The organism is Neisseria sp. P0009.S008 (assembly GCF_051958615.1).
GTDB lineage: Bacteria > Pseudomonadota > Gammaproteobacteria > Burkholderiales > Neisseriaceae > Neisseria > Neisseria subflava.
Genome location: NZ_JBQCVG010000003.1, coordinates 113,113 through 212,919, shown reverse-complemented (window position 1 = coordinate 212,919; position 99,807 = coordinate 113,113). Strand labels below are relative to the sequence as shown.

Below are 99,807 nucleotides of genomic sequence, written 5' to 3'. Positions count from 1 at the left end.
CCAGTAGCGCCGGTATCACCTTTGGCACCAGTTGCGCCGGTTGCACCAGTAGCGCCAGTAGCACCAGTTGCGCCGGTATCACCTTTAGCACCAGTTGCGCCGGTTGCACCAGTAGCGCCAGTAGCACCAGTTGCGCCGGTATCACCTTTAGCACCAGTAGCACCGGTATCACCTTTTTCGCCTTTTTCGCCAGCAGCGCCGGTATCACCTTTAGCACCGGTATCACCTTTAGCACCAGTTGCACCAGTTGCACCGGTATCACCTTTAGCACCAGTTGCGCCGGTTGCACCAGTTGCGCCGGTTGCACCAGTAGCGCCAGTAGCGCCGGTATCACCTTTGGCACCAGTTGCGCCGGTTGCACCAGTAGCGCCAGTAGCACCAGTTGCGCCGGTATCACCTTTAGCACCAGTTGCGCCGGTTGCACCAGTAGCGCCAGTAGCACCAGTTGCGCCGGTATCACCTTTAGCACCAGTAGCACCGGTATCACCTTTTTCGCCTTTTTCGCCAGCAGCGCCGGTATCACCTTTAGCACCGGTATCACCTTTAGCACCAGTTGCACCGGTATCACCTTTAGCACCAGTTGCGCCGGTTGCACCAGTAGCGCCGGTTGCACCAGTAGCACCGGTATCACCTTTAGCACCAGTTGCACCGGTTGCACCAGTTGCGCCGGTTGCACCAGTAGCACCAGTAGCACCAGTAGCACCAGTAGCACCAGTAGCACCAGTTGCGCCAGTTGCGCCGGTTGCACCAGTAGCGCCAGTAGCGCCGGTATCACCTTTTTCGCCTTTTTCGCCAGCAGCGCCGGTATCACCTTTTTCGCCTTTAGGGCCAGCAGGACCAGTATCGCCTTTTTCGCCTTTAGGACCAGTTGCACCACCACCGATTACGCTCAGGGTGTATTCGTTAGTGCCGTTTGAGGTCATTGTCAAACCGTGACCAGCGATCAGTTTCAGAGGATTGTTTGTTGAATTTGGATTGTATTTGAATGTACCTTCAGCAGGTGAGCTACCGCTGCCATTGTGGCCTGAGAATACAAACGGATTCAGGTTTTCGATGCGGTTTGCTACGGCAAACAATTGAGAGCCGTTGATTGCATCGGTAGAAGTTGCATTGATACGACCTGCGGCAACGTTTTGGATTTGACGTTCGTTACCTGCAGAACCTACAGACAATACTGCGCCGTTGCCCAAGCCGCTGGTTGCGCCTGCGAAGCCGCTGTAAGTGTAGCTGCCAACAGTAGCAGTGTTAGTAGGTACGAATGCGCTGGTTGTAGAACCATTACCCAGGGCTACGCTGTTTTCGATAGTAGATTTAGCTTCCGTACCCAAAGCCAGAGTGTTTTGGGCTGTTGCTTGAGCACCGTTACCCAGAGCAGTTGCAAACTTGCCGTTAGCTTGAGAGAGGCGACCCAATGCGATGGCTTGTTCTGAAGTGGCTTGGCTTTGTACGCCCAAAGCCACTGCGTATTTACCAGTTGCTTGAGCAGCAGGACCGAATGCAGAAGCGGAAGTACCGTTAGCTACGGAACCGCGACCGATTGCTACGTCAGAACCTTGTTTGGCTTGAGCGTCGCCACCCAATGCTACCGCGCCGTTTGCCAGGGCTTGAGAACGTTGACCGATGGCAGTTGCTACGATACCGGTTGCTTGAGAGTCGGTACCAATCGCCATTGCAGAACCGGCATTATTTACTACGCCGTCGCCATCAGAACCAGTAGAAGTACCATTAGCTTTAGCGTTATAACCTACTGCAATGTCAGCAGTTTGAGAAGCACTTGATTTAAAACCTACTGCAATAGAGTTATTACCAACTGCTTGAGCAGCTTCAGCCGCAGTCATAGAACCACCGACCGCAACAGAGCTTACACCAGCAGCATTAGCTGATGTACCACCAGCAAAAGAGGCTGTACCGGTTGCTTTTGAGGCCGCTCCAATAGCAACTGCATTTGTACCTGTTGCGGTAGCTTCGGTTGAAATAGCAACAGAATGTTGGCCGGTCGCGCTACTACCACCCAATACCACCACCTCTGCTTGAGCAGCACTAGAAGCCATTAAGACACCTGCCACTGCAACTACAGCAGCTACGGCTTTACGCTTGTCGGAAGCGGATTTTTTGCCGTGTGCATGGCTGATTTCAGAAACCGCAGTCCATGTCTGGGTCGAGTGGTTCCAAATAACTTTAAAGACTTTATTCATATCGATTTTCCTGTAAGGGGTTTGATTTCTTTTGGGACGTGTTGCTCGACCATAAACTGCTTGTCCATATATATGCCGCACTTCAGAGTCTCCCCTTTATGCGGTTTTACGTCGTAATCTCTCGTATGCAATTCCCGTGCCCAAAGTCTCCTCGGCCGAATAACAGCTAAAAGCCTGTTTTATGGGATTTTATGCTGATACATTTTGGGAAGCTTGTGAAGTTTGGGAAACGATGTGCCGTTTTTTTGTCAGCTTGTTTCTTAACAAGTCACTTTTTGTTAGCTTCTTTCAATGCATTCGGAATCCTGACTCAAATTTTATATGCTTTTGGTTTCGTAAATTGACTCTTCCGATAAAGTGTTATTTTTTCGACTTCAACGGTCATGCCGGTTAGATTTACTTGTTGCTTTTTAAACGCTTTTATAACAATATGATTTCACTTAATATTTTTAAACAGAAATGATTATTAAATATTATACGAATAGGATATTTTAGTGATAGATTTGGATGTCGGCTTTTATTTAGATAATTAATGAATTTTGTATTGAAAGTTGGTTTAAAACGTGTAAAAGCTTTGCATAGCCTGTTTTCAGACGGCCTTTAACGTTTTCTAACATATAAATGGTGAATAAATGATACGAATTTATGCGCTATTGAGCCGATAGATAAGATTAAAAAGGCAAGTGTAAAACTTGCCTTTACGTTTGGGATTTGTTTGTTCTCTATTGTAGAAAACTGTGTTGTTTTCAGGCGGCCTTACCAACGGAATGTTTGGGTCACGCCTGCGGAAGCGCCGTTGTTGCCGGCATAGCCGTAGCCGCCGGTATGGCTGAAGGCGCAGGCGGTGAGTGTGGCGAGGGTTAGGATGAGGAGGATGTGTTTCATATTTTTTCTCTGAGTGGGTTAGTTTTAGGCTTGGGCGACGTTGTGTTGCCGTATTAATCCGACTGGCTGGGGCTTGGTTGTTTTATCCTGATTTACAGTTAGACCGCTAAATTGTTTGATGATTGAAGAAGGCCGTCTGAAAACGGGTTTCACGATATTGAAACTTTGTTTTCAGACGGCCTTTATTTTATATCAGCTTATTAGTGGCGGAAATGGCGGATGCCGGTTACGACCATGGCGATGCCGTGTTCGTCCGCTGCGTCAAAGACTTCTTGGTCGCGCATGGAGCCTGCGGGATGGATAATGGCTTTGATGCCCTGCTCGGCAATGACATCTACACCGTCGCGGAATGGGAAGAAGGCATCGGAAGCGGCACATGCGCCGTTGAGGTCGAGATTGGCATCTTGCGCTTTGCGGGCGGCGATGCGGGTGCTGTCCACGCGGCTCATTTGGCCTGCGCCGATGCCGTAGGTTTGACCGCCTTTACCGAAGACGATGGCGTTGGATTTGACGTATTTTGCGACGTTCCAAACAAACATCAAATCATTCCATTCCTGCTCAGTCGGTTGGCGTTTGGAGACGACTTTCAAATCGGCGCGGCTGATGCGGTGGATGTCGGGCGTTTGTACCAACAGTCCGCCGCCGACACGTTTGAGTTCGAAGCGGTTCGCGCCTGCTTCTAGAGGCACTTCCAATACACGCACGTTTTTCTTGGCGGCGGCGATTTCGAGGGCTTCGGCGGTAAACTTCGGCGCCATGAGGACTTCCATAAATTGGTTGTCGGTAATTTGTTTGACGGTTTCGCCGTCTACTTCGCGGTTGAAGGCGATGATGCCGCCGAATGCGCTGGTGGTGTCGGTAGCGTAGGCAAGTTTGTAGGCATCCAAGGTATTGGAGGCGATGGCGACGCCGCACGGATTGGCGTGTTTCACGATCACGCAGGCCGGTGCGTCAAAGGATTTGACGGCTTCCCATGCTGCATCGGCATCGGCGATGTTGTTGTACGACAATTCTTTGCCTTGCAGTTGTTGGTATGCGGCGAGGCTGCCTGCGGCGGGGTACACATCGCGGTAGAAAGCGGCGCGTTGGTGCGGGTTTTCGCCGTAGCGCATATCTTGCACTTTAATCCAGCTCTGGTTGAACTGGCTTGGGAATTCGCCGATTTGGGGCTGGCCGCTCAAGACGTCGTCTGAAAGCGAGGTCAGGTAGTTGGAAATCATGCCGTCGTATTGGGCGGTATGACTGAATGCTTTGCGTGAGAGGTTGAAACGGGTTTTGTCGCTCAATGCGCCGTTGTTGGCTTCGAGTTCGGCGGCGATGGCGGGGAAATCGGCGGTATCGGTAACGATGGCGACGTGTTTCCAGTTTTTCGCGGCAGAGCGCACCATGGTCGGGCCGCCGATGTCGATGTTTTCAATCGCGTCTTCCAGTGTGCAGTTTGGTTTGGCGATGGTGGCGGCGAAGGGGTAGAGGTTGACGCACACGAGGTCGATGTTGCCGATGCCGTGTTCTTCCATCTTGGCGACGTGTTTGTCCAAATCGCGACGGCCGAGGATGCCGCCGTGGATTTTCGGATGCAGGGTTTTCACGCGGCCGTCGAGCATTTCGGGGAAGCCGGTATAGTCGGCAACTTCGATAACGGGAACGCCTGCATCAGCCAAGAGTTTTGCTGTACCGCCGGTAGAGAGGATTTCAACACCGAGCTTGGTCAGGGTTTGGGCAAATTCGACTGCACCTGTCTTGTCGGATAGGCTGATCAGGGCGCGTTTGATGGAAGACATTTGGATTTCCTTTGTTGAAGGTTTAATCAGTATGGGATGAATTTTCAGGGTGGTATTATCCCCCAGTTTCGCATTTTTGGCAGTAGGTTTTTGCAAATATTGTTAACAATTTTATTGTAAAAGGCCGTCTGAAACTTGGTTTCAGACGGCCTTTTGCTTTTGCCTATTTAAATCCCATTTTCTTTGCTACCCATACTGCGCCCGCCATGCCTGTACATAATGGCATGAGTAAGGCAACGGGGGCGTAGGTGAGCTCCAAAATAAAGGCTATGGCGGTCAGGGGCATTTTGAGGGAAACACCGAGGAAAACGGCGGCGCCGACAATGGCCGCGCTTTCAGAGGACATTTCAGGAAAAACACTGTTCCACGCGGCGGCAGCGGCAAAGGCGATGGTACTACCGAGCATCATGGACGGGGTAATCAGACCGCCGTATGCGCCGACGGCAAGCGCCATTAAGACGACCAACCATTTGACGGCGGTCAGCTCAAGGCTGTGTTGCCAGTCGGTCAATCCGCCAAAGGTCAGTTGATTGCCTGCTTTGCCATTGCCCAAAATTTCGGGAAACCAAATGGAAATTACGCCGATGAGTGCAAACATACAGACGGCCAAGGGAATGATTTTGACATTGTCGCGTTTAATGAGGGGGAACTTTTGGGCGGTACGCTGGAAAAAGACGGCGGTTGCGCCCAGTATCGGGCCGATGATGGCGGAAAACCAAAGTAATGAGGTGTTGATGGGAAGGTCGGTCGGATGATATTGCTGCACGTCGCCCAAACCGATGCGCGCGACGGCGGTGGCGATGACTGAAGTCAGCAATGCGGCGGCGACGGCTTGCTGCGTCCACAAGCCCAGCATGACTTCGAGGATGAAAAGTGTGGACGCGAGCGGCACGTTATACACGGCTGCCAAACCTGCACCCGAGGCGCAAGCAATGACCAGCCTTGCTTCGTCTTCGCTCAACCCGAAACGGTTGACACCGACTGAAGCAAAGGCGGCGGTCATTTCGCGCGGTGCAACTTCACGGCCGAGCGGCGAGCCAAGCCCGACGGTAATGATTTGCAACAGGGCATGGCTGACGGTTTCAAACAACGGAAAGCCGGCAAGCGGATTTTTAACCACGGCTTTGATACTCGGTTGCGGCCTGCCGTGGCGTTTGAGCAACCACCACCCCAAGCCGACCACCGCGCCACAAAAAACCATCACGCCGATACGCCGCGCAGGACTTGCCTGCGATACGCCCTCCCTGAAAGAAATGTATAGGCCGTCTGAACCATAACCATAGGCAAGATGTTGAATCGCGTGCATGATTTCAGTTAATACAATGCCGACCATGCCGCCGATAATGCCGGTAATGATGAGGGCGGCCCAAAGTTTATGCGTTTCTTTCACGGGATTTGACTTGAGGTAGTAATGGTTTGATAAAAACGTTTTTTAAGGGGACTATTGTCCGCCTAAGGGATAGTTTTGGGGGGCAACGTGGGTTTTGCCGTTATAAGGGAAAATATATTTCTGATTTTTATAATTTTTCTTTCCTGATACGCCGCTGAGTTTTGCAGCCAACGCCCATACGCCGGATACGGCAGGACGGCTTTTGTCAAAAGCAATTTTGGCTTCCAAGCTGGTATATCTGTCTTTGCAGTTTCGTTTTTCACGCCCTTTCAATTCATCGCAATCGCCAAAATATGCGCCGTTATCGTTACCGTTGATAATTAAGCTTTTACGGACACGGTTGCTATTATCGGTAAACAGGAAATTTTCTCCGGTTGTCGTTTCACCCTGACCTGTATAACCTGATTCGACAGTGTATCCCCAGTTTTGCTCACCCATCTGGACAAACCGCCAATCCTTATTCTCCGGCACATCCCCCCATGCGCCAATTTCATCTCTTCCATGCAGCTTGATTGCCCACTTGCTGCCTGCTTTTTCCAAAACAAACAATTCCGCCAGACCCGAAGAAGCATGCGCGTCCTGTTTTACTTTTTTCTCCATATCGTAGGCAAAACCAGTGTACAACACATAGCGCGTGGCTTTGCCGTTGCGCGTTACGGTATGGTCGGCAACGGGTTTCATGCAATACATAATATTGTCAGATGCTGTCTCACTGTCTTTCGGCGGCTTGGCGAGCTGGCATTTGTGCGCGGCAAGCGGTCGGTTGTAATACTTGGCAATGACGGCCTGTACGGAGGCTTTGTCGTTATCGGGTGCAGCCGACGCCAAAATAGGGCAGGCAAGCAAAAGCAGGGAGATGATGCGTTTCATAGAAATTTTCCCAAAATGTTTTATTGAAAAAAGATACTGCTTACTTCAGGCCGTCTGAAACCGTTTTCAGACGGCCTTTTTGTGTTTGTTACTGACACGCGCCAACATACCGGCGACAAAAGTGGACACAATAACGACGGTAATGCCCATCGCAGACATAGCACTTAAATGTTCGCCCAAAATTAACACCGCCATGATAACGCCAATGACAGGCTCAAGCGAAATCAGCAGACCGGAGACGTTGGCAGGGACTGTGTTCATGCCTTTGTTCCACAACAGATAGGCAAGCCAACTACAGCCAATCCCCATATACAAAATCGACAGCGTACCGCCCCATGACCAGTTGATTTGATAGCTGTCTGCCAACACCAGCGAAAACGGCAGACACAACACCGCCGCCGCCGCCATGGAAGCCGCGGTAAATGCGGGCACGCCGATACGGGCAATCATCTGCTGGCTCGGACGTATCACGCCAGCAAAACCCAATCCCGCAAGCAAAATCAACAGACAGCCGAACCAGTCAATCGTACCGCCCTCTTCTGCACCGCCCATTACCATCATGCCCACGCCGGCAAACGCCACCGCACAGCAAATCCAGTGGTAAAGTTTGGCTTTGTCGTTGAAGAAGAAATGACCGACAAAGACCACCAGCAAAGGCTCCAACCCCACCATGGTAACCGCGCTGGCAGCGGATGTATATTTCAAACCGATAAACTGGAGCATCAAAACGACAACGTAGTTGACAAAGGAGATCCACAGCAACGGTTTCCATTCGCTCCGCGGAATCCTACCCAAATGACGGCGGCACGACGGCAGCACCATCAATGCGGCAATCAACAACCGCGCCTCAACCATCAGCGTCGGGTCGAGCATCTCATAGGAGTACTTGGCAGCGATAAACGAGCTGCCCCAGATTAACAGTGCGAGTATTTGGTAAAGCATGGTTCAACTCATGGCAAAAAATTAATCGTTTCTTCTCTGGCTTTCAGACGGCCTGAAGCCTTTTCAAGCTGTTTTTATTTTGATTGTGTCAGCGAATCCAAAAAGTCGAAGAGTTTGGCATTCATTTCACTGAAATCCGCCGCTTCGATTTTATCCGGATGTTGGACATAAGTTTGGGCTTGACTTTGTTCGGCCACATTTTCGCGCCCGTCCGCCGCAATCAGCAGCCCGACGGCTTCGCGGTCAAACTCCAAATGGGCTTGGAAGGCATAATGTTTGGGCGCAAAACGGATAATCTGGCGCGGACAGCCTTTGCTGGTTGCCAACACAACCGCCTCATTCGTCAATCCGGGCATGTCGCCGTGCCAATGGCCGGTATTCAGGGTTTTGCCCAACAGGGAAACATGGGCATCCGCCAAACCTTCCGCCGTCAGCTCAATCGGGTAAATGCCGATTTCACGCTCAGGGCTGCGCGTGTGGCGCGCACCGTAGGCAACGGATAAAAGCTGCGCACCCAAACACACGCCGACAATATATTTATCCGCCGCCATTGCCTGACACATCAGGCGCAGCTCGGATTGGGGGTCGTAATACGGGAATGCCTGTCTGTCTTCATCAGGCGATTGCGGCCCGCCCATCACAATCAAAAAATCTATATTGTCCACATTATCAGGCAGAGCTTCCCTTTCGTACACTTTGGTTGCACTGATGTTATGGCCGCGCCATTGCGCCCATTTCAAATATGCTCCCGGCACTTCAAATGCCTCGTGCAGGATGAAATGGATATTTAATTTATTCGGATTTTGCATTGTTATTTCTCCTTCGACCGTCAGGACGGGTTGCCCTGCAGTATTACAGCATACCGTGCTGTTGTAATTTTTTACGCAAGGTATTGCGGTTCAAACCCAAAATAACGGCAGCTTTAGACTGATTGCCGCCGCATTGCTCCATCACGCAGGCAAGCATCGGCTTTTCAACTTGGTGCAACACCATATCGTACACGCCGCAAGGTTCCGTGCCATCCAAGTCTTTGAAGTATTGTCGTAAGTTTTGTTCAATACATTGCGCAATGTCAGTAGTCGTTTGATTCATCGTGATGTCTTTCTGTAGATTTGTTTTTAGATGATGAGGCCGTCTGAACATTCAGACGGCGTTTATTTAATTTGATTGAGAAATTTACCCTATTCAATTCTTATTTTTTTATCAAAATCTTATACTGCAATAGATTTCTGTAATTTACTATCCCAAAATGCCCTCCATATCCCGTTTTCTTGAGCCAGATAGATAACAAATGTTTTAATAAATTAAACATAGGGTTTCCTGAAACCATCTCCTTATGCAACCTACTCCTCAAAGCAAGTAATCTTGCCAACCTTTTCTCCATCAGGTTCGATTTCTGCTACATGAGTTCCATCTTTATTACTCCAAAAGAAACGCCCGTCTTCCTCATACCAAGGCTTGCCCAGTACATACCAAGCTTTATCCAAACTGTCACCTGGGTGGATGGTTTCGCATGTTGCTTTATCCTTACCTGCACTCAGCATACAAGCATCATGTTGACGACAATCAGGATTCATGCACCTGCCCTTGTCTTCATTCCAATAGCGATCCATTAATTTACAGGCTATCAGATTGTAGTCATAAGCATAAATACCAAATCCTGTCAGCACCAGTATGGCTATGCCGAAGCGTTTGAAGCGTAGGGGCAATTTCATATTTACTTCCAAAAAAGAAAAAGGCCGTCTGAAACTCTTCAGCCTTCCCGATAGTGGCATACCCAAAGGTCGGTTTTTTCTGAAAGCGTCTCAAGATAGGCAGCAAGGGTGTCGTATTGTGCCGCGACGCTGTCCAAGAGGTTGATGTCTCGGCGTGTTTGTTCGCCGTCGGGCATTTCGTCGATATACCAGCCGATGTGTTTGCGGGCGATGCGTACGCCGGCCACTTCGCCATAAAATTCATGCATGGCGCGGATGTGGTTCAAAATGGTGGCGTTGCATTCTGCCAAGCTCAAGGCCGGCGGCAAAACGCCGTGTTCTGCATAATGTTTTAAATCACGGAAAAGCCACGGCCTGCCTTGTGCGCCACGCCCTATCATGATGCCGTCGGCAGCGGTTTGCTTGAGGACGGCGACGGCTTTTTGTGGCGAAGTAATATCGCCGTTGACCCAAACGGGGATGTTTAGACGGCCTTTGGTTTCGGCAATCAGTTCGTAACGCGCTTCGCCTTTGTACATCTGCGTGCGCGTGCGGCCGTGGATGGCAAGGGCTGCTATGCCTGATTCTTCGGCAATTTTGGCGATGGTCGGCAAGTTTTGATGTTCGTCATGCCAGCCCAAACGGGTTTTGAGGGTAACGGGTACGTCCACCGCGTTGACAACGGCTTCCAAGATTTCGCCAACCAAAGGCTCGTTTTGCATCAACGCGCTGCCTGCCTGCACATTGCAGACTTTTTTGGCCGGGCAGCCCATGTTTATATCAATGACCTGCGCGCCTAAGCCGACGTTATACCGCGCGGCTTCCGCCATCTGCTGCGGATCGCTGCCGGCAATCTGCACGACCACAACTCCGCCTTCGCCTTCAAAATCGCTGCGGCGCAAGGTTTTTTTGGTATGGCGCAAACTTGGATCGCTGGTCAGCATTTCGCATACCGCCCACCCTGCGCCAAACTCGCGGCAAATCCGGCGGAACGGTTTGTCCGTAATGCCTGCCATGGGGGCAAGTGCGATGGGGTTGTCAATGAAATAGCCGCCGATGTGCATGATGTGTGCGCCAAGTTAAAAGGGCTGAAATTGTACAATTTTTAAGCAATTTTTCCAATCGTATTTACATGTTGCACAATGAAAAAGGCCGTCTGGAACTGAGTTTCAGACGGCCTTTTCAGCCACAATATTTAAATAAACAGCATAACAACCATCTGCACTGCGGCCTGAATCATGGCGATAATCGGCCAAATTAGTTTGGCCAGCAGACCGGTAAACAACAGGATCAGGATAATCCATGTGCCGTATGGCTCGATTTTACGGAACTGCATGGACTGTTTGGCGTTAAGGAAGGTATCGATAAAAATACCGCCGTCCCAAGGTAAAATCGGAATCAGGCTGAATGCGACCCAAATCGAGTTTACCATCACGCCGTAACCGGCCATCTGCACCAACGGCGCTTGATAAGACTCAGGCACATACGCGGAAAATACGACGACAAAGCCCCAAAAGAACGCCAAAATCAGATTGGCAATCGGACCTGAAATCGACACCCAACGCCACGCACGGCGCGGATCGCGGAAATTGCGCGAATCGATGGGCATAGGACGCGCCCAGCCGAACAGAAAACTGCCTATCATCAGACACACCAGCGGCACGACAATCGTACCGACAGGATCGATATGCGGCAGCGGATTGAGGGTCAAACGCCCAAACTGCTCGCCGGTATGGTCGCCCCAATACCGCGCCGTATAACCGCGTGCCACTTCGCGCACGGTAATGGCCAACAACACGGGCAATACTGCCAGCAGAAATACGCCTAAATCAAAATTTGCAAACATGGTTTTCCTTATCAAACATGCCGTCTGAAAACAGAAAATATCCTTTCAGACGGCCTGAGGCTTTAATCGTCTTCTTTTTTATTCGCACTGAAAAACTCTTTCAGCTCTTTCCAAGTAATGCCCTTACCTTGCGGATTCAATTTGAAGACTGGTTTGCCGTAATTGCTGTACACACTGTCGCCGATAATATTAATGGCCTTATGTGTGCCGTTGATTTGCATATACATGCGGGAAGCCAACATGCGGCCTTTGCGGTCGAGATAATAGTCGACAACAAGATTGTTACCGAATATCCTCTGGAAGCTAAGTGGCTGGTTATCACTTATGTTGACAGACATACTGAAAAATTCCCGCGCATTTTTATAATCTTCTTCTGTTGACCCTGGTTGAGGCGTTTTCTGTAATTTCGACAATTCTTCATCAAAAGCCTTAGCCATTGCCTTCATTACGACAGAATCATACTCCGGTTTCATGACATGACGTACACGATAGCGTGCATGGTTTGCCTTACCAAAGGCATCCATTTCTTTAAATACATATGCATCGGCAGGCATAGCCTTATTGGCACTCAAAAAAGCACGTACTCCCGCCTCTGCAATATGATCAAAAGGCATGTGTTTCGAATCACCGATTTCTTTCAAACTCACTTTTAAAGGTTCTTTAATCAAACGTTTGCCGATTTTCTCATCAGTGTACACATTAACAATGGCAGACACGCTGGCAGGCAGATCAACATAAATTTCCCATTTTTCCGCATCTAACTTCATAGGAAGTTTGATACTAAGTTTTTCATTGTGGTTGTTGATGACCAATTCAGGAATCATCTCAAATTGACGCGTTGACAAATCAACTGCCGACTCATAATTCAGATGAATCCCTTCCATGTAACTGGATATGGCAGGATATTTATCCAGATAATCAACGGCAACTTGTGCGATATTGCCATCCGGCAAGGCATCAAGCATTGCATTGCGGAACTCAGCCTCTTCTCGTTCAGAAAACTCCTGCTTCAAAGCAGCGTCGTCTTCTTGAGCAACCTTCATAGAGGATGCCGCCTCCCCCTCTTTGGCTTTGGCATCCTTTGCTTTCGCTTCGGCTTTCTTTTCCACCTTTTCATCTGCCAATACAGCTTCAGCCAATGGGCTGATATATATTCGAGAGCTGCCTGTGATGTTAAAGCTGCGGTCTTCTTTTAAAATACGGTCATTGGAAATCGACATTACCTCGTGTGCGGTTTTGTGATCCAAATTACTGCACGCGCTCAAACCAAATACCGCAGCAATGGCCAAACCAATTATCTTATTCATTTTGCCCAACCTTTTTGATTAAATGATTCCGTTAGTACAATTTAACACAAGGCAACGATTCCATAAAGGCTTCAAACAGCATGATTCATTGCTGCTCGCTATCATACCTAATTCAATCGCCCTATCTATTTCAAGCCCAAAGGCCGTCTGAAACTTCAAATCCAGTTTCAGACGGCCTTTGATTTCCTATTTAAAATGCCTTTGCTGTTTTACAGGCTGTAATACATTTCAAATTCCAGCGGATGAGGTGCCATACGGATACGGCGGACATCTTCTTCTTTGAAGGCGATGTAGCTGTCGATCCAGTCTTTGCTGAACACACCGCCGCGCAGGAGGAATTCGTGGTCGGCTTTGAGGGCGGCCAGTGCTTCTTCCAGAGAAGCACAAACGGTAGGCACCAATGCATCTTCTTCGGGTGGTAGGTCGTACAGGTTTTTATCGGCAGGGTCGCCCGGATGGATTTTGTTTTGAATACCGTCCAAACCGGCCATCAACAAAGCGGCAAATGCCAAGTATGGGTTGGCGGTCGGATCAGGGAAACGCGCTTCGATACGGCGTGCTTTGCTGCTGTTCACAGACGGAATACGGATGGAAGCGGAACGGTTTTTGGCAGAATATGCCAGTTTGGTCGGCGCTTCGAAGTGCGGCACGAGGCGTTTGTAGGAGTTGGTGGACGGATTGGTAATCGCGTTCAGGGCCTTGGCGTGTTTGATGATGCCACCGATGTAGTAGAGCGCGGTGTCGCTCAAGCCGGCATAGCCGTCGCCTGCAAACAGGTTTTGACCGTCTTTCCAGATGGATTGGTGGACGTGCATACCGCTGCCGTTGTCGCCCATAATCGGTTTGGGCATGAAGGTAGCGGTTTTGCCGAAGTTGTGGGCAACGTTTTGAATCACGTATTTCATGTCTTGGGTTTGGTCGGCGCGTTTAACCAAAGTGGCGAAGCGCGTGCCGATTTCCATTTGGCTGCCGGTACCGACTTCGGCGTGATGGACTTCCACTTCGATGCCGAGTTCTTCCAAAACATTGACCATGGCAGAACGCAGGTCTTGGCCGCAGTCAATTGGTGCAACAGGTGCGTAACCGCCTTTGACGGTCGGACGGTGGCCGGTGTTTTGACCGTCCATGTGCAGGCCGCTTGACCATGCGCCACTTTCGGAAGTGATTTCGTAACGGGTTTTGTGCATGTCGGTTTCAAATTCTACGCCGTCAAAAACGAAGAATTCAGGCTCTGGGCCGAAATAGGCAGTGTCGCCGATACCGGAAGATTTCAAGTAAGCTTCGGCGCGGCGGGCGATAGAACGTGGGTCGCGGTCATAGCCTTGGCCGTCGGCCGGGTCGATAACGTCGCAGGTAAAGACAACGGTGGTATCGTCGTAGAAAGGATCGACGAAGGCCGTAGACGCATCGGGACGCAACTGCATATCGGAAGCCTGAATGCCTTTCCAGCCACCGATGGACGAACCGTCAAACGCTTGACCGTTTTCGAACCATTCTTCGGGATCGTCGAGGACGATGCGGGCGGGGATGGTAAAGTGGTGCTGCTTGCCTTTGGTATCGGTAAAGCGCAAATCTACGAAGCGGGCTTCGCTTTCTTCAATCAGTTTTACAGCGTCTTTGATGGACATCTTCAGCTCCTGAGGGAATGGGTTTAAGTTGTTATTCTACCACGGTAAGGCCGTCTGAAATACATCAGGGCACCCGTTTTTACGCAATGAAATATAGTTTCAGACGGCAAGATTGTCAACAATATGCTTTGGGTTGTCTGTTCAAAAGCGGAATGCCCGCCCTTTTGTCCGAATGCCGACAAAACAGATGCCGTCTGAAAACAGTTCAGACGGCATCTGTTGTTTGGTTTGAAAACGATCAGCGAGGATAGCGGTTGCAGACAAATTCGTACTCAGCCTCTCCAACCGTACCTGGAACAACATAACTCCATTTGGCATAGGGTGGTGTACCAGAGATGATAGGGTTTCCCGATTCGAAATACCCCGTTACCGTCAAAGTCCTAGAACGTTTACCACTGCAATCCATTTCTTCCAACTTTTTAATTTTATTATAAAATTTTCCACTACTAAGCTTTTTCGGCTTGGCATACCTCATTTCAAACCATGCTCTATCGTCCGTACGGCTGTCTGCATCACCAAATATGGTAATATCACTGTCAATACTTACCAACACCCAATCCGCCGCCACCGCCGGCGTTGCCAACCCTAATGCAAATACTGCCAAGCACAACATCTTTTTCATGTCTGCCCCTTTCGTTCTTGTCAACAAAATAAAGTTAAATTGTAAAAAAGGAATGACTTTTTTTCAAGAAACAAATATTCCATCATGCTACCTGACAACCGTTTCAGACGGCATCGTTTCCATCTGTACGCTGCCGTTATAAAATAGCCGTCCCGTCTTTTGGAATACGACCATGACTACCCTCCCCCGTTACGCCGTTTTCGGCAACCCTGTTGCACACAGTAAATCGCCGCAAATCCATCAGCAGTTTGCGCTGCAGGAAGGTGCGGCCATCGAATATGGGCGCATTTGTGCCGAAATCGGCGGTTTTGCTGAGGCTATTGCGGCGTTTCGTGCAGAGGGTGGGCAAGGTGCGAATGTAACTGTTCCGTTCAAGCAGGAAGCTTTTGCGCTGGCGGACGAACATTCCGACCGCGCTTTGGCTGCCGGCGCGGTCAATACGCTGGTGTGGTTGGAAGACGGCAGAATACGCGGCGACAATACTGACGGTATCGGTTTGGCCAACGACATCATGCAAGTCAAAAATATTGCCATCGAAGGCAAAACCATTTTGCTTTTGGGCGCAGGCGGCGCGGTGCGCGGCGTGATTCCGGTTTTGAAAGAACACCGCCCTGCCCGTATCGTCATTGCCAACCGTACTCATGCCAAAGCCGAGGAATTAGCACAGCTTTTCGACATTGAAGCCGTCCCGATAGAGGATTTGAACGGCAGTTTTGATATCATCATCAACGGCACGTCCGGCGGTTTGAGCGGTCAGCTTCCTGCCGTCAGCCCTGAAATTTTCCGCAACTGCCGCCTTGCCTACGATATGGTTTACGGCGAAGCGGCGCAGGCGTTTTTGAACTTTGCCCAAAGCAACGGCGCGGCCGAAGTTTCAGACGGCCTGGGTATGCTGGTCGGTCAGGCTGCCGCCTCCTACCATATTTGGCGCGGATTTACGCCCGATATCCGCCCTGTTATCGAATACATGAAAGCCCTGTAACCATGTTCCGCATCATCAAATGGCTGATTGCCCTGCCCATCGGTATCTTCATTTTCTTCAACGCTTATGTGTACGGCAACATCATTACCTACCGCGCCGTCGCGCCCAGCAAAACCGCTTTCATGTCCATGCGCATGAGCCAGTTTGCAAAAGAAGGCCGCGATGTCGAGCTGGATTACCGCTGGGTGCCTTACGACCAAATCTCAGTCAACCTCAAAAAAGCCCTGATTGCTTCCGAAGACGCCAACTTTGCCGAACACAGCGGCTTTGACTGGAACGGCATCAAATACGCCATGAAACGCAATAAGCAAAGCGGCGAAGTTAAAGCCGGCGGTTCGACCATCAGCCAGCAGCTGGCGAAAAACCTGTTTCTCAACGAAAGCCGCAGCTACATCCGCAAAGGCGAAGAAGCGGCGATTACCGCGATGATGGAAGCTGTTACCGACAAAGACCGCATTTTTGAGCTGTATTTAAACTCAATCGAATGGCACTACGGCGTATTCGGCGCGGAAGCAGCGTCCCAGTATTTCTACAAGAAACCTGCCTCCGCCCTCACCCGCCAACAAGCCGCCAAGCTCACGGCGCGCGTTCCGGCTCCGCTGTTTTACGCAGACCACCCTAAGAGCAAACGGATGCACAACAAAACCAATATCATCTTACGCCGCATGGGTTCGGCAGAATTACCTGAAAGCGATATGGATTAATTTAAAAGGCCGTCTGAATATTTCAGACGGCCTTTGTTTTTAGGCTTTCTCTTCCGGCTCCGGTACGTCAAACACTTGGCGCAGGTAAGCGAGGAAGGTGTTGTTGGTGGTCATGGTTTTGCCCGGGGAGTCGGAGAGCTTGGCAACGGATTGGCCGTTACACTCGACAAGCTTCAAGACAATGTTCAAAGGCGTGTGTCCCAAGTCGTTGGTCAGGTTGGTACCGATACCGAAACTGGTTTTGAAACGGTCTTTGAAGTATTGGTGCAACGCCCATGAACGCTCAATATCGAGGCCGTCTGAAAAGGTCAGCATTTTGGTGCGGCTGTCGATTTTGAGTTTTTTGTAATGCTCGTAGGCTTTGTCGCCCCAAACATAAGGATCGCCGCTGTCGTGGCGCAGGCCGTCGAAGAGTTTGGCGAAGTACAGGTCGAAGTCGCGTAAGAAGGCATCCATGCCGACCACATCGGTCAGGGCGATACCGAGGTCGCCGCGGTATTCGTGTACCCAACTTTCCAGCGCGGCTTTTTGGAAATTGCGCAAACGTACGTCCAAGGCTTGGAAGGCTTGGAGGAACTCGTGTGCCATGGTGCCGATGGGTGTGATGCCGATTTTTTTGGCGAGATAAACGTTGCTGGTACCGCGCACAATGTCGGGAGCAGCTTCCAGCAAGGTGCGGATAACGTGTTCCTGCCATGCGAGGGTGTAGCGGCGGCGCGTGCCGAAATCGGAAATAAGGAACGGCGGATCATTCGGATTTTGTGTAGCTGCAATTTCTTTCAGCTGTTGCGCTTTGGCCTGTAAACGGAGCTCGCCTTCTTCGATGACGGCAGGCGTTTCCAAGCGGCGGAAATAGAGTTCGTTGACGATGGCAAGAATGAAAATCTCGAAGAACATCGCCTGTATCATCGGGCCTTCGATGCGGATATTCAGACGGCCTTGATCGTCAGGGCTGACTTGGACGAAGCGGCGTTGGAGTTGGAAAAGTTCGAGATAATCGACAAAGTCGCTTTTGATAAAGCGCAGGCTGCGCAGATAGTCGAGTTCGTCATGGGTAAAGCGCAGCTGGCACAGGGAGTCTAGTTCGCGTTCCAAGTCTTCTTGAATATCGGCCAGCGGATACACCATCTCTTTGTTGCGGCAGCGGAATTCGTAGAGGCTGTGGGTTTGCGGGAATTGGTGTAACACGACTTGCAGCATGGTGAATTTGTACAGGTCGGTATCAAGCAGGGATTGGATAATGGGCTGATAAGCAGACATAAGTTTTCTCTGAGTAAACGTGGGCTTGATGAGGGTATCGATTTTAATAGGAAAGGCCGTCTGAAAGAAACCTTATTCAGACGGCCTTTATCTTATTTAATCCAACTGCGCTACGGAAACCGGCAAAGAACGGATGGCAGACAACATCGTGCTGGCATCTTTTTGCTGTTTGCGGAACGCGGCCATATTGGTCGGAGTCAATTTCGGCGTCGGCAGGGCGACGGTAGTCGGGTTGACCGGCTGGCCGTTGACGCGTGCTTCGTAGTGCAGGTGCGGACCGGTCGAACGGCCGGTTGTACCGACAAAACCAATCACTTCGCCGGCGCGGACTCTGCCGTCGGCAGGGCTGAACGCGCTCATGTGGCCGTACAGGGTTTCCACACCGTTGGCATGTCGAATCATCACGGTATTGCCGTAGCCGCCTTTCCAACCTTTGAAAATCACTTCACCGTCGGCAGCAGCCTTAATCGGGGTGCCGGTCGGCGCGGCATAGTCGATACCGGTGTGCATACGGACGGTATGCAGAACTGGGTGGACACGGTAGCCGAACGGGGAAGAAATGCGCGTGTATGCAACAGGCTCGGTATTAAAGCCTGCTTTTTGTTGTAGGGACTTACCGTTTTGGTCGTAGTAGCTACCGCTTTCTTCGTCGCCTTTGCCTTGGCTGTAATAATAGGCTTGGTAGGTTTTGCCGTCTTTAACCACTTCAGCCGCCAAAATATCGCCGACCGCCATTTGTTGGCCGCGGAAATACATGCTGTTGTACAAAAGACGCACGGTATCACCTTCGCCCAAGTCGCTCATATTGAACGAATCGGCAAAGATTTCTTTGAGCTGGATATACACTTCGGAAGGGATTTCGGCACGGAGCATATCACCGATGGCGGAAGTGCGGATTTTCACGGAACGCAGGGTCGGCATGGTTTTCATGTCGATTTCGGCATTGGAGATGCGCCATTTGCCTTTGACTTTTTCCAAAGCGACCAAGTTGCGTTCCAATTCTTCATCGGTAAAGAATTGAACGTCGGTCACTTGGCCTGAAGAATCGATACGGATGTTGACGGATTGGTTGGTCCGCAGGTTTTTCATGTCGAGGTTGGCATTGTTTTTCGCCATGATTTGCTTGATATCTTCTTGGTTGACACCCATGCGCGTCAAAACGTCTGCCAAAGAGTCGCCGGCTTGGACGACTTCTTGCACCCAATAGCTGGATTGATAGGTATTGGTTTCCACATAAACGGCAGGCAGCTCTTCGGAAATACGCTCGACTTTGAAATCGGTCTGTGCAGGTTGAGGGTCGGTAATGGCGTATGCGGTCATGATGCCTGAAGCCGGCAGCAGAAACGCTAAGAGGGTTGCTTTGAATCGAGTGGAATATTTGTTTTTAATCACGCGTTATCCTTAATGGGGCGGTCTGTTTTTTTAAAGTTTGCAGAATGCCGGCACATCCGGCCTGCTGCGACCGCTTGCTGGTTTAAACAGTTTTGGGGATAAAGGACTTTGAGTCTTTTTTCCGATCTGAAAATCAGGTTTTCATTCGGAATGAATGAGGTCGTGTTTGAGATTGACGTTATTATCAGGGCTATTGTGTTGATTTACACCCTGTTTTTCTGAAATTTACGCCACGCATTCTAGCATGGCAGCCCGTTTTTTCCAAACCGGCCGTCTGAACGGCTCTTTTTCAGGGCGTAAAGGCAAGGTTCCGAAACGCATCATTTGTCGCGTAAAATAACGGTTTTCCTATCTATTTGCGCTTATGAAGCTGACCCTCGCCCTCCCCTCGCTCAACCGTTTTGCCGACGAATCCGTTCCTGCGCTTGCCTTACCTGCTTTTAACCGTCTTTTGCGTTACGGCATATTACGCAAAGAAACACTCAGGCCGTCTGAATTTTACGGCCGCCATTTGTGGAGCGGCAGCCTCATTACCCAAGTGCAGCGTTTACGCCACACAAGCCAAAAACGCACAGCCGCTTTTGCCTCTCCGGTTTGGCAACAGATGGGCATGCACCATGTCAACATTATCAGCGGCGAGTTTATCGGTATCCAAAAAGAGGAGGCACAACGGTTATGTGCGGATTTGTCGGCGTTTTATCAAGATAAAGATTGGCAATTCGAGCCGCTTTGCGAAAGCATGTGGCTGCTCAGTATGCCGAAGATTGAAGATTGGGGCGCAGAATGTGTTTTGGATGTGTGCGGACAGCCGGAAATGGACGGTCAGGCGCACGGCAAGGATGCGGTGTCTTGGTTGGCCATGCAGACGGAAATCCAAATGTTTCTCCACACGCATCCGATTAACCAAGCGCGTGAACAACAAGGATTGCCGGAAATCAACGGTTTGTGGCTGTGGAATGACGCGGACGGTACACAGTCTGCGGATATCGTCGCTTCAGACAGCGCATGGGCGCGTTTTTCGGATAAGCCCAAACTCGATGCGCCATATGATTTGAAGGCTTGGTTTGAGATGGTTCAAGAAACAGGCAACACGGTTTCAGACGGCCTTATCTTTTTGGACGACTTGGTTTCCACCTTACAGACAGGCGATGTTTGGGCATACAAAGATATTTTGGAAAGCTGGGAAAATCGTTGGTTTGCACCTTTATGGGACGCACTCGCTTCAGGCCGTCTGAAAACCGTGTGCATTGCTACAGACGGCGAAAACGGCGGCACGCTGGAAATCGGCCGCCGTTCCAAATGGGCATTTTGGCGCAAAGCTAAAACGTTTAACGGATCATGGTAAACGGTTTTAAGCCTCCAGCGCCTCCAATTTGGCTAAAATTTTGTCCCACACATCCTGCAACGGAATCGCTTTCAACAGACGTGTCGGATCGTTGGTGTCGATACTGTCGGGATGGGGCAATTCGGCATAATCGCCGGCATAAATGACCTCGGCCTCTTCGGAATACGGACGCCATTTATTCACCCATGATGCGCCAAACAAAGCGATTTGCGGTTTATCCAAAGCTGCGGCGATGTGCATCGGTGCGGAATCGACACCGACAAACAGCTTGGCGCCCTCAATGGCCGCCGCCAATTCACGCAGACTCAAGCATCCGGACAGCACATATACTTTTCTGCCTTCCGGAATATTCAGACGGCCTATAATTTCCTGAAGCATGTATTGCTCGACAGTGTTGTGAGAAGCAGTCAATACGACATTCTGTCCGCTGTTGAGCAGAAGCTGTACGATAGCGGCGTTTTTGCCGTCTTCCCAACATTTGAAATGCCAACGCGCCCCCGGGTGCAGCAACACATAATCTTCGCCGCTCCAACCCTGCTCACGCAATTTCTGCCGCATGCTTTCCCTTGCATCTTGCGCCACCCAAAGGCGCACTTTGGCATCGGCTACGTCTTTCGGCTGGATAAGCGGCACAAGGATATTCAATTGATTTTCAACGATATGATGACTGGTATCAAGCTCATGGTTGATAAAATCATGACAGAAACGCCACCAGAAACCGTCGCGCTTGATGCAGTCCAAACCCACGCTGCAACGGGCGCACAGTTTGGCGATTATTGCCGCGCGCCATTGGTCGGACAGGTTGAAAGCCCAGTCATAATCGCGCGCCTTTAGCTTAGACAAAAGATTTTTCTCACACGCCAACTGCTTGAATACGCCCAGCTTCTTCCAATTTCGATCAATGGTAAAAATCTGCGCAATCTGCGGATTATCGGCAATCAGCTGCCCCGTACCGGCATACACCAGCATATCGATTTCGCAATCGGGGAAACGGGTTTTCAGCGCATCGACCACCGGCGTGCTCAAAAGCACATCGCTATGATGGCGCAATTTGATGATCAGAATACGTTTGGGTTGGGCTAAAGACATACAAATACTTTCAGACGGCCTGTTGATTGGCTGCTATTGTAAAGCGGAAAACAGGTTTCATAAAATACAAAACAGGCCGTCTGAAACCTATCTTGCTGATTCATCGCTATAAAATCCGCACAAGCCATGCAATTTATATTACAATCCGCACCCCGTGGTTCGAAAACCTCCCACATTAAAAAACTAAGGAAACCTCATGTCCCGCAACAACGAAGAGCTGCAAGGCATCTCCCTTTTGGGCAACCAGAAAACCCAATACCCGAGCGAATACGCGCCTGAAATTTTGGAAGCGTTCGACAACAAACATCCCGACAACGACTATTTCGTCAAATTCGTCTGCCCCGAGTTCACCAGCCTCTGCCCGATGACCGGCCAGCCCGACTTTGCCACCATCTACATCCGCTATATTCCCCATATTAAAATGGTGGAAAGCAAATCACTGAAACTCTATCTCTTCAGCTTCCGCAACCACGGCGACTTCCATGAAGACTGCGTCAACATCATCATGAAAGACCTCATCGCCCTGATGGATCCGAAATACATCGAAGTATTCGGCGAATTCACACCGCGCGGCGGCATCGCCATTCATCCGTTTGCCAACTACGGCAAAGCAGGCACAGAGTTTGAAGCTTTGGCACGCAAACGCTTGTTTGAGCACGATGCACAATAATCCTGTTCAGACGGCCTAACGTCCTTTTCATTGCAAGACTTTCTCTATTGCACAGTCTCTCAGGGCTTCATGCCGTCTGAAAAAACTTCCGAAAGATTCTCATGTACGAATTTACCGCCGCACAGCAGAAGAAAGCGCTCTTCTGGCTGGTGCTTTTCCATATTTTTATTATTGCCGCCAGCAACTATCTGGTGCAGTTTCCCTTTCAAATTTTCGGTATCTTTACCACTTGGGGCGCATTTTCCTTCCCCTTTATCTTCCTCGCTACCGACCTGACCGTGCGCATTTTTGGCGCGCCGTTGGCGAGACGGATTATTTTTTGGGTGATGCTCCCGGCCCTGCTGCTCTCTTACGTCTTCTCCGTCCTCTTTCATGAGGGCAACTGGACAGGCTGGGCATCTTTAACTGAATTTAACACCTTCGTCGGCCGTATCGCATTGGCCAGCTTTTCCGCCTATGCGCTTGGGCAAATCCTCGATATTTTTGTGTTCAACAGATTACGCCGTCTGAAATCATGGTGGGTTGCCCCTACCGCTTCCACCGTAGTCGGTAACGCTTTGGACACGCTGGTGTTTTTCGCCGTTGCCTTTTATGCAAGCAACGATGAATTTATGGCGGCAAATTGGCAGGGCATCGCATTTGTCGATTATCTGTTCAAACTCGCCATCTGCACCCTCTTCTTCCTGCCTGCCTACGGCATCGTATTGAGCATCTTGACCAAAAAGCTGACTTCCTTAAACGTCCGTCAAGAAATGCCCGAATCAGTTTTAGCCAAATAAGCAGTAGATAAAAAACAAGGCCGTCTGAAACTTTAATCGTTCAGACGGCCTTTTATGTTTTAAACAATTAACCGGTCAATTGTTTGGTAATCAGTTTTTTCAGCGGTGGGAAGTTATTACTTGCACGCAATACCAAACCGCGCAGCAGTTTTGCCGGAGCAGTTTCATTGGTAAAGAGTTTCAGCAGCATATTAGTGCCGTGGTAAATCGGATGGGCATGGAACATATGCTTGGTGCTGTATTTTTCCAGCAGACTCTTCGCACCAATATCCTGACCGCGTTGCTCGGCTTCGAGAACCAATTTAGCCAAAAGATCGGCACTTGCCAGACCCAAGTTGAAACCGTGCGCAGTAACCGGATGCATACCGACTGCGGCATCGCCGATCAACGCGCTGCGTTTGCCATAGAAACGTTGGGCAATCATGCCGACCAAAGGATAATTGTGAATGGTGCTGACCAATTCCATATCGCCCAAACGGCCTTTGAGTTGCTCTTTCACGCTGGCTGCCAACTCTTCCGGCGACATATTTTTAATCGTTTCGGCTTTATCGCTGTCCACCGTAATCACGGTATTGGTCAAGTGTTCTTCCAAAGGCAGTAACGCAATGGTGCGGCCGTAGTGGAAGCATTCATATGCGGTATGCAGGTTGGACAAAGTATGCTTCATGCGGCACACAAACATGGTGCGACTGTAATCGTGCATATCTGAAGAAATGCCCAGTTGACGGCGCGTTTGCGAGAAGCGACTATCGGCGGCCAACAACAGACGGCCGGTCAATACTTCGCCGCTTTCCAAAATAACTTGCGCCTCATTGTCAGAAGTTTTAACTTCTTTAACATTGGTGCCGGTCAGGATTTTGACGTTGTCCAATTTGGACACGACTTCATAAGCGGCTTTGCGGATATTGTGGTTGGAGATCAAATAGCCCAAGTAGTCCGCAGGCTCGCCGCGCGCCTGAGTCGGTTGCGGGAAGTGGAGCTGGTAATCGGAATGACCGTTCAACACTTTAGCATCGCGCAAAGGATAAATTTCGTCTTTTGGAATCAAATCCCACATACCCAATCGCTGCATGATTTCACGCGACAGATGCGTCAGTGCGATTTCACGGCCGTCATACGGCGGATTTTGCAACACTTCTAAAGGACTTCTTTCAATCAGGGTTATGTTCAAACCGCTTCCGGCCAACTCTGCGGCAAAACTTAATCCGGCAGGGCCTGCGCCGACGACGAGAATATCACTGTGTAAGCTCATGGGAGGAATTCCTTGTATTCAACTGATACGGATTTTTTCAGACGGCCTTAAGTTTACTGTGTTTAGCTACAGGAGGGTAAATCAAAGGCATTTAATAGATTGTATAGAAAGAATCGATAGAATAAAACAAAGACTATCGATTGTAAGCACGTTTTTACTTTGACCTTAATATAAATCAAGCTTCACGACATACGGATTTTATCCAACAGACAAAATAGTCTGACAAACAAAAACCGCATTCCGAAAAGGAATGCGGCTTTCAATCGTAAAACGATTATTCTTCAGAACCGGTGTAAGGACGGATGCTGACGGTTTTACGGTTCAGCGCGCCTTTGGTTTTGAATTCAACGTAACCATCGACTTTAGCAAACAAAGTGTGGTCTTTGCCCATGCCTACGTTGTCACCTGCGTGGAATTTAGTACCACGTTGACGAACGATGATAGAGCCTGCCGGAATCAGCTCGTTGCCGTAGGCTTTAACGCCCAAGCGTTTGGCTTCTGAATCGCGACCGTTGCGGGTGCTACCGCCTGCTTTTTTACTTGCCATTTGTAATACTCCTGAACTTACTTGAAATTAGGCGATTGCCACGATTTCGATTTGGGTGAAATTTTGGCGATGGCCTTGGCGTTTTTGGTAGTGTTTGCGACGACGCATTTTGAAAATGCGTACTTTCTCGCCACGACCATGAGCAACGACTTTAGCTGTTACTTTTGCGCCTTCGATAAAAGGTGCGCCTACTTTTACAGATTCGCCGTCAGCAATCATCAAAACTTCAGTCAGTTCGATTTGGCTGTCGAGTTCGGCTGGTATCTGTTCTACTTTCAATTTTTCGCCAACGGAAACTTTATATTGTTTACCGCCGGTTTTTACGACCGCGTACATACTCAACTCCATGAGAATTAGGTTAACTTTCCGCACACCATGTGCGAAACGAGCTATTCTATTTCTATTTGCCTGTTTTGTCAAAATTTATTTTATTTACAAGTGAAAAGGCCGTCTGAAAGATATGTTGCATGCTTTTTAACTGATATAATCACGCGCTGGATTGCTGATATCTTTAATGCAACGTTATTACCCCGACCGAATGTACGGGTTTAAACAGATTCATTGGAGCCCCGCTCCTTTTTATCAACAGAGAATGTTTTATGCTCGAAAACCTGCCTTACTTCCAACGCCACCTGCCCGATGACCTTGCCAAAGTTAATGCGGTCATCAACCAAGCTGTTCAATCCGATGTTGCACTGATTTCGCAAATCGGCACATACATCATCAGCGCAGGCGGTAAGCGCCTGCGTCCGATTATTACCATTTTGGCAGGCAAAGCAGTCGGGCATGACGATGAAAAACTGTACTCGCTGGCAGCAATGGTGGAATTCATCCATACCTCTACCCTCCTGCACGACGATGTCGTCGATGAAAGCGATTTGCGCCGCGGCCGTAAAACAGCAAACAACCTCTTCGGCAACGCGGCGGCTGTTTTGGTCGGCGACTTCCTATATACACGCGCTTTCCAACTGATGGTTGGCTCAGGCAGTATGCGTATCTTAGAAGTGATGGCAGATGCGACCAACATCATCGCCGAAGGCGAAGTCATGCAGCTGATGAACATCGGCAATACGGATATTACCGAAGAGCAATACGTCCAAGTTATCCAATACAAAACAGCAAAACTGTTTGAAGCGGCCGCTCAAGTCGGCGCAATTTTGGGCAAAGCTTCCACCGAACACGAGCAAGCCCTAAAAGACTACGGCATGTACGTCGGTACGGCTTTCCAAATCATTGACGATGTATTGGACTATTCTGGCGAAACCGAAGAAATCGGCAAAAACGTCGGCGACGATTTGGCAGAAGGCAAACCCACCCTGCCATTGATTTACCTGATGCGAAACGGCTCCGAACAGGCCGCCAACGATGTGCGCCATGCTTTGGAAAATGCCGACCGCAGCTATTTTGAAAAAATCCACGACTATGTCGTCAACTCCGACGCTTTGCCGTATTCGATTTCCGAAGCGAAAAAAGCCGTTGACAAAGCCATCGCTTCATTGGACGTGTTACCTGACAGCGAAGTCAAAGAAGCCATGATCCAACTGGCAAAAGAATCTTTGGCCCGAGTATCTTAATCCGATGAATTTCAGCTTTGTCCCTTTGTTTCTGGTTACGCTGATTTTTTTGGGCGTCATCAGCAACAACAACTCGATTACGATTTCGGCAGCGGTATTGCTGCTCATGCAGCAGACGGCCTTGTCGCAATATCTTCCCTTGGTGGAAAAACACGGTTTGCATCTGGGCATCATCCTGCTGACCATCGGTGTATTGAGCCCGCTGGTTTCCGGTAAAATCCAAATTCCGCCGGTTTCTGAGTTTATCAATTTCAAAATGATTGCCGCCGTCCTTATCGGCATTTTGGTTGCCTGGCTTGCCGGACGTGGCGTTCCATTGATGAGCGAACAGCCTGTTTTGGTAACCGGATTATTAATCGGTACTGTCATCGGCGTTGCTTTTCTTGGCGGCATTCCGGTCGGCCCCTTAATTGCTGCCGGCTTATTGTCTTTTTTTGCCGGAAAGGTTTAAAATCCCTTCCTTTAACGCCTCGCCATAGTTCAACGGATAGAACGTATGCCTCCTAAGCGTAAAATACAGGTTCGATTCCTGTTGGCGAGGCCATAGTTTCAATAAAAGCCTTTCATACTTTGAAAGTCTTTTTTGTTATCAATAAATAAAGGCCGTCTGAAACTTTTCAGACGGCCTTTTCATTTTGCCAAACCGTTAACCCGGACGACCATCCGAACGCGGACGAATCAGCCAAGGAATATATTTCCATGCGTACAACAGCAGAGATACGGCAAACAAGGCGGCGGAGCAACGGATACTATGTATGTATGCCGTACCGCTCACAAAGGTAGCCAAAACACGGATAACCGTTGCGGCAATCATCAGCCAAAAGGCGACAGGAACCACTTTAGGCGGCGGATAAATAGAGTTGCCGGTATGGCCAAGCGCAGTTCGCGCCATCATGCCCAAAGTCAGTACGCCGATACCGCCAACGCCGATGAGGTGCACACCCAAATTCAGGAAACTTGAAATCCAATAAGAAAGACCAACCGCGATCAAGCCCAAGCCTGTAAACAGATAGCCGGCAAACAAAATCCAAAGCATAGGCTCTTTCAGTACGGCTTTATACCACCAGCGGTACACCTGCACGGTAAAAATCACACCGGCAGCAATAGAGAACAAAGCAGCCAATTCCGGCAATATGTTATGAGCCATCATCATAGCAGTCAGCATAGGCAGCCAAAGCGATCCGTGCGCGACCCATTGAGGGCTGGGAATTTGCGGTACGTTCAAACGTTTGGACGTAAAGAACGAGATAATCCGCATACCGATCAAACCGATAAAACCGGCCACCATAATCAAACCGGATTGCAAACCGGTCATCAGCGCGATGGCATCAAACGGCTGCATTTTCATATGGAACGCGAAATGGGTGCCACCTAAAACAAAAATAGCAAATACGGCAACATAGTTGCGCTTGTTTTGAGAACGGATTACCGGCAAAGCCATACACACCGCGCCATACCAGAAAAAGATCGTACCGAATATACCGCTTGCCGTAGCACCCCAGCCGGGAATAAACGCACACAAACGCGCAAGCAGCCAAAATGCGGTCAAACCTGCCAACGCTTTACCACGTGTAGGCGGTTGGCCAGTCCAAGTTGCCACCGCGGTCAGCAAGAATGCAATGACAACCAATCCGGCGTAGCCCCAAATCATTTCATGGGCATGCCAATACAAACCCGGCAATTCAGGCGTACCCTGATAGCCGAAGCCCCAAAGCAATATAGACAATGCGCCATACAAAGCCGCCAACGAGTAAAACGGGCGGAAGGCCATTGCCCACACAGGATGTTTGAACAAATCGTTCATGGTGGTTCCTTCAATTTTTATATCATCATAAGACAGCAACAGAGGCCGTCTGAAACTTTTCAGACGGCCATCGATTCCCTTCCCTATTACACATTTTCAGGCAAAGGCAAAAAAGGTTCAATCGCAGGAAAAAGCTCACGTTCCTCAAAACGCGCATGATCGCGCAAAGTTACCGCAAAATCCTTATTCCATGATTCATTCATATATTCAGGATGAGCCATCATCGCACGCAGCTTGGCATGATCGCCTTCAAAACGCTGCCTCAACGCCGGATCAACCTTATCCCAATACGGCGCAAACATGGTTTCCTCCTCCAAAAAATGTGGCTCAAGCTCCACAAAATGAGAATCCAGCTCCGCTTGATGGCTTTGCTCCGGCGTACGCAGGAGACGGACGCACAACGACAGCGAACCATGATGCTCACGGGAAAGTTCTATTAATGCAGGGTGGCGTTTCAAGGGTTTCATAAGTTCGTTATAATGGCAACAGTCTATCAAACTGGATTAATTCAAATGTTTCAGATATTATGAAACCCAACCCCACATAAAGTCAAACGGCCCCTCTCCAAGTACTACGCTTTTGACATATAATAAAAATATCTAAAGAGCCAGCCATGTATCTGACCCAACATACCGATTACGGATTGCGCGTATTGGTTTATACCGCCATCAATGATGACACCCTCGTCAATATCAGCACCATTGCCGAGACTTACAATATTTCCAAAAGCCATTTGATGAAAGTGGTTACCTCATTAGTCAAAGGCGGATTTCTGGTCAGCGTGCGCGGCAAAGGTGGCGGTTTGCGCTTGGCGGATGTTCCAGAAAAAATCAACATCGGCGCAGTCGTCCGCCATCTTGAGCCGATGCAGGTTGTCGAATGCATGGGCGATAACAACGAATGCCTCATTACCCCATCCTGCCGACTGACCGGCATCATTACCGGCGCCATCAAAGCCTTCTTCAACCATTTAGATCAATACTCCCTGCAAGATCTTTTGGACAAACCAACCTACGACATACTCTATACCCCGCGTATCCCGATCAACGAAATACGCAGAATGGTTGATTAAGTCTTCAGGCCGTCTGAAAACAGTCCGGCTATATCAAAATAATCATCAGCCTCTCAATATAGAGGGTGGTATTACTCGGAAAAATAAAAAATGCCGTCTGAAATTAAGATTTTCAAACAGCATTGTTAATTTTAAAATAATAGAAAGATATCGACCAGAGCAAGCAAAAAGTAACTGCTCGCCATTTACTTATTTCCTAATTAAAAAGTACGCCAAGTATCTTCCCAATCAACGTAACGGTCTTTTTCCAATACAAAATTGGGAACGTTATATACCAATCCCGGCTCAGGCGGCTGATAATCAAAATCAAATTTACCCTCAACAACTATAAAGATGTCAATGTGATAAGCCCATTTCGGCCTAAAAAAGCATTACCTAAATGTGCTTTAACCTTTTGTATCCATTTTATAGGTTGATCTTTATGCTGTTGTTCACATTATATTTCAACCCTTCACAAACCAATAAATACAAAAATGCCCGAAGCCAAAAGCCTCGGGCATTTTTAATATTTGGTGGGTCCGGTGGGTTTCGAACCCACGACCAAGGGATTATGAGTCCCCTGCTCTAACCCCTGAGCTACAGACCCGTCAAGAGTAGAAGCGGATTATAGCATAACTTGTTGCTTGTTCAAGATGCCGGGCAAATGTTTCAGACGGCCTGTTGGTTTTCTATTCGGGCATTATGCCGATACGCCCAATGCTTCCCAAACTTTCAAAGCGTCCGATGTTGCTTTGACATCGTGAACACGGATGATTTTCGCGCCTCTAGCCACTGTGGCCAAAGCGGCTGCGACGCTGCCGTGTACGCGTTTGGCGGCATCTTGTTCGCCTGTCAGTTCGCCAATCATACGTTTGCGCGATACGCCGATCAGAAGGGGAAATCCGGTTGCGTCCATCAACTCAGGCAAATGTTTTATCAGGGTGATGTTGTGTTGCAGGTTTTTGCCGAAACCGAAGCCGGGGTCTAGCGTGATGCATTCAGGGGCAATGCCTGCTTGAACGCATTCTGTCGCGCGTGCTTTTAAATAACGCGCGACTTCTTCGACGACATCTTGATATTGCGGATTCAGCTGCATGGTTTTGGGCAAACCCTGCATGTGCATGAGACACACGCCCGTCTTCGGCTGTTGCGCCAGCAATGCGACTGCACCTTCATCACTCAATGCGGCAACATCGTTGATAATATCGACGCCGCCTTGCGCCAAGGCTTTTTCCATGATCACCGTGCGGCGCGTGTCCAAGCTGACGGGAACATTCCACTTGGCGACTTCCGCCAAAACCGGCTGCACCCTGGCCCATTCTTCTTCGAGAGAAACATCATCCGAACCCGGACGGGTAGATTCGCCGCCGATATCGAGAATATCCGCACCGTCTTTCAGCAGCTGCTCGGCATATGCCAATGTTATTTGAATATTTTGCGAATAGGTGCCGCCATCGGAAAATGAATCGGGGGTCAGATTGACGATGCCCATGATTTTGGGTTTGTCTAAGGCGATTTCAAATCGGCCTGCCTGCCAAATGTGCGTGTTCATAATGCTTCCATTGATGAAATAATAGAATAGAGGCCGTCTGAAACTTTTCAGACGGCCTTTAGGTTTTGACTTTAAAACAGTCAATTACATTCCGCCGTAATTTGGTCCGCTCCCGCCTTCGGGGCAAATCCAAGTGATGTTTTGCGTCGGGTCTTTGATGTCGCACGTTTTACAGTGAACGCAGTTGGCGGCGTTGATTTGCATACGCGGACTGCCGTTTTCTTCGACGATTTCATATACGCCGGCCGGACAATAGCGGGTTTCGGGCGAGGCGTATTCTTTGTAGTTTACGTCTATCATGACCTGCGGATTTTTCAGTACCAAATGGTCGGGCTGGTTTTCTTCGTGCGCGAGATTGGCGAGGAAGACGCTGCTCAAACGGTCGAAGGTCAAAACGCCGTCGGGCTTCGGATAATCAATCGGCTTGCATTCGGCGGCTTTTTTGAGCTGCTCGTTGTCTTTGCCGTGATGTTTCAAAGTCCAAGGAGCTTTGCCTCTAAAAATCATCTGATCGATACCGGTATAGACCGAGCCGAGGTAAACACCCCATTTGAATGACGGACGGACATTGCGTGCGGCATAAAGCTCTTGATACAGCCAGCTTTGTTCAAAGCGTTGCTGATAATCTGTGGCCTCTTTGCCGCTGTCGAAGCTTTCCACTTCTTCGAGGTTTTCCAACAAAGGAAATACGGCTTCTGCGGCAAGCATGGCGGATTTCATAGCCGTATGGATGCCTTTGATGCGCGGCATATTCAGGAAACCTGCGGCATCGCCGACCAAAACGCCGCCTTTAAACGAGAGTTTCGGCAGGCTTTGCAAACCGCCTTCAATCAGCGAACGCGCACCATAAGCGATACGGCGGCCGCCTTCAAAGGTTTTGCGGATTTCAGGATGGGTTTTGAAACGTTGGAACTCTTCAAACGGCGACAGATAAGGGTTTTGATAATCCAAACCGACCACAAAGCCGACAGCGACTTTATTTTCGTCAAAGTGATAAATAAACGAGCCGCCGTAGGTTTTGCTGTCCAACGGCCAGCCTGCGCTGTGCATAACCAAACCGGGCTGATGTTTTTCAGACGGCACTTCCCAAATTTCTTTAATGCCCAAGCCATAAGTTTGCGGCTCGCTGTTTTGGTCGAGCTTAAATTGTTCAATAACTTGCTTGGAAAGCGAGCCGCGACAGCCTTCGGCAAATATGGTTTGCTGCGCCCAAAGCTCCATGCCGGGCTGGAATGCATCGGTCGGTTCGCCGTCTTTGCCCACACCCATATTACCGGTCGCAATGCCTTTGACCGAACCGTCTTCGTGATAAAGCACTTCGGCAGCGGCAAAGCCCGGATAAATTTCCACGCCCAAATTTTCCGCCTGCTCTGCCAACCAGCGGACAACTTCGCCCAAGCTGGCAATGTAGTTTGCATGGTTATCGAAATTAGGGGTAATCGGCAGGTTGAACGCTTTTTTCTTGGTCAGGAACACAACCCTGTCTTTCGTCACTGTGCGTGTCAGCGGCGCGCCTTTTTCTTTCCAATCAGGAATCAGCTCATTCAAAGAAATCGGATCGATGATAGCACCGGCAAGCGAGTGGGCACCGGCCTCCGAACCTTTCTCCACCACACAAACGCTGATTTCGCGTCCATTCTTTTCGGCAAGCTGCTTGAGTTTGATGGCGGCGGACAAACCCGATGGGCCTGCGCCGACAATCACGACATCGTATTGCATACTGTCACGTTCGATGGTTTCTGTCATGGCGGTTCCTGTATTGTCGTTATTGAATTTAATCTGCTAATTATACAGCCTGGACATATAGTTACCAAATACAACAAAAGGCCGTCTGAAACTTTACTCAAATTTCAGACGGCCTTTTACTGTGTTCAAAAGATTATTGCACTTTGGTTTCCGTTACAAAACCGATTTTGCTGATACCGGCTTCGCGCGCCGCTTGCAGGGCTTGGTTGACATAATCGTATTCAACCGCTTTATCCGCCGCAATCGCCACAATCACATCTTCGTTTTTCGCTTTAGCCTCTTTCAGCTTGGCGGTTACCGTTGCCAAATCCACTTTGGCATCCGAATCACCGCCAATGACGTAAGCACCACTGGCATCAATGCTCAAACGCAAAGGATCTTTAGGCTGTTGCTTATCCTCTTTTGCTGCTTTTTCCGAAGCAGTCGGCAACTCCAAAGGAATCGAGTGGGTCAGCACCGGCATGGTAATCATAAATACAATCAGCAACACCAGCATCACGTCCACCAAAGGTGTAACGTTGATATCCGACATCGGCGCATCATCGCCGGAATTCATTGATCCGAAAGCCATGGTTTAATCCTTTTGGTTCAGAAGGCGGACATGCAGGTCATGTGCAAATGCGTCCATATCTTGCGCGATGGTTTTTGTACCGCGGTTGAGGAAGTTGTACGCCAATACGGCCGGAATCGCCACAAACAGGCCGACAGCAGTCGATACCAAAGCTTCGCCAATCGGACCGGCTACCGCAGCAATGCTCATTTGGCCGCTTTCGCTGATGCCGATCAGGGCATGGTAAATACCCCAAACAGTACCCAACAGGCCGATAAACGGAGCGGTTGCACCGATAGAGGCCAAAGCGGTCATACCGTAGTCGAACTGGCGCATGGTTTGGGTCAAACTGTTACGGATGTGAACGACCAAGTATTCGTTCAAAGGCAATTCGTCAATCAGCGATTTGCTCGTCGTTTGACGGTAATTTTGGTACGCGCGCAGAGATTCATCTGCAACACGGCTCATCGGTGCTTCTACCGCTTTGGCTTTTTGTACAGCATCAGCCAGCGTAAACGCATTCAGCATCAGTTCTTTTACCTGTGCATTGCCTTTTTTCGCTTTGCGGTATTTGATGCAGCGAATCACAATGACGCTCCAAGTCACCACACTCATCAACAACATCAGGACAAATACACCAATCAGTACCACATCACCTGATTTGAAAACTAAACTTAAATCCATAATTTTTCCAAGTTAAAAATAAAATTAAAATTTCTATCGGGTCATTTAAAATTATTTCCCAACAGCATATATTTTCCAATCAATCAGCTTAGGCCTAGATACTTATTCGAGCGTGAATTTGACAGGTACTTTAAATTCAGTCCAAACACTTGCATGACAGCTGCCATCTTTAACGGCTTTACGCGCTGCATTATCCAGACGACTATAACCACTTGATTTATTCACACTAACTGAATCTACTTTACCGCCGGGACCAACCAAGACTTTCAAAACAACCAAGCCCTCTTCACCATTTTCAGTGGATAGTGAAGGATACGGAGGTCTTGGAATATGGCAGGTTCCTTTTGCCGGATTGCCTTTACTGCTGCCGGCACCTGTACCGCTGCCACCACCTCCGCCACCGGTACCGGAACCATGTTCGCCTTTCGCACCACCGCTGCCGGATCCGCTGCCTTCGCCACGGCCGCTACCTGTACCTTTCGTACCGCCACCATTGCCTTTTCCTTCTCCGCTCAAGGCTTTGCCTTCGCCGTTGCCTTTACCGTTTTCAGCAGTATTCGGCCCGGTTTTGCTGCCTGAGTGTTCAGATGCTTTGGGAGATGGTTTAGGTTCTGCCTTCGACTCTGGTTTTGGTTCAGGTTTTGGCTCGGGCTTCGGCTCTGGTTTAGGTTCCGGCTTAGGCTCGGGCTTAGGTTTCTCGATAGGTTTCGGTTTTTCCTTTTGCTGTACGATATCCGCTTTTTCTTTTTTCGTTACCACAGGTTTGATAACAGGTTTGGGCGGCTCGACAGGCTTAGGTTTGGGCTTCGGCTTGGGTTTTGGTTGTTCGGGGGTAGGCTCGGGGGCGGCAGGTGCGCCTTCGCCTTCAGGGCTGCCGTCGCCACCGCCGAAATCGCCCAAATCGACAAATTCAATATTCGCCATTTCGACAGGAGGCGGTTTGTGCGCGTGCCATAAAAGTGCAACCAAACCGACGTGAATCAACGCAACGGAAGTCACGACGGCTGGAGTTAAAATTCGTTTTTTATCCATAATTCCGTTATGTTAATAGCAACAATTCCCGTTTGCAAGTCGTTTTACAGTCAAAATAAGCATTAATGCTTATATAGAAAGTTTATAGACCTGCTGTTTTAAAGGCTGCATATCATAATATGATATTAGCTCTCATTACTAATATTATCAAACAAGCGGTCGTCTGAAAAGATAAACGGTATTGTAAAAACCATCGCCTCTTACAATCTTTATGCCATCCGCACATCAGACCAATATTGAAACTTCATCAGACCGATAAAAATTCAAATGGTTTCAAATCATCTGTATTTTTTATCCATAAAACATCAGGCCGTCTGAAAACATTCTTTCAGACGGCCTGATTCAAACAAAATCATTTTTTCCGTTTCGCCCTTGGGTGCGCCTCATCATAAACGCGCGCCAAATGGTCAAAGTCCAGTTTTGTATAAACTTGCGTAGCGGAAAGGTTGCTGTGTCCCAACAACTCCTGCACAGCACGGATATCACCCGATGCCTGCAAAAGATGGGTTGCATAGCTGTGGCGCATCATGTGCGGCGAGATATGGCTGGCACTGCCCACGCGCACTGCCCACGCCTGCAGGCGTTTTTGGATTTGACGTTGCCCCAGCCTGCCGCCGTTCTTATTGGTGAACAAGGCCTGTTCGCCCTCTTTGGCAATACGCACTGCCAAATAATCACGCAATGCCGCAATACTTTTAGCCACCAAAGGCACTTGCCGCTGCTTGCCGCCTTTACCCTTCACACTGACCCAGCCTTCGTCCAAGACGATACCTTCCAGATTCAAACCTTGTATCTCGCTCAGGCGCAAACCGCTGCCATACATCAACTCAAACATGGCCTTATCGCGCACATCCAGCTCGTCATCAACAGGCGCATGGTCAAGGATATGGTTTAAAGGTTCTTGCGGCAGCGCTTTGGGCAGGCGCTCGGGCAGGCGCGGCGCTTTCATATTAAATGTCGGGTCGCTTTCCATAACTTCTATCTGCACCAGCCAACTGCAATACTGCCGCCATACCGACAATTTCCGCGCCAAGCTGCTTTCGCTCAAGCCCTTTTGCGACAGCTTTTTCAATACCGCCACAAAATCGCGGCGCGTCGGCAGGCCGTTTTCAAGATTATCGGGCAACAGGCGCATCAATTCACTCAAATCGCGCCGATAAGCGGAAACGGTATGCTCCGACTTGCCTTGTTGCAGCAAGGTTTTCAGATAGCGTTCAAGATGAAGCGCAAAATTGCTTGATTCCGCCATTTCAGACGGCCTCCAATGCCGTTTTCAATGCCGAAGGCAAACGGCAGACACGTTGCTTGCCATAATCGAAACACACCATGCCTGTCTGCACTTTCGCCAGCACAAGGCCGTCTGAAATCCTGCGGATACGATATAGCAAAGAAAAGCCCACCCCGGCCATGCCCGCCGCCCCCATTTCTACCGACAGCTCATCGCCATGATGACCTTGCGCCAAATACTGTACCGCCGCATCCGCCATAATCAGGCCTGCCCCTCCGGCATCCATTTCGCTCCAACCCAGCGTCACCAGCCAACGCATCCGCACTTCATGGCACAAACGCAACACCGCATCGTTCGCCAGATGGCCGCCATAGTTCACATCGCCCACCTGCACTGTCAAGGCCGTCTGAAACAAAGGCTTATCACATTCGGCCACCGAAATCCTATCCATTTTGCACACCCGTTCTCAATACTACGCCATTATAAACCGAGACCCTGTTCGTTAATATATAAAAACAATGTAACAGCTTGTAGTCTTTCATTTCAAAAAACATTATAATTTATCGGATAAATTTACCTTTCACTACCTCAGGAGCTCCTTATGGCACTCGTATCCATGCGCCAATTATTGGACCATGCAGCCGAAAACAGCTACGGTCTGCCCGCATTCAACGTTAACAACCTCGAACAGATGCGCGCCATCATGGAGGCGGCCGACCAAGTCAACGCCCCCGTTATCGTTCAAGCATCCGCAGGCGCACGCAAATACGCAGGTGCCCCATTCCTGCGCCATCTGATTTTGGCCGCAGTCGAAGAATTCCCGCACATCCCTGTCGTGATGCACCAAGACCACGGCGCATCTCCTGATGTGTGCCAACGCTCCATCCAACTGGGCTTCTCCTCTGTAATGATGGACGGCTCGCTGATGGAAGACGGCAAAACCCCTTCTTCTTACGAATACAACGTCAACGCCACCCGTACCGTCGTTAACTTCTCCCACGCTTGCGGCGTGTCAGTTGAAGGCGAAATCGGCGTATTGGGCAATCTCGAAACCGGTGAAGCCGGTGAAGAAGACGGCGTAGGTGCAGTGGGCAAACTTTCCCACGACCAAATGCTGACCAGCGTTGAAGATGCCGTACGTTTCGTTAAAGATACCGGCGTTGACGCACTGGCTATTGCCGTCGGCACCAGCCACGGCGCATACAAATTCACCCGTCCGCCCACAGGCGATGTATTGCGTATCGACCGCATCAAAGAAATCCACCAAGCCCTGCCGAACACCCACATCGTGATGCACGGCTCCAGCTCCGTTCCGCAAGAATGGCTGAAAGTCATCAACGAACACGGCGGCAAAATCGGTGAAACCTACGGCGTACCGGTTGAAGAAATCGTCGAAGGCATCAAACACGGCGTGCGCAAAGTCAACATCGACACTGACTTGCGCCTCGCCTCTACCGGTGCCATCCGCCGCTTCATGGCAGAAAACCCATCCGAATTCGACCCGCGCAAATACTTGAGCAAAACCGTCGAAGCCATGAAACAAATCTGTCTTGACCGCTACCTCGCATTCGGTTGCGAAGGTCAAGCCGACAAAATCAAACCGATTTCTTTGGAAAAAATGGCAACCAAATACGCCAAAGGCGAATTGAACCAAATCGTTAAATAATCCGTATCTCGGATTCACACTAAGGCCGTCTGAAAACTTGAAAATAAGGTTTCAGACGGCCTTAGCTTTGGGGAAATTATAGTAAAATCTTCCACCGACCACACATCAAAACACATCGAAAGCAAACATGAAACTCGCCGTTATTTTGCCGGCCTATTGCGCCGAAGCTTATTTGCCCGAATGCTTGGATTCGGTATTGAATCAAACATTCCGCGACTTTTTCGTCATCGCCATCAACGATGCTTCAACAGACAAAACCGGCGAAATCCTCGAAGCTTACGCAGCCAAAGATTCACGTTTGCAGGTTTTCCACCTTCCGGAAAACAAGGGCGAGCCGTTTGCCTGCCAATTTGCCATGGATATGCTCAAAGACGTAGAGGTCGAATATGTGGCACGAATGGACGCGGACGATATTTGCGCCTTGGATCGTTTTGAAAAACAAATTCACTTCTTAGACAGCCATCCCGAAATCGATATTGTCGGCAGCCAAGCCACCATCTTTTTTGATGACCAAACCGGAAGAGAACCCATTTTAAGCGACCTCCCCCTGCTCGACAAAGACATTAAAGCCTTTCTCTCCTTTGCCGCCCAAAACATGTTCAACCCCACCACCATGTGGCGGCACGACAGCATTAAAGACCTCGGAATAAACTACACCGCGACAGAAACCGCGCCCGATTTCCATATGTGGGTGCAATGCGCCCTACATGGAAAAACCTTTGCCGACCTGCCCGAGCCTTTGTTGTCTTACAGGATACACACCGCTCAAGAAAGCAAAAAAAGAGACAAAATCAACAGATCCGTCCAATACACCATGGAATTATGGTTCAGCCACCTTTTCCCTGAATTAAACCCAGTAGAAGTCACTCTCTTAAGTCGAATCTTGCATGAAAAGCAACTGCGTTTAACCACCGAAGAACTGAAAACCATTTTTGCCGCTTATGACAGAATCAGCAAAGACCGCAGCATCTCTTTGTTTGGCGAAGACCGCAATACGTTGTTCGGTATGATAGACCAGTTCTTCAATTTCTTAAAAAGCCGGTTGAAATTCACTTAAATCATAAAAGGCCGTCTGAAACCTCGGTTTCAGACGGCCTTTATCTATTTCAATATCAATCTAAATCAGAACAAGCCGTGAATCACTCCTTCTGCGTCCACATCGATTTTCTCGGCAGCCGGAACTTTCGGCAGACCCGGCATTTTCATCATATTGCCGCACAATGCAACGATGAAGCCTGCACCGGAAGAAACGGTAATGCCGCGCACGGTAATGCGGAAGCCTTCAGGGCAGCCCAAGAGTTTGGCGTTGTCGCTCAAAGAATATTGGGTTTTCGCCATGCAGACCGGCATTTTGTCCAAGCCCAGTTTTTCCAGTGAAGCGATTTCGGCAGACGCTTCCGCGCTGAAATCGACATCTTCCGCGCCGTACACTTTTTGGGCGATGGTGCGGATTTTGTCTTTAATGCTCAACTCAACATCGTAGGCAAAGCCGAAGTTATTCGGTTGGTTTTCGATGGCGTTGACGACTTTGTGCGCCAAGTCTGCACCACCCGCGCCGCCTTTGCCCCATACTTCAGTCAAAGAAACTTCAACGCCGTGTTCCGCGCAGGCTTTTTCAATCATGGCTAACTCAGCATCGGAGTCGGACACGAAGCGGTTAATGGCAACCACCACAGGTAGGCCGAATACATTTTTCAGGTTAGAAATGTGTTTCAGCAGATTAGGCAGGCCTTTTGCCAAAGCATCAAGGTTTTCTTCGCCGAGGTTGGCACGCTCCACGCCGCCGTTGTATTTCAAAGCGCGGACAGTAGCCACGACAACAGCCGCATCAGGTTTCAAATCCGCCAGACGGCATTTGATATCGCAGAATTTTTCCGCGCCCAAATCTGCGCCGAAGCCTGCTTCGGTTACGGCGTAATCGGCAAGGTGTTTCGCCAAACGGGTGGCGGTAACGGAGTTACAGCCGTGGGCGATGTTGGCGAACGGACCACCATGCACAAAGGCCGGAGTGCCTTCGATGGTTTGCACCAAGTTAGGCTTAATCGCATCTTTAAGCAATGCCGCCATCGCGCCATTCGCTTTCAAATCTTTGGCGTAAACAGGGCTACCGTCTTTGGCGTAGGCGACAAGGATGTTGCCCAACCGCTCTTTCAAATCACTGATATCTTTGGCAAGACAGAATACCGCCATCACTTCGGAAGCAACGGTAATGTCGAAACCGTCAGGACGCATCACGCCGTCAACAGGTTTGCCCATACCGTCGATGATATTGCGCAACTGGCGGTCGTTCATATCGACCACGCGACGCCACAGGACGCGTTTCGGATCGATGTTCAACTCATTGCCTTGATAGATATGGTTGTCGAGCATGGCGGCGAGCAAGTTATTCGCCGCACCGATAGCGTGGAAGTCGCCGGTAAAGTGCAGGTTGATGTCTTCCATCGGCAAAACTTGGGCATAACCGCCGCCTGCCGCGCCGCCTTTGACGCCGAACACCGGACCCAAAGAAGGCTCGCGCAGGGCGATCACCGAGTCTTTGCCGATATGGCGCAATGCGTCCGCCAAACCGATGGTTACAGTGGTTTTGCCCTCACCCGCAGGAGTCGGATTAATGGCGGTAACCAAAATCAGACGGCCTTGTTTTTGCGGCAGTTTAAACGCTTCGGCAGGATTGATTTTGGCTTTGTAATGACCATAGGGCTCGATGTTGTCAACGTTCAAACCCAGCTTGGCGGCAATTTCACCAATCGGGCGCATGGTGGAAGACTGGGCAATTTCAGCATCGGTTTTGAAGCTCATGATTTTCCTTTATTGAGAGAGGGAAAGGCCGTCTGAAACAATACAATTAAAGACGGCTGGAAGAAAAAGAATATTAGTTCTATTATAACGTTTTCCAAAGACAAACCGCAGTGAAAATTTCGATATTTCATCAACAAGCGGATTCATATTGTCAACAATTTGAAACAAAGGAATAAAACATGAGCAGCAACGCATGGCTGTTTTGGGCATTGGCATCGGCAGGCTTCGCCTCATTGACTGCCATTTTCGCCAAAATGGGTTTACAGGGCATAGATTCGGATTTCGCCACCTTTATCCGCACCTTGGTCATCCTCGCCGCTTTGGTACTGTTTTTAACCTACACCGGCAAATGGCAGGGCGTGAACGGCTTTACCGGTCGTAACTGGACATTCCTCATCCTATCCGGCCTCGCCACCGGCGCTTCTTGGCTCGCCTACTTCAAAGCCCTGCAACTGGGCAACGCCTCGCAAGTCGCACCCGTCGACAAATTCAGCCTGGTCTTGGTTGCTCTGATGGCTGTCGTTTTCTTAGATGAACGGCCAAGCACGCAGGAGTGGGTAGGCTTAGGCTTGGTAACCGCTGGCGTATTGACTTTGGCTTTGAAACGATAAAAATTGGGACATCAAAAAAGGCCGTCTGAAAAATTTCAGACGGCCTTCGCTTCAAACAATCAGCTCAATATTAATTTGAACCGACTTTGATTTTTTGCCACAAGTTGACAGACAGTTTTTTCGCATCTGCGCTCATTTGAGGCATGACGAAACCGTCTTTCATGTCTTGCTCGTTCGGGAAAATAGAACGTGTGTTCACCAGCTCGGCAGGCATTTTTTCGCGTGCAGGTTTGCTGGCCGGTGCGAAGGTTACGGCGATACCGTTTTTCGCAGCCACTTCGGGATCCAGCGTGTAGTTGATGTACTTGTGGGCATTGACGACGTTTTTCGCATCGGCCGGAATCAGCCAAGATTCGATCCAGAAGCCCATGCCTTTCGGAGTCAACACTTCGACGCCGACATTATTCTTCACTTCTTCAGAACGCGCTTTGGCCAAGTTCAAGTCGCCGCCATTACCTGCCGCCAAGCAAATGTCGCCGCGCGCCAATTCGTCAATGATGGAAGGGCTGAAACGTTTCACGTCAGGACGGATGGTTTTCAAAACTTCCGCCGCCGCTTTCAAATCTTCAGGATTCGAGCCTTTAGGATCTTTACCCAAGTAGTTCAACAAGATTGGGAACATTTCGCTAGGGGTATCCCACAAAGCGATGCCGCAAGATTTTAGCTTGTTGGTGTATTCAGGTTTGAACAGCAAATCCCAGCCGTTTTCAGGCAGCTTGCCGCCCAAAAGCTCTTTACCCTTCGCCGTAATCGCCAAAGTGTTCACGCCGGAGAAGTAAGGCACGGCGTATTGATTGCCCGGGTCGGCGGTTTCCAACATCTTCAGCAATTCAGGGTCGATGTTTTTATAGTTCGGAATCAGATCCTTATTGATTTTTTGGTATGCGCCTGCCTCAATTTGGCGCGGCAGGAAGGCAATACCGGGCACAACCAAGTCATAGCCGGATTTGCCGGTCAGCATTTTGGCTTCCAGCGTTTCGTTGTTTTCATACAAATCGTAAGTCAGCTTCAAATTGTTGGCTTTTTTGAAGTCTTCGACTGTACTTTCGTCAACGTAGTTTGACCAGTTGTAAATATTCAAAGTATCGGTAGCGGCTGCCTCGGCATTGGCAGCAGGCGCGCTGCCTGCTTGAGGTTGCTCGGCTTTTTTCTCGCCACCGCCGCACGCGGCCAAAGACAATGCGGCCAATACGGCTAATACAGATTTTTTCATACGGGTAGATTCCTGATGAAAGAGTGGTTAATGTCAATAAATAAGAAACCCTGCACCCCATAAACACCCCGGCGCAGAGTTAGGCTATTGTAATGGAAACGTAAGCAAACGAAAAGCAATATCCATCTGATTTTTATTGAAATAAGGCAAAGCAACATCATCTTTTTCCCAAAAGCGTTGCACCGGCTGTCGTTTTTGGGCAAAATACGGCTGATTTGCGCGCGTTTATAGAGAAAAAGCTTGCACACAAGGAAATCTGTCTTTAAAATTGCGCGTTTACAGAATTTATTTTTCAGGAGATATTCAATATGGCAAACAGCGCACAAGCCCGCAAACGTGCCCGCCAGTCGGTTAAACAACGCGCCCACAACGCCAGCCTGCGTACTGCATTCCGTACCGCTGTGAAAAAAGTGTTGAAAGCAGTTGAAGCCGGCGACAAAGCTGCTGCTCAAGCAGTTTACCAAGAATCCGTTAAAGTCATCGACCGTATCGCTGACAAAGGCGTATTCCACAAAAACAAAGCAGCCCGTCATAAAAGCCGTCTGTCTGCTAAAGTAAAAGCTTTGGCTTAATACTGACGCAGATGTCGGAAATCCTGACAACCAAAGCAGGATAATCGAGCTGATACGATGCCCCTGAGGTCTTGCCTTTCAGGGGCATTGCCGTATTCACACTCCAAACCGACTAAATAAAACCATTTACCCTTTCATCAGGCCGTCTGAAAAACAACGGAAACTCTCATGAACAAGATGTTGAAACATTCCCTAAGTATCGGATTCATTGCCGCCGCCCCACTGGCCGCCGCCAATACCGCCCTACACTGCACCACCATCCAAGACAATGCCACCCGTTTGGCGTGTTACGACAACATCTACTCGGCGCAACTCCCCCCTCAATCCCCACTGCCACAAGCGCAAACCGAAACCGCCAAAACACCGGTTGACCTCGAACAAAGCATCCGTAAGAGCATTGAGAAAAAAGAAGCTGCCATCGTATTCGACAACCCTACCCATCCGAATATTTCAGACGACGTATTAAGCGAAACTGCCGACAGCTACACGCCTTTAAGCCTGATGTACGATTTGGATAAAAACGATACACGCGGCCTGTTGAGCGTACGCGAGCATAATCCTATGTACCTCATGCCCGTTTGGTACAACAGCAGCCCCAACTACTACCCGGAATCCCCCAGTCGCGGCGTAACCACGCAGGAAAAATTCAGCGAGCAGAAACGCCTCGAAACCAAAATGCAGGTTTCCTTCAAAAGCAAGATTGCCGAAGATTTATTCAAAACCCGTGCCGACGTATGGTTTGGCTACACCCAAAAATCCGACTGGCAAATCTTCAACCAAGGCCGCAAATCCGCTCCGTTCCGCAACACCGACTACGAGCCTGAAATCTTCATTACCCAACCTGTTAAAGCAGACCTGCCTTTCGGCGGCAAACTGCGCATGGTTGGCGCAGGTTTTGTTCACCAATCCAACGGTCAAAGCCACCCGGAATCGCGATCATGGAACCGCGTTTATGCCATGGCCGGCATGGAATGGGGCAAGCTGACCGTTATGCCTAGAGTTTGGATGCGCGCCTTCGATCAAAAAGGAGATGACGACGACAATCCGGACATCAACAAATACATGGGCTACGGCGATTTGAAAGTCCAATACCGCTTCAATGACAAACAAAATGTTTATTCCGTCCTGCGTTACAACCCGAAAAGCGGACGCGGTGCCATTGAAGCTGCTTACACCTTCCCACTCAAAGGCAAACTCAAAGGCGTTGTCCGCGGTTTCCACGGTTACGGCGAAAGCCTGATTGACTACAACCACAAACAAAACGGCATCGGCTTCGGCCTGATGTTCAACGACTGGGACGGTATCTAATTCCTCCATATTGTTTCAGACGGCCTGTGCAATCAAGGCGGCCGTCTGAAACAACAAAACAAGCCATTCGTTTAAAATACTCGTTTCCTAGCGTCCAAACGCGTATAATGCAAAGTTTGGGCAAAACTTGCCGGAATGAAACAAAGATGACAGAAGCCGCAGCCGAAAGCGGAAAAATCGCCAAGGCTTTAAAGAAATACCTGATTACAGGCGTACTGGTTTGGTTGCCGATTGCCGTAACCATCTGGGCGATGACCTACATCATATCCGCCGCCGACAGACTGATCAGCCTATTGCCGGAAAGCTGGCAGCCCCAGCATTTCTGGGGATTTAACATACCCGGTTTGGGCATTGTTGCCGCCACCGTCGTCTTGTTCGTTACCGGCGTATTTGCCGCCAACGTTTTAGGCAGACGGATTCTCGGCGCGTGGGACAGCCTTTTGGGACGCATTCCCGTCGTCAAATCCATCTACTCCAGCGTTAAAAAAGTTTCTGAATCCCTGCTCTCCGACAGCAGCCGCTCGTTCAAAACCCCCGTACTGGTTCCCTTTCCACAACCGGGCATTTGGACGATAGCCTTTGTTTCCGGTCATATCCCCGACAAACTCAAAGGCAGCCTGCCGCAAGATGACGACTATATTTCCGTTTACGTCCCAACCACACCCAACCCGACCGGCGGCTATTACATCATGGTTAAAAAAAGCGACGTTCGCGAGCTGGACATGAGTGTGGATCAGGCATTGAAATATGTAATTTCGCTGGGCATGGTAATGCCGGACGAAACATCTATAAAACAGCTTCATCACCATGACGAAAAATGAAAATATATAATCAACCAGTTAGAAGATAAATAATGAAAAAGTGGATAATTTCTTTCTTAATCTGTCTATCAAGCTCTACATTTGCATCTGACTCAAATTTAATTACGGGTGTAGATTTTTTTGAACTAGGAAATAGTAAATTATCTATTATTAATCATATTAAAAAACTAGGAGGAAGAGAAATTCAGCAAGATGATGATATGAGTTCCTTCTATCCACCTGCCGATCCAATTATCTTCCAAAATATAAAATCAAATTATGCAAACTTTGACTGGGTAAATGCCTATTTTGAAAAAGGGAAATTATATAGAGTCGAAATATTATCCTCTCCCTGGGAATTAAATGAGGAAATAAGAGGATTCAAATTTAAAGAAAATGAATACCAAAATTTTCAACAATTATTAAATAAGCTAAAACAACAATATAGTTTTAGCAAAGATGACAGTGAAATTGAAATTTTTGAAGACGTAGGAGGAGATCACGCCTGCGACAAGCCAATCATCTTAAAAAAGAAAATATGGAAAATTCAAAGTCCCAATAATATTGAAGCCACATATACTGAAACAAGGATGCTAGAACCATATAGTCGTAGAGAATTAAGTATTAATGACGCTGCAACAATGGATTGTAAATATCCAGCAGAAGGAGTTATTAATATTTACAATCGCGACATATTTACTAGTGTTATGCTACTAGACGAGAAAATTCGTTTAGAGCATGAAGCAAAATTCCAAGATAGTTTATATTAATCATATAGTTAAGAAAGAAATTTATTATGCGCACCAACTATTGCGGCCTTATCAGCGAACAATACTTAGACCAAACCGTAACCGTCAAAGGCTGGGTACACCGCCGGCGCGACCACGGCGGTGTGATTTTTATCGATCTGCGCGACCGCGAAGGCATCGTCCAAGTCGTGATTGACCCCGACACGCCCGAAGCGTTTGCTACTGCCGATTCCGCCCGCAACGAATACGTTTTGAGCATTACCGGCCGCGTGCGCAACCGTCCCGAAGGCACGACCAACGACAAAATGATTTCCGGCAAAATCGAAATCCTTGCCAAAGAAATCGAAGTGTTGAACGCCGCCGCTACGCCGCCGTTCCAAATCGACGACGAAAACATCAGCGAAAACGTGCGCCTGACCAACCGCGTTATCGACCTGCGCCGTCCGGTGATGCAGCGCAACCTGCGCCTGCGTTATCAAGTCGCTATGGGCGTTCGCCGTTATCTGGACGCGCAAGGTTTCATCGACATTGAAACCCCGATGCTGACCCGCTCCACGCCCGAAGGCGCGCGCGACTACCTCGTGCCGAGCCGCGTTCATCCGGGCGAGTTTTTCGCGCTGCCGCAATCTCCGCAATTATTCAAACAACTGTTGATGGTGGCAGGTTTCGACCGTTACTACCAAATCACCAAGTGCTTCCGCGACGAAGACTTGCGTGCCGACCGCCAGCCTGAATTTACCCAAATCGACTTGGAAACCTCGTTCTTGAACGAGGATGAAATCATGGACATCACCGAAGGCATGGCAAAACAAGTCTTCCAAGACGCGCTGGGCGTGGACTTGGGCGATTTCCCGCGTATGCCTTACGCCGAAGCCATGTTCTACTACGGCTCCGACAAACCCGATATGCGCATCAACCTGAAATTCACCGAGCTGACCGACCTGATGAAAACGGAAGAATTCAAAGTCTTCCGTGGCGCAGCCGACATGAAAGGCGGCCGCGTGGTTGCCCTGCGCGTACCGAACGGCGCGAAATTCAGCCGCAAAGAAATCGACGAATATACCAAATTTGTCGGCATCTACGGCGCGAAAGGTTTGGCATACATCAAAGTGAACGATGTCAGCAACCTTTCCAACGGCGAAGACAGCGGTCTGCAATCTCCAATCGTGAAATTCCTGTCTGAAAACGCCCTGAAAGAAATCATTGAACGTACCGGCGCACAAAACGGCGACATCATCTTCTTCGGCGCAGACAAAGCCAAAGTCGTGAACGAAGCCATCGGCGCGCTGCGTATCAAAGTCGGTTTGGAACACGGCGCGGAAAACGGCTACTTCGTGGACGAATGGAAACCTTTGTGGGTCGTCGATTTCCCGATGTTCGAATACGACGAAGAAGCCGACCGCTACGTTGCCGTACACCATCCGTTTACCGCGCCTAAAGAAGGTCACGAAGATCTGATGGTTTCCGACCCGGCAAACTGCCTGGCACGCGCCTACGATATGGTGTTGAACGGCTGGGAAATCGGCGGCGGTTCCATCCGTATCCACCGTGCCGACGTACAGGAAAAAGTGTTCGCCGCACTGAAAATCAGCCCCGAAGAGCAACAGGAAAAATTCGGCTTCCTCTTGGACAACCTGAAATTCGGCGCGCCTCCGCACGGCGGTTTGGCATTCGGCCTTGACCGTCTGGTGACGCTGATGACCGGTGCCGAGTCCATCCGCGACGTGATTGCCTTCCCGAAAACTCAACGCGCCCAATGTCTGCTGACCAACGCGCCGAATGCCGTGGACGACAAACAGCTGCGCGAATTGAGCCTGCGCCTGCGTCAGAAAGCAGTTGAAACAAAAGAAGCATAATTTACCGGCTTAACCTTTAAAATATCAAGGCCGTCTGAAAAATTTGAAATTTCTTTCAAATTTTTCAGACGGCCTTTCTACATTTTGGTCGTTTATATATATAATCAACCGCAAACTGTTTTATTTTAAACGTTTACTTTAATGACGTTAGAGTGTGAAAATTAACCGTTTGTAATAAAAACAAACAAATAGTCTTCGCAAGCAATATCATAGCTGTTATACAATAAAGGAACCTGACAATGTTTCTAATACTAACGGGGCTGATACTGACTTTTTTTGTTACATTGTTTATTATTACTTCAATTATTCATAAAAAACAGTTTGCCTACAACACACACCAAGACTATAACTATCCCTCCCTCCCCTCTACCGCGCATGCTACCCTCAAGGGTGGCAGCCTGACTTTACCCGCTGCTATCAGCGGGCAAGATACCGTTATTGCCAAACTCCGTATCAAATCCACTTGGGTAGGATTGCTGGCATTGCCTTTTGTTGAAACCATTTCATCTAAAGGCAAGTGGAAGCAATATTTCGAATACGGCGCAAAAGGCGTGCGCTATATCAATCTGAGCGATACTTTCTCCGACAGCGACAAAACCATCCGCCTGGAAGGCAAATACCTAACCTTGCCCGATCAAGAAATCGAACTCTCTGTTTATCCGCGTAAAAACCTCGACGGCAAAAAAATCCTTGTCCTCGCGCCTCATGCTGACGATGCCGAATTAAGCGCATACGGTTTGTATGAAAAACACGCCGCCAATTCAATGATCTGCACCTTAACTGCCAGCGAAGGCGGCAGCTTCCACTATGGCAATCTTTACGGCAAATGCGACTGCGACACCCAGGCACAATATCTGCAAAAAGGCAGGATGCGCGTTTGGAACAGCCTGACCGTTCCCCTTTTGGCCGGTGTGCCGTCTGAAAACATCTTGCAACTGGGCTACTTCGACAGCACATTGACCGCCATGCGCCAAAATCCGGAAAAAGAGATTAAATCGACCAAAATCGATACGACCGATGTCGATATTTTCCGCAGTGCCAATACCTCCCCATTGGCGAAACATCTCAAGCCCGGCTCGACTTGGAACAGCTTGGTGGACAATCTTGGCTATCTGATAGAAACATTCCAGCCGGATATTATCGTGACGCCGTCCCCCAATATCGATGCGCATCCCGACCATCAACATACTACACTGGCCGCCGTCGAAGCCCTGCGCAAAATCGATTACCGCCGCGGCAATCTGTTTTTGCACACCATACATTATCTGAGCGACGACTTCCCTATCGGCAAAGTAGGTTCTTCCCTCAGCCTGCCGCCACCCTCCGAGCAACCGTTTTACTTCCAAAGCATCTATTCTCATCCTTTAGATAAAGAGGAGCAAAACCGCAAACTTCTCGCCCTTGATGCCATGAACGACATCCGCCCCAATTCAGACGGCTATATGCGTTGGAGCACCATGATATTCAAAGGCCTAAACAAACTGCGGCACCACGTCCTTCATCTCGACAAAGACTTGGTCAACCGCTTTGTCCGCAGCAACGAATTCTTCTATACCGTCCCCATCAGCGACTTGTACCAAGAAGAGACGCTGAAACAAATCACCTATCAGGGCAAAGCCCAATAAACCGGAAAGGCCGTCTGAAAAGATGTTTCAGACGGCCTTTATCACACCAAATCAAAACAATAAAATCACCGCATTACAAACGAAAAACACCAAGCCCAAATCCAAACGCGACAACCCAAGTTATAATAAAACCCTTCCCATACACCCCACATCATCATGCCGATTTACTTCATCGCCGATTTGCACCTGAGCGAATCCCACCCTCAACTGACCGCACTCTTCCAAAAATTTATCCAAGAAAAAGCCGTTCACGCCCAAGCCGTATACATTCTTGGCGACCTTTTCGATTTTTGGATCGGCGATGACGAAAACAGCCCTTTGGTTCAAACCATCAAACAAACCATCCGCAGCCTGACCGAGCGCGGCATTGCCTGCTATTTTATCCATGGCAACCGCGACTTCCTCATCGGTAAAACCTTCGCCCGCGATACCGGCATGACCTTACTGCCCGAGTACGCCGTAATCGACCTGTTCGGCACGCCCACCCTGCTCTGTCACGGCGACACCCTCTGCACCGACGACCATTCCTATCAAAAATTCCGCCGTACCGTCCATCAAAAATGGCTGCAAAGCCTGTTCCTGCTTTTGCCGCTCACACTCCGGCTGAACATTGCCGCCAAAATCCGCAAGCAAAGCAAACAGGACAAACAGTACAAAACCGCCGACATCATGGACGTTAATCCAACCTTTACCCACGAAACCGTCCAACGCTTCCACACACCCCTGCTCATTCACGGCCATACCCACCGCGAAAACATCCACCGCAACGACGATTACACCCGCATCGTACTCGGCGACTGGCGCGACAATTACGCCTCCATTCTCGAAGTCAATGCCGAAGGCTACCGTTTTATCGCCTTATAAAACATCAGGCCGTCTGAAAACCGGTTTCCCGATTGTTCAGACGGCCTGACTGACAAACACCCTCAAACGGTTTACGCAAACCAACCGCGTATCCGCTCCAAACCACCAAAGCGCACACACGCATCCGCATTCGCTTCGGTTTTCGGTTTCGCCCGATAAGCAATGCCGAATCCAGCTTCCAATATCATCGGAATATCGTTCGCACCATCACCCATCGCCACCACCTGCCACGAAGCCAAACCCAGACGCTCACGGTATTCACGCAACAAATCCGTCTTAGCCTGCGCATCGATAATCCGCCCTTTCAGACGGCCTGTCAGCTTGCCGTTTTCCACTTCCAACACATTCGCAAAATGGAAATCCAAGCCCAAACGCCGTTGCAGGCGTTCCGTAAAGAACATAAACCCGCCTGACAGCAGCATAAACTTCACATCATTCCGTTTACACTCTGCCAACAAAAGTTCCGCGCCCGGCGACAGCTGCAACACATTCTCGTACACCTCTTCCAACACGCGCTCGTCCAAACCGGCCAGCAAAGCCACACGCTTACGCAAAGACTGCTCAAAGTCCAACTCGCCGCGCATCGACTGCTCCGTAATCTTGGCCACCTCATCCTTCAGCCCGACACCGGCCGCAATCTCATCCACGCACTCAATCGTAATCAGCGTCGAATCCATATCGCTGACAATCAGCCCCAAATCAGAAAAAGCCACATCCGGCAACACCGCGCCATCTATCTGCTGCGCAATCAACGCCGCACGCATCCCGTCCGTCAATTCAAAATCATCCGAAACCGGCACACGCAACACCGACTTCCCTGATGGTGCAGACACCAAACCGCCAAACGCCGACCAGTCGCAAGCGCCCAAATCCCCATGTTGCAACACCAAAACTTTCTTCATCTCATTCTCCTCATATCCCAAAACCCTTACAAACCACATTCAGCCTAAAACCCCGAAACCGTATTTTTGCGAATGCCTTAAAAAACCAAAACAGCATTATAGCCGAACAACCCCGGCAATTTTCAGACGGCCTGGAAACAAATTCAGCTCGAGCTGCCAATACCAATATTTACATCAACAAACCAAGCAATTACTCAAAAATTTGATTTAGGACAAGCTGTTTGAAAAACTTTGCAAGCAACAGATAACTTTCTGTTGATTTTTCTTACAGTTTCGATATAGTTATTTATGGCTAGTTTGATACTACCCTTTGTATCTAGCTTTCATTGCATTACCACCTCCATTCGTTGCCAACGGCTCCCTTTCCGGCGGCAACCTTTTTTTGACCCGATGGTTTGGCAAAATCGAAATTGAATCAAATAAAATGATTCGGGGACTTATATTTATTTTTAAAATAAAACGGCTTATAAAAAACAACGGCTCAATTTAAACGGATATTGCCGCCAATATTTAAAAACAAACAGACCTTTCTTTATCAAGGACCCCTCCCAATGCACCATTCTGAAAAACTATTCAAACTGAGCACACTTTCCCTCTGCCTTGCCGCACTGCCCCAAGCCGTACAAGCTGCCGAAGAAGTACAACAGGCTGAAGTGGAACAAGTTACCGTTGTCGGCAAAAACAAAAGCTTGCGCACTGAAAGTCAAAACAGCTACACCGTATCCGCGATGCGTTCGACTACGGGATTAGTGCTTTCTCCTCGGGAAATTCCCCAATCCGTCAGCGTCATTACTAAAAAACAAATTGAAGACCAAGGCATCACCGACTTAGAAGGTGCGTTGCAAAACGCTACGGGCATCAATGTTTTCAAAAGCGGCGGACGCACGCATTTCATGTCGCGCGGCTATTTTATCGAACAGTTTGAAGAAGACGGTATTGCCACGCAACTCGGCTCGCCCGGCGGATTCGGCTTGGGCGGCCCGGCCGGCGACCCGACCAGTGCAACCGATATGGCAATGTACGACCACATTGAAGTGGTGCGCGGTGCGGCAGGTTTGACACAGGCAAACAATGAACCCGGCGGTACGGTAAACGCCGTCCGTAAAAAGCCGACTGCAAAACGCCAGCTTTCCGCCGATTTTATGGCAAACTCATGGGGCAAAGTAAACAGCGTCTTTGATGCATCCGGCACCTTAAGCCAAGAACACGGCCTGCGTGGACGCTTTGTCGGCTCGGTAGGCAGCAACAAAACCTTCAAAGACCAATCCGGCGGCCGCGACGTCCTTCTGTATGGCGTGATGGACAAAGACATCGGCGACAACAGCAAACTTACTTGGGGTGCAAGCTATCTCAACCAAACCGAAACACCCGATCCGGACGGCCTGCCTATGCGTGCAGACGGCAAAGAGTGGAAACGCAGCCGCTATCTGGGTGCGGATTGGAACGAAGCCCGCCTGAAAAAATACAATCTCTTTGCCGAGTTTGAACATTATTTCAACGACAACTGGAAACTGAGCAGCAAGTTGGACTGGCGTAAGAACACCAGTTCAAAAGAATATTACACGCTGGGCGGCACAGGTAACGGCATCGGTACAGACGGCCTGGGAACCACATACAGCTTCGACCGTTACGATGCAGGCAACCGCCAGTTCACTTTCCAAAACAACCTGACCGGCCGCATCTTCGCGTTCGGCCAAAATCACGACCTCTTCTTCATGCACAGCTATTCCAAAGAGAACGTGAACTCAAGCAACCGCTGGCTCAACGACAGTAGCACCTATGACGCAGATGCCTTTAACGGCAGCGAGAAAGCCAAACCCGATTGGGATTCCGCCACAGCCAAAGCCCGTGGTGGCAACGGCCGTTATACTACCCATGCCTTTGGTTTGGGCGCGCGCATCAATCCTACCGACAAACTACACATCATCGCAGGCGGACGCTATACCAGCTGGAAACGCGACTTCTATTGGGATCGCGACCTCAAAGACGGGGTAGCAGGTTCATCAGACTCGCTCAAACGCAACCGCTTCGTTCCTTATGCCGGCATCACTTACGACATCACGCCTAAACAAAGCGTTTACGCCGCCTACACGTCCATCTTCAAACAAACGATGAACCGCGACTCCAACGACAAGCTGCTGCCGCCGATTATGGGACGCAACTACGAACTCGGCTGGAAAGGCGAATGGAACGAAGGCCGTCTGAATACCTCAGTCGCCCTTTACCGCACCGACAAAGACAACAACAACCAACGCGTCAATGCCAAACCGCACGCCTACTGGGAACCGCTTAACCAAAGCAGCCGCGGCTTGGACGCCGAAATCTCCGGCAGCCTGACTGACCGTTGGCAAGTTTACGCAGGCTACACCTTCAACCGCAGCACCAACCGCAGCAGCGTTACCGGCAATGTTGAATCGCGCCGAAAAGGCTACAACTTCAGCAGCCATACGCCGAAACATATGTTCCGCCTCTACACCAGCTATATCCTGCCGATTGATGACGGCAAATGGACGGTCGGGTTGGGGGTAAAGAGCAGCAGCAAAACCGCCAATTCCTACGGTTCCATCAAGCAAGGCGGCTACACCATTTGGAACACCAACGTCCAATACCGCCCGAGCAAAAACCTGCAACTGGGGCTGGCAGTCAACAACCTGACCGACAAACGCTACTACGAAAACCAATACAGCCGTGCCGCCAACAGCGGCAACTTCTACGGCGAACCGCGCAATGCCGTGTTCAGCCTGAAATGGAAGATGTAGTCCGTCTGTGGTAGCAAAATTAAAAAAAAACAATAACTAAATCATATTCGGCAATCTACCCGACCTGCTCCTGACAGACAGGGAACAATTGCCATCGTTGTAAAAGTAAGGGGTCGTCTGAAAACTGCTGTTTGAGTTTTCGGACGATCCCTTTTTCCATAAAAACCTCTTAACCCCCACCTAAAGGAGCTGTAATGAACCATCCGATTCGTTATGCCTACCTGCTTGCCGCCGTCCCGCTGCAACTTTCCGCCCAAACCACCGAACAGACGGAACATGTTGACCTGCCCACCGTTAACGTAACCGGACAAAGCCGTACTGCTTCGCGCGACAGTTATACCGTGCCGGTCATGTCCACCGCCACCGGCCTGCCGATCTCCCCCAAAGACACGCCGCAATCCGTCAGCGTCATTACGCGCAAACAAATGGACGATTCGGGCGCGACCACGCTGGAAGACGCATTGAAAACCACCACGGGGCTGAATATTTACAAACAGGGTTTCCAAACTCGCTTTCAATCCAGAGGCTTCGACATCGCGCAGATCAGCGAAGACGGTGTCAATTCGACTGTCTGTACCATGTGCGGCAATAATCCGCACGATGCCAAACAACTGACCGATACCGCACTTTACGACCGCATCGAAGTCGTGCGCGGAGCAACAGGTCTGCGTAAAGCGCAAAGCGAGCCGGGCGGCAGCATCAATGCCATCCGAAAACGCCCGACCGCTGCGCCGCTGCTTGAATTTGATGCAACTGCCGACCGCTTCGGCACGCTGCGCTCTTCCGCCGATGTATCGGGATTCCTCAGCCGCGACAATGGCTTGCGCGGGCGCGCGGTTGCCGTACTTGAAAAAAACAAAAGCTGGCGTAAAAACAGCGATGGCAATAAAGGGATTATTTACGGCGTTATCGACAAGCAAGTCGGGGAAAACGATATGCTGACGTTGAGTGCGATGTACCACCGTGAAAAAGATGTACCTTCCCTGTTCGGGCTGCCTGCCAATCCCGACGGTAGCGACCTACGATTGCCGCGCGACAGCTATTTGGGTGCGAACTGGAATCGTGCAGATTACAAAAAAGCCAATATATTCGCCGAATGGAAGCACTATTTCGGCGATCGTTGGAATCTGACCACTTCCGTTGATTACCGCCGCAACAAATCCGTTACCGAATATGGTTACGTCCCGCAGCGGCAAAATATTTCGCCCGCAGGCACATTGAGTGACGGTTATACCGGCAGAAGCGACCGCAACAATAATCAATGGACTGTGCAAAGCGATTTAGAAGGAAAATTTGATTGGTTCGGCCGCGAACATGAGTTTTACGCGGGCTATGAATACACCAAAGAAAAATTCGATAATATGTGGAGAGGCACACCCTTGAAAGATGGCAACTACCCTGTTTTTTCTTGGACGGGTGATGAAATTGCCAAACCTGATTGGAACACGGCCCGCAATCTCGAAATTCGTAAAACCGTTCCCGACACCCACACGGCGACCATAGCCACCCGCCTGAACATTGCTGATAAATGGCACATCCTGCTCGGTACAAGTTACAGCCGCTGGCGACAATCACAATATCTGTCATGGATGAAAACCCCCGACAGCCACTATAAAAAAGGCCGTTTCATCCCCTACGCAGGCATTACCTACGACATCACCCCGCAACAAAACCTATATGCAAGTTACACCAGCATTTTCAAATACTCGGGCGATTATTACGACATCAATGACAAGCTCTTGCCGCCTGTAATGGGCAACAGCTACGAAATCGGCTGGAAAGGCGCGTGGAACAACAATAAATTGAACACCACCCTCGCCCTGTTTCAAACCGAAAAACACAACCAACCCACAGACACATGGTTGGGTAAAGACCTCGCAACGGGCAATATCCGTCCTTGGGTACGCGGCGACCGCGCCATCTACACGCCTGTACGCATGGAAAGCCGCGGTATTGATGCCGAAATTGCCGGCAACATCACCGACGACTGGCAGATTTTTGCGGGCTACACTTTCAACAAAAGGCGTTATACCTCCACCGCTGCCGCCAAAACCGCAGAGCGCAACGGTCGCGGGGTCGATTTCAGCCAGCACACGCCCCAACATATCTTCCGCCTCAATACCATGTACCGCCTGCCCGGTGCGGCGCACAAATGGACGGTGGGCGGAGGTGTGAACGTCCAAAGCAAATCCAGCCCGATTATAGTGAACGGAGAGAAACAATATTTGGGCGGTTACGCCGTTTGGCATGCAACCGTACAATACGAACCCTCCAAACACACCAAGCTCAGCCTGAAAGTCGACAACCTGACCGACAAACGCTATTACGAAAGCTATGCCCACCGCGCTACCTACCAAGGACATTTCTACGGACAGCCGCGCAATGTAACCTTGAACTTCAAGTGGAAGATGTAGCCGTTGTATGAAGCGAGGTCGTCTGAAAACACAATCCGGCTTTCAGACGACCTCTTACCCCTGCCGTCATACCCGTTCATACCGACATGACGGCATCGGTATTTTCATTTGAACATCTGCAAACAGTCGTCTAAAACCCATCAGGAAACAAAAGCGTCGGATAGCGTGTCTGATACCGTTATCCCGCCGATGCAGATTTTCAGACGACCTCCCGTTATTTGTACCAACACACCATCCATGAACATCCTCAAAAAATTCTTTTACCTTGCCCGCCCTTTTTGGTCGGGAGCACACGGCCGCCTCCAATGGCTGATGCTCGCCGTTTTGATAGGGTTTACCCTATTCTCTATTACCATCAGCGTTTGGATTGCCGCGTGGGACAAACGCTTCTACGACGCGCTGGCCGCGTTTGACGGCGCATCCATGCCTTCGCTCATTGTCGAATACCTCGGCTATATGGCGATGGTTATCGGCTGCATCGTCTGCGGCGACTGGCTGCAAAAACGCCTCATCTTCCGCTGGCGCACCCATCTGACCGAGCAATTTCAAAAAAACTGGCTCGAAGGCCACAAACACTACCGCCTGCGCCTGACAGGCGAACCGGACAACCCCGACCAACGTATCGCTGAAGACATCTACCTGCTTGCCGACAAAAGTATCAGCCTCTTTCGCTCCTTCATCAATAATATTGCCAAATTCAGCGCGTTTGTCGCCGTATTGTGGACGCTCTCCGGCGTACAGACTTTCAACATCGGCGGATACAGCATTACCGTTTACGGCTACCTTGTTTGGGTTGCACTGATTTATTCCATCTTCAGCACCGTCATCGCCCATCTTGTCGGCCGCAACCTGAAAAACCTCAACATCGACCGCCAACACCGAGAAGCCGACTACCGCGCAGCCCTTTTACGCGTACGCGACCATGCCGAACAAATCGCCTTCTACAACGGCGGCGAAGCCGAAACAGGCCGTCTGAAACAACGCTACCTCCGCATCCGCGACAACTGGCGACGGCTGACCAACTGCGAATTCCGCCAAGAAACTTTTTGGGCGACCTATGTCCGCATCAGCATCTTCATCCCCATCCTCGCCACCCTGCCCATGTACCTCGCCAAAACCATGACTTTCGGCGACATGATGCAGACCCGCACATCGTTTGCCCGCGTTCAAGACAGTTTCGGCTGGTTTACTGACGCATACCGCCGCCTGATTGAATGGGCGGCAGTCGTCGAACGGCTTTCCGGTTTTCAGACGGCCTTGGAACAAGCAGAACAAAAAAGCCCCTCCCTTCAGTCACACCAAGCAGATTTGCCGCATCATAGCGGCAAGGTCGTCCTGCAAAACCTCACCGTCCACACCCAAACCGGTAGCCCCCTGCTTACTGATATTCACCTCCAAGCCCATTCTCCGGAATGGGTATTGCTTGAAGGCAGAAGCGGCATCGGCAAATCCACGCTGCTTCGCGTGCTTGCCGGTTTATGGCCGTATTACCACGGCAGTTTTTCCCTCGAAGGTAGCCGCCTGTTTTTCCCGCAACGCCCTTACCTGCCTGCGGACACATTGCGTCAAACTGTCAGCTATCCCTATACGGCCTGCCAAGACGACCATTTGATTCAAACCATTTTGGAACAAGTAGGCTTAAGCAGCCCCACGGGTCGGTTGCGCACATTGATGAACGATTTGGACACTTCACACGAATGGCACGGCATCCTTTCCGGCGGAGAGCAGCAACGCCTCAGCCTCGCTCGCGCACTGCTGCACAAACCGCAAATCCTGTTCCTAGATGAAGCCACCAACCAGCTTGATGATGAATCCGCCCTGATGTTGATGCAGACCCTCAAGCAACATTTGCCCGATACTTTGGTCATCGGCATCAGCCACCAATCCAAGATTCAAGCCCTGTTTGATAGCTCTCTGAATTTGAATGAAAAATTATTTAAATGTTAAAATGTGCAAAACGCTTGCTTTCGATCCTAATAAGGGATATAGTACTAAGTAACTAGTTCTTATTGATGAGAGCTACTCCTTGGATACTTGCCTCCGGTTCTCCAACCCGGGGGCATTTTTTTTTGCGTTTTTATTTTGTGTTTGTATGAATAGGATAAAGACGGAATATAAAAGGTTTTCAGAACACGAGGCCTATAATCTTTATAAAAGATTGGCTATAAATAAAAAACACCAATCTCAAATCGATAGTTAAATAAAACCGCAAACCACGCTTTCCCAAACTTTCAGGCCGTCTGAAATCCTCTCTTCAATGCGGTAAAAGGAACAACCGTTACCTTGGCACAGGAACAACGCCTGGCCAACGGAGAGCTGATACCGAAAGGCTCTGTGGTAACGTGGTCGGACAATGCGGTGAAGGTTGTGCGGCCTGATGGGAAAAAGCGGAGATTTAATAGTCGGGATTGGGAACAGAAGGCATTGCCGAAACCTTCTCTATCATCATTAGCCAACTTAACCAGCAAAGAACAAAAAGTAATCAGATATTTAGCTAGAGATAATGGTAAAATTATTGTTAACGGCGAACAAATTCCTGTCAATCGGCTTCCGCAGGACATTAATGTCAAACCAACTCCGCCATCTCCCTTAAATGGTAGTGGAAGAACCATTGGTAAGAGCAAGTCTCAAAACCAAATTATGCAGGACGATGTGGCTTACTTGCGCTCAATGGGTGCAAAAGATATTAGGATCAACCAACAGCAGGTAAACAACCAAATGTGCCGGGTAGGGATCTGCCGCCCGGATGTCCAAGACACCTTGCGTGATTCTAATAAACGAATTTATATCGAATACGATCGCGCCAGTTCGAACCGTGGAGCCGGACATGCATCAAGAGCATTGAGTAATGATCCGGATGCTATTGTAATTTTAAGAACCGTGGATTAAATTATGAATGTAAACAAAGATTTTTTTCTTGCAAAAGACGGCCATCCAAGCCTGAAACAGTTTTATTTTATTGGCGCGCCATTTGAAAAAGCACTGGATCTCTATTTGAAAAGATTAATGGATTTAAGCGACTTTTATCAGAATTTAAAACCGAAACTATCGTATTTGGATGAGGAATATACCCTCAGTCAGAAATTGGATTTCTTGAATCCGCTTGAGATTACCGGATCATCCAAATATTTATTGTTGGAAACGCAGTCTGATTGGTCATTGCTAATAGACAATAATCGGAACGGCACAGACTTTTCAAGTGTGCCGTATGAAGCCTTGCTGTGGAAAATCAGATTATTGACTATGTACTTACGCCCATATTTTGGCAAAGATGAATTCGGTGCGGTCTCATTTACCCTATATGAGGGCAGCAAACAGGTTTCCCGTCATGACTGCGAAACCAGAAATGTTATGCTGCATAAAGAAACCAGTCGTGTCGAGTTTATGGAATATGGCACGCCGCTGCCGTTTGAACAGACAGAAAAATATACCGAAAGACTCAAAAAAAACAGGCTGACTGTGGAGATGATCGAAGAATATTGCAAACATTTAGGCATTTCATTATTTGATTTGGACTTCTACCAGTCCAAAGCCGCCCTTATTGAGATATTGAGAAACAAATAACTTCCATCTCTTCAAAAAGACAGTCTGAAAAATATTCAGGCTGTCTTTTATCGTTAATCCCATATTTTAGACGGCCTGTTTAACCCTCTATTGCAAAGCTTGGCACAAACACCGCTGACCGACGGCAATTAATTACTATATAATCAAATGCATTGTTACCCTACAAAGGAGCCACACCATGACCACAAAAATTAAAATTGGTATCGTCGGTGCAACCGGTTACACAGGCGTTGAATTGTTGCGCCTGCTCAGCAGCCACCCCAACGTAGAAGTCACTGCCGTCACCAGCCGAAGCGAAGCCGGTATTGCGGTTACCGACTACTTTCCCAGCCTGCGCGGTATTTACGACCTTGCATTCCAAACACCCGAAGATGCCGGGCTTGACCGTTGCGACCTCGTGTTCTTCGCCACGCCCAACGGCGTGGCCATGAAAGAAGCACCGGCCCTTGTGGAAAAAGGCGTACGCGTGATTGACCTGTCTGCCGACTTCCGCATCCGCGACATCCCCACATGGGAAAAATGGTACAAAATGACCCATGCCGCGCCGCAACTCGTTTCCCAAGCAGTGTACGGCTTGTGCGAACTTTACAGAGACGACATCGCCAAAGCCATGCTGGTGGCCAACCCGGGCTGCTACCCTACTTGCGTTTCCCTACCCTTATTGCCGCTGCTTCAGGATGGCCGTCTGAAAGCCAACGCTCCTCTGATTGCCGACTGTAAATCCGGTGTTTCCGGTGCAGGCCGCAAAGCCAGCACCCACGCCCTATTGTGCGAAGCAGGCGACAACTTCAAAGCCTATGGTGTCGGAGGCCACCGCCATTTGCCTGAAATCCGACAAACCCTGTCCGGACTGCAAGACCATGTTTCAGACGGCCTAATTTTCGTGCCACACCTTGTTCCGATGATACGCGGCATGTACGCCACCCTGTATCTGCACCTGCAAGAACATACTGATCCTGAAGCCTTGCTGCGCGAATACTACCGCGACAGTCCTTTTGTCGATATTTTGCCTTCAGGTTCGACCCCTGAAACCCGCAGCGTGCGCGGCGCCAACCTCTGCCGTATCAGCGTTCAAAAAGCGCCCGATCAAGACGATGTGTGGATTGTTCTTTCCGTCATCGACAACTTGGTTAAAGGCGCAGCCGGTCAAGCCGTACAGAATATGAACATCATGTTCGGCCTACCCGAAACCACCGGCCTGACTAATGCACCATTGATGCCTTAAGCCATCATTATTGAAAACACAAGGCCGTCTGAAACAATGGTTTTTCAGACGGCCTTTATCAATTCATTCACAAACATCACTCATACACCACGCCGGCAAGCATTTCTTCTTCATTCAAGTTGCCGTACTGTTGCTCCCAATCGTGGGTAGCCTCCACCATATCGCATTCTTTGGCAAAAGCCAGCAGCCTGCCGTCCATCTGATCCAGACTCAAGCTGCCCAAGCGTTCGCATTCCGAAGCCGTCAGATTACCTTCTGCCTCATGCGCCTCCGAAGATCCGAAAGGCAGAGCAAAAAAACCCAGTACCAACGCCAGCAGCACCCAAAAAGTATTTTTACGCGAACGAGTCATTTCACACCTCTCATCATAATCATATAGCAGGTTTAAATCAGGAAAACTAAACCAAATAAAATTAAACTAAGAAAAATCGAACAGAAAATTAGAAATATCGACTTATCTAAGACAAAACGAATAATACTAAGAAAAAATAGAATATGCAATACTTTTTCTTAGATGAAGTAATTTTTTTCTTACAATTTTATAAAAACTAAGGTAAAATACACTCAAATCGTCCAAACCATATAAAAAACATACCTCCATAAAGGCATAAACATGGATACCTTTAAAGACCGCCTGGCTTTCTTATGGAAAGATGAAGCCCGCCAAGCCAAAATTGCCGCCGACATCGATATGACCATCGCCGGATTCAGCCGTATCTGGAACGAAGGCGGCCTGCCGAAATCGGAAACGCTAAAAAAAATCAAACAACTTAAAGGCTGCAGCATAGACTGGCTTTTGACAGGCGAAGGTTCTCCCTTCCCCGATTCCGAAGCCCCAAAAGCCACAGCAACCGACACACTGGGCAACCCTGTCGATATAGACGAATTTGTCTTCGTACCGCGTTACGACATCCAAGCCGCGGCCGGACACGGTCAGCTCGTCGGCGATGAGCAACCCATGTTCGCCATGGCGTTCCGACGCTATTGGATTGAAAATTATGTAACGCGCGACATCAAAAACCTTTCCGTTATCTCAGTCAAAGGCGACTCGATGGAAGGCGTGCTGAATGATGGCGACACCATCCTCATCAACCACGGCCAAACCACGCCGCGCGACGGCCTCTATGTTTTGCGCCTCAACGAAAACCTTTTGGTCAAACGCCTGCAACTGATACCCGGCGGCATCGTCAACGTCATTTCTGCCAACGAAGCCTACCCTACTTTTGAAATCGACTTGAAAAACCCAACCGACGACGTTGCCATCATCGGCCGTGTCGAATGGTTTGGCAGAAGTATCTAAATCTGACATACTGATGCTTGAAATTTCTGCCATGCCCTCCATGTAAGCTGGCAGACCCTGTCTGCACAAACTTGCCTTGACTAACGGTTTGCGCGACAATAGTAAAAATATTCATATAAAAGGAATCACATCATGTCAGACGAAAGCCCTATTATCTTTACTGACAGCTGCTGCACCAAAGTTGCCGACCTGATTGCCGAAGAGAACAATCCCGATTTGAAATTGCGCGTATTCGTCAACGGCGGCGGTTGCTCCGGCTTCCAATATGGTTTTACCTTTGATGAAATCAAAAACGACGACGATTTTGAAATCCAGAAAAACGGCCTGACGTTCTTGGTTGACCCAATGAGCTACCAATATCTGGTTGGTGCGGAAATCGACTACACTGAAAGCCTGCAAGGTTCTCAATTCGTCATCCGCAATCCGAATGCAGAGACAACTTGCGGTTGCGGTTCGTCCTTCTCCGTATAAACAATCCGTTTTTGCCACAAAAAACAGGCCATCTGTATCTTCAGACGGCCTTTTGTGTGAATTTATTTTAAACAATTTTATATTTACCTTATAATAATATCGGGCGTGAATATTTACTCTACGATAGACATAACATTGGACATGCATATTTCCATATAAATAAAAAATTATTGTCCAGCCGATTAACGACACAAAGGCAAACCGTACTTGGTCTGCCTGAGACTGCAGCCTCTATTCTGGCTCGTATCATAAGCCAAGACAGCTCAAACACAATAACAAAACCTTAGGCCAAACCCATTTGGTTGACGCAGTCGAAATACTCATGGGATATCAATGAGCAAACAAGAAAAATTTTTCGACGTATACGTTTCCTATCCGCCAAACACGGATAGGGAGCGCATCCATGCCTGCCTGTATGAAAACCTGCCCGAAAACGAAGTTGAGAGCCTGATTCAAGCCTTGGCCGAGCGTCCGCAAGCCATTGTGGCCGAGAAATGCACCCAAGACGAGCGAGAAAATGCGCAGCATTACTTCGGCTATTTGGGTTTGGACGTGATCATCCGTCAGGCTATGGAATTGGAAGCGGTTGAAGAAAAAGCTGTATTGGCAGTCAACACTCCCGACCCTATCCAATGCCCCGTCTGCATGACGATTATTGACGAACTAGATTCACAGGAATGTAAAACCTGCCACTTTGATTTGACAGAAAAAAATGAGCTTGCCATCCAGCGCAAGCGCATTGAATGGCAGGAAAGAATCTCTTTCGAGCATAAAAAACAAACCGAAATTGCCCACAAGCTCAAATATGAACGTGAGCAGGAAGAGAAAAAACTGCGCAAAAAAATCCGTGCCGAATTGGAATCCCAATTACGCAAAGAGTTAGGCCAAAATCCTGAGCTGGCCGCACTTGCAGCGAGGAAGAAAACACGGTTTCTGCTTACAATGGCTATCGTATTCGCCGTTTTGAGCCTGCTTGCACTCGGCTATATCGCTGCAAAATTCTTCTAAACTGATTTCAAAACTTAAGGCCGTCTGAAAAACAGATTTTCAGACGGCCTTTTATTTCCTTATTGATTGAACCATTTCAATCAAGCCTCTTGCACATCAACATCCACCGACCATCTGATTTTGCCGTCGCGGTTTTGCTGCAATACCTGTACCCACAAACTCACGGCGCGGTGCAAATCCTGTCGGGACGGAGATTCGAGGAAGATTTGCGCGCGTTCGCGTTCGGCGAGGCGCACCATCAGCATGGGGGCGGCGCCGAACTGGGAGACGCTTTCGGGCAAAAGCGGGGCGAGAGTTTCTTTGGCGGCGTTGAGAAATTCCATCGCATCGGCAACACGCGGCGCGTCGGCGCGAATGGCGGTTTGAAAACCGAAGGGCGGCATGGCGAACATTTGCCGCTCGTTCAATTCGTTTTCGGCAAACATGGCGTAGTCCTGCGCTTTGACGGCGGCGAAGACGGGATGTTCGGGCAGTTGGGTCTGTATCAACACCTTGCCGGGTTTGTCGGCGCGCCCCGCCCTGCCGGACACTTGCATCAGCTCGGCGAACAGCCTTTCCGGTGCGCGAAAATCTGCGCTGTACAGGCTGCCGTCGGCGTTTAATACGATAACGAGGTTGAGCCGCGCAAAATCATGGCCTTTGGCGAGCATCTGCGTGCCGACCAGAATGTCGATTTTGTTGTCGGCAATGCGGCGGTACAAATCCGCCCAGTCGTTTTTGTGCGCCGTGCTGTCCCTGTCGACGCGGACGACGGCTGCCTTGGGCAGGAAGGCGCGCAGGGTTTCTTCGACGCGCTGCGTGCCGTGGCCGACGGCGGTCAGGTCTTGGTTGCCGCAGTCGGGGCATTTGAACGGGATGGGTTCGCGGTGGTCGCAGTGGTGGCAGCGCAGTTGGCGGGCGCGTTGGTGCAGCACCATTTTGGCGGAACAGTTCGGGCAGCCGAAGGTATGGCCGCAGTCGCCGCAAAATAATGCGGGTGCGAAACCGCGCCGGTTGAGGTACACCAGCGACATGCCGCCCGCTTCAAAGTTCTGTTTCAAAAGCTGCAAGGCTTGCGGCGAGAAGCCGTTGTCGAGTTTCAGACGACCTACGTTGAGGATGTCCACTTGCGGCAGTTGCGCGGCGGCATGGGCGCGCTCGGTCAGTTGCAGCAGGCGGTACGCGCCGCTTTGCGCCTTGTGCCAGCTCTCCAAGCTGGGCGTGGCACTGCCCAGCACGACGGGGCAACCGCTCTGCTTCGCCCGCCACACCGCCAAATCGCGGGCGTGGTAGCGCAATTCGTTGTCCTGTTTGAACGAGCCGTCGTGTTCCTCATCGACCACAATCAGCCCGACATCATCCATCGGCGTGAACACCGCCAGCCGCGTGCCGATGACTAATTGCGCCTGCCCCAACATCGCGCGCAGATAATCCTGCGTGCGCCTGCCTGCCGCCATCTGGCTGTGCAACACGGCGGTCGGCACGTCGGCAAAACGGTTTTCCACCCGCTTCAAAAGCTGCGGCGTGAGGTTGATTTCGGGCAACAGAAACAACACCTGCCGCCCCTGCGCCAACACTTTCGCCATCACATCAAAATACACCTCGGTCTTGCCGCTGCCGGTGATGCCGTACAGCAGAAACGGCTGAAATTTACCAAAGGCCGTCTGAATTTCATCGGAAGCCTTCTGCTGGTCGGCGTTTAATACAAATTCAGAGTGCGAAGCCTGCCCGTGGTACGACCTCAATACAGGTTTCGCCGCTTCCGTCGTTTCAATCCAGCCTTGTTCCGCCCAATCTTCGATTAACTTCGCCGCCTGCGCGTTCACCTGCTTCAACGCCGCCATCGTCATCCCGCCCGACAGCAGCGCGTCCCACAAAGCCGCTTTTTTGTTGAACCGTGCCGGCGGTGGCATTTGCGCCCTGCCCGCTTCGTTCAGCGCGTAAAACAACGGCGGCTGCGGCATTTCCACCGCGCGCGTTTCCTTCAAACCTTGCGGCAATGCGGCAAATACTGCCTGCCCCGTCGAATAGTGGTAATAACGCGACGTAAACGCCAACAAATCACGCCAGCTTTGAGGCAACGGCGGTTCGTCCGAAAAGGCCGTCTGAACGCTCAAAATCCGCGCCGTATCCATATCGGGCGAAATATCCGTTTCCCACACAATCCCGACAACGGTTTTATTGCGAAAAGGCACAAGCACCCGAGTTCCCGGAGGAAGCGGCTCGGAATAGGAATACGTCAAAAGGCCGTCTGAAAGCGGCACGTTTACGGCAATACGGTGATAGAACATACAAACAATCAAATTATTTTTTCGTATTTTAACAGCCGAAAGCTATTTTCAGACGATAATTTGAGCCTGAGTACAATGCAGACATGACAGAGGTTTGATACAATGCCTTACTTTCAACGCACGCAAGTCTCTCGCATGAAAACCAAGTTAATCAAAATCTTAACACCGTTTGCCGTCCTTCCTTTGTTGGCATGCGGTCAACCTGCCGTATCCAACGCCAACGCGGCGCCTGCTCCGGCCGCAAAAGCGGAAGCGCCTGCCGACAAATCTGTTGCCGCTTCTTTGAAAGCGCGTTTGGAAAAAGTCTATGCCGCCCAAGATTTGAAAGTTTTGAGCGTCAATGAAACACCGATTAAAGGCATTTACGAAGTTGTCGTCAGCGGCAAACAAATCATCTATACCGATGCCAAAGGCGACTATATGCTCGTTGGCGACCTCATCAACGTCAACACGCGCCAAAGCATGACTGAAGAACGCGCCGCCGATTTGAACAAAATCGACTTCGCTTCCCTGCCTTTGGACAAAGCCATCAAAGAAGTGCGCGGCAACGGCAAACTGAAAGTTGCTGTTTTCTCCGATCCAGACTGCCCGTACTGCAAACGCTTGGAGCATGAATTTGAAAAAATGACCGACATCACGATTTATACCTTCATGATGCCGATTCCAAGCCTGCACCCTGATGCCGCGCGCAAAGCCGAGCTGTTGTGGTGCCAACCCAATCCGACCCAGGCATGGATCGACTGGATGCGCAAAGGCAAGCTCCCAAGCGGCAAAGCAAACTGTGAAAACCCTGTTGCAGAAACCACTTCGTTGGGCGAACAATTCGGCTTCAACGGCACGCCGACCGTGGTCTTCCCTAACGGCCGCAGCCAAAGCGGTTACAGCCCTATGCCTCACCTCAAAGAAATCATCGAGAAAAACCAGTAATACAGGGTTTAATCTCCATCAAGGACGCTTTACGCGTCCTTTTTTCATGTCGCCCGCCATCAACTGCCTTCAGACGGCCTCAAAACAGACAAATATAAAAAAGGACGTGTCCAACACGTCCTTTTTTCCCTTTACCTTACAGGTAGAATTTTTCAATTACTTTCAGGTTTTCATCCAATTTGTACACCAGCGGCTGACCGGTTGGGATTTCCAAGCCCATAATGTCTTCGTCGGAAATGCCTTCGATGTGTTTGGCCAACGCGCGCAGGGAGTTGCCGTGTGCCGCAACCAATACACGCTTGCCGCTCAAGATGGCCGGAGCGATTTGGTCTTCCCAGAAAGGCAGGACGCGCTCGAGAGTCACTTTGAGGTTTTCGCCATCAGGTACGACATCGCTAGGCAGGTTGGCATAGCGGCGGTCGTTGTGGGCGGAGTGAGGGTCTTTAGGATCGAGCAGCGGAGGCAGGGTGTCGTAGCTGCGGCGCCAAATGTGGACTTGCTCGTCGCCGTATTTTTCTGCGGTTTGTTTTTTATCCATACCTTGCAGCTGGCCGTAGTGGCGCTCGTTCAAGCGCCATGATTTGATTTGTGGAACAAACAGTTGGTCGGATTCTTCCAAAACGATGTTACAGGTTTTGATGGCACGGGTCAGAACGGAGGTAAAAGCGATGTCGAACTCATAGCCCTTCTCTTTCAGCTTTTTACCTGCTGCCGCGGCTTCTGCCAAACCTTGCTCGCTCAGCTTGACGTCGCGCCAGCCGGTGAAAAGGTTTTTCGCGTTCCATTCGCTTTGTCCGTGACGGATGAATACTAATTCCATGATAGTTTGCTCCAATGAAGTTTGGGAAAGGGTATTTATATCACACTTTGCCGCCACGCTGATAACGCCGGCGGTTTCTTTTGATATGTTGCAAGTTTGCTTTTAGTCTTCAGACGGCCTTGTCGGAAGGTAAACGTCAAAACGCGTGCTTTTGCCTGTGTATTGATAAGCAGGTTTGCGCCCGTCGAGAAATTCGCCCAAGCGCGGGCGTTTGACGACAATGCGCTTTTTGGCGGTATTTAACGCTGCATCCAACAAATCGGCTTCATCTTGAGCTGCGCCGACCAAGTCGTGAAAGTAAGCCATTTCTTTTTTCACGGCGGCGGTTTTGCGACGCTCCGGATACATCGGGTCGAGATACACGATATCGGGTCTGCCGTTTTGCGTTGCCAATTCCTGCATTAAATCAACGGCATTGCCGAAGTGCAAAGTAATGCGTTGGGCAATCTCCCGTGTCTCTTCACTTTGCCCTGCCCTGTTGAGGCCGTCTGAAAGTAGACAGGCAACGGCGGAATTTTGTTCAAAAGTGTGTACATTCAAACCCAACGAGGCAAGCACAAAACTGTCACGGCCCAGTCCGCCGGTAGCGTCCCAGACAGTCGGTTGCGTAGTGTGGTTAACGGCTTTGGCAATCAACTCGCCTCCGCCTTTAGTGCGCCGATAATGGGCGGCACCGCCATCAAAATCAACGCGGACACAGCCTTTTTCACCGGCGCGGCACAAACTGATGCCGCTTTCGTCAGCGATAAGGAAACTGCCTTCTTCAGGCTGCCGGTCGATAACGGTCAGTCCGAAAGGCGCGGCAAGGCTGCGAAGTTCGACAGATGCGGTTTCGTCAAAATAAATCTTGTACATAAGGCTTATGTTTCAGACGGCCTTGAAAACTCAGGCCGTCTGAACGTTTTAATTGATGTCCAAGCGTTCCATGCGGTAGCGCATAGAGCGGAAGCTGATGCCCAAAAGTTTGGCGGCTTGGGTACGGTTGTAACGGGTTTGCTGCAAAGCCTGCTCGATGATGCTGCGTTCCACTTGGTCGAGGTAATCCTGTATCTGCATGGTCCGCGGATCAAACGGCGGAATCGGGCTGTGATTGAGTGTAGTTTCGCGTGCGTCAGGTTCGGCAATATCGTCAAAAGAGAAGCCGCTGCGTTCAGCCTTAACCTGTGGGGCATTTTGAATCTGCAAGTCGTCCACTTGTATCACTTGGCCGACCGTCAACGCAACGGCGCGTTCGAGGATATTCTCCAACTCGCGGAAGTTGCCGGGATAGCTGTAATGCAACAGGGCTTCTTGGGCTTTCGGGCTGAGTTTGTAGGTTTGATTGCCGTGACGGTGTTTGTACAGCAAATACAAAATCAGCGCGCCTAAGTCTTCGCGCATTTCGCGCAAAGGCGGCATGTGCAGGGTGACTACGTTGAGGCGGTAATACAAGTCCTGACGGAATGCGCCGCTTTCAACCAAGGCTTCGAGGTTTTTATGGGTTGCACAAATAATGCGCACATCCACAGAGGTTTCCCGCGCATCGCCGATACGGCGCACGGCTTTTTCTTGAATGGCGCGCAGGAGTTTGACCTGCATGGCAAGCGGCAGATCGGCAACTTCGTCAAGGAACAAAGTGCCGCCGTCAGCGTGTTGGAAAAAACCTAAACGGTCTTGATCCGCGCCGGTAAAGCTGCCTTTTTTGTAACCGAAAAATTCGCTTTCCATCAGGTTTTCAGGAATGGCACCGCAGTTGACGGCAATAAACGGTTTGTCGGCACGGTCGGACAGTTCGTGAATCGTGCGCGCCGCCTGCTCTTTACCCGTACCGGACTCGCCGGAGATATAGACGGGAACAAGGCTGTGGGCCAATCTGCGAATCAGGTGGCGCACTTCGACCATTTGCGGCGAGGTACCCAACAGGCGCGGCATATCGTCCTCGCCTTCCAATATAGGTGCGTCTTGTTGCAAAGCAGGATTGATGCTGCCGGCCGAAAAACGCTCTTTTAAGGAATTGAGTCCTTCCGGAACAATCAAAGGCCGGTTAAATTCGCTCTGTACGCTCTTAGGAGGCGTAACGACAGGCTTGGCCGGTTGAGGTTCGGGTTTATACAGGGCGGCAGAAACTGGCACAGGCTGCGATTTGACTTTTTCAGACGGCGTGGGTTCGGCAGTATTGTCTGAAACCGACACTGCCGATTTAACCAATGAACGCAACTGCGACAGCGTAATCGGTTTTTGCAGATAATCAAACGCCCCTGCTTTCAAGGCTTCAACGGCTTGGTCGGCATTGCCGAAAGCCGTAATCACGGCGACTGGCGTGTCGAGCATCAGTTCATCAATGTGTTGGACAACCTCTAGGCCGGAGCCGTCGGGCATACGCATATCGGTCAACACCAGCGAATAATCGTTGCTGTCCAGCTTGTCTTTGGCTTCTTCAACACCAGCCGCAGTATCGACGCGCAGACCCATTTTCATCAGGGTCATTTCCATCAGGTCGCGGATGTCTGCCTCGTCATCAACAACCAAAACCGGCTCTTGCAATTTATTCATCCCGCGCTTGCTCCTTCGGTAAAATCAATTCAAACCCGTTCATTTCAGGGTGATAATGCAGCTGCCCCATATTGGCGTGTGCCAACTCGCGTGCGACGTAAAGCCCCAAGCCGGTGCCTTGTTTTTCGGTAGTGTAAAACGGCTCGAACAAATGATTTCGTACATCAGGCGGCACGCCTTTGCCGTTGTCCGCCACTACGATGGAAATATGCATCCTGCCGCTAGGGCGGATAAGGACGGTAATGGCGTTTTCGTCCTGACGGCTGTGTCGCCACGCATTGTTGCACAAGTTCCACATCACTTGCTGCAAGTGCATAGGATCGACCAATACGGTCAGATTGTTGCCGTCCATATTCATGCGCAGACAGCCGATGGCATCGGGATTGTTCAAGGTAAATTCCTGCTTGAACTCCAACCAGAATTTCATCAGATTAATCGGCTGGCGGCTGATGTTGTCTCGTTTGTTAAACAGGGATACGTCTTCCAACATCTTGTCGATGCGTTGGATATTGCTGTCGATGATGTTGTAGAGCTTGGCCTTGAGCGCGTCTGCCTCATTGCCCTCTTGCAACAAATCGCTGGCATGACGGATGGCGGACATCGGGTTGCGGATTTCGTGGGCAAGGTTGGCAGTCAACTGTCCGAGCGAAGTCAGCTTGGTGGACATGGCCTCCGCAGCCACTTCACGCAATGAGCGGACGTACAACATCAGCAGCTCGGTTTGCTCCTGAATCAGCGGAACGGCACGGACGTGCATGGCGTGTTGGAAAATATGGATATCGGTTTCAAAAGGTTTGTCGGGTTGACGCTGCCAGCGTGCGACCAGTTCGCCAAACACGATTTCCTGCTGATCGATAATCAGACTGGGGAAATAGATTTTTGCCTGCTTGTTAAACAGCCACACGCGTTGGGTCGCATCAATCACCACAACCGCTTCCTGAACGCGGTTCAAAACCAAATGGTTCAAGCCGCTGATACGGCGGTATGCCAGTTGATGGCGGCTGGCGGACTCTGTAGCCTGCTCCAAATAACGGGCGGCAAACGATGTCAACATTGCCACCAGATAGCCTGCGCCGATCAGCATCAAAGAATTCGCCATTGATTTCGCGTCCCAATTAAACGAATCGAAACGCATACTGCCGTCTAAAAACAGGTTCAAAATAAACAACATTGCCGTATAACCTGCATACAGCATGGGATAATGGCCATAACTGAGCAGACACGACGTAGCAACAAACGGCAAAACCAAAATCCCGAAACCGGAAGCCGTACCGCCGGAGATATACACCAAAACCATCATCATGGTGATGTCGACCACGGCGCTGGCATTGGGCAAATCCAAAGACTGCCACTGCCAGCCCGGACGGAACACGGAGAGCATAATCAGGAAGAAATACAGCGTTACCCAGATATAAAACGCAACGTCCGGCAACGAAACGCCAATCAGGTTGCCGCCTGTGTAGCTGCTGAACGCGTGCAAAACCAAAAGCGGTAAGACGATGGCTATTCGGGCAATGTTGATTACACCGGGAATCCGCTCCCTCAGATTACCCAGTTCTTGAAGATTGGCTCTGTTCATAAGTGAACCTTTTTTATTATCATGCAATGTCGTATAAATTTAATTTATTTAGATATATTTGTTCTTGTTTCAGGACAAACTTTTCAGATGGCCTGAGATTTCCAATACCTTGCCTTTTTTACCGCGTTTGCCGTCAATATCGGCAATACGCAGTTTTTCCTGATATTCTGCACCGCGTCGGCCGACCGATACAACGGTAAACTCAGGAGAGGTCGTCACCATAATGTGTTCCAAAGATGCACCATCGGCCAGCGACATCAACTGCAAACCGCGGCCTTTGGCCATGACTTTAAGTTCGCCAATGGAAAACGCCAAGAGGCGGTGGTCGCTGCTGGCCAGTACGATTTTGCAGTCGGGGTTGATGAGCGAGGAAGCATAGACGGCAATCGGCGGCAGGACGGTTTCGCCGCTATCCACGGTCATCACTACTTTGCCCGCTTTCACGCGTCCGACCATATCGCCCAGCTTGGCGATGAAGCCGTAACCGCCGCTGCCTGAGAGCAGGTAGTGCTGTTCGGGCTGCCCGGTGAGCATGGCGACGGGCTTCGCGCCGTTTTGCAGCTCAATTAAGGATGAAACCGGCACGCCGTCGCCTCGTCCGCCGGGGATTTCGGCGGCATCAAGCGTGTAGGTTCTGCCCAATGAATCAAGAATAACGACGGGTAAAACGGTGCGGCCTTCAAGGGTTTGTTTGAGGCGGTCGCCTTCTTTGAACGCAGTTTGGCTCAAATCGAGGTTGTGTCCGGCGCGGCTGCGTATCCAGCCTTTTTCCGACAGAATCAGTGTGATGGGTTCGTCGGCGGTAGTTTGCGTCAACACGGCGCGTCCGGCTTCTTCCACCAGCGTGCGGCGTGCGTCGCCGAACTGCTTCATGTCCGCCTGCATCTCTTTGATAATCAGCTTGCGTTTTTCGTTTTCGTCGCCCAAAAGGATATTCAGACGACCTTGTTCCTCGCGCAATTCGTTCAATTCTTTTTCGAGTTTGAAACCTTCCAAACGCGCCAACTGCCGCAGGCGGATTTCCAAAATGTCTTCGGCTTGGATTTCGGTCAGCCCGAACGCCGCCATCAAATCGGTTTTCGGGTCGTCTGATTCGCGGATGACTTTAATCACTTCGTCAATGTGCAGAAAGACTTTCAGACGACCTTCGAGGATGTGCAGCCGTTTTTCCACTTGGTTCAAACGGAATTTCAGACGACGTGTTACGGTCACGACGCGGAAATCCAGCCATTCCTGCAAAATCGTTTTCAGGTTTTTCTGCGCGGGACGGTTGTCCAAACCCATCATCACCAAGTTCATCGACACATTGCCTTCCAGCGAAGTCTGCGCCATCAGCGTGTTGATGAAGGTATCCGTATCGATGCGGCTGGATTTGGGCTCGAACACAAGGCGCACGGGATGCTCGCCGTCGGACTCGTCGCGCACGCGGTCGATTAAATCCAGCATCAGCTTTTTGGTGTTGAGCTGGTCTTGGTTCAGCTGCTTTTTGCCCGCTTTCGGTTTCGGGTTGGTTTGTTCTTCGATTTCGGCAAGGATTTTGGCGGAATTGGCGTTCGGTGGCAGTTCGGTCACAATCACGCGCCATTGCCCGCGCGCCAGCTTCTCGATTTCGTAACGCGCACGCACGCGCACGCTGCCCTTGCCAGTTTCGTAAATCCGGCGCAATTCGTCCGCCGGCGTAATGATTTGACCGCCGCCCGCAAAATCGGGCGCGGGGATGTATTGCATCAGGTCGGCGGTTTCCAACGTCGGCTTTTTCAACAACGCAATCGCCGCCTGCGTCACTTCGTTCAAATTGTGCGACGGAATTTCGGTTGCCATGCCCACCGCAATGCCTGACGCACCGTTGAGCAACACCATAGGCAGGCGGGCTGGCAGGTGCAGCGGTTCGTCAAACGCGCCGTCGTAGTTCGGCACGAAATCCACCGTTCCCTGATTGATTTCGGACAACAGCAATTCCGCAATCGGCGTCAGCCGCGCTTCGGTGTAACGCATCGCCGCCGCCCCGTCGCCGTCGCGCGAGCCGAAGTTGCCGATGCCGTCGATTAAGGGGTAGCGCAAGGTAAAATCCTGCGCCATCCGCACCATCGCTTCATAGGCGGAACTGTCGCCGTGCGGGTGGTATTTACCCAAAATCTCACCAACCACGCGCGCCGATTTCACCGGCTTCGCCCCCGCCGTCAAACCCATATCGCGCATGGCAAACAAAATGCGCCGCTGCACGGGCTTTTGGCCGTCTGAAACTTCAGGCAGCGCGCGACCTTTGACCACGCTCATAGCGTATTCGAGATAGGCGCGTTCGGCGTACTGACCTAACAGCAGGTAGTCTTCGCCGATAGGAGATGGGCTTGGAGCGGAAATGTGTTCTGTCATCAGGATGGTAAAACGAAATAAATTAAAGAAGGATATTGTAAAGCAAAATCGGTAGTCATAGCCAATTTGAGTGATGAACGGTAGTGCAGCGACAATAAGGCTTACCGAATCAGGTCAGCAAATGGAATCCGTTTCGACAAAAAAGGCCGTCTGAAACCATTTCATGTTTCAGACGGCCTTTTCATTTTGGTTTTAAATCAAAACTTCATTATTCTGCAGTAGCCGGTTTGGCCGCAGTTTTAATGGTTAAGGTCAACGCAGCGGCAATGGCGAGGAAAACACCGGCAAACGTCATCGCGTTGGCAGGGTTTGAACCCAAGAAGGTTTTGTACACCCAGCCGAAAGATACGGTTTCAATCAGCATTGGAATCACAATCATCATGTTCACAATACCCATGTACACGCCGTAACGTTCTTTCGGAATAGAACCGACCATAATCATAAACGGCACGCCCATCATACTTGCCCAACCGACACCGAAACCAATCATCGGGGCAAACATCAGGTATTTGTTGCCGATGTGCGGAATGGTGAGCAAGGCCAGCGCGGCAAGGGTTACGGCAAAGGCGTGAACATATTTGGCGGCATATTTGCGCGCCATCCACATCAGGCCGAAGGCGGAGATAAAGGTTACAACGTTGTAGAAACCGTTTACCAAACCGGTCCATGCAACAGCCTCCTGATAAGCAACCTTATCAGCAGAGGTGGAATCCCAAACAGATTTAACAAGACTGTGTGAAATATATTGCCAATAAATAAAAAGTGCATACCATTAGAAAAGATAAACTGAAGCAAGCTGCCACAAAGGTTTGGGCATTTCTTTGATGGCACTAAAGATCTCTTTGACGGCATGAACAGGACCTCTTGGTTGAGCTTTAATTGCTGCCATTTCTTGAGGTGAAGGTTCACGTTCAGGAGTAGTTAATACAGTTACTAGGACAGAACCAATAGAGCAAACCGCACCAATATAGAAGGAACCGAATACCCAATACGGGATACCCGCTTCGGAAGTTTGTTGCAACCAGCCGATTTGCTGGGAGATGTAGAGGGAAACGTTGGCCAGGGTAATACCCAAACCGGTAAACACAGACTGCATCAAGAAACCGGTAGATTGCTGATGTTCGGGCACAGTATCGGCAATAAAGGCACGGAAAGGTTCCATTGCAGTGTTGTTACTGATGTCCAAGAGCCACAGCAGCAATACGGCCACCCACAATGCGGTAACGTGCGGATAAATAAAGAGACAGAGGCTGCAGCCGATGGCGCCAATCAAGAAATACGGACGGCGGCGGCCCAATCCCGGCACCCAAGTGCGGTCACTCATCGCACCAATCATCGGCTGCACCAGCAAACCGGTAATCGGACCTGCCATATTCAAAATCGGCAATTGGCTCGGGTCGGCATGAAGAAAGCTGAAAATCGGATTAATCGCAGTTTGCTGCAACCCGAAGCTATATTGAATGCCGAAGAAACCGAAGTTCATCAGCATAATTTGGCGAAGTGTCATCGCCACTTGTGGGGAGATTTTCATAGGAAGGCTACTCCTGGGTAATAAACTATGGAAACAACAAACTCCAATTTCAGCGGTATGACGCTTTTATTATATTTGGGCTGCCCTTTTTACTGAGGCAACTCCGTTTTCAGACGGCCTTTATTTTGACCGTTTGCATGATTCTTATTTTGATGTGTGTTTGTATTGTTTAAAGTTTATTTTCAGGCCGTCTGAAACTATTTATTAATCACAGACTGACGCCAGATGGTTTCCCCAACGACCTTGACTGGCTGAACCGAGCCGGTCGGGTGTTCAATGTGTCGAAACAGCAAATCCGCCGCCATCGCGCCCATGCGCAAATAGGGCAACTCTGTACTGGTCAACGGCGGAAACAGCGTCTCCGCAATCGCGCTGTGGTTATCATAGCCGGCAACCGAAACTTGCTCGGGAACCCGCACGCCGCGTGTCCTCAAAATCCCGTACACGCGCACCGCCATTTCATCGTTGCCGCAGCAAATTACCATCGGCGGAAGCGGCAAAGACAGCAGCTTCAAAATAGCCGAAATCAAAGACCAGCTGTCGTTGCTGAAGTCAGGATAACCAGTTTGCACCAAATCAGGATCGAAGACGATATCCGAATCAGCCAAAGCACGGCGGTATCCGGCCAATCTCAAACGTGTCGCTTCCACACCCGGCTGCAAAGTCACATAAGCAATCCGTTTGTGTCCGCTTTGGATAATCCGGCGCACCAAGCCATACTGCCCTGCTTCATCATCCGGCAAAACCGCCGGCGTACCCACTGAATCAAAACAGTTGACCAACACCATCGGACAACGGTTGGGCACTTCCGGCAGCAATACTTCCTGATGGAAACCTGCCACATATAAAATCCCCTCGGCACGATGCTCCATAAAGGTACGAATCAGCGGCTCCATCTGACCGGGCTGCCCCAGCTTGTTGTCGATGTCGGCAATCATCAAAATCTTGCCTTGTGCGCGAATCTGCTGCTGAATGCCCTTAATCAAGAACATATCCGGTATGCCGTGTCCGCCCGTACTCTCGCCTATCCGCGAAATGGCGCCGGTAATCAGACCGACCAATCCGGAACGGTGTGACCGCATAATCCGTGCCGCAGAAGACGGGATATAGCCCAAAGCAGCAATCGCTGTTTCTACTTTGGAACGGGTTTTCTCACTGACCGGCGCATCGCTGTTAATCACCCGACTGACCGTCTTGGGAGATACCCCGGCATAAGCAGCGACATCATAAATTGTAGCCATCTTACGGACCGCCCCGACAAGATTTCAATAATGTTACATAGAATAACACAGCAGACATCGGTGTCATACCCCCTTTTTTTTACAGAAACTTGATGATAATCAACCGTTTATATTGCATTTTGCATACATTTCTTAAACAAAACCGCCCCTACCACCTCCCAAAAGTTGTCCAAATTTGTTAAACTACAAACAACTACAAAAAGCAGAAAATAGATACCCTGCTTGTTTACCGTTACATACTAAGGAAACGAGATGTCCGCATACTCAGACGCATGGCAGGCTTTGGAAGCCCATCATGCCGATACTCAACACGTCACTCTGCGCGAACGCTTCGCCGCAGATGCCGAACGTTTCAATAATATGCACGAAATTCTGCACGGTTTGTTATTTGATTACAGCAAAAACCGTCTAGATGAAAATACCCTTGATTTATTGTGCCAACTGGCCGAAGCGGCCGATTTATCACAATATATGCGGGCCATGAGCAGCGGTGAAAAAATCAACACCAGCGAACACCGCGCCGTCCTCCACACTGCCTTGCGCCTGCCTGCCAATGCCAAACCTGTTTACGTTGACGGCGAAAACATCGTGCCCAATATTCATCACGAACTCAACCGCGCACTCGAGTTCGCACGCCAACTTTTAGATGGCACCCACGCAGGCATTACCGGTAAACCGATTACCGACTTGGTTCACATCGGTATCGGCGGCTCCGATTTGGGTCCGCGCATGGCCACACAGGCGCTGCAGCCTTATTGGCAAAACATCCGCGTCCACTTTGTCAGCAATTCCGATGATGCCGACCTAACCCAAACCCTTCTCGGCCTCAATCCCGAGACCACCGTATTCAGCATTGCCAGCAAATCGTTCCGCACACCGGAAACCCTGCTCAATGCCTATGCGGCGCGTACTTGGTACCGAGATGCAGGTTTGCCTGATTCCGGCATCTACCGCCACTTCTGCGCCATTTCCGCCGATGTGGCCGCCGCCCAAAACTTCGGCATCTCCCCCGACAAAGTCTTCGCCATGTCCGACTGGGTCGGCGGCCGCTATTCCGTCTGGTCTCCTATCGGCCTGCCGCTGATGGTTGCCGTCGGCGAAAAAGCATTCCGCAAAATGCTGGCCGGCGCACATGCGATGGATACCCACTTCTTCGAAACGCCATTCCGCCGCAACATTCCCGTCCTGATGGCGCTCATCAATGTTTGGTACAACAACTTCCAACATTCAGACGGCCAAACCGTTGTCCCATACAGCCACAACATGCGCCTCTTCACACCATGGCTCAACCAGTTAGATATGGAAAGCCTCGGCAAACAGCGTACTTCAGACGGCCAACCTGTTTCCTGCACCACCGGCGGCATCGTCTTCGGCGATGAAGGCGTCAACTGCCAACATGCCTACTTCCAGCTTCTGCACCAAGGCACGCGTCTGATTCCCGTCGACTTCATCGTCCCCATGACCACAGTCTACGGCAACCACCGCCAACACCGCTTTACCGTTGCCAATGCCTTCGCCCAAGCCGAAGCGCTGATGAAAGGCAAAACCTTAGACGAAGTGCAAATCGAATTGGCCGCCCTGCCCCAAGACGAACGCGACCGCCTTGCACCGCAAAAAGAATTCCCCGGCAACCGTCCGAGCAACAGCCTGCTCATCGACAGCCTGACGCCTTTCAACCTCGGCATGCTGATAGCGGCTTACGAACACCGCACCTTCGTACAGGGTGTGATTTGGCGTATCAACCCCTTCGACCAATGGGGCGTGGAATACGGTAAAGAGCTGGCCAAAACCATCGAACCCGAACTCGAACGCGGCACGCCGGCACATGACAGCTCCACCAACGGTCTGATCGCCTTCTACCGCAACTGCAACGCAAGATCGAAGGCCGTCTGAAAATAAAATGCCCGTAAGACAAGCATATCTGCCTGTCTTACGGGCATTTCAAAACCTAATCGGCGGTAAGAATGAACCGTTAAAGCACCGCACTTTTAGACAAAAGTAGCTAGATTTTGATATAAAAAAAGGCTAAATCGATAATGACTTAGCCTTTTTCATCAGACTTGATTAGTTGTTTGTTGTTAATGCGCCTAAATCTTTATCAACTAAGAACAAACCTTTACCATCCTCACCAAGAAGATTTAATTTATCCAAAATTCCACTGAATAATTTTTCTTCTTCATGTTGTTCAGCCACATACCATTGTAAGAAGTTAAAGGCAGAGTAGTCTTTCTCTTCAAAAGTTCTACCAACTAATTCATTGATTTTAGAGGTAATTAACTTTTCATGTTCATAAGTTAATTCAAGTACTTGTTTCAATGATGAAAATTGATGAGGTGGTTCATCAATTTGTGTGATGATAGCCAATGCGCCGGTCTCATTTAAATAAGTGAAGAGTTTACGCATATGCTGCATTTCCTCAGCCGCATGCTCTGATAAAAATTTTGCAGCTCCTTCGAAACCTTGTTGTTCGCACCAGGCGCTCATTTGTAAATATAAGTTAGAAGAATAAAACTCTAAATTCATTTGATCATTTAATAGTTTAATCACGCTATTTGATAACATTTTATTTCTCCTATTCTTATAAAGTTTTTAATTCACGATCAATGTAGTAGAGCGCTGTACCACTTTCACCAAGAAGTTTGAATTTATCAACAATACTGTTAAATAATTTTTCTTCTTCATGCTGTTCAGCTACATACCATTGTAAGAAGTTAAAAGTAGAGTAATCCTTTTCTGCAAAAGTACTCTCAACTAACTCATTAATTTTAGATGTCACTAGTTTTTCGTGTTCAAGTGTTGTTTCAAAAACTTCTTTTAATGAAGCGTAATCGTGTTTAGGGGCGTCAATTTTACCTAACAAAGGCATTCCACTGGTTTCGCTCACATAAGTAAACAACTTTTGCATATGTTCCAATTCTTCATCGGCATGACGAAGTAAAAATGCTGCAGCGCCTTCATAACCATGTTTATGGCACCATGCACTCATTTGCAAATAGACATTTGATGAATACAACTCGAGATTAATTTGTTCGTTTAATTTTGCTGTAATTGACTTACTTAGCATAACTAACTCCTTTTCTTAATGCGGTTAATAGATGTATCACAATACAAAATTTGTATTTGCGAATGAATTTTACTCATTTTATTGAGAATAGTCAATTTTATTTTATCAATTTTTATTGTAACCCATTAATTTAAAAGGATTTTATAAATAAATCATTCTCATTTGGTTCCATTTAATGAAATGAGTTATCAATATCGCCTTTGCCTAAATTCTCTAGAGAAATGATGAGGTGTTGGAAGGAGAATCGTAGATTTCCAAAGTTTTTTGCTCTCACTTATCAACTCCAAAATACTGGATAAATAGAAAACATGAAAATTCAATGTTTTTTATAGAATTACGCATCAAAGCGATATAGTTTCAAAGTAGGTTATCCTTAATATTTGAATGTGACAATTACCATTTATTATTTAACATAATATACATATTGTTGAAAAATCTACTGGTTAACTTCAATCAGGGAAAGCATGAAGAAGTTAGGAAGTTGGTTGGAAAGTTGATTAGGGTAGATTTTATTCAAATGAAAGACTAGGCTATGAAATCAAAATTTGTGTATAAGTTACTGGTAATTTCAAAGTACCTGTATATTTTAATTTGTATATCAATACCAATCGTTTTTATTTATGAAAGCTACCAAGGAGATAATGTTGATTTTATGATTTATATTCATGCTTTTATTATTTTTTCCATATTGGGTGTATTGACTCAATATTCTACATCTAATTTTTTTGAAAAGGAAAAATAACATGATTGAACTATCCATTGAGGATCTGGAACTAATTTATGGAGGAGGCTTAGGAGAGAGAATCCTTCAAGGAGGAGCAAATGGTGCATAAATAGGAGGATCAATTGGTGCAGGTATTGGTCTGGGTGTCGGTATAGCTTTTGGCAGTATTCCTGCCGGACCAGCTATTATGGTCGGTGGCACAATTGGTGCTGCTGTTGGTGCTGCAACTGGTATGGGTGTTGCAGCATATGAGTATTACCAAGAAACTCAGCCTAAAGGGACAGTAACGGTCGGTCCGATTTCTGCTTTTGCTGTGGACAAATCAGGAAACGGCTACACTGACGGCACAAATTACCACTGATATTTCTCATCGTTCAAACGATCTCTAGGGGTCGTCTGTAACTTTCTTAACTTCAATTTTATGAATACACCCAAGCAACCCTTCTTCCGTCCTGAAGTCTCCGTTGCCCGCCAAACCAGTTGTTCCAACAAAAGGCCGTCTGAAACTTAATTTGTCAAAGTTTCAGACGGCCTTTATTCAATAAAGATAGCAGAAGCTCATTCGCCATATCCCCCATCTTTGCTACAATATCCCTTTTCTTTTTTATTGATTCCACTATGACCACCGCACCCCAAACCAGCACTTGGCGTAAGATTTTCTCGCGCAGTATGCTGATTTGTATCTTTACAGGCTTCACTTCGGGGCTGCCGCTTTATTTTCTGATCAACCTGATTCCGGCATGGTTGCGCAGCGAACATGTCGATTTGAAAACCATCGGCCTGATGGCACTTATCGGGCTGCCTTTCACTTGGAAATTTATCTGGTCTCCCGTCATTGATTTGGTCAGATTACCTTTTTTAGGACGGCGACGCGGTTGGATGCTGGTTACGCAAATTGGTTTGCTGCTGACCTTGCTCATTTACGCCTTCCTAAATCCTGCTCAGCATTTATATGTAATTATGGGCTTATCGTTGGTGGTCGCCTTTTTCTCTGCCAGCCAAGATATTGTATTGGATGCATTTCGCCGCGAAATTTTGTCAGATGAAGAATTAGGCTTAGGCAACTCTATCCACGTCAATGCCTACCGTATTGCTGCTTTGGTACCTGGCTCACTCAGCTTGATTTTGGCCGACTTGATGCCTTGGCACAACGTATTCATCATTACTGCACTATTTATGCTGCCCGGTCTGCTAATGACCTTATTTTTAGCTAAAGAGCCTGACATTCCACCATCTGTGTCGCGTACATTTGCCCAAACAGTTTCTGACCCTTTCAGTGAGTTTTTCTCCCGCAAAGGAATCAAACAGGCCATATTGGTATTGCTGTTTATCTTTCTCTACAAACTGGGCGACAGCATGGCCACTTCTTTGGCTACACCGTTTTATCTGGACATGGGCTTCAGCAAAACCGACATCGGCCTCATTGCCAAAAATGCCGGCCTGTGGCCTGCTGTGATTGCCGGCATTGCCGGTGGTATTTGGATGTTGAAACTCGGGATCAACAGGGCATTATGGGTTTTCGGCGTGGCGCAATGGGTTACTATTCTAGGCTTTGCCTGGTTGGCAAATTTTGGCAAATTTGAAGCCATCACACTGACAGAGCAAATGATGCTTGCGGCTGTGATTGGTGCAGAAGCAGCGGGCGTAGGTCTGGGTACAGCGGCGTTTGTTGCCTATATGGCTCGTGAAACCAATCCAGCATTTACGGCCACTCAATTAGCCCTCTTTACCAGCCTTTCCGCTGTACCGCGTACATTTATCAACGCCTCTGCAGGTTATCTGATTGAAGCGATGGGTTACTTTAATTTCTACTGGCTGTGTTTTGCTTTAGGCATACCGGGCATGTTGCTGCTGTTTAAAGTGGCACCATGGAATGGCGAAAAAGTGAGTAACTAGATTGCCAGTCTAAAACTTCTAGTAAAACAAAAGGCCGTCTGAATGTTCAGACGGCCTTTATCATACAAAAACTTTATTCGGCAGCAGGTTTGACAGTACTGCGGACATCACCGCTTTTTTCTTTATGTTTCAAAACGGCGCGGTCGAGTTTGTCCATCAAAACATCAATCGCGGCGTACATATCCTGTTCAATCGCTTCAACGTGCAAATCTTTACCTGCCAGATGCGCATCGGCTTCGGCTTTTTGATTGACTTTTTCCACCGAGAGCGTAATGGTCACAGAGATGATGTTGTCGGCGTGGCGATTGATTCGTGCCAACTTATCGGAAACATAGTTTTTGATGGCTTCGGTAACATCAAAATTCAGACCGGTGATTTTCAGATTCATGATACAGCTCCTTCGGTTGATTAGTCCGTCAAAACGGATCGGAATATATCTACTCGGTAAATTTTCGTTTGTGTGCCGGTGGTATGTCTAATGATTCTCTATATTTTGCAACTGTACGTCTGGCGATTTCAATGCCGCGTTGTTTTAATAATTTGACGAGGGTCTCGTCCGAATAAGGTTTGCTGCTGTCTTCACTTTCAATCAGCTGGCTCAATACGGCTTTGATTGCGCCTTGGCTGAACCCTTCGCCGTCATCATCAGCATTCACTGCCTGTGTGAAGAAATAGCGTAACGCAAACAGGCCGCGCGGGCAAGACAAATATTTCTGATTGGCGGCGCGCGAGATGGTACTTTCCGCCAAACCCAATTCGGCAGCAGCATCTTTCATTAGCATGGGCGACAGTCCGATTTCTCCGAAGATGAAAAAATCTTCCTGATTTTTGACGATATACTCGGCAAGGCGGATGACGGTGCTTTTACGCAGCTCCAAAGAGTCGATGCGCTGCTTGGCTTCGTTGATTTTTTCCTTCCACTCCGATGCGCCCTCTTCCGCTGATTTCATCAGGTCGCAATACTCCTGATTGAGCTGCAGCTTCGGCCAAGCCGCCTCGTTGCTGATGACTTCCCAGCCGTCCTTACCCTCTTTGACCCAAACGTCAGGCTGAATATAAGGCGTGGGCGTGGCAGAGGCGAAACCGTAGGCCGGATAGGGATTGAGCTCTGCAATCATATCGAGCGCGGCTTCTATGGTTTCACTGTCGGTATCGGAATAGAGTTTGCGGAAACGCAGAACGTTTTGTTTGCGGTTTTTGCCTAAATCTTGAAGCGAACTTTGCACCAAATGCGCAGCCATTTGTCGGGCAGGAGAAGCCGGTAAACGCATCAGCTGCAGCATGAGCGACTCGGTCAAATCCGCCGCCGCCACGCCGGACGGATCAAAGGTTTGCAATACATCCAGCGCATTTTGCAGGGCTTCTTCGTCCAGCATCCATTCCAACGGCGTGTGGTCGATGATTTCTTCGAGGCTGTCGGTGAGGTAGCCTTGTTCGTCCAAAAAATCAATCAAGACGTGAACATAGGCCGCTTCCACTTGCGAGAGCGGATGCTCGCACACTTGGGCATGCAGATAGTGTTTGAAGTCCTCTTCTTCGGCGATGTTGCTCCAAATATCTTCGGCATCGTCGCCGCTCAACTGCTGACCTGCACGCGGCATGGTAACGGCACGATTGAGCCCGCTATCGGCAAACTCATCGGTTTCCGGACGCTCAAGCAGAGGATTGTCTAACAACCAGTCTTCCACTTCGCGCTCAAGCTCAAGACCCGACATCTGCAAGATGCGCAAAGACTGCTGCAGCCGCTGGTTGAGCTGCTGGGTCTGTTTGAGTTTAAGGACGAGTGAAGACATAGTGTTTTTTTCGAAGTGTATGGATAGTTTTTCAGACGGCCTTTGTACGGAGGGCCGTCTGAAAAACTAGGTTATCGGTATTATATTTGTATTCTTAGTAATTATTTCAATATTTAGAGCTACCCTCAATTAAAATGAGAGCCTCGTGTGAAACCGGTTTTGCGATTACCGTCAAATATGCATTCAATATTTGAAATTTTCACCCAAGTAAACCGAACGGACTTGTTCATTATTGACCAAATCATCCGGCTTGCCCGAAGCCAATACCGTACCGTCGCTGATGATGTAGGCCCGGTCGCAGATACTGAGGGTTTCACGCACGTTGTGGTCGGTAATCAATACGCCGATACCGCGTGATTTGAGAAACTCGATGATTTTCTGAATATCGATGACGGCAATCGGGTCAACGCCGGCAAAAGGTTCGTCCAGCAAAATGAAACGCGGCTGCATGGCCAGCACGCGCGCAATTTCGACACGGCGGCGTTCACCACCGGACAAGGACGGCGCAGGGTTGTTGCGCAGGCGTTCGATGTTCAAATCGGCCAACAGTTTTTCAAGTTCGGCATCGATGCGGCTTTTGTCCTTCATGCTGATTTCCAAAATGGCGCGGATATTTTGTTCCACGGTCATTTTGCGGAAAATCGAGGCTTCCTGCGGCAGATAGCCGACGCCGAGGCGGGCGCGCTCGTGAATGGGCAGGTGGCGCAACTCTTGTCCGTCCAGCATCACGCTGCCCGCATCGGCGGCAATCAGGCCGACAATCATGTAAAAGCTGGTGGTCTTACCCGCGCCGTTGGGACCGAGCAGGCCGATGACTTCGCCGCTTTCGATTTCAAGGGAGAAGCTTTTGACGACTTGGCGTTTTTTGAAACTTTTTTGCAGGTTTTGAACCACAAGACGGCTGTTGTTTGCGCTCATATTCTGTTGACTTTCGATATTGACCTCAGGCCGTCTGAACCTTTTTCAGACGGCCTTTTTGTGTGTTTTCTTATTTGTTTTTCTGCGTGCTGGACGGCTGGATGACAACGCTGACGCGGCCGGATTTGGCGGCGGATTTCACACCGGATTTGGCACTGCCGTTGATGGTGTAAACCTCGGTTTTGGTGTTGTAAGTGATGACCGCACCTTCAGCCACATCGCCGCTGCGCTGTACTTTGGCATTGCCGGTCAGGGTAACTAGACTGGCTGCGGAAGAATAGGTGACGGTATTGGCTTGGCCGTTGACCACGCCTTTGCCGCCGTCCAACTCTTGGCTGAATTTGACGGGCGAGCCGGTGGCTTTCATCAACTGCTCGCTTTTGTCGTTGCGCGAAACAGTTACGCTGCCGGCACGGATATTGAGCGTGCCTTGTTTGATGATGACGTTGCCGGAAAAGGTAGTGCTTTGGTTGTTTTGGTCAAGCGAGCCTTGGTCGGCTTCGATTTGAATCGGCTGCTTGCTGTCGCTTTGCAGGGCAAAAGCCGGGCTGGCGGCAAAAACGGCAACAAGGGCTAAGGTTTTACAAATTTTTTGTATCATAAATTGTGGCTTTCACTTTGGAAGGGAAATTCAGCAAACCGGTTTTGTGGTCATAAGTCATGCCGTTTGCCTGACCGCCGGACTGTCCGTATTGGAAAGTAACGGGGCTGTCGGTATAGGCGTATTGCGCCTCGGTATCGACATTCAAACGTTCGGTTTTGACGATACCGGCCAAACGCTTGGCATCTGCCGCTTTGTTTAAGACGACATTCTGTTCAAAAACGACTTTCTTATTTTGAATATTGTACGCGGCCTTGTCGCTGCCGACTTCGTACAGCAGGCTGCCGTCGCGGTAAAACGAAAGATGCGGTTTGTCCAAATGCACGTCCGCGCTATTGGGATATTGGACGGCATCGACCGCGCTCAGGTTTTCTTTCAGACGGCCTTCTTGGTCAAAACGTTTGCCGTTGATGCCTTTCATCGCATATTGCGGCTCATTCGGATTGAGGACGACTTCTTCGACCTGCACTTCGCTGATGCGGCCGAGCCACGCCGCCAATGCGCCGAGTGAAACGGCCAACACCAGCGGAAAGGCGATTCCGTAACGCCATCTGATTTTCATCGTACATACTCTTTCAAAGCAGGTTCAAGCGTACCTTGCGCCTGCATAATCAAATCGCACACTTCACGCACCGCGCCTGCGCCGCCGGAACGTCGGGTTACATAATGGGCGTATTGCAACGTAAACCAATGCGCTTCAGGGACGGCGACCGCCAATCCGCAACGCACCATCACGGGCAAATCAACGACATCGTCGCCGACAAAGGCGCACTCATGCTCCTCCACACCGGCCTGTTCGCGTAATTGGGCGTAGGCGGCACGTTTGTCGTGAATACCTTTGAAGTAATAGTTGATACCGAGCTGCTTCACGCGGATACCGACGGAAGGCGCATCGCGGCCGGTAATAATTGCAGTTTGCACACCGCTGGCCTGAAGCATTTTCAATCCGTGTCCGTCTAAAGTATGGAACGATTTGATTTCTTCGCCGTTGTCGCGGATAAAAATGCGGCCGTCGGTCAAAACGCCGTCCACATCCAGTATCAGCAGTTTGATACCTAAAGCGCGTTGTTGCAGGTCGGAAGAGAGGTTTTGCATAAGGTTTCCTTATTTCAGACGGCCTATTCTAGCATAAGGCCGTCTGAAAACGTTTTTGCCATCGTTTCAGACAATTCGTGCCATCAATAAATCATGCATGTTCAAAGCGCCAATCAGTACGCCGTTTTCTTCGACCACCAGCAAACCATTCACATGGCCGCTTTGCATAGCTTTCAAAGCTTCAGTGGCAAGGCGGTCGGCAGAGATGGTTTTCGGCGAAGCGTGCATGATGTCGTCCACTTTCAAACCGGCAAAGCTGTCGCGTTCTTGAAACAGACGGCGCAAGTCGCCATCGGTAAATACGCCTTTCAGACGGCCTTCGGCATCGGTTACCGCCAACATGCCCAAGCCTTTCTCACTCATGCGGACAATGGCTTCTTTCAACGGCGTGCCCAACAAAACGGCAGGCAGGGCTTCGTCTTTGTGCATGATGTCCGCTACGCGCAGCAGCAGGCGTTTGCCTAAGCTGCCGGCCGGATGGCTTAAAGCAAAATCATCCGGCGTAAACGCACGCGCCTGCAGTAACACCACCGCCAGCGCATCACCCAATGCCATTACGGCAGTCGTACTGGAAGTCGGCGCAAGGCCGAGCGGACAGGCTTCTTTGGAAACCGCCGCGGTAATATGGATATCGGCATGGCGCGCCATGGTCGAAGTCGGATGGGCAGTGATACAAATAAGCGTGATGTTTTTGCGTTTCAACGCCGGAATAATCGCTGCAATTTCATCGCTTTCGCCGGAATTGGAAATGGCAACCACGACATCGTTATCGACAATCATGCCCAAATCGCCATGCGCCGCTTCGGCAGGATGGACGAAAAACGCAGGCGTGCCGGTGGAAGCCATGGTCGCCGCCATTTTGCGGCCGATGTGTCCGGACTTACCCATGCCGGTAATGACGACCCTGCCCTTGCAGTGCAACAACGCTTCCGCCGCACGGACAAAATCATGGTCCAAAGCCGCCGCAATTTCACGCAAACCTTCGGCTTCCGTATCTAATACATCGCGCGCCCAGTCGAGATAAAGTGTGTTTTCCGCCATCAAAGCCACCTTTCGTGCTTGAATTTAGGTTTGTTTTGCCCAAATTAATCAGCTGTAAACTGTTCAAATTCATCGAATCGGCGTAGCATTACCGCCACTTCACAAACAAACCTATTATGTAAAAGGAATCTGAGATGACTATTTTATCGGACGTTAAAGCATTAGGACAACAAATCTGGTTGGACAATCTCTCCCGTTCGCTGGTACAAAGCGGCGAATTGGCAGAAATGCTGAAGCAAGGTGTGTGTGGCGTAACTTCCAATCCTGCCATTTTCCAAAAAGCCTTTGCCGGAGACACACTGTACGCCGATGAAGTAGCCGCGCTCAAACAGCAAGACCTGACCCCGAAACAACGCTACGAAACCATGGCGGTTGCCGATGTGCAAGTCGCTTGCGACGTGTGCCTTGCCGAACACGAATCCACCGGTGGCAAAACAGGCTTCGTCAGCCTCGAAGTTTCGCCTGAATTGTCCAAAGACGCGCAAGGTACAGTTGAAGAAGCGCGCCGCCTGCACGCCGCCATCGGCCGCAAAAATGCCATGATTAAAGTACCGGCAACCGATGAAGGCATCGAAGCACTTGAAACCCTCGTTTCAGACGGCATCAGCGTCAACCTGACCCTGCTCTTCTCCCGCGTCCAAACCCTCAAAGCCTATGCGGCCTACGCGCACGGCATTGCCAAACGTTTGAAGGCAGGACATGACGTTTCCCATATTCAAGTTGTCGCCAGCTTCTTTATTTCCCGTGTCGATGCCGCATTGGACACCACTCTGCCCGACCACCTCAAAGGCAAAGTCGCCATTGCGCTGGCCAAAGCCGCCTATCAAGATTGGGCGCAATACTTCGGCAGCAGCGAATTTGCCGCACTTGCCGAAAAAGGTGCCAACCGCGTCCAACTTTTGTGGGCATCTACTGGCGTGAAAAACCCTGCCTATCCTGACACTTTGTACGTTGACAGCCTGATTGGCGCCCATACCGTCAACACCGTTCCCGATGCCACACTCAAAGCCTTTATCGACCACGGCACCGCCAAAGCCACGTTGACCGAAGGCACGGACGAAGCCCAAGCGCAGCTTGCCGAAACCGCCAAACTCGGCATTGATGTTGAAACTTTGGCAACTTGTTTGCAGGAAGACGGTTTGAAACAATTTGAAGAAGCTTTCGCCAAACTGCTTGCTCCATTGGCTTAAGCGGATTGAACGGACGGCCGAGAAACTTAAATCATTTTGAAAAGTCTCAGGCCGTCTGAAACCCAAATTCGGGCGTGTACGGCACGCCCTTTTCTATCACGATTTGAACACCGTGCAGGCATACTGCCCCTGCCCTACAAAAACACCCTGCCATGTATATAGGACGTTTCGCCCCCAGCCCTACCGGCCTGCTTCATATCGGCTCCCTACTGACCGCCGTTGCCTCCTATGCCGACGCGCGCGTTCATCAGGGCAAATGGCTGGTCCGCATTGAAGACCTTGACCCCCCGCGCGAAATGCCCGGCGCCGCTGCCGACATTTTGCGCACACTCGAAGCTTTCGGTTTTGAGTGGGACGGCGAAGTCGCCTATCAAAGCCGCCGTTACGACCTATATCAAGACACCCTCGACCGCCTTAAAACAGCCAGGCTGGTGTATCCCTGCTATTGCAGCCGCAAAGACTGGCAGGCGGCGGCAACACATGGCGCAGACGGATTTGTATATAACGGCCGTTGCCGCAATCCTCAGCAAAGACCCGACACGCAAAACAAAACTCCGGCATGGCGCATTCAAGTTCCTGATCGCATGATCGGTTTTTCAGACGGCATTGTCGGACATTACGCACAAAATCTGGCACACGATATCGGCGATTTTGTCCTGCTTCGTGCCGACGGCTATTGGGCATATCAGCTTGCCGTGGTTGCCGACGATGCTGATCAAGGCATAACGCATATTGTCCGCGGTCAGGACTTGCTTGTTTCTACACCGCGCCAAATCTATCTGCAACAATGCCTCGGCGTTCCTACACCGGCCTACGCCCACCTTCCCCTATTGACCAACAGCCAAGGGCAAAAATGGTCGAAACAAACCCTTGCCCCGGCTTTGGATTTGAATCAAAAAGAACAACTCCTGCGCCAAGTCCTAACCTATCTCAACCTACCCGATGCGCCAGCCGTGAACCATCCTCAAGAATTGCTTGATTGGGCGGTGGTACACTGGCAAATGGACAAAATCCCAAAATCGTCCATTATCACAGACTGAATTAGCACGATTACAACAAAATTACTCTAGGTATTACAATATTTCATAAAGTTATGTAAGTAATCTTCCGATTCATCCCAAACCATGCCCAAGAAGCGAAAAATCATGTATATTTTGAAAATTTCCTAAAATTGTCACAAACTGATAATTTCAAGGTTGTAACAACATACGGCTGACGCGTTATTGAGGATGACAAAACGCGGCAGATCTCCCACGATACAACAAAAAGAATACCGCTATGCCAAGTGCCATTATTGTAGAAGACGAAGTATTAGCAGCAGAACGCTTACGTGTATTATTGGAAGAGTGCAATGTCGTACTGCTCAACGTCTTTCACCATGCCATGCCAGCATTGGAGTGGCTGAGCGTCCACGAAGTCGACATCGTCTTTGCCGACATCGGCATGCCGGAAATCGACGGTCTCGAGTTTGTCGAACGCATTAAGCGTACCGCCAAGCGCCAGCCGGAAATTGTATTCACCACAGCCTATGAAGAACACGCCCTGCGCGCGTTTGAGCTGGCTGCCGCAGACTATCTGCTCAAACCAATCAAAATGACCCGCCTGCAAACCGCGCTTGACCGCATCATCGAGAAAAACCGCGAAAAAGCAGACAGTTTCACCCATTTCAAAGTGTACAACCGCGAGCGTATGGTTGAAATCCCATGGCAACAGGCGCGTTACCTGATGGCGGAACACAAAACCGTCTATCTGTTTACCGGCGACGGCCACAGCTACGAATTACCGAAAACATTGGTTTACTGGGAAGAATTGCTGGGCGATAAAGTCATCCGCATCCACCGCAATGCCCTCGTCTTCCGCCACACCCTCGACAGCCTGATTCGACTGGACGATGACGAAAACGACGAATACGCATCCACATGGGGTGCTAAAATTCTCGATATTCCAACTCCGTTGCCTGTCAGCCGCCGACAACTGTCCACCCTGAGGAAAATCATTAAAAACAGCATCTAACAATGCACTCCTTGATTGGCTCTCTTTAAATCAAAGGCCGTCTGAAAAGATATTTTCAGACGGCCTGACACCTTTGCAAAATTCCCCAAAATCCCCTAAATTCCTACCAAGACATTTAGGGGATTTTCCATGACCACCTTCTTCCAGCAAACCGCACAAGCCATGATCGCCAAACACATCGACCGCTTCCCACTATTGAAGTTGGATCAAGTGATTGATTGGCAACCGATCGAACAGTACCTGAATCGTCAAAGAACCCGCTACCTTAGAGACCATCGCGGCCGTCCCGCCTATCCCCTGTTGTCCATGTTCAAAGCCGTCCTGCTCAGACAATGGCACAGCCTCTCCGATCCCGAACTCGAACACAGCCTCATCACCCGCGTCGATTTCAACCTGTTTTGCCGTTTTGACGAACTGAGCATCCCCGATTACAGCACCTTATGCCGCTACCGCAACTGGCTGGCGCAAGACGACACCCTGTCCGAACTGTTGGAACTGATTAACCGCCAACTGACCGAAAAAAACCTAAAAGTAGAGAAAGCATCCGCCGCCGTCATTGATGCCACCATTATTCAGACTGCCGGCAGCAAACAGCGTCAGGCCATAGAAGTCGACGAGGAAGGACAAGTCAGCGGCCAAACCACACCGAGTAAGGACAAAGATGCCCGTTGGACAAAGAAAAACGGCCTCTACAAACTCGGTTACAAACAACATACCCGTACCGATGAGGAAGGCTATATCGAGAAACTGCACATCACCCCCGCCAATACCCATGAGTGCAACCATCTGTCACCTTTGCTGGAAGGGATAGCCGAAGGTACGACCGTCTATGCCGACAAAGGCTACGACAGCAAGGAAAACCGACAACATCTGAAAGAACACCAGTTGCTGGACGGCATTATGCGCAAAGCCTGCCGCAACCGTCCGCTGACGGAAGCGCAAACCAAACGTAACCGATATTTGTCGAAGACCCGTTATGTGGTCGAACAAAGCTTCGGTACGCTGCACCGTAAATTCCGCTACGCCCGGGCAGCCTATTTCGGGCTGATTAAAGTGAGTGCGCAAAGCCATCTGAAGGCGATGTGTTTAAACCTGTTGAAAGCGGCTAACAGGCTAAGTGTGCCTGTTGCCGCCTAAAAGGCGGCCGGATGCCTGATTAATCAGGTATTCAAGGGGGATTAAGGGGGTATTTGAGTAAAATCAGTGGATATTTGAAACAAAAACAGCCGAAAACCTGTGTTTGGGATTTCGGCTGTTGGAGGAAAGATTTTTTTGCAAAGGTCTCAGATAGTATGGCAAGGCGAGGCAATACCGTACTGGTTTAAAGTTAATCCACTATAAAACAAAGGTCGTCTGAAAACCTGTTTCCAAGTTTCAGACGACCTCTTGGTCTTCATTCGTTTGCACGAACCAATCAGAAAAACAGCTCGCGCCAGCTGATACGTTTCAAACCACAGATACGACCACCCTCAACTGCCAGAGACTCACCCTTATTTAACAGTAGGCTGCGGGTTACTTTATTGGAGAAGCATTTGTTATTTGGCGTACTCGACGTAACAGAAAGCTCTTTATCCGTACCCGTACCACCTGAATCCCCGTCTGCGGTCACAGGGGAATCATCCAATTTGCTCGGATTGAGGAAGGTAAAGTTGATAACCCCATCCTGAGTCAAACCATTGGCGTATTGCATACCAAAGCCGTCCAGCTTCCGAATAACGGTATCAGGCGTAAAACGCGCGCTGCGTGCGTTCAATGCACCTCCATTATCAGCATTCACACCAATGAACGAAGTTTTTGCTGCAGTTTTCACGCTCGTACTTGCTGGTAAACAAACATCGGCACCTGCAGATTTTTCCTCTGTAACAGAATCATAGCGACGCACAGTCACAACAGCAGTACGCAAGATCATAGTCGGTTTGACGTTTACCCGTTCACCATCACGCAAATCGATTTTCCAACCTTTTTGGGTTTTGGCAACCTGGTTGTTAGTTAGATAAATATAGCCTTCTTTTCCTTTTTCTTCAGGACGAAACTCTTGTTGCTGCAAATCACTTTCGGAAGCAGCGGTTACGGTCTGATTCGGTGTCAAATCTTCATAAATACCGTAAATAGATTGCTTGTCTTTATTGGTCAGATCATTTTGATAAATCTCACTGCCCGTACCGAAAATCACGACATATTCGTTTGCTCTGCGGCGTGAAACGGCAGGTGCGGAGGTAATCGGTTTGCTGGGTGAACCCGTAAAGATTTTAACAACCTTCCAGTTGTCCGGTTTTTCGCCGCGCAGGTCAAAACGATACATATTGCCTCCACGGTCGCCCGCATACGCAACATCAATTACACCATCAAAATCAGTGTCCACAAGGGTCGGCGTGGACAGACCGCCTACACCGTCTTGAACTTCGATTTTTTTCAACAAATCGCCCGGTGCTTTACCTGTATCATTACCACGCTTATCGCCTGTACCAACTTCCTTACCTAGCATTTCATATACATACAATGCTGTTTCATTTTTCGTATCGGCTTTATCTTCAACACGATAACCGCTGGCAAGAAAACCTGCATAGCGAATGTTTTCTTTTATATCTACACGTCCGTTATCGGCAGGTCTGCTGACCGAGACACGCCCAATTTGCGGCGTACCAATGGTATAGCCCAATGTGTTTTCCTCACCTTTGATGGTTTCAAACAATGGAACTGTTTTATTCCACTCGGTATCAGTGACATCCAAACCTGTTTTGGTAGCTTTATCTACATTACCGCCGATATTCAGGGCATAGGCACCACGACCACCCTGACCCATCGCACCAAACATAAATACGCGCTGAGTATCATTTTCAGAAGTCTGACGCAAGGTAAATCCGCCGTTAACCATATATTCATGATTGGTAATAGACGACGTATAGCTGTCTTTGGCAATATTTTTCAAAACTTTTGCCAAAGTAACCGTCTTCACATTATTACCATCTGCGACATCCCGCTCCATTGTCGAAGGGATGTAGCTGACTTTCAGTTCATACGGATGATTTGCATCTGACGAGGTTTGGAACAAATGCACCATGCCGTCATTCGCAGCCGCAACCATATATTTCTGACGCTTGATCGTATCGTTGCCAACTTTATACTTGTCCTTACCGACAGCAGCAACCGAACCGTCCAAAATATCGCCCAAATCACGCTGATCACCTTCCCGAATACGGTAAACTTGACTGTACGGTGTGTTTTTTGATTTATCTTGTATTGATTTATCATCACCGATACGCCCCGTCCAATTCAGCAAATCACGCCATTCATCCGAATTTTTACCATTAGCTGCATCTGCAATATCAAAATAGGCATTGTTTAAAGTATTATTGGGAATATTATTAATAAAATAAGTACTTGAACCCGTATTAATCAGGGTTTTACGGTTTGCAAACGACGGGTACAGCTTCAATTCTTCACTACGACGACCATCCTTCCCTAATCTTTGGAAAATAATCTGGCTACTCCAAGAGTTTGTTTTCAAACCGATAACTGCCGACATCTCAGGCAGGCTGCTGCTGGTCGTTGCAGGCGCGGTCGCACCAACATCGTCGTAACCCACATTTTTCGTGCCAGATTTAATCTGCTCTACAATGTCGTTAAATACCTTCGACAAACTTTCGGGTTTATCTGCCTCATAATAATACTCGGGGCGGCTGGCAGCCAGCTGCAAATACCTCTTTCCTGAGGGCGAAATACCTTGCCCGAAGCCTACGGTAAAGGTCTGCACCAGTTGTTTGCTGTAATCCGCAGGATCTTTAGGATCGCCGTTCCAGCTTTTACCTGCAGCATCCGTTCCGTCGGTTTTAAAATCCTGCTCTGCAAGTTTTTTACTGAAGAAAGCTAAGCCATCATCTATATCCCAAGAGGTATCATATGCCCCCAATTCCCGCTTCTGACAAGAACCCGCCTGCCTATACCCAAAATAATTATATGCTTCTCTATACTTTGGTTCTTCCAGAGAAATATTTCGTCGATAATAATCCGAATAGCGGCTTAAATCCCCATATTTAAAATCAGACTTAGGCCATTTGTATCCTGTATTATCCAAACCACAGCTCAAATTGGCATCACCGTCAGACATCAAAACCACATATGATTTCTGGCAACGGTATTTCACATTCGGCATCACAATTTGACTGACCAACTCGAAATAACGCGAGGTAGTCGGCGTACCTCCTTTGGCCTTAATACTTTTTACCCTCTTGGCAATCTCAGTTGCCGGCATGGTAAATCCTTTGTCATCAGGAGTATCGCTCCCACCGCTATTATTTAAAGTCTGCAATGCCCAGTTAAATGTACTACCATGTTCCTCCAAAACTTTACTTAACGCATCCTTTGTAATCTGAATACGGGTTTTACTGCCAATATATTCATCCATACTACCTGAATCATCAATAAACAGCATAATGTTGTGTTTAACTTCGGGCTGTTTATTAATTTTAGATTCAGTTTGCAGATACAGTGGGACTTTGGCAAACTCGCCTGCTGTGGCATTTGCCACCCCGCTCATCAAGGCGAGCGCGGAGGCGATGCTGTAAATCATCGGACGGATGGAGCCGGGGCAACGTGAAGATTTGTTTTTCATAATGCGTTCTTTTTTCATAAAATCGTCGGTTAACGGATGATGACGTTGTTTTTATTTTCTCGGAATGCGATTCTAACATTTACGATGTCATTTATGTGGGGTTCGGGCTGTTTTTTTGTCTAATGTGGCGAACAATGGCGAAAATGAAACAGACTTCATGATTGTAAAGGGAAAATCCGTTGCCAAAACACAGCTTGAACGATATGGCTTTTTGACGTAGAATGCATTGCTTCTACGGCATAGGCAGCTATGTCTGAAAAAGCACGTTACACAGCAAAATCAAAGCTGCGGAGCGTGTTTTTTTTTAGCCGAGATTTCCGAAGGCTGTCTTTTTTGTAAACAATTTTTATTTTTCAGACGGCCTGACCCATTTTTTCGAACCGACCATCATCAGGCAAACAGGATTCCATCATGACCACTCCGGCTCTTCTCGTTCTCGCTGACGGCAGCGTATTTCACGGTACATCAATCGGTTACGAAGGTTCGACTTCCGGCGAAGTCGTGTTCAACACTTCCATGACCGGCTATCAGGAAATCCTGACCGACCCGTCCTACTGCAAACAAATCGTTACCCTCACTTACCCCCACATCGGCAATACCGGCACCAACGCCGAAGACGAAGAAAGCCGCAGCGTTTATGCCGCAGGCTTGATTATCCGCGACCTGCCGCTGCTGCACAGCAACTTCCGCGCCTCCGAAAGCCTGCACGACTATCTGGTGCGCAACAAAACCGTCGCCATCGCCGACATCGACACCCGCCGCCTGACCACGCTGCTGCGCGAAAAAGGCGCACAAGGAGGCGCAATTCTGACAGGTGCGGACGCTACGGTTGAAAAAGCGCAAGAACTCATCGCCGCGTTCGGCAGCATGGTCGGCAAAGATTTGGCGAAAGAAGTTTCCTGCACAGAAGCCTACGAATGGACCGAAGGCGAATGGGCGTTGGGCAAAGGTTTCGTTACCCCTGCCGAACAACCGTTCCACGTCGTCGCCTACGATTTCGGCGTAAAAACCAACATCCTGCGCATGCTCGCCTCTCGCGGCTGCCGCCTGACCGTCGTTCCTGCACAAACCAGCGCGGAAGAAGTCTTGGCACTCAATCCTGACGGCGTATTCCTGTCCAACGGCCCCGGCGACCCCGAGCCTTGCGACTACGCCATCAAAGCCGTACAAAAACTGATGGAAAGCGGCAAACCGATTTTCGGCATTTGTTTGGGACACCAGCTGATCAGCCTCGCCATCGGTGCGAAAACCCTGAAAATGCGCTTCAGCCATCACGGTGCCAACCACCCTGTACAAGATTTGGATAGCAGCAAAGTCGTCATTACCAGCCAAAACCACGGTTTCGCCGTCGATGCCGACACCCTGCCTGCCAACGCACGCATTACCCACAAATCCTTGTTTGACAACACCTTGCAAGGCATCGAGCTGACCGACAAACCCGTGTTCTGCTTCCAAGGCCACCCGGAAGCCAGCCCCGGCCCGCAGGATGTCGGCTATCTGTTCGACAAATTCATTGACAATATGAAAGCGGCGAAGCAATAAAGCGAATTTTTCAGACGGCCGTCAAATCCGGCAGGCCGTCTGAAAATCAAGCAGTTCAAAACCCTGTAACTCAAGTCAGAAAGGAAACTCCCATGACTGAAAAACAAATGCGCATCCTCTCCGTAGTCGCCACCCTGGCCTCCGTCGGTATGTACGTTTCTTATATCCCGCAAATCCAAAACAACCTTGCCGGCAACCCCGGCTCGCCGTTGCAACCCCTCGTCGCCGCCATCAACTGCACATTATGGTTTGCCTACGGCTTTTTGAAAGAAAAACGCGACTACCCCATCATACTGGCAAACGCCCCGGGCATCATTTTGGGCTTGATTACGTTTGTCACTAGTTTTTAAGGAAGTTTTCAGACGGCCTGTGCAACATAAAAACGCAAAAGGTCGTCTGAAAAAGAATGCCCGAAATATCAACAGCAGGAATTTTTCAGGCAGCCTTTATCGCAAGGCAGATGGAACAAACGCCGCGAGCGTTTTTTCAGACGACCTTTGAACCCGTCGGTAGGGTGTGTACCGCAAGGCACGCACTCGGTGGGTTGGGGTTGCAGGGAAAATGGAGAACGCGTGCGTGCGTACCACACACCCTACATACGAGCTACGGCTTACTAAAGTAAGTTGGGTTGCCAAACCCAACGTTTTTAGATGATTAAGCGGTTTGTGTTGGGTTTTCAACCCAACCTACGCTTGTTAATTTATATATAGGGAAATACGATGTCAGATTTCTTTACCATCATAAAAGATTATGCAGAATTGGGTACATTTCTTGTAGGCTTGGGCGTACCTAAATCAATTAATATGGTAAAAAATAAAATTTTATCAAAGAAAATAAAAGATATAGAGCTCTTAAAAAAAGAAATTAATGACCTTATAAATTTTAGTGATTCATGCGCAAACATTTTAGAAGAGTGTAGTAAAAATGAGGAAACGATACAAACTTGGTTAAATAGAACTCGAAGTCTATCACTTCATTCTTCATATGATGATTTTGTTAATATTTCATCTAAATTAAATAAACCTAATAATATTGAAATACAAGAAATATTAGTTGCTGGAAAACAAATAAGACAATACATTAATCAAACTCGAAATCAGTTAAAACAAGAATTAAGTTCACATGTAACTCAAACAGAGATTGATATTTGGATACGTATGCTTTTCAAGATTAGAAAAATATACAATACATTAAATTTAACTAAGGATTAACCCATGCCCAAACGTACCGACCTAAAATCCATCCTTATCATCGGTGCCGGCCCTATCGTTATCGGTCAGGCCTGCGAATTTGACTATTCGGGCGCACAGGCCTGCAAGGCTTTGCGTGAAGAAGGCTATAAAGTCATTTTGGTAAACTCCAACCCTGCCACCATCATGACCGACCCTGAAATGGCGGATGTTACCTACATCGAGCCGATTATGTGGCAGACGGTGGAGAAGATTATCGCCAAGGAGCGACCCGATGCGATTCTGCCCACGATGGGCGGTCAGACCGCGCTGAACTGTGCGCTGGATTTGGCGCGCAACGGCGTGCTGGCGAAATACAATGTCGAGCTGATCGGAGCGACGGAAGACGCGATTGACAAGGCGGAAGACCGCGGCCGCTTTAAAGAAGCGATGGAGAAAATCGGCCTCTCCTGCCCGAAATCTTTTGTCTGCCACACGATGAACGAAGCTTTGGCAGCGCAGGAACAGGTCGGCTTCCCGACGCTGATTCGTCCGTCTTTCACCATGGGCGGTTCGGGCGGCGGCATTGCCTACAATAAAGACGAGTTCTTGGCGATTTGCGAACGCGGTTTTGATGCGTCGCCTACGCATGAATTGCTGATTGAGCAGTCTGTTCTCGGCTGGAAAGAGTACGAGATGGAAGTTGTACGCGATAAGAACGACAACTGCATCATCATTTGCTCGATTGAAAACTTCGACCCGATGGGCG

The 99,807-nt window shown here is 49.4% G+C and carries 89 protein-coding genes, 2 tRNA genes, 4 pseudogenes and 1 riboswitch (1 of these 96 only partly in view); of the genes and pseudogenes, 41 read left to right on the top strand and 54 right to left on the bottom strand.

Translation table 11 applies throughout. The annotated features are described in order from the left end of the window. The 14 genes from ACTHSQ_RS04000 to ACTHSQ_RS03935 form a co-directional block, all read right to left on the bottom strand. A partial coding sequence (locus tag ACTHSQ_RS04000; protein ID WP_440371798.1) for an ESPR-type extended signal peptide-containing protein occupies window positions 1–2,195 on the bottom strand: 2,195 nt, incomplete at its 3' end. Between the two features lie 756 nt (window positions 2,196–2,951). After that, a complete protein-coding gene (locus ACTHSQ_RS03995) occupies window positions 2,952–3,080 on the bottom strand; it encodes a hypothetical protein (RefSeq protein ID WP_003684264.1) in 129 nt (42 codons plus the stop codon). A 200-nt stretch (window positions 3,081–3,280) separates the two neighbouring features. After that, window positions 3,281–4,861 (bottom strand): bifunctional phosphoribosylaminoimidazolecarboxamide formyltransferase/IMP cyclohydrolase, encoded by a 1,581-nt coding sequence (purH, locus tag ACTHSQ_RS03990; protein ID WP_440371797.1) that lies wholly within the window; start codon window positions 4,859–4,861, stop codon window positions 3,281–3,283. A gap of 163 nt (window positions 4,862–5,024) precedes the next feature. Then, the gene (locus ACTHSQ_RS03985; protein WP_440371801.1) at window positions 5,025–6,194 is read right to left on the bottom strand and encodes a chloride channel protein; all 1,170 of its coding nucleotides are present in this window, start codon (window positions 6,192–6,194) and stop codon (window positions 5,025–5,027) included. A gap of 108 nt (window positions 6,195–6,302) precedes the next feature. Further along, on the bottom strand, window positions 6,303–7,121 hold the full coding sequence (locus tag ACTHSQ_RS03980; RefSeq protein ID WP_003684239.1) for a hypothetical protein: 819 nt from the start codon (window positions 7,119–7,121) through the stop codon (window positions 6,303–6,305). A 66-nt stretch (window positions 7,122–7,187) separates the two neighbouring features. Further along, the gene (locus ACTHSQ_RS03975) at window positions 7,188–8,063 is read right to left on the bottom strand and encodes a DMT family transporter (RefSeq protein ID WP_003684265.1); all 876 of its coding nucleotides are present in this window, start codon (window positions 8,061–8,063) and stop codon (window positions 7,188–7,190) included. A gap of 74 nt (window positions 8,064–8,137) precedes the next feature. After that, a complete protein-coding gene (locus ACTHSQ_RS03970; RefSeq protein WP_003684246.1) occupies window positions 8,138–8,872 on the bottom strand; it encodes a glutamine amidotransferase-related protein in 735 nt (244 codons plus the stop codon). A gap of 43 nt (window positions 8,873–8,915) precedes the next feature. Next, window positions 8,916–9,155, bottom strand: coding sequence for a Fis family transcriptional regulator (locus ACTHSQ_RS03965; RefSeq protein WP_003684241.1), 240 nt, complete (start codon window positions 9,153–9,155; stop codon window positions 8,916–8,918). 251 nt (window positions 9,156–9,406) lie between these two features. Continuing rightward, entirely contained in the window at window positions 9,407–9,778 is a 372-nt protein-coding gene (locus ACTHSQ_RS03960) for a hypothetical protein (protein WP_003684258.1), read from the bottom strand. Window positions 9,779–9,816: 38 nt separating this feature from the next. Next, on the bottom strand, window positions 9,817–10,821 hold the full coding sequence (gene dusB / locus ACTHSQ_RS03955; RefSeq protein ID WP_440371796.1) for a tRNA dihydrouridine synthase DusB: 1,005 nt from the start codon (window positions 10,819–10,821) through the stop codon (window positions 9,817–9,819). A gap of 131 nt (window positions 10,822–10,952) precedes the next feature. Next, window positions 10,953–11,603, bottom strand: a complete 651-nt coding sequence (locus ACTHSQ_RS03950; protein ID WP_049328871.1) for a site-2 protease family protein — start codon at window positions 11,601–11,603, stop codon at window positions 10,953–10,955. A 62-nt stretch (window positions 11,604–11,665) separates the two neighbouring features. Then, window positions 11,666–12,910 (bottom strand): hypothetical protein, encoded by a 1,245-nt coding sequence (locus ACTHSQ_RS03945; protein WP_314053181.1) that lies wholly within the window; start codon window positions 12,908–12,910, stop codon window positions 11,666–11,668. Between the two features lie 209 nt (window positions 12,911–13,119). Continuing rightward, complete coding sequence (glnA, locus tag ACTHSQ_RS03940; protein ID WP_070843343.1) at window positions 13,120–14,538, bottom strand: type I glutamate--ammonia ligase; 1,419 nt, start codon at window positions 14,536–14,538, stop codon at window positions 13,120–13,122. Window positions 14,539–14,776: 238 nt separating this feature from the next. Next, on the bottom strand, window positions 14,777–15,160 hold the full coding sequence (locus ACTHSQ_RS03935; protein ID WP_440371795.1) for a surface-adhesin E family protein: 384 nt from the start codon (window positions 15,158–15,160) through the stop codon (window positions 14,777–14,779). Between the two features lie 172 nt (window positions 15,161–15,332). On the opposite strand from ACTHSQ_RS03935, the gene aroE reads away from it, so the two are divergent. Continuing rightward, on the top strand, window positions 15,333–16,142 hold the full coding sequence (aroE, locus tag ACTHSQ_RS03930; RefSeq protein WP_003684270.1) for a shikimate dehydrogenase: 810 nt from the start codon (window positions 15,333–15,335) through the stop codon (window positions 16,140–16,142). Between the two features lie 2 nt (window positions 16,143–16,144). Continuing rightward, window positions 16,145–16,846: a monofunctional biosynthetic peptidoglycan transglycosylase gene (gene mtgA, locus ACTHSQ_RS03925; protein WP_003684244.1), complete on the top strand. Its 702-nt coding sequence runs from the start codon at window positions 16,145–16,147 to the stop codon at window positions 16,844–16,846. 39 nt (window positions 16,847–16,885) lie between these two features. Here the strand turns inward: mtgA and pncB are convergent, their stop codons facing one another. Both pncB and ACTHSQ_RS03915 read right to left on the bottom strand, forming a co-directional pair. Continuing rightward, complete coding sequence (pncB, locus tag ACTHSQ_RS03920) at window positions 16,886–18,106, bottom strand: nicotinate phosphoribosyltransferase (RefSeq protein WP_440371794.1); 1,221 nt, start codon at window positions 18,104–18,106, stop codon at window positions 16,886–16,888. Between the two features lie 96 nt (window positions 18,107–18,202). Then, entirely contained in the window at window positions 18,203–19,498 is a 1,296-nt protein-coding gene (locus tag ACTHSQ_RS03915) for a M23 family metallopeptidase (RefSeq protein WP_440371793.1), read from the bottom strand. Between the two features lie 364 nt (window positions 19,499–19,862). Here ACTHSQ_RS03915 and ACTHSQ_RS03910 point away from each other — a divergent pair, with 364 nt between their 5' ends. Further along, entirely contained in the window at window positions 19,863–20,843 is a 981-nt protein-coding gene (locus ACTHSQ_RS03910) for a hypothetical protein (protein WP_440371792.1), read from the top strand. Between the two features lie 6 nt (window positions 20,844–20,849). Here the strand turns inward: ACTHSQ_RS03910 and rfaQ are convergent, their stop codons facing one another. After that, window positions 20,850–21,932 (bottom strand): putative lipopolysaccharide heptosyltransferase III, encoded by a 1,083-nt coding sequence (gene rfaQ / locus ACTHSQ_RS03905; protein ID WP_440371791.1) that lies wholly within the window; start codon window positions 21,930–21,932, stop codon window positions 20,850–20,852. A 148-nt stretch (window positions 21,933–22,080) separates the two neighbouring features. Beyond that, a riboswitch (PreQ1 riboswitch) is annotated at window positions 22,081–22,125 on the top strand. Window positions 22,126–22,128: 3 nt separating this feature from the next. On the opposite strand from rfaQ, the gene queF reads away from it, so the two are divergent. Both queF and ACTHSQ_RS03895 read left to right on the top strand, forming a co-directional pair. Further along, a complete protein-coding gene (queF, locus tag ACTHSQ_RS03900; protein WP_003748427.1) occupies window positions 22,129–22,602 on the top strand; it encodes a preQ(1) synthase in 474 nt (157 codons plus the stop codon). A gap of 101 nt (window positions 22,603–22,703) precedes the next feature. Beyond that, the gene (locus ACTHSQ_RS03895; RefSeq protein ID WP_440371790.1) at window positions 22,704–23,381 is read left to right on the top strand and encodes a 7-cyano-7-deazaguanine/7-aminomethyl-7-deazaguanine transporter; all 678 of its coding nucleotides are present in this window, start codon (window positions 22,704–22,706) and stop codon (window positions 23,379–23,381) included. 67 nt (window positions 23,382–23,448) lie between these two features. Here ACTHSQ_RS03895 and ubiM read toward each other — a convergent pair whose 3' ends face one another. From ubiM to rplU, 3 genes are all read right to left on the bottom strand, one after another. Further along, window positions 23,449–24,633, bottom strand: a complete 1,185-nt coding sequence (gene ubiM / locus ACTHSQ_RS03890) for a 5-demethoxyubiquinol-8 5-hydroxylase UbiM (protein ID WP_440371789.1) — start codon at window positions 24,631–24,633, stop codon at window positions 23,449–23,451. A 274-nt stretch (window positions 24,634–24,907) separates the two neighbouring features. Then, the gene (gene rpmA / locus ACTHSQ_RS03885) at window positions 24,908–25,180 is read right to left on the bottom strand and encodes a 50S ribosomal protein L27 (protein WP_002212328.1); all 273 of its coding nucleotides are present in this window, start codon (window positions 25,178–25,180) and stop codon (window positions 24,908–24,910) included. Window positions 25,181–25,207: 27 nt separating this feature from the next. After that, the gene (gene rplU, locus ACTHSQ_RS03880) at window positions 25,208–25,516 is read right to left on the bottom strand and encodes a 50S ribosomal protein L21 (RefSeq protein ID WP_002216394.1); all 309 of its coding nucleotides are present in this window, start codon (window positions 25,514–25,516) and stop codon (window positions 25,208–25,210) included. A gap of 263 nt (window positions 25,517–25,779) precedes the next feature. Here rplU and ispB point away from each other — a divergent pair, with 263 nt between their 5' ends. The 3 genes from ispB (at window position 25,780) to ACTHSQ_RS03865 (ending at window position 27,298) form a co-directional block, all read left to right on the top strand. Then, window positions 25,780–26,754: an octaprenyl diphosphate synthase gene (gene ispB, locus ACTHSQ_RS03875; RefSeq protein ID WP_003686805.1), complete on the top strand. Its 975-nt coding sequence runs from the start codon at window positions 25,780–25,782 to the stop codon at window positions 26,752–26,754. A 4-nt stretch (window positions 26,755–26,758) separates the two neighbouring features. After that, window positions 26,759–27,205 carry a DUF441 domain-containing protein gene (locus ACTHSQ_RS03870; RefSeq protein ID WP_003686785.1) on the top strand — a complete coding sequence of 149 codons (447 nt, stop codon included), beginning with the start codon at window positions 26,759–26,761 and terminating at the stop codon, window positions 27,203–27,205. Window positions 27,206–27,223: 18 nt separating this feature from the next. Further along, window positions 27,224–27,298: transfer RNA gene (locus tag ACTHSQ_RS03865), tRNA-Arg, on the top strand. Between the two features lie 102 nt (window positions 27,299–27,400). Here the strand turns inward: ACTHSQ_RS03865 and ACTHSQ_RS03860 are convergent. After that, window positions 27,401–28,558, bottom strand: a complete 1,158-nt coding sequence (locus ACTHSQ_RS03860) for an NnrS family protein (protein WP_440371788.1) — start codon at window positions 28,556–28,558, stop codon at window positions 27,401–27,403. Window positions 28,559–28,644: 86 nt separating this feature from the next. After that, window positions 28,645–29,025, bottom strand: a complete 381-nt coding sequence (locus tag ACTHSQ_RS03855; RefSeq protein ID WP_440371787.1) for a hemerythrin domain-containing protein — start codon at window positions 29,023–29,025, stop codon at window positions 28,645–28,647. 146 nt (window positions 29,026–29,171) lie between these two features. Here ACTHSQ_RS03855 and ACTHSQ_RS03850 point away from each other — a divergent pair, with 146 nt between their 5' ends. Together ACTHSQ_RS03850 and ACTHSQ_RS03845 are read left to right on the top strand one after the other, a co-directional pair. After that, window positions 29,172–29,630, top strand: coding sequence for an RrF2 family transcriptional regulator (locus tag ACTHSQ_RS03850; protein ID WP_049328858.1), 459 nt, complete (start codon window positions 29,172–29,174; stop codon window positions 29,628–29,630). Next, window positions 29,623–29,961: a hypothetical protein gene (locus tag ACTHSQ_RS03845; protein ID WP_440371786.1), complete on the top strand. Its 339-nt coding sequence runs from the start codon at window positions 29,623–29,625 to the stop codon at window positions 29,959–29,961. Before ACTHSQ_RS03850 ends, ACTHSQ_RS03845 begins: the two co-directional genes overlap by 8 nt. A 179-nt stretch (window positions 29,962–30,140) precedes the next feature. Here ACTHSQ_RS03845 and ACTHSQ_RS03840 read toward each other — a convergent pair. From ACTHSQ_RS03840 to ACTHSQ_RS03805, 8 genes are all read right to left on the bottom strand, one after another. Beyond that, window positions 30,141–30,216 (bottom strand) — tRNA-Ile (locus ACTHSQ_RS03840). Window positions 30,217–30,309: 93 nt separating this feature from the next. Next, complete coding sequence (gene folP / locus ACTHSQ_RS03835; protein ID WP_440371785.1) at window positions 30,310–31,161, bottom strand: dihydropteroate synthase; 852 nt, start codon at window positions 31,159–31,161, stop codon at window positions 30,310–30,312. Between the two features lie 84 nt (window positions 31,162–31,245). Further along, window positions 31,246–32,907: an electron transfer flavoprotein-ubiquinone oxidoreductase gene (locus ACTHSQ_RS03830; RefSeq protein WP_440371784.1), complete on the bottom strand. Its 1,662-nt coding sequence runs from the start codon at window positions 32,905–32,907 to the stop codon at window positions 31,246–31,248. 133 nt (window positions 32,908–33,040) lie between these two features. Beyond that, window positions 33,041–33,478: an ExbD/TolR family protein gene (locus tag ACTHSQ_RS03825; RefSeq protein ID WP_440371783.1), complete on the bottom strand. Its 438-nt coding sequence runs from the start codon at window positions 33,476–33,478 to the stop codon at window positions 33,041–33,043. 3 nt (window positions 33,479–33,481) lie between these two features. After that, window positions 33,482–34,141 carry a MotA/TolQ/ExbB proton channel family protein gene (locus ACTHSQ_RS03820; protein ID WP_003686817.1) on the bottom strand — a complete coding sequence of 220 codons (660 nt, stop codon included), beginning with the start codon at window positions 34,139–34,141 and terminating at the stop codon, window positions 33,482–33,484. A gap of 102 nt (window positions 34,142–34,243) precedes the next feature. Then, window positions 34,244–35,173, bottom strand: coding sequence for an energy transducer TonB (locus ACTHSQ_RS03815; protein WP_440371782.1), 930 nt, complete (start codon window positions 35,171–35,173; stop codon window positions 34,244–34,246). A gap of 352 nt (window positions 35,174–35,525) precedes the next feature. Further along, entirely contained in the window at window positions 35,526–36,422 is an 897-nt protein-coding gene (locus ACTHSQ_RS03810; RefSeq protein ID WP_440371781.1) for a tyrosine recombinase XerC, read from the bottom strand. Between the two features lies 1 nt (window position 36,423). Further along, window positions 36,424–36,852: an acyl-CoA thioesterase gene (locus tag ACTHSQ_RS03805; RefSeq protein ID WP_154954198.1), complete on the bottom strand. Its 429-nt coding sequence runs from the start codon at window positions 36,850–36,852 to the stop codon at window positions 36,424–36,426. Between the two features lie 150 nt (window positions 36,853–37,002). Here ACTHSQ_RS03805 and fba point away from each other — a divergent pair, with 150 nt between their 5' ends. After that, window positions 37,003–38,067 carry a class II fructose-bisphosphate aldolase gene (fba, locus tag ACTHSQ_RS03800; RefSeq protein WP_003686828.1) on the top strand — a complete coding sequence of 355 codons (1,065 nt, stop codon included), beginning with the start codon at window positions 37,003–37,005 and terminating at the stop codon, window positions 38,065–38,067. A gap of 127 nt (window positions 38,068–38,194) precedes the next feature. Further along, window positions 38,195–39,124: a glycosyltransferase family 2 protein gene (locus ACTHSQ_RS03795; protein ID WP_440371780.1), complete on the top strand. Its 930-nt coding sequence runs from the start codon at window positions 38,195–38,197 to the stop codon at window positions 39,122–39,124. Window positions 39,125–39,189: 65 nt separating this feature from the next. On the opposite strand, the gene ACTHSQ_RS03790 is transcribed toward ACTHSQ_RS03795, so the two are convergent. Beyond that, window positions 39,190–40,866, bottom strand: a complete 1,677-nt coding sequence (locus ACTHSQ_RS03790) for a formate--tetrahydrofolate ligase (protein ID WP_314053152.1) — start codon at window positions 40,864–40,866, stop codon at window positions 39,190–39,192. A gap of 179 nt (window positions 40,867–41,045) precedes the next feature. On the opposite strand from ACTHSQ_RS03790, the gene ACTHSQ_RS03785 reads away from it, so the two are divergent. Further along, window positions 41,046–41,477 carry an EamA family transporter gene (locus tag ACTHSQ_RS03785; protein ID WP_063076147.1) on the top strand — a complete coding sequence of 144 codons (432 nt, stop codon included), beginning with the start codon at window positions 41,046–41,048 and terminating at the stop codon, window positions 41,475–41,477. A gap of 70 nt (window positions 41,478–41,547) precedes the next feature. On the opposite strand, the gene ACTHSQ_RS03780 is transcribed toward ACTHSQ_RS03785, so the two are convergent. Next, a complete protein-coding gene (locus ACTHSQ_RS03780; protein WP_049351122.1) occupies window positions 41,548–42,690 on the bottom strand; it encodes an extracellular solute-binding protein in 1,143 nt (380 codons plus the stop codon). A gap of 308 nt (window positions 42,691–42,998) precedes the next feature. Between ACTHSQ_RS03780 and rpsT the strand changes: the two genes are divergently transcribed. The 7 genes from rpsT (at window position 42,999) to lpxH (ending at window position 50,464) form a co-directional block, all read left to right on the top strand. Next, the gene (rpsT, locus tag ACTHSQ_RS03775; protein WP_002212556.1) at window positions 42,999–43,262 is read left to right on the top strand and encodes a 30S ribosomal protein S20; all 264 of its coding nucleotides are present in this window, start codon (window positions 42,999–43,001) and stop codon (window positions 43,260–43,262) included. 168 nt (window positions 43,263–43,430) lie between these two features. Further along, complete coding sequence (locus ACTHSQ_RS03770) at window positions 43,431–44,570, top strand: phospholipase A (RefSeq protein WP_440371779.1); 1,140 nt, start codon at window positions 43,431–43,433, stop codon at window positions 44,568–44,570. A gap of 146 nt (window positions 44,571–44,716) precedes the next feature. After that, complete coding sequence (locus tag ACTHSQ_RS03765) at window positions 44,717–45,391, top strand: DUF502 domain-containing protein (protein ID WP_440371778.1); 675 nt, start codon at window positions 44,717–44,719, stop codon at window positions 45,389–45,391. Between the two features lie 32 nt (window positions 45,392–45,423). Beyond that, on the top strand, window positions 45,424–46,140 hold the full coding sequence (locus ACTHSQ_RS03760) for a hypothetical protein (RefSeq protein WP_440371777.1): 717 nt from the start codon (window positions 45,424–45,426) through the stop codon (window positions 46,138–46,140). 26 nt (window positions 46,141–46,166) lie between these two features. After that, window positions 46,167–47,975, top strand: coding sequence for an aspartate--tRNA ligase (aspS, locus tag ACTHSQ_RS03755; RefSeq protein ID WP_440371776.1), 1,809 nt, complete (start codon window positions 46,167–46,169; stop codon window positions 47,973–47,975). Between the two features lie 239 nt (window positions 47,976–48,214). Continuing rightward, entirely contained in the window at window positions 48,215–49,600 is a 1,386-nt protein-coding gene (locus tag ACTHSQ_RS03750) for a PIG-L deacetylase family protein (protein WP_440371775.1), read from the top strand. Window positions 49,601–49,753: 153 nt separating this feature from the next. Then, window positions 49,754–50,464, top strand: coding sequence for a UDP-2,3-diacylglucosamine diphosphatase (gene lpxH / locus ACTHSQ_RS03745; protein WP_440371800.1), 711 nt, complete (start codon window positions 49,754–49,756; stop codon window positions 50,462–50,464). Window positions 50,465–50,535: 71 nt separating this feature from the next. Here the strand turns inward: lpxH and serB are convergent, their stop codons facing one another. Next, a complete protein-coding gene (serB, locus tag ACTHSQ_RS03740; RefSeq protein WP_440371774.1) occupies window positions 50,536–51,366 on the bottom strand; it encodes a phosphoserine phosphatase SerB in 831 nt (276 codons plus the stop codon). Between the two features lie 551 nt (window positions 51,367–51,917). On the opposite strand from serB, the gene ACTHSQ_RS03735 reads away from it, so the two are divergent. The 6 genes and pseudogenes from ACTHSQ_RS03735 (at window position 51,918) to argC (ending at window position 61,328) form a co-directional block, all read left to right on the top strand. Then, window positions 51,918–54,125, top strand: a complete 2,208-nt coding sequence (locus tag ACTHSQ_RS03735) for a TonB-dependent siderophore receptor (RefSeq protein WP_440371773.1) — start codon at window positions 51,918–51,920, stop codon at window positions 54,123–54,125. 194 nt (window positions 54,126–54,319) lie between these two features. After that, a complete protein-coding gene (locus ACTHSQ_RS03730) occupies window positions 54,320–56,539 on the top strand; it encodes a TonB-dependent siderophore receptor (RefSeq protein WP_440371772.1) in 2,220 nt (739 codons plus the stop codon). Between the two features lie 237 nt (window positions 56,540–56,776). Further along, window positions 56,777–58,486 (top strand): ABC transporter ATP-binding protein/permease, encoded by a 1,710-nt coding sequence (locus ACTHSQ_RS03725; RefSeq protein ID WP_440371799.1) that lies wholly within the window; start codon window positions 56,777–56,779, stop codon window positions 58,484–58,486. A gap of 312 nt (window positions 58,487–58,798) precedes the next feature. Beyond that, a pseudogene (locus ACTHSQ_RS03720) lies at window positions 58,799–58,981 on the top strand (adhesin); the annotation flags it as partial. 450 nt (window positions 58,982–59,431) lie between these two features. Then, a complete protein-coding gene (locus ACTHSQ_RS03715) occupies window positions 59,432–60,103 on the top strand; it encodes a hypothetical protein (protein WP_107862794.1) in 672 nt (223 codons plus the stop codon). 178 nt (window positions 60,104–60,281) lie between these two features. Then, on the top strand, window positions 60,282–61,328 hold the full coding sequence (gene argC / locus ACTHSQ_RS03710; RefSeq protein ID WP_440371771.1) for an N-acetyl-gamma-glutamyl-phosphate reductase: 1,047 nt from the start codon (window positions 60,282–60,284) through the stop codon (window positions 61,326–61,328). A gap of 76 nt (window positions 61,329–61,404) precedes the next feature. On the opposite strand, the gene ACTHSQ_RS03705 is transcribed toward argC, so the two are convergent. Continuing rightward, the gene (locus tag ACTHSQ_RS03705; protein WP_070630573.1) at window positions 61,405–61,680 is read right to left on the bottom strand and encodes a hypothetical protein; all 276 of its coding nucleotides are present in this window, start codon (window positions 61,678–61,680) and stop codon (window positions 61,405–61,407) included. Window positions 61,681–61,941: 261 nt separating this feature from the next. Here ACTHSQ_RS03705 and ACTHSQ_RS03700 point away from each other — a divergent pair, with 261 nt between their 5' ends. The 3 genes from ACTHSQ_RS03700 to ACTHSQ_RS03690 all read left to right on the top strand — a co-directional run bounded on the left by ACTHSQ_RS03700 (window position 61,942) and on the right by ACTHSQ_RS03690 (window position 64,107). Next, window positions 61,942–62,628: a S24 family peptidase gene (locus ACTHSQ_RS03700; RefSeq protein WP_003680158.1), complete on the top strand. Its 687-nt coding sequence runs from the start codon at window positions 61,942–61,944 to the stop codon at window positions 62,626–62,628. Window positions 62,629–62,760: 132 nt separating this feature from the next. Continuing rightward, window positions 62,761–63,099, top strand: a complete 339-nt coding sequence (gene erpA, locus ACTHSQ_RS03695; protein ID WP_003680162.1) for an iron-sulfur cluster insertion protein ErpA — start codon at window positions 62,761–62,763, stop codon at window positions 63,097–63,099. 333 nt (window positions 63,100–63,432) lie between these two features. Next, window positions 63,433–64,107 carry a hypothetical protein gene (locus tag ACTHSQ_RS03690; protein WP_440371770.1) on the top strand — a complete coding sequence of 225 codons (675 nt, stop codon included), beginning with the start codon at window positions 63,433–63,435 and terminating at the stop codon, window positions 64,105–64,107. Window positions 64,108–64,187: 80 nt separating this feature from the next. Here ACTHSQ_RS03690 and ACTHSQ_RS03685 read toward each other — a convergent pair whose 3' ends face one another. After that, window positions 64,188–66,377, bottom strand: a complete 2,190-nt coding sequence (locus ACTHSQ_RS03685; protein ID WP_440371769.1) for a primosomal protein N' — start codon at window positions 66,375–66,377, stop codon at window positions 64,188–64,190. 135 nt (window positions 66,378–66,512) lie between these two features. Here ACTHSQ_RS03685 and ACTHSQ_RS03680 point away from each other — a divergent pair, with 135 nt between their 5' ends. Next, window positions 66,513–67,304: a DsbC family protein gene (locus ACTHSQ_RS03680; RefSeq protein ID WP_036473591.1), complete on the top strand. Its 792-nt coding sequence runs from the start codon at window positions 66,513–66,515 to the stop codon at window positions 67,302–67,304. A 136-nt stretch (window positions 67,305–67,440) separates the two neighbouring features. On the opposite strand, the gene ACTHSQ_RS03675 is transcribed toward ACTHSQ_RS03680, so the two are convergent. From ACTHSQ_RS03675 to ACTHSQ_RS03640, 8 genes and pseudogenes are all read right to left on the bottom strand, one after another. After that, window positions 67,441–68,124, bottom strand: a complete 684-nt coding sequence (locus ACTHSQ_RS03675) for a 2,3-diphosphoglycerate-dependent phosphoglycerate mutase (RefSeq protein ID WP_003679823.1) — start codon at window positions 68,122–68,124, stop codon at window positions 67,441–67,443. Window positions 68,125–68,226: 102 nt separating this feature from the next. Further along, a complete protein-coding gene (locus ACTHSQ_RS03670) occupies window positions 68,227–68,979 on the bottom strand; it encodes a class I SAM-dependent methyltransferase (RefSeq protein WP_440371768.1) in 753 nt (250 codons plus the stop codon). Window positions 68,980–69,027: 48 nt separating this feature from the next. After that, window positions 69,028–70,044 (bottom strand): annotated as a pseudogene (locus ACTHSQ_RS03665) (sigma-54 interaction domain-containing protein); the annotation flags it as partial. Window positions 70,045–70,205: 161 nt separating this feature from the next. Then, a pseudogene (locus ACTHSQ_RS03660) lies at window positions 70,206–70,656 on the bottom strand (response regulator); the annotation flags it as partial. Next, a complete protein-coding gene (locus ACTHSQ_RS03655; RefSeq protein ID WP_070748451.1) occupies window positions 70,649–72,235 on the bottom strand; it encodes a two-component system sensor histidine kinase NtrB in 1,587 nt (528 codons plus the stop codon). The gene ACTHSQ_RS03655 and the pseudogene ACTHSQ_RS03660, both read right to left, overlap by 8 nt. Before the next feature lie 69 nt (window positions 72,236–72,304). Continuing rightward, a complete protein-coding gene (gene parC, locus ACTHSQ_RS03650; RefSeq protein ID WP_440371767.1) occupies window positions 72,305–74,608 on the bottom strand; it encodes a DNA topoisomerase IV subunit A in 2,304 nt (767 codons plus the stop codon). 208 nt (window positions 74,609–74,816) lie between these two features. Continuing rightward, window positions 74,817–76,139: pseudogene (locus ACTHSQ_RS03645) on the bottom strand (MFS transporter). A 197-nt stretch (window positions 76,140–76,336) separates the two neighbouring features. After that, a complete protein-coding gene (locus ACTHSQ_RS03640; RefSeq protein ID WP_440371766.1) occupies window positions 76,337–77,380 on the bottom strand; it encodes a LacI family DNA-binding transcriptional regulator in 1,044 nt (347 codons plus the stop codon). A gap of 252 nt (window positions 77,381–77,632) precedes the next feature. On the opposite strand from ACTHSQ_RS03640, the gene pgi reads away from it, so the two are divergent. After that, window positions 77,633–79,273, top strand: coding sequence for a glucose-6-phosphate isomerase (pgi, locus tag ACTHSQ_RS03635; RefSeq protein WP_440371765.1), 1,641 nt, complete (start codon window positions 77,633–77,635; stop codon window positions 79,271–79,273). 171 nt (window positions 79,274–79,444) lie between these two features. Here the strand turns inward: pgi and ftnA (ACTHSQ_RS03630) are convergent, their stop codons facing one another. Both ftnA (ACTHSQ_RS03630) and ftnA (ACTHSQ_RS03625) read right to left on the bottom strand, forming a co-directional pair. Further along, the gene (ftnA, locus tag ACTHSQ_RS03630) at window positions 79,445–79,942 is read right to left on the bottom strand and encodes a non-heme ferritin (protein WP_003686798.1); all 498 of its coding nucleotides are present in this window, start codon (window positions 79,940–79,942) and stop codon (window positions 79,445–79,447) included. 16 nt (window positions 79,943–79,958) lie between these two features. After that, a complete protein-coding gene (gene ftnA / locus ACTHSQ_RS03625; RefSeq protein WP_003686837.1) occupies window positions 79,959–80,444 on the bottom strand; it encodes a non-heme ferritin in 486 nt (161 codons plus the stop codon). A 911-nt stretch (window positions 80,445–81,355) separates the two neighbouring features. Here ftnA (ACTHSQ_RS03625) and ACTHSQ_RS03620 point away from each other — a divergent pair. Together ACTHSQ_RS03620 and ACTHSQ_RS03615 are read left to right on the top strand one after the other, a co-directional pair. Further along, window positions 81,356–81,529: a hypothetical protein gene (locus ACTHSQ_RS03620; RefSeq protein ID WP_224783520.1), complete on the top strand. Its 174-nt coding sequence runs from the start codon at window positions 81,356–81,358 to the stop codon at window positions 81,527–81,529. Between the two features lie 257 nt (window positions 81,530–81,786). Beyond that, a complete protein-coding gene (locus ACTHSQ_RS03615) occupies window positions 81,787–83,064 on the top strand; it encodes an AmpG family muropeptide MFS transporter (protein WP_440363097.1) in 1,278 nt (425 codons plus the stop codon). Window positions 83,065–83,137: 73 nt separating this feature from the next. On the opposite strand, the gene hpf is transcribed toward ACTHSQ_RS03615, so the two are convergent. The 7 genes from hpf to ACTHSQ_RS03580 form a co-directional block, all read right to left on the bottom strand. After that, a complete protein-coding gene (hpf, locus tag ACTHSQ_RS03610) occupies window positions 83,138–83,452 on the bottom strand; it encodes a ribosome hibernation-promoting factor, HPF/YfiA family (protein ID WP_003679851.1) in 315 nt (104 codons plus the stop codon). Between the two features lie 49 nt (window positions 83,453–83,501). Further along, entirely contained in the window at window positions 83,502–84,857 is a 1,356-nt protein-coding gene (gene rpoN / locus ACTHSQ_RS03605) for an RNA polymerase factor sigma-54 (protein ID WP_440371764.1), read from the bottom strand. Window positions 84,858–85,040: 183 nt separating this feature from the next. After that, window positions 85,041–85,775 carry an LPS export ABC transporter ATP-binding protein gene (gene lptB, locus ACTHSQ_RS03600; RefSeq protein ID WP_003679854.1) on the bottom strand — a complete coding sequence of 245 codons (735 nt, stop codon included), beginning with the start codon at window positions 85,773–85,775 and terminating at the stop codon, window positions 85,041–85,043. 70 nt (window positions 85,776–85,845) lie between these two features. Next, window positions 85,846–86,376 (bottom strand): lipopolysaccharide transport periplasmic protein LptA, encoded by a 531-nt coding sequence (gene lptA / locus ACTHSQ_RS03595; protein WP_254345256.1) that lies wholly within the window; start codon window positions 86,374–86,376, stop codon window positions 85,846–85,848. Continuing rightward, window positions 86,357–86,938: an LPS export ABC transporter periplasmic protein LptC gene (lptC, locus tag ACTHSQ_RS03590; RefSeq protein ID WP_440371763.1), complete on the bottom strand. Its 582-nt coding sequence runs from the start codon at window positions 86,936–86,938 to the stop codon at window positions 86,357–86,359. The genes lptA and lptC overlap by 20 nt, the downstream gene beginning before the upstream one ends. Beyond that, window positions 86,935–87,471 carry a KdsC family phosphatase gene (locus ACTHSQ_RS03585; protein WP_003686818.1) on the bottom strand — a complete coding sequence of 179 codons (537 nt, stop codon included), beginning with the start codon at window positions 87,469–87,471 and terminating at the stop codon, window positions 86,935–86,937. The genes lptC and ACTHSQ_RS03585 overlap by 4 nt, the downstream gene beginning before the upstream one ends. Window positions 87,472–87,537: 66 nt before the next feature. Next, on the bottom strand, window positions 87,538–88,512 hold the full coding sequence (locus tag ACTHSQ_RS03580) for a KpsF/GutQ family sugar-phosphate isomerase (protein WP_003686843.1): 975 nt from the start codon (window positions 88,510–88,512) through the stop codon (window positions 87,538–87,540). Between the two features lie 134 nt (window positions 88,513–88,646). On the opposite strand from ACTHSQ_RS03580, the gene tal reads away from it, so the two are divergent. The 4 genes from tal (at window position 88,647) to ACTHSQ_RS03560 (ending at window position 92,852) form a co-directional block, all read left to right on the top strand. Beyond that, window positions 88,647–89,702, top strand: coding sequence for a transaldolase (gene tal, locus ACTHSQ_RS03575; RefSeq protein WP_003686774.1), 1,056 nt, complete (start codon window positions 88,647–88,649; stop codon window positions 89,700–89,702). A gap of 152 nt (window positions 89,703–89,854) precedes the next feature. Then, on the top strand, window positions 89,855–90,742 hold the full coding sequence (gene gluQRS, locus ACTHSQ_RS03570; RefSeq protein ID WP_440371762.1) for a tRNA glutamyl-Q(34) synthetase GluQRS: 888 nt from the start codon (window positions 89,855–89,857) through the stop codon (window positions 90,740–90,742). A 238-nt stretch (window positions 90,743–90,980) separates the two neighbouring features. After that, window positions 90,981–91,715, top strand: coding sequence for a LytR/AlgR family response regulator transcription factor (locus ACTHSQ_RS03565; protein WP_003686784.1), 735 nt, complete (start codon window positions 90,981–90,983; stop codon window positions 91,713–91,715). 129 nt (window positions 91,716–91,844) lie between these two features. Continuing rightward, complete coding sequence (locus tag ACTHSQ_RS03560) at window positions 91,845–92,852, top strand: IS5 family transposase (RefSeq protein WP_440375943.1); 1,008 nt, start codon at window positions 91,845–91,847, stop codon at window positions 92,850–92,852. Window positions 92,853–93,129: 277 nt separating this feature from the next. Here the strand turns inward: ACTHSQ_RS03560 and pilC are convergent, their stop codons facing one another. Then, the gene (gene pilC, locus ACTHSQ_RS03555) at window positions 93,130–96,345 is read right to left on the bottom strand and encodes a PilC family type IV pilus tip adhesin (protein WP_440371703.1); all 3,216 of its coding nucleotides are present in this window, start codon (window positions 96,343–96,345) and stop codon (window positions 93,130–93,132) included. Between the two features lie 393 nt (window positions 96,346–96,738). On the opposite strand from pilC, the gene carA reads away from it, so the two are divergent. Together carA and ACTHSQ_RS03545 are read left to right on the top strand one after the other, a co-directional pair. Then, complete coding sequence (gene carA / locus ACTHSQ_RS03550) at window positions 96,739–97,869, top strand: glutamine-hydrolyzing carbamoyl-phosphate synthase small subunit (protein ID WP_440371704.1); 1,131 nt, start codon at window positions 96,739–96,741, stop codon at window positions 97,867–97,869. A 92-nt stretch (window positions 97,870–97,961) separates the two neighbouring features. Then, window positions 97,962–98,219 (top strand): SemiSWEET family transporter, encoded by a 258-nt coding sequence (locus ACTHSQ_RS03545; RefSeq protein ID WP_440371705.1) that lies wholly within the window; start codon window positions 97,962–97,964, stop codon window positions 98,217–98,219. 68 nt (window positions 98,220–98,287) lie between these two features. Here the strand turns inward: ACTHSQ_RS03545 and ACTHSQ_RS03540 are convergent, their stop codons facing one another. After that, window positions 98,288–98,458, bottom strand: a complete 171-nt coding sequence (locus tag ACTHSQ_RS03540) for a hypothetical protein (RefSeq protein ID WP_440371706.1) — start codon at window positions 98,456–98,458, stop codon at window positions 98,288–98,290. Window positions 98,459–98,588: 130 nt separating this feature from the next. Between ACTHSQ_RS03540 and ACTHSQ_RS03535 the strand changes: the two genes are divergently transcribed. Together ACTHSQ_RS03535 and carB are read left to right on the top strand one after the other, a co-directional pair. Further along, entirely contained in the window at window positions 98,589–99,080 is a 492-nt protein-coding gene (locus tag ACTHSQ_RS03535) for a hypothetical protein (RefSeq protein WP_440371707.1), read from the top strand. Between the two features lie 3 nt (window positions 99,081–99,083). After that, window positions 99,084–99,807, top strand: partial view of a carbamoyl-phosphate synthase large subunit gene (carB, locus tag ACTHSQ_RS03530; protein WP_440371708.1) — the beginning only. Its footprint extends 2,492 nt past the window's final position; the window shows 724 of its 3,216 coding nt (coding positions 1–724); it begins with the start codon at window positions 99,084–99,086; its stop codon lies off the right edge, out of view.

Excerpts from the sequence above, each read along its gene's own strand:
- ACTHSQ_RS03765 (WP_440371778.1), top strand. The coding sequence starts at position 44,717 with ATGACAGAAGCCGCAGCCGAAAGCGGAAAAATCGCCAAGGCTTTAAAG.
- serB (WP_440371774.1), bottom strand. The coding sequence starts at position 51,366 with ATGAAGAAAGTTTTGGTGTTGCAACATGGGGATTTGGGCGCTTGCGAC.
- parC (WP_440371767.1), bottom strand. The coding sequence starts at position 74,608 with ATGACAGAACACATTTCCGCTCCAAGCCCATCTCCTATCGGCGAAGAC.
- ACTHSQ_RS03690 (WP_440371770.1), top strand. The coding sequence starts at position 63,433 with ATGAGCAAACAAGAAAAATTTTTCGACGTATACGTTTCCTATCCGCCA.
- dusB (WP_440371796.1), bottom strand. The coding sequence starts at position 10,821 with ATGCACATCGGCGGCTATTTCATTGACAACCCCATCGCACTTGCCCCC.
- ACTHSQ_RS03785 (WP_063076147.1), top strand. The coding sequence starts at position 41,046 with ATGAGCAGCAACGCATGGCTGTTTTGGGCATTGGCATCGGCAGGCTTC.
- ACTHSQ_RS03620 (WP_224783520.1), top strand. The coding sequence starts at position 81,356 with ATGGTCGGTGGCACAATTGGTGCTGCTGTTGGTGCTGCAACTGGTATG.
- ACTHSQ_RS03965 (WP_003684241.1), bottom strand. The coding sequence starts at position 9,155 with ATGAATCAAACGACTACTGACATTGCGCAATGTATTGAACAAAACTTA.
- ACTHSQ_RS03780 (WP_049351122.1), bottom strand. The coding sequence starts at position 42,690 with ATGAAAAAATCTGTATTAGCCGTATTGGCCGCATTGTCTTTGGCCGCG.
- ACTHSQ_RS03685 (WP_440371769.1), bottom strand. The coding sequence starts at position 66,377 with ATGTTCTATCACCGTATTGCCGTAAACGTGCCGCTTTCAGACGGCCTT.
- ACTHSQ_RS03960 (WP_003684258.1), bottom strand. The coding sequence starts at position 9,778 with ATGAAATTGCCCCTACGCTTCAAACGCTTCGGCATAGCCATACTGGTG.
- fba (WP_003686828.1), top strand. The coding sequence starts at position 37,003 with ATGGCACTCGTATCCATGCGCCAATTATTGGACCATGCAGCCGAAAAC.
- ftnA (WP_003686837.1), bottom strand. The coding sequence starts at position 80,444 with ATGCTAAGTAAGTCAATTACAGCAAAATTAAACGAACAAATTAATCTC.
- ACTHSQ_RS03770 (WP_440371779.1), top strand. The coding sequence starts at position 43,431 with ATGAACAAGATGTTGAAACATTCCCTAAGTATCGGATTCATTGCCGCC.
- ACTHSQ_RS03910 (WP_440371792.1), top strand. The coding sequence starts at position 19,863 with ATGAAGCTGACCCTCGCCCTCCCCTCGCTCAACCGTTTTGCCGACGAA.
- aroE (WP_003684270.1), top strand. The coding sequence starts at position 15,333 with ATGACTACCCTCCCCCGTTACGCCGTTTTCGGCAACCCTGTTGCACAC.
- ACTHSQ_RS03950 (WP_049328871.1), bottom strand. The coding sequence starts at position 11,603 with ATGTTTGCAAATTTTGATTTAGGCGTATTTCTGCTGGCAGTATTGCCC.
- ACTHSQ_RS03535 (WP_440371707.1), top strand. The coding sequence starts at position 98,589 with ATGTCAGATTTCTTTACCATCATAAAAGATTATGCAGAATTGGGTACA.
- ACTHSQ_RS03725 (WP_440371799.1), top strand. The coding sequence starts at position 56,777 with ATGAACATCCTCAAAAAATTCTTTTACCTTGCCCGCCCTTTTTGGTCG.
- ACTHSQ_RS03585 (WP_003686818.1), bottom strand. The coding sequence starts at position 87,471 with ATGCAAAACCTCTCTTCCGACCTGCAACAACGCGCTTTAGGTATCAAA.
- rpmA (WP_002212328.1), bottom strand. The coding sequence starts at position 25,180 with ATGGCAAGTAAAAAAGCAGGCGGTAGCACCCGCAACGGTCGCGATTCA.
- pgi (WP_440371765.1), top strand. The coding sequence starts at position 77,633 with ATGTCCGCATACTCAGACGCATGGCAGGCTTTGGAAGCCCATCATGCC.
- ACTHSQ_RS03830 (WP_440371784.1), bottom strand. The coding sequence starts at position 32,907 with ATGACAGAAACCATCGAACGTGACAGTATGCAATACGATGTCGTGATT.
- ACTHSQ_RS03675 (WP_003679823.1), bottom strand. The coding sequence starts at position 68,124 with ATGGAATTAGTATTCATCCGTCACGGACAAAGCGAATGGAACGCGAAA.
- ACTHSQ_RS03560 (WP_440375943.1), top strand. The coding sequence starts at position 91,845 with ATGACCACCTTCTTCCAGCAAACCGCACAAGCCATGATCGCCAAACAC.
- gluQRS (WP_440371762.1), top strand. The coding sequence starts at position 89,855 with ATGTATATAGGACGTTTCGCCCCCAGCCCTACCGGCCTGCTTCATATC.
- ispB (WP_003686805.1), top strand. The coding sequence starts at position 25,780 with ATGCTCGAAAACCTGCCTTACTTCCAACGCCACCTGCCCGATGACCTT.
- ACTHSQ_RS03995 (WP_003684264.1), bottom strand. The coding sequence starts at position 3,080 with ATGAAACACATCCTCCTCATCCTAACCCTCGCCACACTCACCGCCTGC.
- ACTHSQ_RS03760 (WP_440371777.1), top strand. The coding sequence starts at position 45,424 with ATGAAAAAGTGGATAATTTCTTTCTTAATCTGTCTATCAAGCTCTACA.
- ACTHSQ_RS03790 (WP_314053152.1), bottom strand. The coding sequence starts at position 40,866 with ATGAGCTTCAAAACCGATGCTGAAATTGCCCAGTCTTCCACCATGCGC.
- rpoN (WP_440371764.1), bottom strand. The coding sequence starts at position 84,857 with ATGTCTTCACTCGTCCTTAAACTCAAACAGACCCAGCAGCTCAACCAG.
- lptA (WP_254345256.1), bottom strand. The coding sequence starts at position 86,376 with ATGATACAAAAAATTTGTAAAACCTTAGCCCTTGTTGCCGTTTTTGCC.
- rpsT (WP_002212556.1), top strand. The coding sequence starts at position 42,999 with ATGGCAAACAGCGCACAAGCCCGCAAACGTGCCCGCCAGTCGGTTAAA.
- ACTHSQ_RS03810 (WP_440371781.1), bottom strand. The coding sequence starts at position 36,422 with ATGGCGGAATCAAGCAATTTTGCGCTTCATCTTGAACGCTATCTGAAA.
- hpf (WP_003679851.1), bottom strand. The coding sequence starts at position 83,452 with ATGAATCTGAAAATCACCGGTCTGAATTTTGATGTTACCGAAGCCATC.
- tal (WP_003686774.1), top strand. The coding sequence starts at position 88,647 with ATGACTATTTTATCGGACGTTAAAGCATTAGGACAACAAATCTGGTTG.
- ACTHSQ_RS03975 (WP_003684265.1), bottom strand. The coding sequence starts at position 8,063 with ATGCTTTACCAAATACTCGCACTGTTAATCTGGGGCAGCTCGTTTATC.
- ACTHSQ_RS03805 (WP_154954198.1), bottom strand. The coding sequence starts at position 36,852 with ATGGATAGGATTTCGGTGGCCGAATGTGATAAGCCTTTGTTTCAGACG.
- ACTHSQ_RS03715 (WP_107862794.1), top strand. The coding sequence starts at position 59,432 with ATGAATGTAAACAAAGATTTTTTTCTTGCAAAAGACGGCCATCCAAGC.
- ACTHSQ_RS03615 (WP_440363097.1), top strand. The coding sequence starts at position 81,787 with ATGACCACCGCACCCCAAACCAGCACTTGGCGTAAGATTTTCTCGCGC.
- ACTHSQ_RS03680 (WP_036473591.1), top strand. The coding sequence starts at position 66,513 with ATGAAAACCAAGTTAATCAAAATCTTAACACCGTTTGCCGTCCTTCCT.
- ACTHSQ_RS03985 (WP_440371801.1), bottom strand. The coding sequence starts at position 6,194 with ATGGTCGGCATTGTATTAACTGAAATCATGCACGCGATTCAACATCTT.
- ACTHSQ_RS03735 (WP_440371773.1), top strand. The coding sequence starts at position 51,918 with ATGCACCATTCTGAAAAACTATTCAAACTGAGCACACTTTCCCTCTGC.
- ACTHSQ_RS03565 (WP_003686784.1), top strand. The coding sequence starts at position 90,981 with ATGCCAAGTGCCATTATTGTAGAAGACGAAGTATTAGCAGCAGAACGC.
- folP (WP_440371785.1), bottom strand. The coding sequence starts at position 31,161 with ATGAACACGCACATTTGGCAGGCAGGCCGATTTGAAATCGCCTTAGAC.
- ACTHSQ_RS03970 (WP_003684246.1), bottom strand. The coding sequence starts at position 8,872 with ATGCAAAATCCGAATAAATTAAATATCCATTTCATCCTGCACGAGGCA.
- argC (WP_440371771.1), top strand. The coding sequence starts at position 60,282 with ATGACCACAAAAATTAAAATTGGTATCGTCGGTGCAACCGGTTACACA.
- ACTHSQ_RS03850 (WP_049328858.1), top strand. The coding sequence starts at position 29,172 with ATGTATCTGACCCAACATACCGATTACGGATTGCGCGTATTGGTTTAT.
- ACTHSQ_RS03730 (WP_440371772.1), top strand. The coding sequence starts at position 54,320 with ATGAACCATCCGATTCGTTATGCCTACCTGCTTGCCGCCGTCCCGCTG.
- ACTHSQ_RS03795 (WP_440371780.1), top strand. The coding sequence starts at position 38,195 with ATGAAACTCGCCGTTATTTTGCCGGCCTATTGCGCCGAAGCTTATTTG.
- ACTHSQ_RS03980 (WP_003684239.1), bottom strand. The coding sequence starts at position 7,121 with ATGAAACGCATCATCTCCCTGCTTTTGCTTGCCTGCCCTATTTTGGCG.
- pilC (WP_440371703.1), bottom strand. The coding sequence starts at position 96,345 with ATGAAAAAAGAACGCATTATGAAAAACAAATCTTCACGTTGCCCCGGC.
- ACTHSQ_RS03895 (WP_440371790.1), top strand. The coding sequence starts at position 22,704 with ATGTACGAATTTACCGCCGCACAGCAGAAGAAAGCGCTCTTCTGGCTG.
- lptC (WP_440371763.1), bottom strand. The coding sequence starts at position 86,938 with ATGAAAATCAGATGGCGTTACGGAATCGCCTTTCCGCTGGTGTTGGCC.
- rfaQ (WP_440371791.1), bottom strand. The coding sequence starts at position 21,932 with ATGTCTTTAGCCCAACCCAAACGTATTCTGATCATCAAATTGCGCCAT.
- ACTHSQ_RS03750 (WP_440371775.1), top strand. The coding sequence starts at position 48,215 with ATGTTTCTAATACTAACGGGGCTGATACTGACTTTTTTTGTTACATTG.
- ACTHSQ_RS03870 (WP_003686785.1), top strand. The coding sequence starts at position 26,759 with ATGAATTTCAGCTTTGTCCCTTTGTTTCTGGTTACGCTGATTTTTTTG.
- ftnA (WP_003686798.1), bottom strand. The coding sequence starts at position 79,942 with ATGTTATCAAATAGCGTGATTAAACTATTAAATGATCAAATGAATTTA.
- ACTHSQ_RS03855 (WP_440371787.1), bottom strand. The coding sequence starts at position 29,025 with ATGAAACCCTTGAAACGCCACCCTGCATTAATAGAACTTTCCCGTGAG.
- ACTHSQ_RS03815 (WP_440371782.1), bottom strand. The coding sequence starts at position 35,173 with ATGGATAAAAAACGAATTTTAACTCCAGCCGTCGTGACTTCCGTTGCG.
- ACTHSQ_RS03825 (WP_440371783.1), bottom strand. The coding sequence starts at position 33,478 with ATGGCTTTCGGATCAATGAATTCCGGCGATGATGCGCCGATGTCGGAT.
- ACTHSQ_RS03640 (WP_440371766.1), bottom strand. The coding sequence starts at position 77,380 with ATGGCTACAATTTATGATGTCGCTGCTTATGCCGGGGTATCTCCCAAG.
- queF (WP_003748427.1), top strand. The coding sequence starts at position 22,129 with ATGTCCCGCAACAACGAAGAGCTGCAAGGCATCTCCCTTTTGGGCAAC.
- ACTHSQ_RS03945 (WP_314053181.1), bottom strand. The coding sequence starts at position 12,910 with ATGAATAAGATAATTGGTTTGGCCATTGCTGCGGTATTTGGTTTGAGC.
- carA (WP_440371704.1), top strand. The coding sequence starts at position 96,739 with ATGACCACTCCGGCTCTTCTCGTTCTCGCTGACGGCAGCGTATTTCAC.
- ubiM (WP_440371789.1), bottom strand. The coding sequence starts at position 24,633 with ATGAGCTTACACAGTGATATTCTCGTCGTCGGCGCAGGCCCTGCCGGA.
- ACTHSQ_RS03705 (WP_070630573.1), bottom strand. The coding sequence starts at position 61,680 with ATGACTCGTTCGCGTAAAAATACTTTTTGGGTGCTGCTGGCGTTGGTA.
- rplU (WP_002216394.1), bottom strand. The coding sequence starts at position 25,516 with ATGTACGCGGTCGTAAAAACCGGCGGTAAACAATATAAAGTTTCCGTT.
- erpA (WP_003680162.1), top strand. The coding sequence starts at position 62,761 with ATGTCAGACGAAAGCCCTATTATCTTTACTGACAGCTGCTGCACCAAA.
- ACTHSQ_RS03580 (WP_003686843.1), bottom strand. The coding sequence starts at position 88,512 with ATGGCGGAAAACACACTTTATCTCGACTGGGCGCGCGATGTATTAGAT.
- lptB (WP_003679854.1), bottom strand. The coding sequence starts at position 85,775 with ATGAGCGCAAACAACAGCCGTCTTGTGGTTCAAAACCTGCAAAAAAGT.
- ACTHSQ_RS03700 (WP_003680158.1), top strand. The coding sequence starts at position 61,942 with ATGGATACCTTTAAAGACCGCCTGGCTTTCTTATGGAAAGATGAAGCC.
- ACTHSQ_RS03545 (WP_440371705.1), top strand. The coding sequence starts at position 97,962 with ATGACTGAAAAACAAATGCGCATCCTCTCCGTAGTCGCCACCCTGGCC.
- ACTHSQ_RS03655 (WP_070748451.1), bottom strand. The coding sequence starts at position 72,235 with ATGAACAGAGCCAATCTTCAAGAACTGGGTAATCTGAGGGAGCGGATT.
- pncB (WP_440371794.1), bottom strand. The coding sequence starts at position 18,106 with ATGTCTGCTTATCAGCCCATTATCCAATCCCTGCTTGATACCGACCTG.
- purH (WP_440371797.1), bottom strand. The coding sequence starts at position 4,861 with ATGTCTTCCATCAAACGCGCCCTGATCAGCCTATCCGACAAGACAGGT.
- ACTHSQ_RS03820 (WP_003686817.1), bottom strand. The coding sequence starts at position 34,141 with ATGGATTTAAGTTTAGTTTTCAAATCAGGTGATGTGGTACTGATTGGT.
- mtgA (WP_003684244.1), top strand. The coding sequence starts at position 16,145 with ATGTTCCGCATCATCAAATGGCTGATTGCCCTGCCCATCGGTATCTTC.
- ACTHSQ_RS03935 (WP_440371795.1), bottom strand. The coding sequence starts at position 15,160 with ATGAAAAAGATGTTGTGCTTGGCAGTATTTGCATTAGGGTTGGCAACG.
- ACTHSQ_RS03670 (WP_440371768.1), bottom strand. The coding sequence starts at position 68,979 with ATGTACAAGATTTATTTTGACGAAACCGCATCTGTCGAACTTCGCAGC.
- ACTHSQ_RS03860 (WP_440371788.1), bottom strand. The coding sequence starts at position 28,558 with ATGAACGATTTGTTCAAACATCCTGTGTGGGCAATGGCCTTCCGCCCG.
- aspS (WP_440371776.1), top strand. The coding sequence starts at position 46,167 with ATGCGCACCAACTATTGCGGCCTTATCAGCGAACAATACTTAGACCAA.
- glnA (WP_070843343.1), bottom strand. The coding sequence starts at position 14,538 with ATGTCCATCAAAGACGCTGTAAAACTGATTGAAGAAAGCGAAGCCCGC.